At 69.2% G+C, this 113,484-nt stretch carries 102 protein-coding genes and 2 pseudogenes (2 of these 104 running past the window's edge); 66 read left to right on the top strand and 38 right to left on the bottom strand.

Features of this window, described 5'->3' with window-relative positions:
- Positions 1-1,157 carry the 3' portion of a Vps62-related protein gene (locus OV208_RS05290; RefSeq protein WP_267572695.1) on the top strand. It extends 604 nt beyond the left edge of the window, so the window shows 1,157 of its 1,761 coding nt (coding positions 605-1,761); its start codon lies off the left edge, out of view; it ends in the stop codon at positions 1,155-1,157.
- 21 nt (positions 1,158-1,178) lie between these two features.
- Here the strand turns inward: OV208_RS05290 and OV208_RS05285 are convergent, their stop codons facing one another.
- Entirely contained in the window at positions 1,179-2,087 is a 909-nt protein-coding gene (locus OV208_RS05285; protein WP_267572694.1) for a CPBP family intramembrane glutamic endopeptidase, read from the bottom strand.
- 203 nt (positions 2,088-2,290) lie between these two features.
- On the opposite strand from OV208_RS05285, the gene OV208_RS05280 reads away from it, so the two are divergent.
- On the top strand, positions 2,291-3,610 hold the full coding sequence (locus OV208_RS05280; RefSeq protein WP_267572693.1) for a ferritin-like domain-containing protein: 1,320 nt from the start codon (positions 2,291-2,293) through the stop codon (positions 3,608-3,610).
- A 132-nt stretch (positions 3,611-3,742) separates the two neighbouring features.
- Here OV208_RS05280 and OV208_RS05275 read toward each other — a convergent pair whose 3' ends face one another.
- Entirely contained in the window at positions 3,743-5,017 is a 1,275-nt protein-coding gene (locus OV208_RS05275) for a DEAD/DEAH box helicase (RefSeq protein WP_267572692.1), read from the bottom strand.
- 176 nt (positions 5,018-5,193) lie between these two features.
- Between OV208_RS05275 and hflX the strand changes: the two genes are divergently transcribed.
- Positions 5,194-6,618: a GTPase HflX gene (hflX, locus tag OV208_RS05270; protein WP_267572691.1), complete on the top strand. Its 1,425-nt coding sequence runs from the start codon at positions 5,194-5,196 to the stop codon at positions 6,616-6,618.
- Between the two features lie 45 nt (positions 6,619-6,663).
- Here hflX and OV208_RS05265 read toward each other — a convergent pair whose 3' ends face one another.
- A complete protein-coding gene (locus tag OV208_RS05265; protein WP_267572690.1) occupies positions 6,664-7,473 on the bottom strand; it encodes a hypothetical protein in 810 nt (269 codons plus the stop codon).
- A 337-nt stretch (positions 7,474-7,810) separates the two neighbouring features.
- A complete protein-coding gene (locus OV208_RS05260) occupies positions 7,811-9,475 on the bottom strand; it encodes a R3H domain-containing nucleic acid-binding protein (protein ID WP_267572689.1) in 1,665 nt (554 codons plus the stop codon).
- Positions 9,476-9,773: 298 nt separating this feature from the next.
- On the opposite strand from OV208_RS05260, the gene OV208_RS05255 reads away from it, so the two are divergent.
- Positions 9,774-10,220 carry a response regulator gene (locus OV208_RS05255; RefSeq protein WP_120538045.1) on the top strand — a complete coding sequence of 149 codons (447 nt, stop codon included), beginning with the start codon at positions 9,774-9,776 and terminating at the stop codon, positions 10,218-10,220.
- Here the strand turns inward: OV208_RS05255 and OV208_RS05250 are convergent.
- Together OV208_RS05250 and OV208_RS05245 are read right to left on the bottom strand one after the other, a co-directional pair.
- Positions 10,136-10,729: a GNAT family N-acetyltransferase gene (locus OV208_RS05250; protein WP_267572688.1), complete on the bottom strand. Its 594-nt coding sequence runs from the start codon at positions 10,727-10,729 to the stop codon at positions 10,136-10,138. The genes OV208_RS05255 and OV208_RS05250 overlap by 85 nt on opposite strands.
- Before the next feature lie 51 nt (positions 10,730-10,780).
- Complete coding sequence (locus OV208_RS05245) at positions 10,781-11,338, bottom strand: RNA polymerase sigma factor (protein ID WP_267572687.1); 558 nt, start codon at positions 11,336-11,338, stop codon at positions 10,781-10,783.
- Between the two features lie 237 nt (positions 11,339-11,575).
- On the opposite strand from OV208_RS05245, the gene OV208_RS05240 reads away from it, so the two are divergent.
- The 5 genes from OV208_RS05240 (at position 11,576) to OV208_RS05220 (ending at position 14,250) form a co-directional block, all read left to right on the top strand.
- Complete coding sequence (locus tag OV208_RS05240) at positions 11,576-12,013, top strand: hypothetical protein (protein WP_267572686.1); 438 nt, start codon at positions 11,576-11,578, stop codon at positions 12,011-12,013.
- Positions 12,014-12,076: 63 nt separating this feature from the next.
- Positions 12,077-12,277 carry an immunity protein Imm33 domain-containing protein gene (locus OV208_RS05235; RefSeq protein WP_267572685.1) on the top strand — a complete coding sequence of 67 codons (201 nt, stop codon included), beginning with the start codon at positions 12,077-12,079 and terminating at the stop codon, positions 12,275-12,277.
- 72 nt (positions 12,278-12,349) lie between these two features.
- Positions 12,350-13,237, top strand: a complete 888-nt coding sequence (locus OV208_RS05230) for a DUF2381 family protein (protein WP_267572820.1) — start codon at positions 12,350-12,352, stop codon at positions 13,235-13,237.
- Positions 13,238-13,361: 124 nt separating this feature from the next.
- Positions 13,362-13,751: a hypothetical protein gene (locus tag OV208_RS05225; RefSeq protein WP_324291344.1), complete on the top strand. Its 390-nt coding sequence runs from the start codon at positions 13,362-13,364 to the stop codon at positions 13,749-13,751.
- A 139-nt stretch (positions 13,752-13,890) separates the two neighbouring features.
- Entirely contained in the window at positions 13,891-14,250 is a 360-nt protein-coding gene (locus OV208_RS05220) for a hypothetical protein (protein WP_267572683.1), read from the top strand.
- Between the two features lie 50 nt (positions 14,251-14,300).
- On the opposite strand, the gene OV208_RS05215 is transcribed toward OV208_RS05220, so the two are convergent.
- Genes OV208_RS05215 through OV208_RS41200 form a run of 3 tightly spaced genes read right to left on the bottom strand, consistent with a single transcriptional unit; the run spans position 14,301 to position 15,867 of the window.
- On the bottom strand, positions 14,301-14,462 hold the full coding sequence (locus tag OV208_RS05215; protein ID WP_267572682.1) for a hypothetical protein: 162 nt from the start codon (positions 14,460-14,462) through the stop codon (positions 14,301-14,303).
- A gap of 54 nt (positions 14,463-14,516) precedes the next feature.
- Complete coding sequence (locus OV208_RS05210; protein WP_267572681.1) at positions 14,517-15,281, bottom strand: DUF5953 family protein; 765 nt, start codon at positions 15,279-15,281, stop codon at positions 14,517-14,519.
- A 1-nt stretch (position 15,282) separates the two neighbouring features.
- Complete coding sequence (locus OV208_RS41200) at positions 15,283-15,867, bottom strand: DUF6310 domain-containing protein (protein ID WP_324291343.1); 585 nt, start codon at positions 15,865-15,867, stop codon at positions 15,283-15,285.
- Between the two features lie 627 nt (positions 15,868-16,494).
- Here OV208_RS41200 and OV208_RS05200 point away from each other — a divergent pair.
- From OV208_RS05200 to OV208_RS05170, 7 genes are all read left to right on the top strand, one after another.
- Positions 16,495-17,577: a porin gene (locus OV208_RS05200; protein WP_267572679.1), complete on the top strand. Its 1,083-nt coding sequence runs from the start codon at positions 16,495-16,497 to the stop codon at positions 17,575-17,577.
- A 115-nt stretch (positions 17,578-17,692) separates the two neighbouring features.
- Entirely contained in the window at positions 17,693-17,782 is a 90-nt protein-coding gene (kdpF, locus tag OV208_RS05195; RefSeq protein WP_108066230.1) for a K(+)-transporting ATPase subunit F, read from the top strand.
- On the top strand, positions 17,782-19,500 hold the full coding sequence (kdpA, locus tag OV208_RS05190) for a potassium-transporting ATPase subunit KdpA (RefSeq protein WP_267572678.1): 1,719 nt from the start codon (positions 17,782-17,784) through the stop codon (positions 19,498-19,500). Before kdpF ends, kdpA begins: the two co-directional genes overlap by 1 nt.
- Positions 19,501-19,502: 2 nt before the next feature.
- Entirely contained in the window at positions 19,503-21,563 is a 2,061-nt protein-coding gene (gene kdpB, locus OV208_RS05185) for a potassium-transporting ATPase subunit KdpB (protein WP_267572677.1), read from the top strand.
- 21 nt (positions 21,564-21,584) lie between these two features.
- The gene (gene kdpC / locus OV208_RS05180) at positions 21,585-22,187 is read left to right on the top strand and encodes a potassium-transporting ATPase subunit KdpC (protein ID WP_267572676.1); all 603 of its coding nucleotides are present in this window, start codon (positions 21,585-21,587) and stop codon (positions 22,185-22,187) included.
- A gap of 13 nt (positions 22,188-22,200) precedes the next feature.
- Entirely contained in the window at positions 22,201-23,376 is a 1,176-nt protein-coding gene (locus tag OV208_RS05175; RefSeq protein ID WP_267572675.1) for a sensor protein KdpD, read from the top strand.
- On the top strand, positions 23,373-25,208 hold the full coding sequence (locus OV208_RS05170; protein ID WP_267572674.1) for a sensor histidine kinase: 1,836 nt from the start codon (positions 23,373-23,375) through the stop codon (positions 25,206-25,208). Before OV208_RS05175 ends, OV208_RS05170 begins: the two co-directional genes overlap by 4 nt.
- Before the next feature lie 3 nt (positions 25,209-25,211).
- Here OV208_RS05170 and OV208_RS05165 read toward each other — a convergent pair whose 3' ends face one another.
- Positions 25,212-25,673, bottom strand: coding sequence for a hemerythrin domain-containing protein (locus tag OV208_RS05165; RefSeq protein ID WP_267572673.1), 462 nt, complete (start codon positions 25,671-25,673; stop codon positions 25,212-25,214).
- Between the two features lie 150 nt (positions 25,674-25,823).
- Positions 25,824-27,173, bottom strand: a complete 1,350-nt coding sequence (locus OV208_RS05160; protein ID WP_267572672.1) for a sigma-54-dependent transcriptional regulator — start codon at positions 27,171-27,173, stop codon at positions 25,824-25,826.
- A 232-nt stretch (positions 27,174-27,405) separates the two neighbouring features.
- Between OV208_RS05160 and OV208_RS05155 the strand changes: the two genes are divergently transcribed.
- From OV208_RS05155 to OV208_RS05135, 5 genes are all read left to right on the top strand, one after another.
- Positions 27,406-27,777 carry a hypothetical protein gene (locus OV208_RS05155; RefSeq protein ID WP_267572671.1) on the top strand — a complete coding sequence of 124 codons (372 nt, stop codon included), beginning with the start codon at positions 27,406-27,408 and terminating at the stop codon, positions 27,775-27,777.
- Positions 27,778-27,816: 39 nt separating this feature from the next.
- Positions 27,817-28,122, top strand: coding sequence for a hypothetical protein (locus OV208_RS05150; protein ID WP_267572670.1), 306 nt, complete (start codon positions 27,817-27,819; stop codon positions 28,120-28,122).
- A gap of 237 nt (positions 28,123-28,359) precedes the next feature.
- Positions 28,360-28,695: a hypothetical protein gene (locus OV208_RS05145; RefSeq protein WP_267572669.1), complete on the top strand. Its 336-nt coding sequence runs from the start codon at positions 28,360-28,362 to the stop codon at positions 28,693-28,695.
- A 38-nt stretch (positions 28,696-28,733) separates the two neighbouring features.
- Entirely contained in the window at positions 28,734-29,276 is a 543-nt protein-coding gene (locus tag OV208_RS05140; RefSeq protein ID WP_267572668.1) for a PTS sugar transporter subunit IIA, read from the top strand.
- Between the two features lie 375 nt (positions 29,277-29,651).
- Complete coding sequence (locus OV208_RS05135) at positions 29,652-31,244, top strand: methyl-accepting chemotaxis protein (RefSeq protein ID WP_267572667.1); 1,593 nt, start codon at positions 29,652-29,654, stop codon at positions 31,242-31,244.
- Positions 31,245-31,317: 73 nt separating this feature from the next.
- Here OV208_RS05135 and OV208_RS05130 read toward each other — a convergent pair whose 3' ends face one another.
- Positions 31,318-32,970, bottom strand: coding sequence for a formate--tetrahydrofolate ligase (locus OV208_RS05130; protein WP_267572666.1), 1,653 nt, complete (start codon positions 32,968-32,970; stop codon positions 31,318-31,320).
- Positions 32,971-33,147: 177 nt separating this feature from the next.
- On the opposite strand from OV208_RS05130, the gene OV208_RS05125 reads away from it, so the two are divergent.
- On the top strand, positions 33,148-33,924 hold the full coding sequence (locus OV208_RS05125) for a hypothetical protein (protein ID WP_267572665.1): 777 nt from the start codon (positions 33,148-33,150) through the stop codon (positions 33,922-33,924).
- A gap of 3 nt (positions 33,925-33,927) precedes the next feature.
- Here the strand turns inward: OV208_RS05125 and OV208_RS05120 are convergent, their stop codons facing one another.
- From OV208_RS05120 to OV208_RS05105, 4 genes are all read right to left on the bottom strand, one after another.
- Positions 33,928-34,707 carry a hypothetical protein gene (locus tag OV208_RS05120; RefSeq protein ID WP_267572664.1) on the bottom strand — a complete coding sequence of 260 codons (780 nt, stop codon included), beginning with the start codon at positions 34,705-34,707 and terminating at the stop codon, positions 33,928-33,930.
- 96 nt (positions 34,708-34,803) lie between these two features.
- Entirely contained in the window at positions 34,804-37,524 is a 2,721-nt protein-coding gene (locus tag OV208_RS05115; RefSeq protein ID WP_267572663.1) for an AsmA family protein, read from the bottom strand.
- A gap of 242 nt (positions 37,525-37,766) precedes the next feature.
- Positions 37,767-38,228: a fibril protein gene (locus OV208_RS05110; protein ID WP_267572662.1), complete on the bottom strand. Its 462-nt coding sequence runs from the start codon at positions 38,226-38,228 to the stop codon at positions 37,767-37,769.
- Between the two features lie 181 nt (positions 38,229-38,409).
- Positions 38,410-39,333: an iron-containing redox enzyme family protein gene (locus OV208_RS05105; RefSeq protein ID WP_267572661.1), complete on the bottom strand. Its 924-nt coding sequence runs from the start codon at positions 39,331-39,333 to the stop codon at positions 38,410-38,412.
- Between the two features lie 185 nt (positions 39,334-39,518).
- Between OV208_RS05105 and OV208_RS05100 the strand changes: the two genes are divergently transcribed.
- Positions 39,519-40,340 carry a dimethylarginine dimethylaminohydrolase family protein gene (locus tag OV208_RS05100; RefSeq protein ID WP_267572660.1) on the top strand — a complete coding sequence of 274 codons (822 nt, stop codon included), beginning with the start codon at positions 39,519-39,521 and terminating at the stop codon, positions 40,338-40,340.
- Positions 40,341-40,430: 90 nt separating this feature from the next.
- Here OV208_RS05100 and OV208_RS05095 read toward each other — a convergent pair whose 3' ends face one another.
- Positions 40,431-41,183, bottom strand: a complete 753-nt coding sequence (locus OV208_RS05095) for a sterol desaturase family protein (RefSeq protein ID WP_267572819.1) — start codon at positions 41,181-41,183, stop codon at positions 40,431-40,433.
- A gap of 365 nt (positions 41,184-41,548) precedes the next feature.
- Here OV208_RS05095 and OV208_RS05090 point away from each other — a divergent pair, with 365 nt between their 5' ends.
- Entirely contained in the window at positions 41,549-41,893 is a 345-nt protein-coding gene (locus OV208_RS05090; RefSeq protein WP_267572659.1) for a hypothetical protein, read from the top strand.
- Positions 41,894-41,972: 79 nt separating this feature from the next.
- Here OV208_RS05090 and OV208_RS05085 read toward each other — a convergent pair whose 3' ends face one another.
- The 3 genes from OV208_RS05085 to OV208_RS05075 all read right to left on the bottom strand — a co-directional run bounded on the left by OV208_RS05085 (position 41,973) and on the right by OV208_RS05075 (position 47,575).
- A complete protein-coding gene (locus OV208_RS05085) occupies positions 41,973-43,073 on the bottom strand; it encodes a hypothetical protein (protein WP_267572658.1) in 1,101 nt (366 codons plus the stop codon).
- A gap of 17 nt (positions 43,074-43,090) precedes the next feature.
- Positions 43,091-44,581 (bottom strand): vWA domain-containing protein, encoded by a 1,491-nt coding sequence (locus OV208_RS05080; RefSeq protein ID WP_267572657.1) that lies wholly within the window; start codon positions 44,579-44,581, stop codon positions 43,091-43,093.
- A gap of 153 nt (positions 44,582-44,734) precedes the next feature.
- Complete coding sequence (locus OV208_RS05075; protein ID WP_267572656.1) at positions 44,735-47,575, bottom strand: PAS domain S-box protein; 2,841 nt, start codon at positions 47,573-47,575, stop codon at positions 44,735-44,737.
- A 360-nt stretch (positions 47,576-47,935) separates the two neighbouring features.
- Here OV208_RS05075 and OV208_RS05070 point away from each other — a divergent pair, with 360 nt between their 5' ends.
- Positions 47,936-49,576 carry a GAF domain-containing sensor histidine kinase gene (locus tag OV208_RS05070; RefSeq protein WP_267572655.1) on the top strand — a complete coding sequence of 547 codons (1,641 nt, stop codon included), beginning with the start codon at positions 47,936-47,938 and terminating at the stop codon, positions 49,574-49,576.
- Positions 49,577-49,579: 3 nt separating this feature from the next.
- On the opposite strand, the gene OV208_RS05065 is transcribed toward OV208_RS05070, so the two are convergent.
- A complete protein-coding gene (locus tag OV208_RS05065) occupies positions 49,580-50,095 on the bottom strand; it encodes a GreA/GreB family elongation factor (RefSeq protein ID WP_120536676.1) in 516 nt (171 codons plus the stop codon).
- 87 nt (positions 50,096-50,182) lie between these two features.
- Between OV208_RS05065 and OV208_RS05060 the strand changes: the two genes are divergently transcribed.
- Positions 50,183-50,464, top strand: coding sequence for a rhodanese-like domain-containing protein (locus tag OV208_RS05060; RefSeq protein WP_120542795.1), 282 nt, complete (start codon positions 50,183-50,185; stop codon positions 50,462-50,464).
- 84 nt (positions 50,465-50,548) lie between these two features.
- Positions 50,549-51,472 carry a DMT family transporter gene (locus tag OV208_RS05055; RefSeq protein ID WP_267572654.1) on the top strand — a complete coding sequence of 308 codons (924 nt, stop codon included), beginning with the start codon at positions 50,549-50,551 and terminating at the stop codon, positions 51,470-51,472.
- On the opposite strand, the gene OV208_RS05050 is transcribed toward OV208_RS05055, so the two are convergent.
- The 3 genes from OV208_RS05050 to OV208_RS05040 form a co-directional block, all read right to left on the bottom strand.
- Positions 51,459-52,391, bottom strand: coding sequence for an alpha/beta fold hydrolase (locus OV208_RS05050; protein WP_267572653.1), 933 nt, complete (start codon positions 52,389-52,391; stop codon positions 51,459-51,461). The two genes, OV208_RS05055 and OV208_RS05050, sit on opposite strands and share 14 nt — an antisense overlap.
- Positions 52,392-52,525: 134 nt before the next feature.
- On the bottom strand, positions 52,526-53,098 hold the full coding sequence (locus tag OV208_RS05045) for a class I SAM-dependent methyltransferase (RefSeq protein WP_267572652.1): 573 nt from the start codon (positions 53,096-53,098) through the stop codon (positions 52,526-52,528).
- A 44-nt stretch (positions 53,099-53,142) separates the two neighbouring features.
- Positions 53,143-53,946, bottom strand: coding sequence for a prolipoprotein diacylglyceryl transferase (locus OV208_RS05040; protein WP_267572651.1), 804 nt, complete (start codon positions 53,944-53,946; stop codon positions 53,143-53,145).
- 547 nt (positions 53,947-54,493) lie between these two features.
- Between OV208_RS05040 and OV208_RS05035 the strand changes: the two genes are divergently transcribed.
- Together OV208_RS05035 and popD are read left to right on the top strand one after the other, a co-directional pair.
- Positions 54,494-55,915, top strand: coding sequence for a S8 family peptidase (locus OV208_RS05035; RefSeq protein ID WP_267572650.1), 1,422 nt, complete (start codon positions 54,494-54,496; stop codon positions 55,913-55,915).
- A gap of 60 nt (positions 55,916-55,975) precedes the next feature.
- Complete coding sequence (popD, locus tag OV208_RS05030) at positions 55,976-56,449, top strand: PopC secretion inhibitor PopD (protein WP_267572649.1); 474 nt, start codon at positions 55,976-55,978, stop codon at positions 56,447-56,449.
- Between the two features lie 317 nt (positions 56,450-56,766).
- Here popD and OV208_RS05025 read toward each other — a convergent pair whose 3' ends face one another.
- On the bottom strand, positions 56,767-57,369 hold the full coding sequence (locus tag OV208_RS05025; RefSeq protein WP_267572648.1) for a malonic semialdehyde reductase: 603 nt from the start codon (positions 57,367-57,369) through the stop codon (positions 56,767-56,769).
- A 168-nt stretch (positions 57,370-57,537) separates the two neighbouring features.
- On the opposite strand from OV208_RS05025, the pseudogene OV208_RS05020 reads away from it, so the two are divergent.
- Positions 57,538-57,846: pseudogene (locus OV208_RS05020) on the top strand (winged helix-turn-helix transcriptional regulator); the annotation flags it as partial.
- 139 nt (positions 57,847-57,985) lie between these two features.
- Here the strand turns inward: OV208_RS05020 and OV208_RS05015 are convergent.
- The 3 genes from OV208_RS05015 to OV208_RS05005 form a co-directional block, all read right to left on the bottom strand.
- A complete protein-coding gene (locus OV208_RS05015) occupies positions 57,986-58,732 on the bottom strand; it encodes an SDR family oxidoreductase (protein ID WP_267572646.1) in 747 nt (248 codons plus the stop codon).
- A 219-nt stretch (positions 58,733-58,951) separates the two neighbouring features.
- Complete coding sequence (locus OV208_RS05010) at positions 58,952-60,169, bottom strand: PLP-dependent aminotransferase family protein (RefSeq protein ID WP_267572645.1); 1,218 nt, start codon at positions 60,167-60,169, stop codon at positions 58,952-58,954.
- Positions 60,170-60,171: 2 nt separating this feature from the next.
- A complete protein-coding gene (locus OV208_RS05005) occupies positions 60,172-60,642 on the bottom strand; it encodes an Lrp/AsnC family transcriptional regulator (RefSeq protein WP_267572644.1) in 471 nt (156 codons plus the stop codon).
- A gap of 279 nt (positions 60,643-60,921) precedes the next feature.
- Between OV208_RS05005 and OV208_RS05000 the strand changes: the two genes are divergently transcribed.
- The 5 genes from OV208_RS05000 (at position 60,922) to OV208_RS04980 (ending at position 67,471) form a co-directional block, all read left to right on the top strand.
- Positions 60,922-61,647, top strand: coding sequence for a TetR/AcrR family transcriptional regulator (locus OV208_RS05000; protein ID WP_267572643.1), 726 nt, complete (start codon positions 60,922-60,924; stop codon positions 61,645-61,647).
- Positions 61,648-61,656: 9 nt separating this feature from the next.
- On the top strand, positions 61,657-62,652 hold the full coding sequence (locus OV208_RS04995) for a 3-oxoacyl-ACP synthase III family protein (protein WP_267572642.1): 996 nt from the start codon (positions 61,657-61,659) through the stop codon (positions 62,650-62,652).
- Between the two features lie 35 nt (positions 62,653-62,687).
- Positions 62,688-64,244 (top strand): AMP-binding protein, encoded by a 1,557-nt coding sequence (locus tag OV208_RS04990; RefSeq protein ID WP_267572641.1) that lies wholly within the window; start codon positions 62,688-62,690, stop codon positions 64,242-64,244.
- A gap of 45 nt (positions 64,245-64,289) precedes the next feature.
- On the top strand, positions 64,290-65,345 hold the full coding sequence (locus OV208_RS04985) for an alpha/beta hydrolase (protein WP_267572640.1): 1,056 nt from the start codon (positions 64,290-64,292) through the stop codon (positions 65,343-65,345).
- Between the two features lie 134 nt (positions 65,346-65,479).
- Positions 65,480-67,471: an esterase/lipase family protein gene (locus tag OV208_RS04980; protein WP_267572639.1), complete on the top strand. Its 1,992-nt coding sequence runs from the start codon at positions 65,480-65,482 to the stop codon at positions 67,469-67,471.
- Positions 67,472-67,517: 46 nt separating this feature from the next.
- Here OV208_RS04980 and OV208_RS04975 read toward each other — a convergent pair whose 3' ends face one another.
- Together OV208_RS04975 and OV208_RS04970 are read right to left on the bottom strand one after the other, a co-directional pair.
- Positions 67,518-68,123: a DUF4276 family protein gene (locus OV208_RS04975; protein WP_267572638.1), complete on the bottom strand. Its 606-nt coding sequence runs from the start codon at positions 68,121-68,123 to the stop codon at positions 67,518-67,520.
- Positions 68,123-69,349 carry an AAA family ATPase gene (locus OV208_RS04970; protein ID WP_267572637.1) on the bottom strand — a complete coding sequence of 409 codons (1,227 nt, stop codon included), beginning with the start codon at positions 69,347-69,349 and terminating at the stop codon, positions 68,123-68,125. The genes OV208_RS04975 and OV208_RS04970 overlap by 1 nt, the downstream gene beginning before the upstream one ends.
- Positions 69,350-69,496: 147 nt before the next feature.
- Between OV208_RS04970 and OV208_RS04965 the strand changes: the two genes are divergently transcribed.
- The 9 genes from OV208_RS04965 (at position 69,497) to OV208_RS04925 (ending at position 79,603) form a co-directional block, all read left to right on the top strand.
- Positions 69,497-71,014, top strand: coding sequence for an acyl-CoA synthetase (locus OV208_RS04965; protein ID WP_267572636.1), 1,518 nt, complete (start codon positions 69,497-69,499; stop codon positions 71,012-71,014).
- Positions 71,015-71,258: 244 nt separating this feature from the next.
- On the top strand, positions 71,259-71,996 hold the full coding sequence (locus OV208_RS04960) for a response regulator transcription factor (RefSeq protein WP_267572635.1): 738 nt from the start codon (positions 71,259-71,261) through the stop codon (positions 71,994-71,996).
- Positions 71,993-73,441, top strand: a complete 1,449-nt coding sequence (locus OV208_RS04955) for a HAMP domain-containing sensor histidine kinase (RefSeq protein WP_267572634.1) — start codon at positions 71,993-71,995, stop codon at positions 73,439-73,441. Before OV208_RS04960 ends, OV208_RS04955 begins: the two co-directional genes overlap by 4 nt.
- Positions 73,442-73,487: 46 nt before the next feature.
- Complete coding sequence (locus OV208_RS04950) at positions 73,488-74,828, top strand: efflux RND transporter periplasmic adaptor subunit (protein WP_267572633.1); 1,341 nt, start codon at positions 73,488-73,490, stop codon at positions 74,826-74,828.
- Positions 74,829-74,866: 38 nt separating this feature from the next.
- Entirely contained in the window at positions 74,867-75,613 is a 747-nt protein-coding gene (locus tag OV208_RS04945; protein WP_267572632.1) for an ABC transporter ATP-binding protein, read from the top strand.
- Positions 75,610-76,842: an ABC transporter permease gene (locus OV208_RS04940; RefSeq protein WP_267572631.1), complete on the top strand. Its 1,233-nt coding sequence runs from the start codon at positions 75,610-75,612 to the stop codon at positions 76,840-76,842. Before OV208_RS04945 ends, OV208_RS04940 begins: the two co-directional genes overlap by 4 nt.
- Positions 76,842-78,239 carry a TolC family protein gene (locus OV208_RS04935; protein ID WP_267572630.1) on the top strand — a complete coding sequence of 466 codons (1,398 nt, stop codon included), beginning with the start codon at positions 76,842-76,844 and terminating at the stop codon, positions 78,237-78,239. Before OV208_RS04940 ends, OV208_RS04935 begins: the two co-directional genes overlap by 1 nt.
- Before the next feature lie 255 nt (positions 78,240-78,494).
- Positions 78,495-78,941, top strand: a complete 447-nt coding sequence (locus tag OV208_RS04930; protein ID WP_267572629.1) for a hypothetical protein — start codon at positions 78,495-78,497, stop codon at positions 78,939-78,941.
- Positions 78,942-79,237: 296 nt separating this feature from the next.
- On the top strand, positions 79,238-79,603 hold the full coding sequence (locus OV208_RS04925) for a helix-turn-helix transcriptional regulator (protein WP_120533728.1): 366 nt from the start codon (positions 79,238-79,240) through the stop codon (positions 79,601-79,603).
- 34 nt (positions 79,604-79,637) lie between these two features.
- Here the strand turns inward: OV208_RS04925 and OV208_RS04920 are convergent, their stop codons facing one another.
- Genes OV208_RS04920 through OV208_RS04905 form a run of 4 tightly spaced genes read right to left on the bottom strand, consistent with a single transcriptional unit; the run spans position 79,638 to position 84,573 of the window.
- Complete coding sequence (locus tag OV208_RS04920) at positions 79,638-81,167, bottom strand: response regulator (protein WP_267572628.1); 1,530 nt, start codon at positions 81,165-81,167, stop codon at positions 79,638-79,640.
- A complete protein-coding gene (locus tag OV208_RS04915; RefSeq protein ID WP_420714964.1) occupies positions 81,160-83,208 on the bottom strand; it encodes a response regulator in 2,049 nt (682 codons plus the stop codon). The genes OV208_RS04920 and OV208_RS04915 overlap by 8 nt, the downstream gene beginning before the upstream one ends.
- Entirely contained in the window at positions 83,205-83,909 is a 705-nt protein-coding gene (locus tag OV208_RS04910) for a hypothetical protein (protein ID WP_267572627.1), read from the bottom strand. Before OV208_RS04910 ends, OV208_RS04915 begins: the two co-directional genes overlap by 4 nt.
- A gap of 4 nt (positions 83,910-83,913) precedes the next feature.
- Positions 83,914-84,573 carry a cobalamin B12-binding domain-containing protein gene (locus tag OV208_RS04905; RefSeq protein WP_267572626.1) on the bottom strand — a complete coding sequence of 220 codons (660 nt, stop codon included), beginning with the start codon at positions 84,571-84,573 and terminating at the stop codon, positions 83,914-83,916.
- Positions 84,574-84,754: 181 nt separating this feature from the next.
- On the opposite strand from OV208_RS04905, the gene OV208_RS04900 reads away from it, so the two are divergent.
- From OV208_RS04900 to OV208_RS04885, 4 genes are all read left to right on the top strand, one after another.
- Positions 84,755-85,336, top strand: a complete 582-nt coding sequence (locus OV208_RS04900; protein WP_267572625.1) for a hypothetical protein — start codon at positions 84,755-84,757, stop codon at positions 85,334-85,336.
- A gap of 195 nt (positions 85,337-85,531) precedes the next feature.
- Positions 85,532-86,011 (top strand): RNA polymerase sigma factor, encoded by a 480-nt coding sequence (locus OV208_RS04895; RefSeq protein WP_267572624.1) that lies wholly within the window; start codon positions 85,532-85,534, stop codon positions 86,009-86,011.
- Positions 86,008-86,874 (top strand): ActD-like protein, encoded by an 867-nt coding sequence (locus OV208_RS04890; protein WP_267572623.1) that lies wholly within the window; start codon positions 86,008-86,010, stop codon positions 86,872-86,874. Before OV208_RS04895 ends, OV208_RS04890 begins: the two co-directional genes overlap by 4 nt.
- Positions 86,871-89,138 carry a caspase family protein gene (locus OV208_RS04885; protein WP_267572622.1) on the top strand — a complete coding sequence of 756 codons (2,268 nt, stop codon included), beginning with the start codon at positions 86,871-86,873 and terminating at the stop codon, positions 89,136-89,138. Before OV208_RS04890 ends, OV208_RS04885 begins: the two co-directional genes overlap by 4 nt.
- 86 nt (positions 89,139-89,224) lie before the next feature.
- On the opposite strand, the gene OV208_RS04880 is transcribed toward OV208_RS04885, so the two are convergent.
- A complete protein-coding gene (locus tag OV208_RS04880; protein WP_267572621.1) occupies positions 89,225-89,725 on the bottom strand; it encodes a hypothetical protein in 501 nt (166 codons plus the stop codon).
- Positions 89,726-90,042: 317 nt separating this feature from the next.
- On the opposite strand from OV208_RS04880, the gene dnaN reads away from it, so the two are divergent.
- The 14 genes from dnaN (at position 90,043) to OV208_RS04815 (ending at position 107,834) form a co-directional block, all read left to right on the top strand.
- Positions 90,043-91,149, top strand: coding sequence for a DNA polymerase III subunit beta (dnaN, locus tag OV208_RS04875; RefSeq protein WP_267572620.1), 1,107 nt, complete (start codon positions 90,043-90,045; stop codon positions 91,147-91,149).
- Positions 91,150-91,260: 111 nt separating this feature from the next.
- Positions 91,261-92,451: a hypothetical protein gene (locus OV208_RS04870; RefSeq protein ID WP_267572619.1), complete on the top strand. Its 1,191-nt coding sequence runs from the start codon at positions 91,261-91,263 to the stop codon at positions 92,449-92,451.
- A gap of 40 nt (positions 92,452-92,491) precedes the next feature.
- Positions 92,492-93,226, top strand: coding sequence for a hypothetical protein (locus OV208_RS04865; RefSeq protein WP_267572618.1), 735 nt, complete (start codon positions 92,492-92,494; stop codon positions 93,224-93,226).
- Positions 93,219-94,283 carry a site-2 protease family protein gene (locus tag OV208_RS04860; RefSeq protein ID WP_267572617.1) on the top strand — a complete coding sequence of 355 codons (1,065 nt, stop codon included), beginning with the start codon at positions 93,219-93,221 and terminating at the stop codon, positions 94,281-94,283. Before OV208_RS04865 ends, OV208_RS04860 begins: the two co-directional genes overlap by 8 nt.
- A gap of 193 nt (positions 94,284-94,476) precedes the next feature.
- Positions 94,477-95,346, top strand: coding sequence for a nucleotidyltransferase (locus tag OV208_RS04855; protein WP_267572616.1), 870 nt, complete (start codon positions 94,477-94,479; stop codon positions 95,344-95,346).
- Between the two features lie 21 nt (positions 95,347-95,367).
- Positions 95,368-97,317: an SAVED domain-containing protein gene (locus OV208_RS04850; RefSeq protein WP_267572615.1), complete on the top strand. Its 1,950-nt coding sequence runs from the start codon at positions 95,368-95,370 to the stop codon at positions 97,315-97,317.
- A 51-nt stretch (positions 97,318-97,368) separates the two neighbouring features.
- Positions 97,369-97,911: an RNA polymerase sigma factor gene (locus OV208_RS04845; RefSeq protein WP_267572614.1), complete on the top strand. Its 543-nt coding sequence runs from the start codon at positions 97,369-97,371 to the stop codon at positions 97,909-97,911.
- Positions 97,911-100,904, top strand: coding sequence for a CHAT domain-containing protein (locus tag OV208_RS04840; protein WP_267572613.1), 2,994 nt, complete (start codon positions 97,911-97,913; stop codon positions 100,902-100,904). Before OV208_RS04845 ends, OV208_RS04840 begins: the two co-directional genes overlap by 1 nt.
- Positions 100,905-100,952: 48 nt before the next feature.
- The gene (locus OV208_RS04835; RefSeq protein ID WP_267572612.1) at positions 100,953-101,411 is read left to right on the top strand and encodes a hypothetical protein; all 459 of its coding nucleotides are present in this window, start codon (positions 100,953-100,955) and stop codon (positions 101,409-101,411) included.
- Positions 101,408-102,826 carry a hypothetical protein gene (locus OV208_RS04830; RefSeq protein ID WP_267572611.1) on the top strand — a complete coding sequence of 473 codons (1,419 nt, stop codon included), beginning with the start codon at positions 101,408-101,410 and terminating at the stop codon, positions 102,824-102,826. Before OV208_RS04835 ends, OV208_RS04830 begins: the two co-directional genes overlap by 4 nt.
- 54 nt (positions 102,827-102,880) lie before the next feature.
- Complete coding sequence (locus tag OV208_RS04825; RefSeq protein WP_267572610.1) at positions 102,881-103,978, top strand: SMODS domain-containing nucleotidyltransferase; 1,098 nt, start codon at positions 102,881-102,883, stop codon at positions 103,976-103,978.
- Positions 103,975-105,807 carry a ThiF family adenylyltransferase gene (locus OV208_RS04820; RefSeq protein ID WP_267572609.1) on the top strand — a complete coding sequence of 611 codons (1,833 nt, stop codon included), beginning with the start codon at positions 103,975-103,977 and terminating at the stop codon, positions 105,805-105,807. Before OV208_RS04825 ends, OV208_RS04820 begins: the two co-directional genes overlap by 4 nt.
- The gene (locus OV208_RS41325) at positions 105,773-106,279 is read left to right on the top strand and encodes a Mov34/MPN/PAD-1 family protein (RefSeq protein WP_420714962.1); all 507 of its coding nucleotides are present in this window, start codon (positions 105,773-105,775) and stop codon (positions 106,277-106,279) included. The genes OV208_RS04820 and OV208_RS41325 overlap by 35 nt, the downstream gene beginning before the upstream one ends.
- A gap of 109 nt (positions 106,280-106,388) precedes the next feature.
- Positions 106,389-107,834: an SAVED domain-containing protein gene (locus OV208_RS04815; RefSeq protein ID WP_267572608.1), complete on the top strand. Its 1,446-nt coding sequence runs from the start codon at positions 106,389-106,391 to the stop codon at positions 107,832-107,834.
- Between the two features lie 176 nt (positions 107,835-108,010).
- Here OV208_RS04815 and OV208_RS04810 read toward each other — a convergent pair whose 3' ends face one another.
- Positions 108,011-108,454 (bottom strand): hypothetical protein, encoded by a 444-nt coding sequence (locus OV208_RS04810; protein ID WP_267572607.1) that lies wholly within the window; start codon positions 108,452-108,454, stop codon positions 108,011-108,013.
- A 22-nt stretch (positions 108,455-108,476) separates the two neighbouring features.
- Positions 108,477-109,847 (bottom strand): hypothetical protein, encoded by a 1,371-nt coding sequence (locus OV208_RS04805; protein ID WP_267572817.1) that lies wholly within the window; start codon positions 109,845-109,847, stop codon positions 108,477-108,479.
- Between the two features lie 58 nt (positions 109,848-109,905).
- On the opposite strand from OV208_RS04805, the pseudogene OV208_RS04800 reads away from it, so the two are divergent.
- From OV208_RS04800 to recF, 4 genes and pseudogenes are all read left to right on the top strand, one after another.
- Positions 109,906-110,129: pseudogene (locus tag OV208_RS04800) on the top strand (DNA replication and repair protein RecF); the annotation flags it as partial.
- 524 nt (positions 110,130-110,653) lie between these two features.
- The gene (locus OV208_RS04795) at positions 110,654-111,190 is read left to right on the top strand and encodes a hypothetical protein (RefSeq protein WP_267572606.1); all 537 of its coding nucleotides are present in this window, start codon (positions 110,654-110,656) and stop codon (positions 111,188-111,190) included.
- 448 nt (positions 111,191-111,638) lie between these two features.
- The gene (locus tag OV208_RS04790) at positions 111,639-111,923 is read left to right on the top strand and encodes a hypothetical protein (protein WP_267572605.1); all 285 of its coding nucleotides are present in this window, start codon (positions 111,639-111,641) and stop codon (positions 111,921-111,923) included.
- Between the two features lie 109 nt (positions 111,924-112,032).
- On the top strand, positions 112,033-113,160 hold the full coding sequence (gene recF / locus OV208_RS04785; RefSeq protein WP_267572604.1) for a DNA replication/repair protein RecF: 1,128 nt from the start codon (positions 112,033-112,035) through the stop codon (positions 113,158-113,160).
- Here recF and OV208_RS04780 read toward each other — a convergent pair.
- Positions 113,157-113,484, bottom strand: partial view of a hypothetical protein gene (locus OV208_RS04780; protein ID WP_267572603.1) — the 3' portion only. Its footprint extends 56 nt past the window's final position; the window shows 328 of its 384 coding nt (coding positions 57-384); its start codon lies off the right edge, out of view; its stop codon occupies positions 113,157-113,159. The two genes, recF and OV208_RS04780, sit on opposite strands and share 4 nt — an antisense overlap.

Genomic DNA, 113,484 nt, shown 5'->3' with positions numbered 1-113,484 from the left:
GTGGAACGCACGACGCCTCCTTCTGGGAGCCCGTCGCGCCGGCCGGCTACACCTGTCTGGGCCACGTCGCGGTGCTGGGCTACTCCAAGCCCTCCACGGACCTCATCCGCTGCGTGCGCAGCGAATACGTGCTGCCCGCCAACCCCGCGTGGGTCTGGGACGACAGGGGCTCCGGCGCGAACGACGACATCGGCGTGTGGCAGGCGGTGGCGCGCGACCACCGCGGCCTGCCCGCGTCCACCTTCATCTCCCGTCCCAGCCACGGCGATACGGGCGGAAGCCGCTACTGGGTCCTCAACAAGAGCGCCACGTCCAACCCGGAGCTGCGCGGCCTGCCGGTGGACGCGCAGGCGGTGGCCACGTTCGCGCCCCGCGTCTGGCTGCACCCGGAGGAGGCCTACTTCCCGTCCTCCACGCAGTTCCACCTGGCCAACGTCCACGAGGAGAACGGCCACCTGGTGACGAACCAGGCGCTGGGCTGTGACTCCTGCACGGATCCGCAGTTCCTGGACGGTCAGCGCCCCAACCAGACGTCCGTGCCCGTCTACGCGCAGGTCATCCCGCGCACCCAGGGCGGCCAGCCGACGAACGTCACGGACGTGCTGTATTGGAATTTCTATCCCTACAACAATGGCAAGCGGGTGTGCATTGGTTGGTATTCGCCCTGGGGTTGCGTGGGTGGCTATTCCACCTTCGGCAACCACGTGGGCGACTGGGAACACCTCACCGTGCGCTTCGTCGACGGGCGCCCCTCGCAGGTCTACCTGAGCCAGCACGCGAACGGGCAGCTCTTCACCTTCGGCGACAAGGCCGTGTTCCTCGCGGGCTGGCATCCGGAGGTCTTCTCCGCCAATGGCTCGCACGGGCTCTACCCGGACGCGGCCCGGCACATCTACGAAACCATCTTCAACGGTGACTTCCTGGCGGACGACACCGGGGCGGGGCTCGCGTGGGACACCTGGAACAACGTGGTGGCCATTCCCTGGCAGTCGGCGGGGACGTACACGGGCTCCCTCGCCTGGATGAATCTCACGGCGTACTGGGGCAACCCGGAGGGCGGCTGTGACAACCCGACGGGCTACTGCGTGAACAGCGGCGGCCCGTCGTCGCTGCGGAACCGGTCGGTGTATCAGCCGGAGTACATGACGCTGGAGTAGCCACCGGGGCCTGGGCTGCCGTCAAAGTGGCGGCAGCTTGTCCAGGAAGCCTGACTTCGACAGCCACATCACCAACGCGAAGCTGATGGTGTTGAAGGCCGCGTGCGCGACAATCAGGGGCAAGAGCCGTCCCCGGAACCAGAAGACGAACCCGAACCAGGCCCCGATGACGAAGGTCTGGAAGACGGCGAGGATGCCTTCGTAGAAGTGGCCCACGCAGAAGAGCAGGGCCGCGACCAGCACCGCGGGCACCCAGCGGCCCAGCACTACGCGCAGGCGGGGCACGAGGAAGCCTCGGAAGACGAACTCCTCGAAGCCCGTCACCACCACCATGATGGCCGCGAAGGCGGGCACGCCCAGGCCGGTGTCCATGAGCGCGGTGGCCATGCCCTTGCGCGCCAGCATCTCCTTGCCGGCCAGCTTCAACGCCACGGCGACGGCCGCCATGGGCACCGACGCGGCGATGTGCACCGCGTAGGTGGCGGCGAGCACCGGCACGCCGAGGAGCAGCTCCTTCGCCCAGCCCTCGCGCACCAGCCCCATCTGCGCGGGCCCCTGGCCGTCGCGCCACACCAGCACGGCCACCAGGAGGATCATCCCCAGGGCACGGATGCACAGGGGCGCCATGGACATGGAGAAGCCCTTCTCCTGCTCCGCGGCGGTGGCGACCCACGCGCCCGCGCCCGTGCCGCCCAGCGCCACCAGGAGCCCCAGGACGCCCAGCCAGGCCCCCGCGCGCGTGGCCTCCCAGGGGCGCAGCAGGGCCAGTCCCCAGGCGAGCAGCACGACCGCGAGTACGGCCAGGACGACCCGACCCGCGGGGCCCGCCGACGAGGGCCCCAGGACGGCGAGGAACACGAACGCCGCTTCGGACAGCGCCCGGCGCCTCGACGGGGCGTTCTCCAGCAGCACGGCGACATCACGACGCACGGGGTGTTCCTCCGGTCCAGGTCCACGGGGCAGGGGCCTCGTGGGATTCCGGACACGCTAGCGGCTTCGCCCTCAGGTTTCTGATCCCTCCTCGGTTTTCCGCGCGGGCGACGCGCGCTTTCCAACGGGAGCGCCGGGGGAGGGAAGGGTGGCATCCTCATTGCTCCTGCGGCCGGGGCACCTCATCCCCTGGGAGTCGTTCCTTGAATGCACGTCGACTGCGCCACCTCTTCTCACGGGCCCTGCGGACTTCGCTCGCCACCCCGCTGGTGCTGGCGGGCTGCGGCTCCGATGCCGTGGACCTGGAGGGCTATGCGCCCATCGCCTGCGACGACAACGTCCCCGCGGTCAGCGACCTGACCCTCTCCCCGCAGCCGGACTACCTCCAACTGCGCCTGCTCGAGAGCTACCAGGAGCCGCCCTCCTTCGACGGCACGGCCACCTCCGGGACGGCGTGCGCGACGGCCTCGGATGTCCCGGCGTGTCAGGAGGCCCTGGCCGCCACCCTGCCGGAGGAGGGCTTCCATCACAGTTGCTTCCAGCTCTGCGCGGATTACTTCCTGGCGACGACGCGGGGCGACGAGGTGAAGACCTATTCGACGTTGGAGGCCCTCAAGGGACTGTTGGGCACCATCGACACCGCGCAGGAGGCGACGCTGGTGGCCTTCGCCGCCGGCTATCAGATGAGCTGTGGGGAACTGGAGCGGGGCGCGGTGAAGCAGAACGCGGAGGGCACCTTCAACGTCATCGGCACCCGGGGGTACAGCTGTGGCGAGGGCACCCAGGTGACGCAGCACGTGCTGGAGGTGTCCGCCTCCGGTGAGGTCCGTGAGCTGGAGCAGCACGTCGTGGAGAAGGGCACTGGCGCTTGCGGCGTCGGACGGCGGCCCGTAGGGCTCCAGGTCGCGGGGGCGTGCGAGAGCCCGGACGCGCTGGGGCGCTACTTCGCGGAGGTCGCGCACCTGGAGGCAGCGTCCATCCATGCCTTCCTGCGGCTGCGCAAGGAATTGGCCCTGCACGGCGCGGGTCCGGACCTCCAGGCCGCGGCGCTCGCGAGCGCGGTGGACGAGGTGCTGCACGCCGACGTGACGGGGAGGCTCGCGCGCCGCTTCGGTGCCACTCCGCCGTCACCCACCGTGACAGAGCTGCCGGAGCGTCCGCTCGCGGAGGTCGCGCGGGACAACGCCGTGGAGGGCTGCGTGCGGGAGACGTACGGAGCGCTGGTGGCCCACCACCAGGCCCTGCACGCGCGCGACACCGGAGTGCGCGAGGCCATGGCCCGCATCGCCGAGGACGAGACGCGGCACGCCGGGCTGTCCTGGGACATCGACCGGTGGGTCCGTCCGCGTCTCTCCGCCCAGGAGCGGGACGCGCTGCGGGAGGCCCAGCGGCGCGCGGTGGCGCTGCTGCGCGAAGAGGTCGCGGCGCCGCTCGACGCGGGGCTCGTCACGGAGGCGGGACTGCCCACGCCCAAGGTTGCCCTGGCCCTGCTGGATACGCTGGAGCAGGAACTCTGGGGCTGAGCAGACGGGCTCACGGCGCCGGAGGCCCTGGCGCCGTGAAGCCGCGCAGGAGGCTCGCAACGGTTCGCGAGCCATTGCGCGCAGGTCATTGATTCACCGCGTGGGCTTCCCAGGCGCGGTGAAGTTCGTGTGCTACGGCTTGCGCTTCGGCGGGCGCACGGCAGCGGCGGCAGCGGCGGCTTCGCGCAGCTTGTCCTTCTTGCTCTTGCGCCGGCCCTTCACGCCGCCGTTTGGATCCAGAGGGGGCGCGGTCGTCGAGGCCTCTTCCGTCGGCTCGAAGCCCGGCACCTGCTCGCGCGCGATGTCGAGCTGGTGGCGCTTCTCGATGAGTCGGAAGTGGGCTTCGGTGTCCGCGCTGACGAAGCTGATCGCCACGCCCTTGTCGCCCGCGCGCCCCGTGCGGCCGATGCGGTGCACGTAGTCCACGGTCGAACGGGGCAGGTCGTAGTTCACCACCGCCGGCAGCTGCGCGATGTCCAGGCCGCGAGCAGCGACGTCCGTGGCGACAAGGACGCGTACGCGCTTCGCCTTGAAGTCCGCGAGCGCCTGCGTGCGTGCGCCCTGGCTGAGCTCCCCATGCAGCGATGTCGCGGCGATGCCGGCGCGGTTCAGCTTCAGCGCCACATGGTCCGCCGCGTAGCGACTGGCCACGAACGTGAGCACGTGGCTCCACGCATGCGTCTCCAGCAGGTGCCGCAGCAGCATCGTGCGCCGGGGCGCATCCACCTGGAGGGCCCGCTGGACGATGAACTCCGTCGTGGGCAGCTCCCCGTCGTCCACGTCGATGCGCGTGGGCTCGTGCAGCAACTGCTCCGCGAACGTGCGCACCGCGGGCGGGAAGGTGGCGGAGAACAGCAGGTTCTGACGGCGCGCGGGCAACAGCGCGAGCAGGCCGTTGAGTTCATCGGCGAAGCCCAGCGAGAACAGCCGGTCGGCCTCGTCGAGTACCAGCGTCTCCACCTCGCCCAGCCGGAGCGCGTTCTGCGCCGCCAGGTCCAGCGCGCGGCCGGGCGTGGCCACGACGACGTCCGCGCCGCCCCGGAGCGCCATCATCTGCGGGTTCGCGGAGACGCCGCCGACCGCGAGGCAGGTCTTCAGCGGCTTCTTCAAATAGCGGCCGTACTGCTGGACGGATTCGACGATCTGCGCGGCCAGCTCCCGCGTGGGCACCAGGATGAAGGCCCGCACCGGCCGGACCGACCCTCCGGGACGCGCCCTCAGGGCCTCCAGGATGGGGAGCAGGAACGCGGCGGTCTTCCCGGAGCCCGTCTTCGCCGAAGCCCAGACGTCGCCGCCACGCAGCACCACGGGGATGGTCTCGCGCTGCACCGGCGTGGGTTCGTCGTATCCGAGTTCGGCCACGGCGCGGGTGAGCGCGTCCGACAGGCCGAGCGAAGCGAATGTCATGGGAGGGGAGCCTTGGGGTGGCGCGAGGACGCGGGAGCCTACCCTGCCCGGAGTCCCGCCCCCTCGGCATTCCTGCCCCCTCCCCATCCAGGCAAGGCATCGCCCGGGCCCGGGGAGTGTCGGGTTGTGTGGACTCGCCCCATCACGGGACGGCCCGACGTGTTACGAGCATCCGCATGGCGATATCCACCCTCCCTGAACGTCCGCGTGCCGTCCTCGTCGGTGTCCAGCTTCCGGGCGTCTCGGACGAAGAGCACGCCGCGGACTTCGCGGAGCTGCGCCGGTTGGTGCACACGCTGGGGTACGACTCGGTGGCGACCGTGTCCCAGAAGCGGGAGCGGCTGGCCACGGGCACGGTGCTGGGGACGGGCAAGCTCAAGGAGCTGGCCGCCCTCACCGGGGGCACGGGCGTGATTGCGTCCGGGGCGCAGGACCGGACGACGAAGGCCCGCGAGAAGTGGGAGGCCGCCGCCAACACGGAGCCCGACCCCGAGGACGAGGTCGTCGAAGAGGACGCCGACGACGTGGAGCCGGAGGAGGCCGCATTGCCCCCGCCCTCGGAGGAGGACGACAAGGCGGAGCCCCGGCCCACCGTGGTGGTCGTGGACCACGAGCTGTCCCCGGGCCAGCTGCGCAACCTGGAGAAGGCCACCGGGGCGACGGTGCTGGACCGCGCGGGCGTGATTGTCGACATCTTCCACCGGCACGCGAAGAGCCACGAAGCGCGGATGCAGGTGGAGATCGCCCGGCTCAACTACCTGGCCCCTCGGCTGCGTGAGTCCTCCGGAGGCCGCGAGCGGCAGCAGGGCCGTGGCTCGGGTGACTCGGCGGTGGAGCTGGACCGCCGCAAGATCCGCGACCGGCTGGCGGAGCTGCGCGAGGGACTGGCGGCCATCCAGAAGGACCAGGACCACCGCCGCTACGCACGAAGAGACCAGTTGCGGGTGGCGCTCGTCGGCTACACGAACGCGGGCAAGTCCTCGCTGATGCGCGCGTTGACGGGCAGCACGGTGCTGGTCGCCGACCAGCTCTTCGCGACGCTCGACACCACGGTGCGCGCGATGCAGCCGGAGACCCGTCCGCGTGTTCTCGTTTCCGACACGGTGGGCTTCATCCAGAAGCTGCCGCACGACCTGGTCGCGTCCTTCCGCTCCACGCTGGACGAGGCGCTGGAGGCGTCGCTGCTGCTCTACGTGGTGGATGCGTCGGACCCCACGTGGGCCGCGCAACTGGAGGTCACCCGCACGGTGCTCCGGGACATTGGCGCGGACGCCGTGCCGAGCAAGCTGCTGTTGAACAAGGCGGACCGGCTGGACGCGGCGGCGAAGGAAGCGCTGCTGGCGAAGCACCCGGACGCGCTCATGCTCTCCGCGCATCAACCGGACGACGTGGCGATGCTGCGCAAGAACATCATCGCCTTCTTCGAGTCCTCCATGGTGGAGGCGGACCTGGTGATTCCCTACGCCCGGCAGGGACGCATCAGCGAGGTGTACGAACACACCACGGTGGTGTCCCAGGCCTACGACGAGGTCGGCAGCCGGCTGCGCGTGCGCGGCCTGCCGGGGGCCATCGCGAAGCTCACCCAGTCGTTCCAGGAGTGAGCGCCCGCGCCAGGAGCGCTGGCGCGGAAGGGGCCGTGCGGGGAATCAGCGGATCACAGGCACCGTCACGGGCTCCTTGTCGTCCACGGTGATCTCCGCCTTGCCCACGCGCCAGAGCACGGGCTGGAAGGCGATCTTGAGGCTGTGCCCATCCGCCGTCTCCAGCAGGGCGGTGCCTTGCTTGGGAAGGTAGTTGCCCACCTCGTACTCCAGCGAGGTGAGGGTGAAGCGGTCGGTGCCCTCGGGCCCCGTCACCTCGCCCGGACCGTCGAAGATGAGCGACGTTCCACCGATGAGGGGCACGCCGTCGCGCATGCTCACGCGATTGTTCGCATGGAAGGTGTAGCCCTGCCGGCCCGGCACGTCACCCTCCACCTCCGAGAACAGACGCGTCTCATCGCCGCAGGTGCCGTAGCCCACCTTCGCCTGGAGCGGCTGGCCGTCCACCGTCATGCCGCGCAGGTCCGCGTGCATCTCCATCAGGTCCTCGCCGCCCCGGTACTCCAGGACGGCCTGGCCGGTGAAGCGCAGGCCGTGCACCGAACAGCCGCCGTCCGCGAACTTCAGCACCACGGCGTCGGTGACGTCGTCCACCACGGTCACGGTGGCCGTCGCGCACGACACCCTGGCGGACAGTCCTTCCGCGGCGTGGCTCACGAACGAGCGCCGGGGCTCACCGCACGTGTACACGGGCATGAGGCCCAGCACCTCCAGCGCACCGCGCACCAGATGGGCCGAGGCCGCAATGCGCTCCACGCGCGCCGTCGCATCGTTGATCTCCCCCTGGGTGAGCGTGTTGTCTCCACAGGCGGTGGCGAGGACGGTGAGGGCGGCGATGCAGGTGGCGCGACGCATGAATGTCTCCAGTGAAGTGTGGGGTCCCGCCGCTTCCCGGCGGCGGACCGTGCCCGGACACTCAGCAACGGTCGTGCCTCCACCCAACCCCGCGAATCCAAAGGGAAAGGGCAGCCCTGACCCCACCGGGCGTGTGCAGTGCGCTGCGCACTCACGGGCGGGGCCGTCAGGGCCTGTCCGACATGGGGAGGGGGCATGCCGCGTCATCGAGCACTCCCCGATGGAGGGCTCACGAAGCGCATGACCCCGGCCTCCACGTTTCGGCCACGGGCGCATGCCGACCTCGGTCCTACTGGGAGCGCTTCGATGCGCACGGCGCGTGGAGTGGCCCCGTGCCTCAGGGCTCGGAACCCTCCTCCTCTTCGTGCGGTGCCTCGGTCCCCGCCTCCGCGTCATCCTCCGGAAGCTCCTCATCCCCGAGCTCGGGCTCCGGTTCGGAGGTCTCCGCAACGCCCGCGCCCGCCGGGTAGATGACCAGGTGGCGCTTGGGTTCACTGCCCAGGCTCACCGCCTCCAGCCGGTTCCGGATGACGAGCGTGTGCTGCACCCGCCGCAGCCGGGAAGGGCGGGGCGCCAGCGCGACGGGCTGCCCCTCCGCGAGCACGCGCCGGATGGCGTCCTGCGCATCGGCGACGGCGGCGCGGACCTCTTCCGGATCCACCCCGTCCAGGAGGTTGAGCTCGGAGCGGAGCGCCCGGCGCATCTCCGTGGCGCTGTTGCGCTTGATGACCAGCACGCGCGCCCCTCCTCGTTCCGCGGCCCGGCGCAGGCGCGGAGAGTTGGCGCGGCTGCGCGCCGTGAGCACCAGCTCGGCGTTCTCCGGACGGCCCACCACCACGGCCTCCACGGGCAGGTCGCGCAGCACGCGCTCCAGCAGCTCGCGGCTCACCGCGTGCACCGCGATGCGAAGCGGCCCGGCCCGGGGGGCGCCCAGGGCCGGCGTGCCCGGCGGCACATGCCCACCCGGAGCCGTGGCCTCCACGACCTCGGGTGTCGCCTCCACGAGCACCGTGTCCCCCTGCTGCCGGCGGCGCTCGCCCCCGACCTCCGTGCCCGCGAGCAGCCGGTCCACGGCGGCGCCGGTGTCGCGGTGCACGCGCACCTCCTCGCGGTTCACCATCTCCACCACGATGTCGAAGGTGGGCGTCCCCTTGCGCTCGGTCACCGTCTTCTGGGTGCGCCGCCGCCGCGCCTCCTCGTCGCTCAGGGTGACGGTGTGCACGCCGCCCACGAGGTCGGAGAGCGTGGGGTTCAGCACCAGGTTCTCCAGCGTGTTGCCGTGCGCGGTCGCCACCAACTGCACGCCCCGTTCGGCGATGGTGCGCGCGGCGGCGGCCTCCGCGGAGGTGCCAATCTCATCCACCACGATGGCTTCGGGCATGTGGTTCTCCACCGCCTCGATCATCACGTCGTGCTGGCGGTCCGGACGGCTCACCTGCATGCGCCGCGCACCCCCGATGCCCGGATGCGGGATGTCCCCGTCGCCGCCAATCTCGTTGGACGTGTCCACCACCATCACGCGCTTGCCCAGCGCGTCCGCGAGCACGCGCGCCACCTCGCGCAGCTTCGTCGTCTTGCCCACGCCCGGCCGCCCCAGCAGCAGCAGGTTCTTCCCCGAATCCACCAGGTCGCGAAGCATGTCGATGGTGCCCACGATGGCGCGGCCCACGCGCAGCGTGAGCCCCACCACGCGGCCCTGCCGGTTGCGGATCGCCGACACGCGGTGCAGCGTCCGCTCGATGCCGGCGCGGTTGTCCCCACCCGGCTCCCCCACCCGCGACAGCACCGCCTGCAACGCGTCCGCGTCCACGGCCACGTCGGAGAGGCGCGCCACCCCGCCCACGAGCCGGGCCTCGGGGGGGCGCCCCAGGTCCATCACCACCTCCAACAGCTCCGCCTCCGGCAGCCGCCGCACCGCCTCCTGGAGCGCGGGGGGCAGGACCGCGACCAGTAGGGCGAAGTCGTCCGGAGGGGCAGGGGACTCGGGGGCAGTGGGGTCCATGGGCAGGATGCCTCTTTAGCCATCTCCAGGGTTACCCGCCCTCATCCCCGCGTCCGGACCGTGTGTCGGGCGGCGGAGCAACCCCCCGAGTTGACCGATGCAGGCTGACCTCCCACCCCCTGGACGGTCAGGGAATCGTGCCCATCTTCGTCACTCCCTGTGTCACTCCCCGCAAACCCTGAGTCTCGGGTAATTGCAGGGATACAGTTATTGTGTAGAATCACAAAGTGCCTGGAAGGCACGTGTTTCAGGCATTTCCCCCCCCCCTCGGCAGAGCGTTGGAAGGCAGGAAACGAGCATGGCGGACGGCAAGTTGAAGGCCTTGGTGGTGGATGACGACCCGCTCGTCCTCGAGCTGGTGGAGCGCTCCATCACGCGTTACGGCTTCGAGGTCACGACGACGCGCGCGGCGTTGGGCGTGGCGAACCTCATCCGGGTGCACCAGCCGGACATCGTGCTGCTGGACGTGAACATCCCGGCGCTGAGCGGCGACCGCATCCTGGGCGTGGTGCGCCAGTTCGCGGGGCCGGAGACGTTGTTCATCCTGTACTCGTCCATGGACGAGTCGAAGCTGCGCGAGCTGATGCGGACGGCGGGCGCGGACGGCTACATCCCCAAGAGCGTGAGTGGCCCGGAGCTGGCCCTCAAGCTGTCGGGCCTTCACCGCAAGTGGATGGCGACCCGTCCGGTGGGCTCGGCCCAGTCCCAGAGCACCACCGCCCAGGTGTCGGTGACATCCGGGTAGGTGTGGACGGTCTGGAAGCCGACCCGCTCATGGGCGCGCAGTGAGCGGGTGTTGTGCACGGAGACCTCGGTGACGACGCAGTCGAACCGGTCCCGGAGCTGTTCGCGGTGCTGGTGGTAGAGCGCATCGAAGAGGCCCATCCCCCGGTGGGCCTTGTCGATGCAGATCTGCCCCATCACGTAGAAGCGTTGTTCCTCCAGGGGCCGCCCCCGGAAGTCGATCCGTCCGAGGAGCGCGAACATCGGCTCCAGGACGGGGACGAGCTTCCGGCACTCCCGGGGCATCACCAGCGCATAGGCCACGACCTCGGAGCCGTGCAGGGCGATGATGCTCGGCGCCAGCGCGTGCATGGCCTCCAGCGTGGGGAGGTCATGCGCCACGGTGACGAAGCCCTGGGAGCGCATCTCCTCCGGCGACAGGTCCTGCTTCAGGTTCTTGCGTTGCAGGGCCAGGACCTGTTCGAGCTCCGAGCGGGACTGGACGGCCCTCACGCTGTAGGGATGCGACATGCGCGGGAGCATAGGCCGTCTGTCGTCAGGGCACGGTGGGTCGTTGGAGGCTCACCCGCTCGACTGCTTGCGGCGGCGTTCGGCCAGGTCGCGCAGGTGTTCGCGCAGGCGGATGCGGGCGTGGAAGAGCCAGGTGCCCACCGTGGCCTCCGGCGCTCCGAGCAGGCGGCCGATCTCCGCGTGGCGCAGTCCTTCGGAGTGCATCTCGAAGGTCCTGCGCAGGGTGTAGGGCAGCGCGGTGATGGCCTCGCGCAGCTCCGTCTCGGAGAGGCGCTCCCACAGCTCCGGGGCCGGCGCGTCCGGCTCCTCGAAGAGCTTGTGCACGTTGTCCAGGGTGATGCCCGCGGAGGCCTCCGGCTTCTGGCGGCGGCACTGGTCCATGAAGACGGTGTGCAGCGACCGCACCAGCCAGGCGCGGCGTTCCGGCTCCGACCACGACTGGAGCATGTCCCACTTCAGCAGGGCCCGGAGCAGCACGTCGTGGACGAGGCCCTCGCAATCACTGGCATTGCGACCGCAAAGGTTTCGGGCGACGACGAGCAGGATGGGCTGATGACGGACTGCGAAGACGGCGTACTCCATGTCTGAACGGTCAATCTCCTCGGACATTGTGAAACCCCCATTCCGTGACGAAAAGGAAACGTGATGGGTATCATTTCTTTTTGGAATCGCAGGGCTTGAGGGGTGGGCGGGCACGGTGAAGCCAGGGGGCCGTGGACCGGGCGGGTAGAGTCGCGTCCATGACGAAGTCCGCGAAGACACCCGCCGCCGTGGTGCTGGGAGAGGTGGACCTGCCCGAGGGCCAGTTGCTCATCCTGGACCCGGGCCTGGGGCGCTTCTGGCGGCATGACGCGGAGCCGGCGTCGCCTCGGAAGAAGGACCCGGTGGCGCACGACCTGCGCATCACCGGCGCTGGCGAAGGAGCTGGGCGCGAGCGACCTGGGACGCGGCACCTTCGGCTGGAAGGACCTGCCAGTGGAGCAGGTGGGGGAGAAGGCGACGCCGCTTCAGGAGCGCATCGAGAAGGACTCGCTCGCGGTGGGGGTGGACTACCGGCCGCACTGCAACCTGGAGCGGCTGAACGCGCAGCTGCGGGAGCGCGAGGAGGACACGGGCTCGCTGGTGCTCGACGGCGCACGAGCGGTGGAGTGTGGGAATCGCTGGGGGGATGGCCTCTTCCCGGTGAGCCGCCACTTCGACGCGGAGGGGCGTACGGTGCGGATCCGGGTGGAGCTGGGGACGCAGGAGCGGCAGCGGTTGATGCGCAGGCTTCAGCTGCGGTAGCGCGCGGCCATCGTCACGCGGGCCATCCTGGATGACGGTGAGCCCATCCGGTTCGCGGAGCGGATGAAGCCGCATTCGGCGCAGGACAGTGGCTGGGCGTTCTCCTCGGGCGTGGAGGACGAGGCCTATATGGACGAGGCGTCCAACCTGGTGGTGGTGTCGCTGCGCTCGCTGCTCGCGCGGTGCAAGGAACTGGATGCCATCCTGGACGCGCCCGCGGGTTCGGTGTTCCGGCGTGAAGGGGAGGGGTTCGTGCCGGAGTAGGCGCGGGGGCGTGGTCCTGGCTATGGTCCAGGTCCTATGTGGAAGGCCCTACCCACGAAGTGGGCGTTGCTGGTGACGCTGCACGCTGGCGCCGCGATGGCGCATGAATGCGATTCGCCTGCCATCCGAACGCTCATTCTTCCCGCGAAGCCGGATGCCGCGCCTCCACGAGTCTACGTGAAGGCGCAGGTCGTGACGGTTCTGCGCTTCGAGCAGGGCGTCGCGCCGGTCCGGGCGCGGTTGCTGGACGGTGCTGGGAGGTTCGATGCGGTGGGGATCGTGGGACGCACGGTGGTCCTGCAGCCTCGGCGCGATCTGGATTCCGTCGAAGCCTTTTCCCTGGTGGTGACCCTGCCAGGAGAGCGTGAGGTCTCCTTCCTGCTCCGACCCCCAGGTCTGGGAGGGAGCGGGGATGCCGACCAACAGGTCAATCTCTTCAGCGACCGTGAGCGTCCAGATGCGATGGCTTCGGCGTTGGGGGATGCGGAGAAGGAGAACAAGACCCTTCGTGCGGAGAACGACCGCCTCCACCGGGAAGAAGTCTCCGAGGACCATGCATTGGCGGCGCTGCTGTCAGCGGAGGCTGCGGCCCAGACGCCCTTCAAGGGCGTCCAGCGTTTCGCTGGTAAGGATGACGGCGCGGCATTGGAGGGCACAGTGTTTCGCGGCAAGGGGAAGGCCGCGGTCGTGTTCCGGGTGAAGAACCTCCATGCGGTGCGCTCCTGGAGCGTGAAGTCCGTCCGTCTCGTGGGGGTTTCGGATTCGAGGGAACGGGGGCTCGCGATCCGTTCCTCGGCCGCGGCGATCGAGCCTGGAATGTCCGGCGTGATTGGACTCGTCGTGGATGGAAGCGCGTTCCTGGAGGGCGGGGTGTTGACCTCCCTGCGGCTGGAGTTGTACCGGCAGGACGGGTTGCTGCAGGCCATTGTTCAGTTGGACCCGGCTTTGATCGGGAAGTAGGAACGGCCCCATGACTCTTCGCCGATACACGCTCGTGGGTTGCCTGGGCCTGCTGGTTCTACCGCTGGGCTGTGCGACGACGCCGATGCCGGGCGACGTCCGTCTTCATGCGGATGGCATACCCATGTCGGAGAAGTGTCCGGAGAAGGCGCTGGAGGTCATGCGGTACTTGCGCCTCTACGTGGGAGAGTCCGCTTGGATCCAGCTCGACGCGAACCAGACCAGCGCGGAGCAGATCACACTCCATGAGGGGCCCATCGAAAGCATATTGGATCAGGATATCGGGACACTGGAAGCACCGCTTCGCCTCTATGGACGCGTATGGACGGGCGGAGATCAACCGGTGATCCGCTACTACTGGGCCCAGTTCCTGAGTGGAGGGGACAGGGTGCCCATCTGCGCGGTGGCGAGGCTCGGATTTGGCCAGTTTCGCAAGCGGCCGGAGTCCAAGCCGGGAACCGCGATCCTCGATGCGCCGCGTGCCGGGGTCTACATCGTGGATGAGTTCCGGTAGGGATCCGTGCCCCCATCAGATTTCTGGGATGCCCGTTGCCTTCTCCACGCGGCAAGGCTGCGGAATCCCTGCGAAGGCGCTGCTGGTCCGCCCCTTGCTCTGTGCCGTGCGCGGTCACTCTTCGGATGAAGGAGCCTCGATGCGCTGGATGCGAATGCTGGGATGTTGCCTGACGGTCATGACCCTCGCGGCCTGTGGATCGGATGACGCAGGAGGCAAGCAGGGGCGACTGGCCCTGCGGGATGGGCAGTCGCTGGACCTGGCGCAGGAGTGCGGAGGGGGCCTCCCCCAGTGCACCCAGGGGCTCAGCTGCTTCGCCATCAAGCTGGACGGGAACACCCAGGCGCGCTGCTTGAAGGGCGAGACGGTCTGCACGGAGCTCGTCTCCTGCGGCGGGGGCACCGAGTGCGCCATCCTGGAATCGTATCCCGGACAGGTCGTCTGCTCCGGCAGGTGCACCGGTTCGGACTGCGACGAGTCCGTGTCCAGCCAGCCTTGAGCGGACGTTGATCCGTTCATCAAGAATGCGGATGAACGTGGGTTGGCCGCTCACCCCTCAGGAGGGGCGCTGCTCAACCAGAACGAACGGCTGCCGCTGCGCAGCGCCTTCTCCAGGAACGCTTCAAACCAAGGAGCGATGGGCTTCGTCTCGGGGAACGTCTCGTGCCACGCGTCGAACAGCGGGTAGCGCCCGGCGTGACGCTGGGACACTTTGGTTTCAGTGACTCATCATGTGATTGCCCTGCCCATGCCCCTTGATTGAGGTCAAGGCGCTGCGCGTCCGCCGATCTCCGGAAAGCGCTCGTAGGCGCGTTTGAGAGTGTCCAGGTGGGCGGGGTCGTCCAGGTCAAGCGGCGTGTCGGTGAGCCGCACGACCCAGCCGCCTGATGCCGTGCGCCGCGCCCTCGTGAGCAGATCCTCATCGCGCGCAGGGTCCGGGAAGCCGATAGCCCTTGCGGCAGCGGCAGACCAGTAGTTGAGCCACGCGAGGTAATGCGGAAGTTCAGGCGCGGGGAGTTCCCATGGGAGTTTGAGCGAGGGCAGCCCTTTCGGTGGGAGATGCGGATCATCCCCTGGGTGGCGAAACTGCTCCGCCACTGTCACGGCGATTCCCTCCGGATTCACGTGCCCCCAGAATGCGCGAGCGCAGTCCCCTAGGGTCTCCAACACCGCGGCAGCCGCCGCGATGCCGGTTGCGTTCCATGGCATATCCGCATGGACTTCAAACAGCCCGAGACTACCGGGAGAGCTTCCCGCTGGCCGTTCCCATCCGGAGAGCGTCACGCGACCGCTCGCATTGCCGCCATCACAGATGAGCGGAATTCCCGGCCCGTCTCTTCTCCCCTTGGCCACCCACTCATCACGTTGCGGCAATGGGACAAGCTGCCCCGCGTCGGAGATTGTCCACTCCAATCGCAAGCCGGGGAACGTGCGTTCCATTCCATGAACAATGGCCAACGGGCGACTATCGCTCCTGTTTTGCGCGGGAGCGTAGGCTATGAGACTCAGGGACTCTGGTGGAACTGTCATTTCAACACCAATCCATGACGACAACTCTGAGGGTGCTGTCTTGTTTAAGCAAGGCAGCCTTGTGCGCGGCACTGCGCACGGCGACCTTGAAGTCGAATCCGCAGGCCCTTGCGAGTTCGCGCTCGCCCTGCATCTTCGGTACTTGGTCGTCGAGTACAATTCTGCGAAGGTCGGCCGGGTACGTGTCAAAGTTGTCGGTCTTGACCTCCCACAGAGTTCGCGTCGCGAGCACCAGTCCGTCAAAGTTCTTCCCATTGACGAGCACATCCCAGCCAGGGAAGCTATTACCCGGAATCTTGTCAGCACATGCGTTGTGTGGATCATTGCCGCCCAGGTGTCGCACTGGAACAGGCTCGCAACTGGCGCGGCGCGTCCGGTCCCCTGGCACAGGCGGCACCGGGGGTGGCCAGTCCTGCCCTGCCGGCTCCGGCTTGGGCTTGGGCTTGCGTTGCGCTTCAGCTTCCTGGGGTGACACCTTCGTCCCTCGCGCGGTCCCTGCTTCCTCGGGATAGAGATGGCGTAGCTCATATGCATCCAGCTCTTCCTTGATGGCGACGGCGACCACCACCACGCCAAGGACGATCACGGCTCCCACTACGATCTCAGGAGCCACCAGAACGCAGAGCCCGACTCCCATGGCACCAGCGCCAGCGGAGGCGACCGCGCATCTGCCCGCAGTGTCGTGGAACTCGATCCGGTCATGGTCGAGGGCCTGATAGCACCGCTCAATCAGCACCGGCCAGGGCTGGGAAGCCTCGCGGACAACGCACTGCCCACCCTCCCTCCAGGGCAGCGCCGCCGCTCGCTGGAGGTTGGCGAGTCTTGGGCTCCGAGTTCCCCGCGAGCTGGGAGGCGGTGCTGACGTAGCGCAGGCGGAGAGAAAAAGTAGGAGTCCGATGCAAGCGCGGGAACGCATGACCACAGCCTTTCCACCAAGGTGGGGAGCTACGGGGCAGGGGTGGCCCATTCAGAAGTATGCCAGCACGCGCTGACGACGCGGGTGAGTGGCGCAAAGGGCACCGCTCCCTGGCCGAAGGCCCCGGGCTTGTCCGCTCGCCGCTGGGACCTTTCACCTCGCAGGGCGCGCGGAGGCCGGTTCGTGCACCTTGCAACCCGGGCCCGGGGCCCTCACCCACAACCCCCTGGAATGTCTGGAGCCGACCGCGCTCGATGAGGGCACGCCGGATGCTCAAGGGATGGGGCGGTACTCATCATGCCCCTCTCCGAACTCATCTCCCTGTTGCCTCACCTCCTCCTGGCCCAGGCGGAGCCCTCCATCCTGTCCCGCCTCCAGGTGGAGGGCGGCGTGGACGCCTACTACGGCTACGACTTCAACCGCCCTGCCAGCACCGTCAGCTTCCTGCCGGGCACGGGCACCACGGCTCGGCGGCACAACGAAGCCACCGTCAATCTGGCCTCGCTCGGCGTGAGCCTTGCTCCAGAGCCCGTGGGCGCGCGCGTGCTGCTCGGCTTCGGGACCGGCATGGATGTCCTCCACCGCGCCGAACCCGAAGGCGATGCCACCGGCCCCGACGTCTGGCGCTATGTGCAGCAGGCCTCGCTGTCCTTCGCCGAAGGCCCCCTCACGCTGGAAGTCGGCATCTTCCCTAGTCACATCGGCCTGGAGTCGTTCCAATCCCAGCTCAACTGGACCTATACGCGCTCGTGGATGGGCGAGTTCTCGCCCTACTACCAGACGGGCCTGAAGGGCACCTGGCGCTTCGATGAGCGCTGGAGCGCCCAGCTCCACCTCATCAACGGCTGGCAGACCATTGGTGACAACAACTCCGGCAAGGCCCTGGGCGCCCAGGTCGCCTACTCCGGCGACCGCCTGTCCGCCACCGTCAACACCTTCGTCGGCAACGAGGGCACCGGTGCCGCGGAGGCCCTGCGTCTCTTCGTCGACACCGTCTTCACCCTCAAGGTCACCGATGCCGTGAGCGTCGCCGCCACCGTGGATGCCGGCAGGCAGGCGCGTCCCGGCGAGGACGCCGCCCTCTGGTACGCGGCTGGCGCGAACGTGCGGGTGCAAGTCGCCCGGCCCGTTGCAGTGACCGCTCGCGCGGAGGTGTACCGCGACCGTGACGGCCTCTTGAGTGGCACCGCGCAGACACTGGCCGAGGGCACGCTCACACTCGAACTGAAGCCGACAGAACAACTCACCCTCAAGGCCGAGGCCCGCCACGACCGGTCGACCCAGGCTGTCTTCGACAGCCACGACACCGATGCGAACGGCCTCCCGCGACGCCGCCCCGACCAGACCCTGCTCGTCGTCGGGGCCGTCGCCTACTTCTGACCTTCCGAACGGAGCTCGACCATGGACCTCGTCCTCGTGCTGGTGACCGTCGGATTCTTCGCGCTCACATGGGCCTATGCCCATGGCTGCGAGCGCCTGTGAGGCACACCCCGTCATGACCTTCGAATACGTCGCTGGAGCCGCGCTCGCGGTCCTGCTGTCCGTCTATCTCGTCTACGCCCTGCTCCGGCCGGAGCGCTTCTGATGACCGTCACCGGCTGGCTTCAAACCCTCCTGTTCTTCGTGCTCGTCCTCGCGCTGACGAAGCCCGTCGGCGCCTGGCTCTTCCGCGTCTTCGAGGCCGACACCCAACCCCTTCCCCGCGTGCTCGGCCCCATCGAACGCGCCCTGTTGCGCCTGTGCGGCGTGCGCCGCGAACACGAACAGACGTGGGTCCAATACACCGTTGCACTGCTGGCCTTCAGCCTCCTGGGCGTCGTCATCCTCTACGCGCTCCAGCGGCTCCAGCACGTGCTCCCGCTCAACCCCCGAGGCCTGCCTGCCGTCGGCCCGGAGCTCGCCTTCAACACCGCCGCCAGCTTCGTCGCCAACACCAACTGGCAGTCCTACGCCGGTGAATCCACGATGAGCTACGCCACCCAGATGGTGGGCCTGACGTGGCAGAACTTCGTCTCCGCCGCCTCGGGCCTGGGCGTCGCGTTGGCGCTGGCGCGTGGTCTCACCCGCCGCCCGGGACCGGAAGGCCGCAAGACGCTCGGCAACTTCTGGGTCGACCTGGTGCGCGGCACGCTCTACGTGCTCCTGCCCCTGAGCTTCGTCGCGGCCCTGTTCTTCGTCTCGCAGGGCGTGCTCCAGAACCTCGCGCCGTACCACGAGCTCACCACCGTGGAGGGCGTGAAGCAGACGCTCGCCTTCGGGCCCGTGGCTTCTCAGGAGGCCATCAAGATGCTGGGCACCAACGGCGGCGGCTTCTTCAACGCCAACAGCGCCCACCCCTTCGAGAACCCCACGCCCCTCACCAACCTGCTCCAAATGCTGCTCATCTTCCTTCTCCCAGCGGGGCTTACGCACACCTACGGGAAGATGACCGGCGACACGAAGCAGGGCTGGGTCCTCTTCGCGGCCATGTCCGTCCTCTTCCTCGTGGGCGCTGCCGCCAGCTACGCCGCCGAATCCCAGTCCAATCCCGCGCTCGCTTCCGCACAGGTGCTCCAGCACGGGAACCTGGAGGGCAAGGAGGCGCGCTTCGGTGTCGCGGCCTCCACGCTGTTCGCCACCGTCACCACCGACGCTTCGTGCGGCGCGGTCAATGCCATGCACGACAGCTTCACGGCGCTCGGGGGGCTGGTGCCCCTCGTCAACATGCAGTTGGGCGAGGTCATCTTCGGCGGCGTGGGCGCGGGCCTCTACGGCATCCTCGTGATGGCGGTGCTCGCGGTCTTCATCGCGGGCCTGATGGTGGGCCGCACGCCGGAGTTCCTCGGCAAGAAGATTGAAGCGCGCGAGATGAAGCTCGCGATGCTCTACGTGCTCGTCTTCCCGCTGGCCATCCTGGGGCTGTCCGCGGTGGGCGTGGTGCTTCCACAGGGCACGTCCTCGCTCAACAACGCCGGGCCCCACGGCCTGTCTGAAATCCTCTACGCGTTCACCAGCGGCGTCGCCAACAACGGGAGCGCCTTCGCCGGCCTCAATGCCAACACGCCCTTCTGGAACATCGGCCTGGGCGTGTCGATGCTCGCGGGCCGCTTCCTGATGATGGTGCCGGTGATGGCGCTCGCGGGCTCGCTCGTGGGCAAGAAGGTGGTGGCCCCCGGGCCCGGCACCTTCCCCACCGAAGGCGTCCTCTTCACGGGCCTGCTCGTGAGCGTCGTCCTCATCGTGGGCGCGCTGACGTTCTTCCCCGCGCTGTCACTCGGTCCCATCGTCGAGCACTTCCTCGGCGCGGCCGGAAAGGTGTACTGACCATGGCCCCCGCTTCCAGGCAGGCGTCGCTGTTGGACCCGGCGCTGCTCAAGCCCGCCGTGTGGGAGAGCTTCAAGAAGCTCCACCCTCGCGACGTGGCCCGCAACCCGGTGATGTTCGTGGTGTGGGCCGGCAGCCTCCTCACCACCGTGTTTGTCTTCAAGGACCTGGTGTCCCCCCGGGGCGACGGCGCCCCGCTGTGGTTCACCGTGTCGGTGATGCTGTGGCTGTGGTTCACCGTCCTCTTCGCCAACTTCGCTGAAGCCGTGGCGGAGGGACGCGGCAAGGCCCAGGCGAGCGCCCTGCGCCGCATGCGCCAGGACACCCAGGCCCGCCGGCTCAATGACAACAATCAGGAGGAGCGCGTCACCGCCCCCTCCCTGCGCAAGGGCGACCGCGTGGTGTGCGAGGCGGGCGACGTCATCCCCGGCGACGGCGAGGTGGTGGAGGGTATCGCCAGCGTGGACGAGTCCGCCGTCACCGGTGAGTCCGCCCCCGTCATCCGTGAGTCCGGCGGCGACCGCTCCGCCGTGACGGGCGGCACCAAGGTGCTGTCCGATCGCATCGTCGTCCGCATCAGCGTGGACCCTGGCGAGTCGTTCCTCGATCGGATGATTGGTCTGGTGGAGGGCGCGGCGCGCAAGAAGACGCCCAATGAGATTGCCCTGCACATCCTCCTGGTGGGCCTCACGCTGGTGTTCCTGCTGGCGTGCGTGACGCTGGTGCCGCTGGCGCTCTACTCCGGCGTGCCCCTGTCCGGCACCGCGGTGGTGGCGCTGCTGGTGTGCCTCATCCCCACGACCATCGGCGGGCTCCTGAGCGCCATTGGCATCGCGGGCATGGACCGGCTCTTGCGCAAGAACGTGCTCGCGCTCAGTGGCCGCGCGGTGGAGGCGGCCGGGGACGTGGACACGCTGCTGCTCGACAAGACGGGCACCATCACGCTGGGCAACCGCATGGCCACGGAGCTGCTCCCGATGCCAGGCGTGCGCGTGGAGGAGCTGGCGGAGGCCGCGCAGCTCGCGAGCCTCGCGGATGAAACCCCCGAGGGACGCTCCGTCGTCACCCTGGTGAAGGACACCTACAAGATGCGTCCGCGCGAGCTGCGTGCGCATCAGGCCTCCTTCGTGCCCTTCACCGCGCAGACGCGCATGAGCGGCTGCGACCTGGTGGATCCGCACCCCCGCAGCATCCGCAAGGGCGCGGTGGAGGCCATCGTGCGCCATGCGCAGGAGTTGGGTGGCACCGTGCCGGAGGAGCTGGCCCAGGCAGCCGGCCGCATCGGTGACGCGGGCGGCACGCCGCTGGCGGTGGCGGATGGGGCCCGGGTGCTGGGCATCATCCACCTGAAGGACGTGGTGAAGGGCGGCATCAAGGAGCGCTTCGACCGCTTCCGCGCCATGGGCATCCGCACGGTGATGATCACCGGTGACAACCCTCGCACCGCCGCCGCCATCGCCCGCGAGGCTGGCGTGGACGACTTCCTGGCGGAGGCGACCCCGGAGGCGAAGCTCGCGCTCATCCGCGCCGAGCAGGCCAAGGGCAAGCTCGTGGCGATGACGGGCGATGGCACCAACGACGCGCCCGCGCTGGCCCAGGCGGACGTGGGCGTGGCGATGAACACCGGCACCCAGGCCGCCAAGGAGGCCGGGAACATGGTGGACCTGGACTCCAACCCCACCAAGCTCCTGGAGGTGGTGGAGGTGGGCAAGCAGTTGCTGATGACGCGCGGCACGCTGACGACGTTCTCCATCGCGAACGACGTGGCCAAGTACTTCGCCATCCTGCCGGCGCTGTTCATGGGCGTCTTCCCGCAGATTGCCCCGCTCAACGTGATGGGGCTCACGTCGCCGTTCAGCGCCATCCTGTCCGCCGTCATCTTCAACGCGCTCATCATCGTGGCGCTCATCCCGCTGGCGCTGAAGGGCGTGCGCTACCGCCCGCTGGGCGCGGCGGCCCTCTTGCGTCGCAGCCTGCTCCTCTACGGGGTGGGCGGCGTCATCGTCCCGTTCGTGGGCATCAAGATCATCGACGTGCTGCTCACCTCCGTGGGCCTGGCCTGACTTGAAAGGAATTGGAACACCATGGTCTCCGCTCTCCTTGTCGCCCTGCGCGCCAGCGTCGTCACGCTGGTCCTCACGGGCGTGATGTACCCGCTGGTCGTCACCGGCGTGGCGCAGGTGCTGTTCTCCCAGGAAGCCAACGGGTCGCTCGTGAAGGACGAGCAGGGCCGCGAGGTGGGCAGCGCGCTCATCGGCCAGGGCTTCACCCAACCGGGCTACTTCCAGCCGCGTCCCTCCGCCGCCGGGGCGGGCTACGACGCGACGGCTTCGGGTGGCAGCAACCTGGGCCCCACCTCCCAGAAGCTCCGCGACCGCGCGGTGGCGGACGCGGACCGGCTGCGCCGCGAGAACCCCGAGGCCCCCGGTCCCGTCCCTGCTGAGTTGGTGACAGCGTCCGCGTCCGGGTTGGATCCGCACGTGTCGCCGGAGTCCGCGCTGTGGCAGGTTCCCCGGGTGGCCCGGGCGCGCGGGGTGGACCCGGCGCGCGTGCGCACGCTGGTGGCGTCACAGGTGGAAGGCAGGACGTTTGGCGTGCTGGGCGAACCCCGGGTGAACGTGCTCACGTTGAACCTCGCGATGGACCGACAGTTCGGTGGACCCGCCCGGGCCCCCGCGAGCCCTTGAGGAAGACCCTGGCATGACGACGCGGCGCCCTCGCGCGGAAGACTTCCTGGAGCTGGTGGAGCGCGGCCGGCGGGGCCGGCTGAAGCTCTACATCGGCTTCGCGGCCGGCGTGGGCAAGACGTTCCGCATGCTGGAGGAGGCGCATGCGCTCAAGGCGCGCGGCGTGGACGTGGTGCTGGGCTTCATCGAGACGCATGGCCGTCCGGAGACGAAGGCACTGGTGACGGGACTGGAGGTGGTGCCCCGCCAGCGCCTCACGTACCGCGACGTCCCGGTGGAGGAGATGGACCTGGACGCCATCCTCGCTCGGCGGCCGCAGGTGGCCATCGTGGACGAGCTGGCCCACACGAACCTGCCCGTGTGCCGCAACCGCAAGCGCTACCAGGACGTGCAGGAGTTGCTGGCCGCGGGCATCAACGTCATTGGCGCCTTCAACGTGCAGCACCTGGAGAGCCTCAACGACCTGGTGGAGCGCAACACCGGCGTCACCGTGCGCGAGACGCTGCCCGACAGCTTCATCAAGAACGCGGACCAGGTGGTGAACCTGGACCTCGCGGTGGAGGACCTGCACGAGCGCCTCAAGGCGGGCAAGATCTACGCGCCCGACAAGGTGCCGCACGCGCTGGAGCGCTTCTTCACCGGGGACAACCTCTCCACGCTGCGCGAGCTGGCGCTGCGCGAGGTGGCGGAGAGCCTGGATCGCGCCACCACGGGAAAGCAGGCCCGCGCGTCGGGAGAGGATCCATCCCAGAAGGGGGCCGGAGGCGCCTGGGGCCGCGTGCTGGTGGCCCTCTCCAGCCATCCTCCGCGCGCGGCGACGCTGCTGCGCCGGGGTTCGCGCATGGCGGGGCGCCTCAACACGGACTGGTTCGTGGTGTACGTGGAGACGCCGGGCGAGGCGCCCCACCTCATCGACGCGGAGGCCCAGCGCCACCTGCTGACGAACATCGAGAAGGCGAAGGAGCTGGGCGCGGAGGTGGTGCGCCTGCGCGCGAAGGACCCCGTGGCGGCGCTCCTGGACTTCGGCCGCTCGCACGGCGTGGGACACATCATCATCGGTCGCTCGAACCAGGCGAAGTGGCGGCAGCGGCTGGGGCTCACCGCGGACGCGCGCCTCTTGCGCGAAGGGGATGGCTTCGACATCCACGTCGTGTCCTTCGAATCGCCTCACGAGGAGAAGCGCCCATGACGCTTCGTGCCCGACTGCTGTTGGCCCAGGCGCCGCTGGTGCTCGCGCTCCTGTTGTTGGGCGCGCTGGCGGTCATCACCCTGGCGCGGGTGGGCCGCTCCGGTCAGCAGGTGCTGGAGGACAACTACCGCAGCGTGCTCGCCACCCAGCGCATCACCGAACAACTGGAGCGCATGGACAGCGCGGCGCTGTTCATCGTCGCGGGCGAGCGCGAACGGGGCGTGGCCCAGCAGGCCTCGCAGCGGCCCACGCTCCAGTCCGAGCTGTCCATCCAGCAGGGCAACATCACCGAGCCCGGCGAAGCGGAAGCGACACGGCGACTGCATGCCGCATGGGTGAAGTACCAGGCCGCGTTCGACGCGTTCCTCCAGGAGCAGGATCCGGAAGCCTCCCGCGCGCGCTACTTCGCGTCGCTGTCCCCGGCCTTCCAGGAGGCGAAGGCGGCCGCGTCCGCCATCCTCGCGCTGAACCAGGACGCGATGGTGCACAAGAGCGACCGGCTGCGGCAGCAGAGCGAGCAGGTGAACACGCTGATGGCGCTGTCGGTGGTGGCGGCGCTGGGCTTCGGCCTGTTCTTCACCACGTCACTGGTGCAGCGTGCGCTGCGACCGGTGTCGGTGCTGTCTCAGGCGGTGCGTCGGCTGGGGCAGGGCGACGGGGAGGCGCGGGCGGTGGTGGAGGGGCGGGATGAGATCGCCCAGCTCGCTCGGGACTTCAACACCATGGCGGAGCGGCTGGGGCAGTACCGCCGCAGCAGCCTGGGCGAACTGCTCCAGGCGCAGGCCGTGTCGCAGGCGGCCATCGACAGCCTGCCGGATCCGGTGCTGGTGCTGGGCGCGGATGGCGGGCTGCTCAACGTCAACGCCGCGGCGGAGGAGGTGCTGCGCCTGCGCCTGGACGAGGGCGGGGATGCGCTGGGCCGGGTGGAGCCGGAGGTGCGCGCGGTGCTGGAGCGCGTGCGGGCGCATGTCGTGGGCGGACGGGGGGCGTACCAGCCCCGGGGTTACGAGGAGGCGGTGCGCGTGGAGGGCTCGCCGGACGGTGGCCGGTGGCTCCTGCCGCGCGGCAGCCCGGTGCACGGCGAGCTGGGGGACGTGGTGGGCGCCACGCTCATCCTCCAGGACGTGACGCGGCTGCGTCGCTTCGACGAGCTGAAGAACGACCTGGTCGCCACGGTGGCGCACGAGTTCCGCACGCCGCTCACGTCGCTGCGCATGGCCATCCATCTGGTGGCCGAGGGCGTCGTGGGGCAGGTGACGGAGAAGCAGGCGGACCTGCTCTTCGCGGCGCGCGAGGACTGCGAGCGCTTGCAGGGCATCGTGGACGACCTGCTGGACCTGTCGCGCATCCAGTCCGGTCAGCTCCAACTGGACCTTCGTGAGGTGCGCACGGAGGAGCTGGTGGAGCACGCGCTGGCCGCGCAGCGCACCGTGGCGGAGGACCGGGGCGTGCGGCTGTCCCAGGCCCTGTCCCTCGACGTGGAGACGGTGCGGGTGGATCCGGAGCGCTTGCAACTGGTGTTGGGCAATCTGGTGGGCAACGGCGTGAAGCACACGCCCCGCGACGGCGAGGTGTCGGTGCACGTGCTGCGCGAGGATGGACGCGTGCGCTTCGAGGTGCGCGACACCGGCGAGGGCATCCCTGCCCAGGAACAGGCGCGCATCTTCGAGAAGTTCTACCGCGCCCCGGGCGCACCGTCGGGCGGCGCGGGGCTGGGCCTGTCCATCGCGCGGGACATCGTCCAGGCGCATGGCGGTGAGCTGGGCGTGGTGAGCACGCCCGGTCAGGGCAGCACCTTCTGGTTCACGTTGCCGCAGCCCGACGTGGCGTGAGCGTCACGGCGTGGCGGGCGCATCCAACTGGCGCATCGCCTCCCGGCGCGCGTCGGACGCGGTGCGGACGATTTCGGAGCTGCTCGGGCCAAACGCCTCCGACGCCATCTCGCGGAGCCGTGGGAACACCTCGCGCTCCTCCTCCGCCATGTGGTGCGCGGCGACCGCTTCCAGTTGCCGCACCGTGGCCTCGCGGCGGCGGGGCTCCCGGCGTGCGTGCAGCAATTCGGAGATGAGCTGGCTCATCTCGCCGTGCTCCTCCACCGCGAAGTCGATGCGAGGCCCTTCGACGACGCTCCTCGCGACGGGGTACACCCAGCGCTCCTCGATGGTGCTGTGCAACGTGAGCGCTTCGGCCAGGCGCACGCACAGCTCGGGCTTCTCTTCGTCCGGCGCCGCGCGGTAGGCCTCGAAGAGGGCCTCGGCGTCCCGGTGCTGCTGGATGAGCACGTCGATGATGTTCATGAGGCACCCCCATTGGGAGGACCGCGATGGCGGCCCCTCCGCAGGGTTCTCACGCAGGTGCACGGGTGCAATCCGCGCGGAAGTGCCGCGCCCTTGAGCGCCCCTGACTCCAGGGGGGTGTCCGCATGCACTGGCGCACATGCCAGCGCCCTACGCTTCCGGCTTCGCGTCCGATTCGTACTTCTTGCGCTTGCGCCACAGCGTGGACGCATCGATGCCGAGCAGGCGGGCCGCCTCATCCAATGTCGGCGTGGAGGCCATCACGCGCAGGATGTGTTCGCGCTCCACGTCCTCCAGCGTGTGCGGTCCTCCCAGGCTCACGCCCGGGCCCACCGCGGACGCGATGCGCTCCGGGAACGCCTGTGGCTCCACCACGCCCGCGGGCCCCACGATGAGCGCCCGCTCCAGGGCATTGCGCAATTCGCGCACGTTGCCCGGCCACGGGTAGGCACGCAGCATCGCCTCCGTGGCGGGGGAGAGTTCCGGTGCCGGACGCTGCGCGGCCCTCGCGAAGAAGGCGACGAAGCGACGGGCCAACGGGACCAGGTCCTCGGGCCGCTCGCGCAGGGCGGGGAGCTTCACCTCCAAGACGTTCAACCGGTACATCAGGTCCTCGCGGAAGCGCCCCTCCGCCACGTCCTTCTCCAGGTCGCGGTGCGTGGCCGCCACCACGCGCACGTCCGCCTTGCGCGTGCGGCCCTCGCCCAGCCGTTCGAACTGCTTCTCCTGGAGGAAACGCAAGAGCTGCGCCTGGAGCGAGGGGCTCATCTCCGCCACCTCGTCGAGGAACAGCGTCCCGCCTTCGGCCTGCTCCACGCGCCCGGGCTGGTCCTTCACCGCGCCGGTGAAGGCGCCCCGCGCGTGGCCGAACAGCTCACTGGCCAGCAGTTGTTCGGACAGGGTGGGGCAGTTGATGGTGACGAAGGGCCGCTTGCGCCGGGCGCTCATGGAATGCAGCGCCCGGGCGAGCACGCCCTTGCCGGTGCCGCTCTCCCCTCGCAGCAGCACCGCCGCGTCGGACGTGGCCGCGCGGGTGATGAAGCCGATGGCCGCGTGCATCACCGGTGAGGCCGTCTCCAGCGTGGCCTCCGGCACGGCCTGCGCGAGCTGTCCCTCCAGGTCTCCCAGGTGTGACGACAGCTCCCGCTGCGCCTTCGCGCGCTCCAGCACGTGGCGGATCTGCGCGGGGGTGAAGGGCTTGGGCAGGTAGTCGCGCGCGCCACGCTTCACGGCCTCCACGGCGGTGTCGAACGTCGCGTAGGCGGTGATGAGGACGACGTCGAGCGCGGGCGATTCGGCGAGCAGGCGGGGCAGCAGCTCCAGTCCGGAGGCGTTGCCCAGGCGGAGGTCCACGAAGGCCAGGTCCGCGGGCCCCTGGGCGAGCGCCGCGAGCGCGGCCTCGGGGGAGGCGGCTTCGCGCACTTCGCAGCCGAATCCCTCCAGGCACACCCTCAGGGTGTGGCGGATGTTGCGCTCATCGTCCACCACGAGCACCCGCATGGGGCGCTCCGTTGTCTCTTCAGGTCCGGCTCGGACTTCCATGGGGCAAGTGTAAGAGCATGCCGTGTGCCGGGCCCGTTTGTCGGATGCCGGGCGGGACGGGCACGGGAAGACGCATTGCATCCCGCAAGGTCGCACCCGGATGCTGCTTGCAAGGTGCAACGTGGGGCCGGCTGGTGTCTGCTGCGGAACGGCCGTGCGGCTGGCACGCGCCATGGATGGAATGGAGCCCATGCGCAACGACGGGACGCCGACCGATGACGGGGGCGAGGACAACATCTTCGCGAAGGAGCTGACGCCCGCTCCGGACCGCTGGGTTCGCCGGGGCACGTGGATTGGCATCGTGCTGCTGGTGCTGGTGGGCGTCTTCCTGTGGTTGCAGGGTGGGGAGAACCGCGCGCTGAACGCCATGTCCCCGTCGCAGCGACAGGCCCTGTTCCGCGAAACGCGCGACGAGTTCGAGGAGCTGTGCCTGCCGGATGGAGGCGGCACGCGCTTCCCTCGCAAGTGCGGTCAGCTCGCGGACTTCCTCAAGCGCTTCTCCGAGTGCGACGCCGCCTGCCAGGGCGAAATCGAGCCCTTCAGCGCCCGCCCCACGCGCTGAAGAAGCCCGAGCGGCACACGGTTTGCCCCTGGACGGGGCATGTCTTCCTTCGCGAACGGCGGGTTCGCCCGCCCCTGGTGGCGGGACCTGCCCGGCTGGCTGTTGCTGTGGACGCTGGCGGCGGTGGCGCTCGTCAGCACGGGCGCTGAACGGCGGAGCGTGCGGCGCATGACGCCCCCGGAGCGCGCGGCCGTCTTCCTGCGGACCTCCGACACCTTCCGCTCGCTGTGCGAAAGCCCGCTCGCTTCCGACTTCACCGCACGCTGCCGCGAGCAGGCCCGCTTCCTGGCGCTGTTCCCGGAGTGTGACGACGCGTGCCGTGAGCGCCTTCTTCCCTGGCGGTGAAGACGCGGCGGGGCCGTGGCGTGCGACGGCATGCTTCGCCTCCCGTCGATGAAGCAGCGCCGGACACCGCGTCCTGCACGGCGTCACCGTGCAGGATGAAATCCCGTGCGCGCCGCAGCGGCGGAGCCTCCAGCAAGAACGCGGGGATGCAGTGCCTCCCCTCCGGCACGCGGGATGCTCCTGGGTGGGGGCGTCCGGGTGGAAGAACCCCGGCATCCAGGAGTGAAAGTCATGGGGATGATCGCCATCTTGAAGACGTGGGGCGCCCGTGCGCGCCACACCGGGCCCCGACACGAGGCCTCGCTCAAGGCGGTGCGCATGTTGGGGGCGGAGGGCCTGGTGGACGCTCGCCGCCGCGCGGGTCAGGCACTGGAGCGCGCCTGGCGCTGCACCTGCTGCCGCAGCCTGCTCGCCCACGTCTTCGAGCGCGTGGGCTCCACGCTGTTCCTGGACGACGACCCGGAGGTGCTCGTGCAGGCGTTCGAGGACAGCGAGCGCGACCGGTTCAGTGCGCGCGTGCTCGCCGCGTGCATCGTGATGGTGGGACGCGAACGCGTCGCCGTCGCGCCCTGATGCGATGGCCCGGAGTCGAAGGGACGGCGGATCTTTTCTTGAACAGCAACGGCCCCACGGGCCGGGAGGCAGGCCACATGTGGTGGATGGAGTTCCTGTCGGAGGAGGCGATCCAACCGTCCCTGCGGGCGCGCGACAGCGACTCGCTGCTCCAGGAGCTGGCGGGACTGCTGGCACCGGAGGCGGGCGTGACGCAGGCGGTGCTCGCCAAACACCTGCGCGAAAGAGAGCGCCTGGGCGCCACGGTGATGGAGGGGGTCGTGGCCATTCCCCACTGCCGCGTGGAGGGCGTGCGGCGCATCGTCACCTGCCTGGGAATCCATCGCGGAGGCCTGGCCTTCGGCAAGACAGGGGACGGCCTCGTGCACCTCTTCGTCGGCATGGTGGCCCCGCCGGACACCGCGGGCCTGCACCTCAACGTGCTGTCGCGCATCGCGGCGCTGCTGCACGACGCGTCGCTGCGAGACGCGCTGCTGCGGACCACCACCGCCAAGCAGGCGCACACCCTCCTGGCCCAGACCGAGGCCGCCCTCCACCCGCATTCAGTGCCAACGACGCACCGCGCCATCCTTCACCGCTGAATGGCCGACCCACGGTTCGTCCAGCACCCGGGAGTCCTCCCGGGGGGCTGGAATGATCGCGCCAGGGTGTGCCATCAGCACCTACATCTGACGTAGAACATCCTGCGAGGCAGGTCCCACCTGACAGGGTCAAGTGTCCCGGGGGACCCTGCGGGGCAATCCAGACCCGTTTACGAGATATTTCAAGGGGCGCGGGCTTGAGTCGGGGGGAGAGGTGTTGTCTATCCTACGTGTCTCGACGGGGCCTCAACCGTCGGCGGGGCCCGCCCGGGCCGCGGAAGGATGAGCGACAATGAGCTGGCGCAGCAGGCCCCGCGGGGATGCACGACCGCGCTTCATCGGGATGTCTGACGTGGGCCCGCGAGGGGGTGTGTGATGGCGTTGAGGCTCAAGCAGAAGATGATGGTGCTGCCGGTGGTGGCGTCGGTGTTCCTGGTGGCCATCGTGGCGGTGACGGTGGGGCTGGGCATGCGCACGCGAGCCGCTTCGGATCGCATCGGCTTCAGCCTGGCTCCGTCGGTGAGCCAGGCGCAGACGTTGCGCGCGGGCTTCGCCGCGCTGCACCAGGACGTGGGCGACGCGGTGGCGTTGCACGCGGTGCAGCAGCAGACGCTGGATGCTCACGTGACGGAGCTCACCGCGGGCCTGAAGGCCCTGCGCGGCATGAAGGACGTGGACTCCTCCCGCGTGGAGGCCCTGCAGGAGACCTTCACGCGCTACTGGCAGGAGGCCGCGAAGGTGGTGGTGCTGGCGGCCCAGAGCAGCGCGGGCGCCGACGACGCGCTGGCGAAGCTGGGGCCCGTGCACAAGACGATGCACGACGGGCTGGAGTCGGTGACGGCGCAGCAGGAGGCCGCGCAGCGCGAGGCCTTCATGGAGATGGAGTCGCTGCACGGCACGACGCTGACGTGGGTGCTGGTGCTGTCGGTGGCCTGCATCGCGGCGCTGGCGGCGCTCACGGTGTGGCTGCTGCGCGAAGTGACGCTGCCCCTGGCGCGCCTGACGGAGACGGCGACGCGCATCGCGCGGGACGGTGACCTGTCGCAGCCCATCGACACCTCCGCGCAGGACGAGGTGGGGGAGTTGGCGCGCAGCATCGAGACGCTGATGAAGCGGCTGCGCTCGGTGCCGGGCACGCTGCACGCGGTGGTGACGGACCTGACGGCGGCGGCGGCGCGGCTGAACACGGCGAGCCACGAGCAGCTCAACTTCCTGACCAACCAGTCGCGCAGCCTCACGGAGGCCAGCTCCACCATCGCGGAGATCGCCCAGACGTCGGGCATGGCGGCCAGCCGCGCGGAGATGGTGTTGAAGGTCGCGGCGCAGGCGGACGCATACAGCGCGTCGGGACAGATCTCCATCGAGCGCAGCGCCGAGGGCCTCCAGCAGATCCGCCAGCGGGTGGGCGCGCTGGTGGGCAGCATCGGGCACCTGTCCGAGCAGGCCGTGCACGCCGGAGAGATCATCGGCAGCGTGAAGGACCTGGCGGACCAGTCCAACGTGCTGGCGCTCAACGCGGCCATCGAGGCGGCGCGGGCCGGCGAAGAGGGCCGGGGCTTCGCGGTGGTGGCCAAGGAGATGCGGGCGCTCAGCGGTCAGTCGCTCCAGAGCACGCAGCGCATCGGGAAGATCCTCCTGGAGATCAACCAGGCCATCCGCCAGACGGTGAGCATCGCGGAGGGCGACAGCCAGAAGATGGAGGAGGGCATCGAACAGGTGCTCGCCTCGGCGTCGACGCTCAAGGACATCACCCAGGTGGTGCAGGAGAGCAGCCAGGCCGCGCGGCAGATCGTCGCCTCGGTGACCCAGCAGAACGCGGGCATCACGCAGATGACGGAAGTGGTGACGCAGTTGTCGGAGATGATGAGCGACGTGGTGCTGGCCACCAGCAACGCCGAAGAGGCGGTGGGGCAGATCAACAGCTCGCTGGGCAAGCTCCAGGAGCTGTCCACGTCGTTCCGCGTCTAGCGCTTCCACGCCGGACCCCGAAGGGCCCACGGGCCGTCCCGGATGCACCGGGGCGGCCCGTTGTTCGTCGGGCCTACTCGCCCTGCATCAGGCCCGTGATGTGGCCGTCGGGGTGGACGGTGACGCGCCTGGCGGCGGGCTCCCGGGGCAGGCCCGGCATGGTGAGCAGCTCGCCGGTGAGCGCCACCAGGAAGCCCGCGCCCGCGGACAGGCGCACCTCGCGCACCGTCAACGTAAAGCCCTGGGGGCGGCCCGTCTTCGTGGGGTCGTCCGACAGCGACAGGTGCGTCTTCGCCATGCACACCGGCAGCGCCGCGCCGCCCAGCGCCCGCGCCGTCTCCAGGTCCTTGCGCGCCCCGGGCGTGAAGGCCACGTCGTCCGCGCCGTACACCGTGCGCGCGATGGCGCGGATCTTCTCCTCCGGCGACTGGTCCAGTTCGTAGAGGAAGCGCGGCTTCGGTGGCGCCGCGTCCGTCGCGTCCAGCATCGCCAGCACCGTGTCCGCCAGCTCCAGTGAGCCCTCGCCGCCCTGGGTGAAGCCGTCGCATACGGCGATGCCCACGCCCCGTGTCTTCGCGAACGCGCGCAGCTCGTCCAGCTCCGCCTGCGTGTCCTGCGGGAAGCGGTTCACGCACAGCACCGCCGGCAGGCCGAACGCGGCCACCGATTCCAGGTGCTTCTCCAGGTGGTTGAAGCCCTTGAGCAGCGCTTCGCGGTCCGGCTCCGCCACCTGCGCCGGGCTCGCGCCGCCGTGGTGCTTGAGGGCTCGCAGCGTCACCACCAGCATCACGCCCCGGGGCCACACGCCGGCGCCACGGCACTTGATGTCCAGGAACTTCTCCGCGCCCAGGTCGAAGCCGAAGCCCGCTTCCGTCACCACCTCGTCCGCGTACGCGAGCGCCAGCCGCGTGCCCACCACCGACGAACAGCCGTGCGCGATGTTGCCGAAGGGCCCCGCGTGCACGATGGCAGGCCCGCCCTCGCGCGTCTGGGCGAGGTTCGGCATCAGCGCGTCCTTCAGCAGCGCCACCATGGACGCCGCCGCGTTCACGTCCTTCGCGCGCACGGGCGTACCGTCCGGCGCCTGGCCCACCACGATGCGCCCCAGCCGCGCCTCCAGGTCCTGGAGGTTCTCCGACAGCGCGAGGATGGCCATCACCTCGCTGGCGGCGGTGATGTCGAAGGACGTCTCGCGCGGCACGCCGTGCGCCTTGCCGCCCAGTCCCACGATGACGTTGCGCAGGAACCGGTCGTTCATGTCCATCGCGCGGCGCCAGCGCACCTTCGTGCCCTCCAGCACCACCGGGTGGCCGTAGTACACGGCGTTGTCCACCAGCGCGGACAGCAGGTTGTGCGCGCTGGTGATGGCGTGCAGGTCCCCCGTGAAGTGCAGGTTGATGTCCGCCGCGGGCTCCAGGCTTGCCTGCCCGCCGCCGGTGCCGCCGCCCTTCACGCCGAAGACGGGCCCCAGGGACGGCTCTCGCAGCGCCGCGACCGCCTTGCGCCCCCGCTGGCGCAGGCCCATGGCGAGCGCCACCGACATCGTCGTCTTGCCCTCGCCAGGAGGCGTGGGGTTGATGGCCGACACCAGCACCATGCGGCCCTGGCGGGAGCGGCGGCCCAGGGCGTCCAGGGACACCTTGGCGCGGTCGCGGCCCCAGGGGAGGACATCTTCCGGCGCGAGGCCCAGCTCGGCGCCGACTTCGGCAATGGGACGGAGCGTCATGGCGCGGGACTCTCCGTGTCCCGCCCGGAGAGGTCAACGCTCGCGATACGGGGGGCAGGCAGGCACCCGGGCCTGGACGTTTCCCCCAGGGGCGGGCGGGTGGGAGGATGAAGGCACGAAGACGGTTCCGGGAGCGCGATGGAATAGGCGGCCGGGTGTTCCGTCAGGGAGAACATCATGAATCGTATCCTCGGCATCGCATCGGTGGGGTTGGCTTCGGTGGCGCTCGGCGTGGCCCTGTGGGGGCCCGGTCGTTCGGAGGCTCCGGCGACGGACGCCGCGCCCCGCGTGCAGGACACGTCCTCGGACGTCCGGGCGCTCCAGACGCGCGTGAAGGCGCTGGAGGAGACGGTGCAGCTCCTGTCGCGCCGGATGATGGCCTTCGAGCAGCAGCCGGGCACGACCACGGGTGGTTCGGGTCCCGCGCCTGCGGGCCTGGAGGCCGAGGTCGCGAAGCTGCGTGAAGAGCTGCGCGGCGTGATGGTGGGCGAGGCGCTGAGCACCGAGAGCGGGAAGCAGTCGATGAAGGAGATCCTGCGCACGGTGCAGGACGAGCAGCGCACCGAGCAGCGCCAGCAGTGGCAGCAGCAGATCGACCAGATGCGGACGCAGGCGGAGGTCGAACGCAGCGAGCGCCTCAAGACGTTCATCACCGACGCGCGGCTCAGCTACAGCCAGGAGCAGGAGCTGACGAAGCAGCTCCAGGCCGAGGACACGAAGCGTCAGGCGCTGATGTCGTCGGGCGGCAATGGTCAGCCCCGGCAGGACGTGCGCCGGCAGATGCGCGAGCTGCGCACGCAGACCGACCAGGAGATGCAGAAGGTGCTCAGCGCGGATCAGCAGGCCAAGTACCAGGAGATGCGCCGTGAGGACTCGGCCCCGCGCGGCGGCGGTCCCCGGGGCGGCGCTGGTGGCGGCTCCGGCTGGGAAGCGCGCGGCGGCGCCACGCAGTAACGCCTAAGCGTTCCGCTCCTTCCGGGCCTGCAACGGCCGGAAGGAGGTCGCGCCGTCGGCGGTGGTTTCCAAGCGCTGGACGTCCTGGAGGTCGAAGGCGTCCGCCAGGGCCACCGACCGCGTGAAGAGCAGCACGGGGACCCGCAGGGACGCCGCGCGAGCGGATTGGACCCGGTCCCAGACGGCGTTCGCGGGCAGGTCCACGTCGTGCTCCTCCAGGACGAGGAAGGTGGCTTCGTCCAGGTCGAAGGCACCGGCGGGCTGGACGCGGAAGCCTCGCAGGAGCCCGGCTATCATCGTCATGCCCCACTGGACGATGCCTCCCACCATCCGGCCTTCCTCCTCCTCGTCGGTGCCGCGCGCTTCGGGCTCCTTCGCCGGGGGCAGGTCCGCGTAGGAGGGGAGCAGGGCCTCTTCGGCGGGCGGCTGCTTCTGCCCGGGCGCGATGAGCTCCGCCGCCACGCCCGCCAGCAGGTCCAGCGTCTCCTCCACGAGGCGCCACACGCCGTCGGGGAAGCGCTGGAGCTCCACGCGGTAGGTGTTCCAGTCCACGGCCAGGGACAGCTTCACGGGGCTGCGCAGGCCGTCCGTGACGCCGGGCTGGGACAAGTGCTGCTGGAGCCGGCCGTGCGCCAGTTCGCGCAGGAGCGTGAAGAGGGCGATGAGGTCGCGGGTGGCGGTGCCTTCCGCGTCCAGCAGGACCTCCAGCGGCTCGGGGTGCAGCACCACGCCGCGCAGTGAGCGAAAGCCGTCAGCTTCGATCCGCGTGAACCGGGTGCGCATGGGCGGCAAGCCTACGCCAGGGCGCCGGAACACGAACGCCGCGAAGCTCCCGTTGGAGCCCCGCGGCGCGCGTGCCACTTCCGGATTTCGCGGCGACTACTTCCCGCCGAAGATGCCCTTGAGCTTCTTCTTCGCTTCGTCCGCCGCGCGCTGCTTCGCCTTCTCCTGCTCGGCGCGGGCCTGGTCCTCCAGCTTCTTCTTCTCCTCGTTGGCGCGCGCCTCCAGTTCCTGGCGCTTCGCCTCCGCGTCGGCCTTGGCCTTGTCCTGGCCGCCCGTGATGATGTCCTGCACAGCCTTGCCCTTCTCACCCAGCAGGCTGCCCGCGACGGATGCGCCCGCCAGCTTCAGGATGGTCGTCGCCGCCGGCTTCACGTCGATGCCCGTCACCTCCGGGCTCCACGCCTTGCCCGTCAGCTTCAGCCCCACCGGGATGGCCTCCGTCGGCGTCACCTTGCCCACCGTCAGCGCCTTGATGGTCGCGGGCGTCAGCGACACGCCGCCCGTCAGGTCCAGCGTGCCGTCCAGCTTGATGCCGCCGTCGAAGCTCATCGCCGCCTCCGGCCGCGTCCAGGTGATGGGCTTGCTCAGCTGCGCCACGCCGTTCTTGATGGTCACGCTGAAGGGCAGGTCCGCCCCCAGCGACGTCACGTCGCCGCTCTTGAGCGCCTTGGACGCGAACGGCAGCGCCTTGGACAGCGGCCCCGTCACCGACGACACCAGGTCCTTGCCCAGGAACGTGCCCTCCAGCAGGTTGCCGCTGATGCCGCCCAACAGCGTCTGCTGGAGCTTGTCCGGCGTGTAGCCCACGCCCTGCACGTCCACGTTGCCGTTGAACTTGCCCGTCATCACCTGCTTCGGCGTGCGCTCCGCCAGGGCCTGCGCCATCTCGATGCCCTGCACCTGCACCTTCGCGGTGAAGGGCCGCGCCTCCGGCGACGGGCCCAGGCGGAGGGTCGTCCCGTCCGCCACCACCTTGCCGCCGTAGACGCCCGTCGAGAACTTCTCCACCGTGATGAGGTCGTCCACCATCTTCACGACGCCCGTCACCTGGCTCAGGTCCATCTTCGTGAAGCGCAGCGACCCGATGGCGAACTGGATGTCGCCCCGGTAGCCATTGAAGCGCGTGGCGTCCTCCGGAGGCGGAGACGCAGGCGGCGGCTTGCCACCCGTGCGCGCGGCGACCTCCTCCTCGCTCATCAACAACTTGTCCGCATCCAGCCGAGCGCTCTTCACCGCCGCCTTGAACGTCGTCGTCGCCTTCTTGCCCGTGCCGGCCAGCGACACCGTCGCGGTGCCCGACACCGTGTCCTCCAGCGCGCCCAGGGTCATGCTGGTGACGTTCACCGTCATCCCGCTGCCCGTCTTCGCCGGCACGTACGTGCCCGCCGCCGCCACGTCCAGCCGCTGTCCCGGCGCCTTGTTCACGAGCAGGCCCGGCCGCATGTCCACGCCGTCCAGGTCCGCCTTCGCGTCGAAGCGCAGCGCGCCGCCGCTGGCCGCCGCGCCCGTCAGCTTCGCGTTGAGCGTCATCGCGCCGCCGGCTTCCTTCGACAACTGATCCGGCACCCGCAGCCGCACCGGCGTCAGGTTCACGGCGATGTTGATGGCCTGTTCGGCCTGCGTGCCGCTGCCGCGCACGTCCAGCCCGATGGGGCCCGCCACCATGCCCTTGAGCTGCTTCTTCAGGGGCGGGTAGTACTCGGCGAGCACGGCCGGGTCCAGGTTGCGCCCCACCAGCTCGAAGCCCTCCACGGCCGGCTTGTCCGTGAGCAGCCCCTTCACCTTGCCCTTGCCGGTGATGGCCGCGGGGCCCAGGTCCAGCTTGAGCTTGTCCAGCGCCAGGTCGCCCGTCTCCATGTCGCCCGTCACGTCCGTGTCGAGCACCACGTCCAGCGCCTTGCCGCCCTCCGAGCCCGCGAACTTCATCCCCAGCGCCTTGATGACGCCCACGAGCTTGGTGGGGCCCTTGCCGCCGGGCACCGCGCTGCCCAGGTCCGCCTTCCAGTCCGCGTCCAGCGTGCCCGCCTGCAGGCCCACGTCCGGCGGCAGGAACGGCCCCAGCGGGGACAGGTCGATGTGCTCCGCCTTCAGTGTCACCTGCTCCGGCGTGGGCACCAGCGTCGTCGGCAGCGGCGCCGCCTGGAGCGTCATCTTGAGGTTCTGCTTCTCCGCGAGCACCGCCGCCGCCAGGTCCACCTTCAGCGGCTTGCCCACGCGCAGGTCCTTCACCTCGATGTCCAGGTCACGCACCGCCAGTTCACGCGCCTGCTGGCCGCCCGCGCGGTCCACGAAACGGATGGTGCCGTCGGTGAGCGCCGCGCGCTCCACGTGCACGCCCGACAGGTCCGTGGGCTGCGTCTCCTCCTCCGGCGTCTCCTCCTTGGGCTGCTGCGCGGCCCACTTCTCCTGGAGGCGCTGCACGTTGGTGGTGCCGTCCGCCAGGCGGAGGACGTTCACTGTGAGGCCGGACACCTCCACGTTCTGGACCTGGATGTCCTTGCCCTTGGAGGTGAGCAGCGGCATCGCCGCCACGCTCACGTCCACCGTCTTCAGCTCCGCGAGCGGCAGGTCTTCGCCTTCCGCGGGGCCCACGACGACGTTCTCAATCCGCGCGCCGACACGGGGAAAGAGCTTCGTGGAGATGTCGCCAATCTCGATGGGGCGCCCGAGCTTCTGCGAATACGTGGCCGCCTGGTCGCGCGCCGTCTTCAGCAGGATGGCGTCCAGGCGCCACAGCACGACCGCCACGATGGCGACAAGGAGGACGAGGATGCCTCCCAGCACATAGGGCCAACGCTTCTTCTTCACAGCCGCCACGGTTCCTCCTCCGTCGGGAGAGCGGTCGAACGCTTAGCGCAGCGCCGCGTGGGCCGCACCTCCCATGGCTAACCGGGAGGACCGCCCGCGGCGGGAAACTTCCACTTTCCAGCGTGACGGAGGGGGTCTCCGGAAAAGTCACGCCCGCGCCCCGGGCTCCGGCCAGCCCGCTCGCCCTTGCATCTAGGCATGGCGGGGCCATTCCGGAAGGGGGAGGCCCACGCCCGGCCAGGCGCTCGCCGCTACAGGTCGATGATGTCCGGCTCATTCCCGGACGGCGGCGGAGCGTCCGGTCCACCCTCCAGCGTGAAGCCCCAGGGCGCGTACACGGACCCGCCCGTGTATGCGTCCACGTAGAGCACCGCCGGCGTGTCCAACCCCTCGTAGGTCACCTCGAAGATGGACAGCCGGCCGCGCTCGTTGGCCCTCCCGTCCACCTGGGTGAACTCGCAGCAGTCCCCCATTCGGCGCCAGGCCACCGGCTCTCCCTTCGGCCCGCGCAACAGACCGAAATACGCCATCACGCCCTTGTCGCCCCAGCCCACCCGCACCGGGTTCTCCGGCCGGGTGCCGTAGGTCGTCGGATCCGGTCGTTGGGGCATCAAGGGCTGCGTGCGGCGCATCACGTCCTCGAAGGACGTGCCCGGGGAGGCGCAGGCCGTAAGGGCCAGGACACCCACGCAGGTGATTCGGAACAGGGACATCGGGACCTCCAGCAGGGAAGCTCGGCAACGGCCTCCCAAGCTGGCATCCGCCCCTTTCACGGTGCACCCCTCCTCCCACGTGCTGCCGCGAGGGCCGTCCGCTGCCCGACGCACCTCCAGGGCCAGCGCACACGCGCAAGGTCCCGGAGGGGAGGACGGCCAGGCGCGCGGGCCCTGCTTTTCAGCTGAGCGACTTCAACTCCAGGCCCAGCTCCCGGCGGTAGCGCTCGAAGCACTTCGCCCCGGCGGATAGACGCAGCAGCGCCCCTTCCGCCAGCGGCCTCGCGCACGCGGGGTTCGCCGCCACCAGCGGGCGCAGCACCTCCCGGTTCCACGTCTCCGAGTGCTTCACGTCCAGCGTGGAGTGCACCGCGTAGTAGCGCCGCACGCGCATGTCGAAGCCCAGGCGCTTCAGGCCCTCGTTGACGCACGCGGTGCGGCCCGGCGCCGTCTCCTCCACGATGCCCAGCGCGCCCACCGCGAGGTACGTGTAGCGGCGGTTGAACGCGAACGCGCAGAGCAGGTTCGCCAGCGCGTGCGCTTCCCACACCGTGTCCTCGTCCGTGGGCTTCAAGCCCAGCTTCGCCGCCATCTCCGCGAGCATCGGCCCGTGCATCGCGTCCTCGCGCCCGCGGCCCATCTCGTCCCAATAGTTGCGCGCCAGCTCCAGCTTCGCCTGCGTCGGCAGTTGCAGTTGCGTCAGCGCCACCATGTCGTCGAAGCCGGCTTCACCCGCGACCTCCTGCGTGAGGAACCAGCGCATCTGCTCCAGCGATGCCTGCGTCGCGAGCCACGGGAACAGCGGATCCTGCTGCCCGGGGCCCGTCTCCTTCAGGTCCTCGAACCACGCGATGAAGCCGTCCGCGTCCTCCGGCGCCTCGGCGGCCCATGCCGCCATGCGCTGGCGCTCGGCCTCCACGTACTCGCCTTCCAGCAGGCGCAACTGCGTCTCCGACTGCACGCCCGCTCGCCAGCCCTCGGTGGGGAACCCGGGAGCCAGTCGAGAGTGGTTGAAGCGCAAGAGGGTTCGATGCAATTGCTCGGACAGGCGGGCATCCTCAACCCCTGCTCCCACGCCCCCCACCACCTCGCCAAGCCCGCCCATGGTGCGCACCCTCTCTACACGTCTTCGGAAGGCGGGAGTGCCTTCCGACCACATGTATGGGGATGACCTTGCACACCGGCCACTTCGCTCCTGCCACCTTCGCCGTGAGTCAGGTGCGTTGCGAGAAAGACCACGTCCGCTCCCGTGACTGCGCGTATCAGGTCGCGTGGAACATCAACCCGCATATGAAGGTCGGCGCGGCCGTGTGGCGCCGGGCCTGCTCCCAACACCGGGCGTTCCTGCGCGCCTTGCGTGACGCGGGCGCGGGCTTCTTCGAACTGCCCTTCGTCCACGGCGCGTACGACTCCGTCTTCGCCAAGGACAACGCGGTGCTTGTGTCCCAGGAAGGGGAGCTGCGCGCGCTGCTCGCCACCATGCGCCACGGGCAGCGGCGGGGTGAGCAGAGCGCCCGCGCCCGGTGGCTGGCCGCGCGCGGCTTCGACGTCATCGAACCGGGGCGCGTGCACATCGAAGGGGGCGACGTGGCCATGCTGCCCCAGGGCCGAGGCGCCCTGCTGGGCTGGGGCCAGCGCTCCACGCAGCGGGCCGCGGGCGTGCTGGAGGCCTTCCTCGATGCGCCCGTCACGCCGCTGGAGCTGCGCGACCCGTACCTCTACCATCTGGACACCGCGCTCACCGTGCTGTCCGACGGCACCGCGCTCGTGTGTCCCGAGGCCTTCACGCCCGAGTCCCTGCGCACGCTGGCGCGCACCGAAGGCATCCAGCAGGTGGTGCCCGTCGCTCGCGAGGACGCGCTCGCCTTCGGCCTCAACCTGGTGGAGGTGGGCAACACCGTGCTCGTCGGCGCGCGCGTGCCCCGCGTGGAGGCCCTGCTGCGCGGCCTGGGGCGCCGGCCCGTCAGCGTGAAGTTGGATCAGTTCCACCTGGCCGGAGGCAGCGCGGCGTGTCTCGTCGCGCGCGTGCACACCCTGCCGCCCGTGTCCGCCCAGCACTTCCGCGAGGAGCGCGAACAGGAACAGGACGCCGCCTCATCGCTCTCCGCGTGAGCGGCTTGAAGTGAAGAAACCTCCCCGGGCGGCATGCGCACGGGGAGGTTCCGGGTGAAGCGGGGACTCAGGGACGTGGAGCCCCGGGGGTCAGGACTGTTCGCCGGAGGCGCCGTCCGGGGCGCTCAGCCCTTCGGCCTGCCAGAAGCGGCGCGGGTGTCCGTCACCGCGCGTGCCGCCGGAGAGCTTGTCCACCCAGGGGTACTTCTGGGCCTCCTCGGCGGTGTAGCCCAGGTTGAAGACGGTGGGGCTCTTGGGCTTGTCCGCCGCCTTCTCGTAGAGCGTGCCGAACACGCGGTCCCAGAAGTAGTTGGTGATGCCGAAGTTGCCCGTCTCGTTGTGGAAGTGGTGAGACATGTGCAGCCGCTTGATGTCCTTCAGGAACTTGAACTGCGGCGCGTAGTTCAGGTGCTGGATGCAGTGGCAGAACTCGTAGAAGCACGTGGTCACCATGCCCCAGCCCAGCGCCGCCGCCGCGCCCGAGCGCCCGCCGATGAGGTAGCCGATGGGCGTGAGCACCAGCGCGATGGTGGGCAGCGTGGTGTGCAGCGCGCCGAAGAGCACGCGCAGGTCGTGCGGGTCCTGGTGGTGGTCGAAGTGGATGCGCTTCCACGTCACCGCCGTCGCCGCGGACTTGTAGAGGAAGCGCCCGTGCAGGATGTAGCGGTGGATGAGGTACCAGCCGAACGGGTACGCCACCGTCGCCACCAGCATCGCCGCCGCCATGCGCGCCGGGTGTTCGAACCACTTCACCGACAGCACGATGCAGGTGATGCCGATGAGGATGTAGGCGACGACGGAGTAATAGGTGAAGAACGAATAGACCAGGTCGCGCAGCGACATCCGGTCGAGGTTGTGCTTCCGGTTCAGGAAAGAGACCGCCACGGGTATCCCCTCACAGGTTCTTTTCTACGCCGCACGAAACCGTTACCGCCGGAGCGCACGGGGCACGAAGGCTCGCTCACATCCCGGCCCTTGGGTGATGCGGCGGCCCCTGAGCTATCAGCCTGGGAGGCCCCCGGCTCAGGAACGGCGAGGCCCCTCTTAGCGTCTTCCTTGAAGCATTGAGAAGCCCCTCTGTTGGATGGAGCAACTCCGGATTGTCCGCCCGCCCGTCCTACGTCCGACCCACGGCCGGACTTCCATGGGAGGAACAGACACCCCACCTTTCAGCCCACGGCACGCGAGCAATCGCACGAGGGGGCCAGATGGCGCGCAAGGCACAGGGGCAGCAGCAGGGCAGTGGTACGGACACGGTACGGCCGGCGCGGCGCAAGAGCGCGGCGCCCAAGCGGGCGGCGAACACCGCCCCGGCCACCGAGGGGCGCCTGGAGCTGCGCCGGGACATCGCTGAATACCGGGCCGCCGCCGAGGCCCAGGCCGACCGCGTCCGCGAGCGCATCAACGCCGCGCTGGAGGTCAGCCGCCGCACCCGGGAGGAAATCGAGGCGCGCATCGCCAGCCAGTTGCACACCCCCGTCGTCGTGAAGAAGCAGGCCTCCCCGGCCCGCAAGCGCAAGGCGTCCCGTCCGTCCCGCGCGTCGGAGAAGTGACGCACCCCCGGTCCCCGGGCCTGCCCTGTGTCGGGTCCGGGACCGTCCTGGATGGCCAGGACGGGTGCCACGACGTCGTCTAGGACCGGGCGGCCGGAGCGCGCTGGGGCAGGGGCAGCATCTCCGAACTGGAGGATTCCAGGTCCAGGGCGGAGAGCTTGTCGGCCAGGGCCAGGGCCCGGTCAGCCCCCTCCAGCGGGGATGAGGCCTGGGCCCCGATGAAGCACACCCGGGCCCGCTCCAGCAGGGCCACCTGGGCGTGGAGCTGGGCGAACAGCCGCTCACGCTTTCGGGACAGCGCGTCCAGTTGGTTGAGCTCCTCGCCCAACGACGCGGCGGCGCGCTCCAACTGTCGCCGGGCCACGCCGTCCTGGGCGTCCGCGGCGCGCTTGCGCAGCTCCTGCACCTGCGAATCCACGCTGCCCTGGGACGCGGAGGACAACTGGGCCTCCAGCACCGTGTGGGACTCGGCCAGGTTGAAGGCGTCCTGGGCCAGCTTCCCGAGCACGCCCTGGAGCTTCTCGCGGCCCTTGCCGGTGGCCAGCTTGCGCGCCTCCGCCTGGCTCTGGCGGTACAGCCCGAGCGCTCGCGTCACCAGCGTGCGCACCTCGCCGGTGAGCGTGGCCTCCAGGCGCATGCCCCGGGTGGCCACCGCGTCCACGTCGATGGCCAGGTTCGCCGGCAGCGTGCCGATGCTCCAGAAGAGCGCCACCACCGCGTAGTCCACCAGCAGGGGGAAGTAGCCCCGGGCCGGGAGGAAGCGCGCGTCGAGCACCTCCTGCACGTACAGCCCCACCGCCGTGGTGACGGCCGCGGCCCCCGCGCTCAGGGCCACCTGGGTGGTGGTGCCCATGCCCTCACGCCCGTGGCCACGCCAGGCCAGCACGGCCGCGGCGATGGCGCCCGACGCCGCGTACTCCAAGGGCGACGGCAGGCCCAGGAAGTAGGGGATGGAGGGCAGCAGCACCACCGCCGTGCGCACCAGGGCGTTGAACGCGGGCAGCGGCTTCACCGCGGTGAGCGCCGCCGCCATCAGCGCGAAGTAGCCTGGATCCACCGACTGGCGCAGCACCTGCCGGGCCACGCCGGCCACCAGCGCCATGGCCCCCGCGCCCACGAGCGCGTACAGGCAGCGCGTCTCGAAGTCCTCCCGACGGATGAGTTGGATGGAGAGCGACACGGCGCACCGTCCCTGCACTAGTAGGAGTTGTTCTGCCCGAAGCTCTTCATCGTCTTCTTCTTCAGGTGGAGCATCTCACGACGCACGTCCGAATCGCTGTGGGCCTTTCCGTAGGCTGCCTGGGCGGCGTCCACGTCCGCAATCTCCCCCGCGAGCGCGGACGCTGAACTGCCGAAGAGGCGACGCGCGTTGTCCAGCAGGCTGACCGCTCCCTGACGGTTGCCGTTCTTCATCTCCTCCGCGGCCGCGTGCAGTTGCTGCGTGCCCAGGGCGCGGATGGCGTGCACGCGCACCTCCCGGTCCAGGTTCGAGCGCACCGTCCGCGCGTCGTCCGTCACCCTCGCGTTCAGGGACAGGAGCACCTGGGACGGCAGGTCCGCCGTCACGTCCACGTACGAGAGGCTGGCGCCCAGGACGGTCATCTGCGTGCCGCTCGCGGGCGCGTCCAGCGTCACCTTGGCCACCACGCGCGCGGACTGGCCGCCCGTCAGGTCGTACAGGGGCACGCGCACCGTGTTGCCCTCGCGCGTGGACGTCAGGCCCATCACCTCCACGCCGCTCACGCCGGGCGGCAGCGTCAGCACCAGATTCACGTTGCGCGCCACGGTGCTGGCGGCCTGCTCCAGCTCCCGCGTGAAGATGGAGGCCAGCTCCGCCGAATCGCTGACGAAGCCGGAGAAGCCGCCGCCCCGTTCGGCCATGCCGCGCATCAGCGCGTCGTTGAAGCCCTCGCCCACGCCCAGCGCGCTCACGGTGATGCCCAGCTCGCGCAGCTTGCCCACTTCGGAGAACAGGCCGGTGTTGGACACGATGCCCTCGGTGGGCTGGCCGTCGCTCAGCAGGATGGCGCGCGTCACCCGGAACTCACGCGTGTAGGGGCGCACCGCTTCGGCGGCCGCCTGGAGCCCGCCGCTGATGTTGGTGGAGCCGTCCACTTCAATCCGGGAGATGGCCCGGAGCAATTCCGCGCGGGTCTCGTCGTTGATCTCCACGCTGGGCAGCGTCGTCACGTTGGAGCCGTAGTGCACCAGCGCCAGCCGGTCGCCCTTGCTGAGCTGCTTCACCAGCGTCTGGGCGGCGCGCTTGGCGTCCTCCAGCTTGCTGCCCATCATGGAGCCGGAGCGGTCCACCACCAGCGCCAGGTTCACCGGCACGCGCTGGACGCTCTCCGGCTTGCGCGCCGACAGCTCGAACCACGCGAAGGCCTCACCCGGCCCCGTCATCACGTACGCGCCGGACAGCTTGCCGGTCAGCTCCACCGGGCCGGGCTTGCCGGTGGGGGACTGCCCCACGCCCACGGGCAGCACCAGGTCGACGTCCGCCTCTCCCGGCTGCACCACCGTGTGGCTCTGGTCCGGCCCCGTCCTCGGCGTGGCCAGCCGCGGCTCCGCCACGTGGGTCGGGGGATGGTCGCTGGGGGGATTGAAGTGCCTCGCGGCCCCATCGAGCGCGAGGGCGCCCACGACCAGCAGGCCAGCAAGGGACAGCAGCACGGTGGTGCGGTTCATGGGAGGCATCATGATCTCGACGAAGGCAAGAGCGGGTGGACGAGCGCAAACTCGCAGACCCCACACGCCAGCGCATCCGTCAGTGGGAGGAGGGTCCTCCCGATGACCGATGGGTGCGACCGCCACGGGCGCGGCGGTGTCCGCGCGGGGCCATCAGGCCGCATCGAGGGGGCCGCGACGCACCAGGTCCTCCACCGCGCCGCGCACGCGGGCCTCGTCGAAGGGCTTCTCCAGCAGCGGGTTGGGGATCTGCGCCAGGAACTCGCGCGCGCCCACGGAGAAGGCCCCGCCCGACACGAAGACGAAGCGGCGCTCCAGCCCCGGGTGGTCGCGTCGCACGGCCTCATACACGTCCCGGCCGGCGAGGTCCGGCATCATCACGTCGCACAGCACGGCGTCGAACCCTGGCGCCTGCGCCATGCGCTCCAGGGCCTGCCGGCCGCTGGTGGCCACCTCCACGTCGTGGTCGCGCAAGAGCCGCTGCAACACGCGGCCCACCGCGGGCTCGTCATCCACCACCAGCACGCGGCCTCGCGGTGACGCGGGCGCGTGGATGGGAAGGGGCTCCTCCGGATGGGAGGGCAGGGCGGAGGGCGGCGCGGGGAGCACCACGCGGAAGGTGCTGCCGTGGCCCACGCTGCTGTCCACGGAGATGTCGCCGCCCAGGCCGCTGATGATGCCGTGGCAGATGGACAGCCCCAGGCCGGTGCCCACGCCCACGGGCTTGGTGGTGAAGAACGGATCAAAGATGCGGCCCATCACCTCCGGCGCGATGCCGCTGCCCGTGTCGCGCACCTCCACCACCACGCGGTCGCCCTGGACGCGCGATGACAGCACCACCTCGTGCTCGTGCGCGGCGCCTTCCGGGATGGCCTGGGCCGCGTTCACCACCAGGTTGAGGAACACCTGGCACAGCCGGCCTTCGTTGGCCATCACCAGGGGCACCGTGCCGTAGTCCCGGCGCAGCCGCGCGCGGTGCCGGATTTCGTTCGCGGCCATCATCACCACGGAGTCCAGCACCGCGTGCACGTCCACCGGCGACACGCGCTCCTCGTCCGGGCGGGAGAAGGTCTTCAACTGGCGCACGATTTGGCGCACGCGCTCGGCGCCCTCGCACGCCTCGCCCAGCACCTCCTGCCACTCGGTCACGTTCGGGGGACGCACCCCGCGCGAGGGGGCCGGGGTCAGGTGGTGGCGGAACTCGTCCGACAGGAAGGCCAGGTTGGAGAGCACGAAGGCCAGCGGGTTGTTGATTTCGTGCGCGATGCCCGCCGCCAGCGTGCCCACCGACGCCAGCCGGTCCGCCAGCGTCAGCCGCGCCTGGAGCTGGCGCTGCTCCGTCACGTCCCGCGCGATGGACACCATCGCCGGCTGTCCGTCGAATCTCAGCGGCAGCGACGCCAGCTCCACCACGCGCGTGCGTCCGTCGCGCAGCACCAGCCGCCGCTCGCTGGTGAGGGGCGTGGTGTCCGCGGGCGTCGCGCCGGTGCCCGGCACGTCCGCCAGGAACTCCGACAGCCGGCGGCCCACCAGCTCCTCCGCGCGCTCGAAGCCCAGCGTGGTGACGAGCACCGCGTTGGCGTAGACGATGTGGCCGTCGCGTTCGATGGCCGCCGCGTCCGGGAAGCCCTCCATCAGCGCGCGCAGGCTGGCCTCGGAGCGCTTCAGCGCCTCCTCCACCTGCCGACGCTCGGTGATGTCGCGCGCCAGCCCCTCCACCGCCACCACCCGGCCGTTGGCGTCCGTCACTGGGGCCACCACGTGCTCCAGCCACAGGATGCTGCCGTCGGGGCGCAGGAACCTCAGGACGACGGGCGTGCCGTCCGACGCCCGGGGCGACTCCAGGAGCCGCTCCAGCGCGGGCCGGTCCTCCGGGTGCACGTTGCGGTACCACAGCTCCGGATCCGCGTAGTGCGCCTCCGGCCCCAGGCCCAGCTTGGCGTGGGCCACGCGGCTGACGTACGTGAAGCCTCGCGGGGGCGCGCACCGGTAGAGGTACAGCACGTCCGACGCGTTCTCCGCGAGCTGGCGGAAGCGGTGCTCACGCTCGCGCAGCGCCCGCTCGGATTCGCGCCGCTCCAGCGCCACGGAGATGGCGCCGCTCGCGGCGAACAGCAGATCCACCTCCAGCCGGTCCCACTCGCGCGCCTCGTAGCAGTTGTCGAAGCCCACGAAGCCCACCAGCCGCCCGTGCACGCGCAGGGGCAGCACCAGCAGCGTGAGGATGCCCTGCGGATCCAACAGCTCCCGCTCGCAGGCGGGGAAGGTCGCCACGCGCCCGGTGACGACCTCGCCGCGCTCCAGCACGGGCACCCAGCGCTCCAGGCCCGGCCGCATCGGCAGCTCCTGGAGCAGCGGGTTGGCGAGTTCGGGCACCACGCCGGGAGCGCACCACTCGGCGCGCTGGCTGCACACGAGCGCGCCCTGCGCGTTGAGGTGGGTTTCGAAGACGTAGACGCGGCTGGCCCCGGACGCAGGCCCCAGCGGCTCCAGCGCCTGGCCGTACAGGTCCCCGCCGGTGTGCACCGACAGCAGGCGCTGCTGCATGTCCACCAGCGCGGTGAGGTAGCGCTCGCGCCGGGCGAGCGCGTCGCTCGTGCGCTTGCGCTCGGTGATGTCGTTGAGCGTGCCGGCCATGCCCAGGAGCACGTTGTCCTCGTCCACCGTCACCCGGACGAACACATCCATCCAGCGGAAGCCCCCGTCGCGCGTGAGGTAGCGCACCTCGTGCTGGATGAACTCGCGCTCTCGCGTGAACAGCGACTCGCACACCTCCAGCGTGCGCGCCTGATCATCCGGGTGGATGAAGTCAAAGGCGGACTGGCCCAGGCACTCCTCCACGGGGAAGCCCGTCAGCTCGGTCCACGCGGGATTGAGGAAGACCCAGTGACGCTCCATGTTCGTCTGGAAGACGACCTCCTGGAGCGTGTCGATGACCTGCCGGAAGCGGCGCTCATTGGGGGTGCCGTCAGGGCGGGTGAACGGCATCTGCATTCGGGAGACTCGCGGTGGAAGAACTTCGCCGTGCGGCCGGAACTTCATGCGGCGCGGACGTGGACAGTCGAACGATTGAGGATCGGCGCCATGCAGGCAAGGGGGCCCGCGGGAAGAGCGGGATGACGGAAAGCATTCCCTGTGCTTGATGGTGATGGGGCGGGCCTTGAGGTCTGCCCTCGTTCCCCCAGAGGCGGGGATGACACCATGATGCGTGCGGAAAGCCCCAGCATGTCCTCCGGCGTCACATCTTCCTCTCCCCGTGTGGATCCTTCGTCGGAGGACGCGACTTCACGCCCCGCGCCCGACACCGCACTGACACAAGGAGTGTCACCCCCGCAGGACTTGCCTGGACGCGTCATGGGGGCTGAAGGATTCGTCCTCATCGAGCGGACCGGCAACGTCCTCGCGTTCAACACCCAGGCGACGCTTCATTTCGGCATCCCGGCGCCCACCAGCCTGGAGCATGGCCGCCTGCCCGGGTGTGAATGGGTGCGCGCGGACGGCACCCCACTGCCGCCGCACGAAACCCCCCTGGAACGAGCGTTCGCGGGCGAGCCGGTGGACGCGGCGGTGTGGGAGGTGCTCCGGCCGGACGGGACGCGCGCGTTCCTGCGCGGCACGGCGGTGGCGGTGAAGGGCGGGGACGGGCAGGTCGCGGCGGTGCTCCTGCGCACGCACGGCGTGGAGGCCCTGCCGGGCACGGTGCTGGATGCGTCGCGGTTGCTGGCGGAAGCGGGCGCGCTGCTGGGCGAGTCAGTGGACGCGGAGGCGCAGCTCGAATTGCTGCTCAAGCTGCTGGTGCCCACGCTGGGCGACGGCGCGCTGCTCATCCTGAAGCCGCCGGGCGAGCCCGTGCGCGTGGTGGCGTCCCTGCACGTGCATGAAGGCCGGCACGGGCTGTTGCGCGAACTGCTCCAGCGCTACCCGCCGGATCCGTCCATGCCCGGAGGCCTGCCGGAGGTGTTCGTGTCCGGGGCGGTGGGACGCCTGTGCATCCTGTCCGAGGAGCACGTGGCGGCCATCGCGCAGGACGCGGAGCACGCGCGGCTGATGCGCGAGGTGGGGCCGCACGGCTGTCTGAGCGTGCCGCTGGGTGCTCGCGGCAGCATCCTGGGCGCGCTGATGCTGCTGCGCTCGAACGTGCTGCACGCCTTCGACGCGGAGGAGGAGCGCTTCCTGTCGGAGCTGGCCCACCGCACCGCGCTCTACCTGGAGAACGCGCGACTGTTGCGCGAGGCGCGCGAGGCGGTGCGCCAGCGCGACGAATTCCTGGGCATCGCGAGCCACGAGCTGAAGACGCCGCTGACGCCGCTGAGCCTCAAGGTGCAGATGCTCCAGAAGCAGGTGGTGGTGCTGGCGCGCGAGGGCAAGCCCGTGCCCACGGAGCGCGTCGCGGAGACGCTGGATGTGGTGCAGCGTCAGGTGCGCCGGCTGTCGCGGCTGGTGGACAACCTGCTGGACGTGTCGCGCATCACCGCGGGCCGGCTGCGGCTGGAGCTGGAGGAGATGGACCTGGCGAGCGTGGCGGCCGAAATCCTCTACCGCTTCGCCCCGGCGGCGGCGCAGCACGGCACGGAGCTGGAGCTGGACGCGCCGGTGCCGGTGGTGGGCCGGTGGGACCGGCTGCGGCTGGAGCAGGTGGTGACGAACCTGGTGTCCAACGCGCTCAAGTACGGCGCGGGCCACCCGGTGGTGCTGAGCGTGGAGGGGCAGGGCGCGCTCGCGCGGCTCACCGTGAAGGACCACGGCATCGGCATCGAGCCGCAGGACCTGGCGCGCATCTTCGAGCGCTTCGAGCGCGCGGTGAGCGACCGGCACTACGGCGGCCTGGGCCTGGGCCTCTACATCACGCGGCAGATTGTCGAAGCCTTCGGCGGCAAGGTGGGCGCCACCAGCGAGCCCGGGCAGGGCTCCACGTTCATCCTGGAGCTGCCCCGGGGTGACATCCCGGAGGAGTGGCTCGTCGCGCACGCGGCGCCGGGCCCGACGTCGGAGTAGGCGTCAGGCGACTTCCAGCACCGTCCACTCCCGCACCTCGCCCGCGAGCGTCACCTCCACGGTGTCTCCGGCGCGGCGGCCCAGCAGGGCGCGGCCCACGGGGGAGCTGGGGGTGATGACGGAGAGGAACCCGTCGCCGCCGGGGCCGGTGAGCTCGGTGCCCGCGCCGGCGGGGAGCACGAAGAAGGTGCGCTCGGCGAAACCGTCCTCGTCCTCGGTGCTGACGTCCACCAGGGCGCCCAGGCCCACGGGGCCCTGGCGCGGGAAGCGAGGCAGGTCCTTCTGTCCGAAGGCGGTGAGCGCCTGGAGCTCCTCCTGCAGGCGGCGCGCACGGTTGGCCTGGCCGGTGGCGAGGCTGCCGTATTCGATGGCGGCGCGGCCGTCCTCCTTCTTCTCGGATTCCGTGGCGAGGCTGCGGGCGGCCTCGCGGGCGTCGGCTTCCGCGCGGTGGGCCAGCCGGTCGCTCTGCTGAAGACGCTCGGCCAGTTGGTGGAGCAGGGTGTGCTTGTCGAGTGGCATGGGTGGCTCTACAGGACTGTAGCGTCCAGGGTGGCGGCCTCCAGTTTTCGACCCGGCACCCAGGGAGGCTGTGGTTACGATGGCCCCATGACGCCTCAGGAACGCTCTCAGAAGGCCCACGAACTGGTCGCGCAAGGCGCGGTGCTGCTGGATGTGCGCACCCCGGAGGAGTTCCTGCAGGGACACCCCGAGGCCGCCCGCAACATTCCGGTGCAGGTGCTGGCCCAGCGTCTCTCCGAGGTGGGTCCGGTGGGCACGCCCGTGGTGGTGTACTGCGCGGCGGGTGGCCGCAGCGCGGTGGCCGCGCAGCTGTTGCGCCAGGGCGGCTTCCCGGAGGTGTTCGACCTCCAGTCCGTGAAGAACTGGTAGGCGGCAAGGCACCGGAGCCTCCGGAGCCCCCGGGGCTCGCGTGACAAGCAGGCCCGGTCTGGGCCAGCGTGCGCGCTTCGCCCCATGCAGACCCGCACCACCGGCTTCCTCCTCGTCGCCCTGTCCGGCGCCTCCTTTGGCGCGCTGGGGTTGTTCGCGCGGCTCGCGTACGCGTCGGGCGCGGACATGCCCACGTTGCTGTTCCTGCGCTTCACCCTGGCGGGGCTGGTGCTCACCTGCGTGATGTTCGCGCGCCGGCAGCGCTGGCCCCGGGGCCGGGTGCTGTTGGGGCTCGTCCTGTTGGGCGGGCTGGGCTACTTCGCGGAAGGCAGCGCCTACTTCGTCGCGCTCCAGCACGCGTCCGCGGGACTGGTGGCGCTGCTCCTGTACCTCTTCCCGGCGCTGGTGGCGGTGCTCCAGGTGGCCATGGGCCGCGAGCACCTGAGCCGCCTGCGCTGGCTGGCGGTGGGGCTGGCGCTGACGGGCACGGCGCTGACGGTGGACCCGGGCCCGGACGCGAAGCCGCTGGGCATCGCGCTGGGGGTGCTGTCGGCGGTCATCTACGCCGTCTACGTCCTGTCCAGCGCCCGCGTGGTGGGCCCGGCGGGGCCGCTCGCGGCGAGCACCGGCATCCTGCTGTCGGCGGGGGTCGCCTTCGGGGCGCTGATGCTGGTGAAGGGCCCGTCGTTTCCGCAGACCCTGGGCGGGTGGGGCGCGGTGGCGGGCCTGTCGCTGCTGTCCACGGTGGTGGCGGTGCTCACGTTCTTCGCGGGGCTCGAGCGCATCGGTCCGGTGAACACGTCGCTGTTGTCCACGCTGGAGCCGGTGATGGCGGTGGTGCTGGGCGCGCTCTTCCTGGGCGAGCACCTGTCGCTGCGGCAGGGCGCGGGGGGCCTGCTCATCCTGGTGGCGGTGGTGGTGCTGGCCAGGTCCGACCCGGCCCGCCCGGAACCGGTACCGGTACCCCAGGCGGCCGGACCCCAAGGCGACGCGACTACAGGCCGTTGATGAAGTGGTGCACGTCGTCCACGAAGCGCCGCGCCCGTTCGGCATGGGGGGCGTGGCCCGTCTCCGGGTAGAGCAGGTACTTCGAGCCACGGATGGCGCGGGCCAGCGCGCGCTGTTCGGTGACGGAGAAGAAGCCGTCGTTGTCACCGCCGATGATCAGCGTGGGCACGCGGAGCCGTCCCAGCCGCGCCGAGTGGTCCTCCGCGATGAGCCCGTCCAGCGTGTCCTGCCACACGCGCGCGGGCAGCTTGGAGCTCTCCGCGACGAGGGTGTTCAGGTACGACGCGGGCACGGGCTGGAAGAAGGTGCTGGCCTGGAACTCGTAAATGAACGCGGGGTCCACCGGGTCGGTCAGCGTGTCCACGACGGACTTGAGCCCCAGCGCGACCTCGTTGCCCGCCACGGTGGGCGCGGAGCCCACGAGCACCAGCGCCTTCACGCGGGACGGCGCATCCAGCGCGACCTGCTGCGCGATGAAGCTGCCCATCGAGTGGCCCACGAGGATGGCGCGCGACACCCGCTTCGCGTTCAGGAACGCCACCACGTCCTGGGCGAACGCCTGCTGCGTGTAGCAGCACGCCGGCCGGGAGGAATCCCCATGGCCACGCTGGTCCAACGCGTAGACGTGGAGGTCGCGCGAGAAGCGCGGAAGGTCCAGGTCCCAGGTGTGGTGCGAATCCGTATAGCCGTGCAGGAAGACGACGACGGGCCCGTCGCGGCGGCCCTGCTCCACGTAGCGGAGCGTGACGCCGGTGGACAGCCGCACGGAGTCCTCACGCGGCGCGGAGCCACCCTGGCGGTCGGTCTCCTCCAGCGAGGCGGGAGCACTCGCGAGGTCGGGCGACGTGCCTGTGTCCGGGCCGGGGCCGCAGCCGGCGAGGAGCAGCAGCGCGAGCAGGGAAGGAAGGGAGCGGGTCATGCGAAAGGGCCTCATGGATGGTACGTGGCGGGTCGGTCCGCCAGCGCGCCTGCCATCCTAAAGTGACCTCTGACATTGCATCTGGAAACCCGATGCGGTGGGTTGTGTCCCACCCGCCCGGGCTCATTCCGGACTCAGGGCCGCTGGGCGAGGATGAACTCGCCCACGCCGCCCAGGCGCTGCTCGCGCCGGAGGATGCGGAAGCCCGCGTTCTCCACCAACCGGAAGGTGTCCCGGTTGAGGCGGCAGCCGCCGGACAGCCGGTGCCACGCGGGCGTGAGCAGGTCCTGCGCCATGGCCAGCACGGGACTGGTGGCCCGCACATGCTCCAGCAGGCGCAGCTCGCCTCCTGGCCGCAGCACCCGCCCCACCTCCGCGAGCGCCGTGGCCGGCGCGTCCACGCAGCAGAACACCAGGCTGGAGACGACCGCGTCGAACGACGCATCCGGGAACGGCAGCGCCTGCGCATCCGCCTGGAGCAGCGCCACCCCGGAGCGGCGGGACCTGGCGCGCAGGAGCGCCTCCAGGTCCACGTCCACCGCCGTCACGGAGGTCACCGTGTCCGGGTAGCCCGGCAGCGCCAGGCCGGTGCCGGCGCCCACCTCCAGCACCCGGCCCGACAGCCCGTCCACCAACTGGCGGCGGGCGGCGTTCAGCCCCACCCACCCCAGCGGCGCCATCACCGCGTCATACGCCAGAGCCTTCATGCGAACCCCCCGCCTTCACGAAGCCTGAAGCGAAGCACACTTCGCTACCGCGCGGTCTCCACCCGGCCCTGGGAGGCCGGGGGCTTCTGGGCGGACGCGCTGGGCGCCTGCTTGCGCAAGAGACCCCACACCCCGTACGCCACCAGCAGCATGCTGCCGTACTGCGCCGGCGTCAGGCCGAAGTAGCGCGCGTCCACGTACGACAGGTCCGTGGCCCGGAGGAAGTCCAGGCTGAAGCGGGAGACGGCGTACAGGACCGCCAGCAGCGGCAGGAGCCGGCCCTTGAGCTTTCCGGCATTGCGCAGCGCGTAGAGGATGCCGGTGATCGCGAACAGCACCACCGCGTCATAGAAGCCCAGGTCGTGCCGGTTGCCGTTGGGGAACTGCACCGCCAGGAAGAAGTCCGTCAGCCGACCCGGGTGGTCGTGCACCGCGAAGCACCCCAGCCGTGCCACCGCCCACGCTGGCGCCACGCCCAGCGCGAAGCTGTCCGCGTAGTCGTTGAAGCGCAGCTTCTTCACCCGGAAGAACACCACCGCCGCGAAGATGCCGCCCAGCAGGCCGCCGAAGGACGACAGGCCGTCCCAGAACCGGAGGATCTGGAACGGACTCTTGGACAGCTCCTCCGGGTGGTAGAAGAACAGGTGCACCCAGTGGCCGAAGAGCATGCCGGCCGCCACGCCCCACATGGCGAAGTCCGCCAGCGGGTTCGGGTCCAGGCCCTCGCGCTCCGCCTGCTTCGTCAGCAGCTTCGCGCCCAGCAGGATGCCTGCCGCCACGAAGACGTTGAAGGGGTTCAACTCCAGGGGCCCCAGCTTGAACGAGGGGGCGTGCCAATAGGGAATCAAGAGGGCTCCAGAAAAGGCCAGGACCCGTCCCAGGGTGGACGCGGGAAGGGTCGAACCCGAACAATCGGCGCATCCCGGGCTTCCCTCCACCTCTTTCTTCCTGCCCCCACGCCCGCCGCGCTCCCGGCAAGCCCCTGGCCCCCGCTCCCTCGCGCCCCCGCCCCCCCTGCCTGCCCCTTCCCCACGTCCACTGTGCGACAGAGTGGCTGTGCGCCCGCGGGCACTCCTCTCGTCCCGCGGAGGGAATCCGTTGCCTTTCCGGAGGTTCGAGGAAGCCGAGTGAGGACCGAGACACCACACAAGAGGTGTCTATTGAGGAAATCGCGTGAACTTTTGTCAGGGGGACGCGGTCAAATCCCCCGGTTGACCCCGCGAACGGGGGAGAGGGGAGGGCAGACGATGACAGGGCTCACGGGCGCAGCCCGGAGCCAACCCCACGGGACCCGAAGGGGCGTGTCAGGGTTCCCAGGTGGGCGCGGTCCTTACGCGGGTGCTCTCCTCCTTCGGAGCCCCGGGCCGGATTGGTAGTCCAAGGAGCACACCACCCATGAAGTCTTTTCTCTTGGTACCCAAGGAGTCCATCGAGACGCAGGCCCGGCCGGGTGTACGTGGCACGGCACAGGGCGAGCGCGTCCTCGTTCGCAGCACCGCGTTGCGCTTCAGCGGCGCGCAGAAGGCACCGGACGCATTGACAGCGCTCGGCCTGCGTTCAGCCACCCTGCCCGGCATGAAGCCGGCCATCAGCGGCCAGGAACCGAAGCGCCGCGGGCGCGGAGGCAAGAAGAGCGCGCCCACGCGCGGCGCTGACTCCAGCACCGTGCCCATGCCGGGCGCGGCCGTGACGGAGCAGACCGGCTCCGAGGCGGGCAGCTACCGCTACATGCCCCTCATCGGCGCCACCATGGCGCACTTCTACTCCGTGGACGCCGAGAAGGCGGCCCGCGGGGAGCTGGCCGAGGACTTCGAGTTCATCCCGGACGTGGTGCCCCTGTCCTTCCCCGGCCCGGTGTCGGCCGGACAGACAGGACCGCGCAACCGCGGCATGAGCTCGCTCGCGCAGCGTGAATGGCCCGACGAATCCGGTGTTCCCCTGGCGCACGCCCAGGGCATCCGGGGCGCGGGCGTGATGCTGGGCATCCTGGACACCGGCGTGGACGCGGACCACCCGGAGCACGCGAGCAAGACCATCCAGTTCCGCTACGTGTCGCTCTTCCCCAACTCGCCCCACAACCCGGCGCGCGACGTGCGCGGCTTCGATCCGGACGGCCACGGCACCCACGTGTGCGGCATCGCCGCGGGCGTGCACCATGGCGTCGCGCCGGAGGTGGACCTGTACGCCGCGTCCGTCATCGAATCGGAGACCATCCGCACCAGCCTGGGCCGCGTGGCCGCCGGCATGGAGTGGCTGCTCCACCAGTTCAGCGCGCCGGAGAACGCCTCACGTCCCGCCGTCGTCAACCTGTCGCTGGGCTTCCCGCTGCAGCCTCCGCCCGGAATCTCCGAAGCGGACTACCTGCTGAATCAGCGCGCCCTGCAGACCATGTTGCGTCGACTGCTGGACAGCAACGTGCTGCCAGTTGTCGCGGCGGGTAACAGTGGGCCGAACACGGTTGGTTACCCAGCGGCCTTTCCTGAAGCACTGGCTGTAGGGGCAGTCGACTTCGAGCGCACCGTGGCCACTTTCTCGGCCAGCGGCGCCGTGGGACGGCGCGTCGTGCCTGACGTCATGGGCTACGGGGTGAACGTGTATTCGTCTACTGAACGCCGCTGCAATAATCAGGCGTTCTATGAACGAATGAGTGGCACGAGCATGGCGGCGCCTTATGTCGCGGGTATCGCTGCACTGTATCGTTGCCGTGCCCCTGACTTGACGGCGTTGGACGTGAGGGATTTGATTCTGGCCAATGCCATCAAGCTTCCCCGCTCGGCGAGTCACCGGACGGGGAAGGGCCTGGCTGTTTTCAGGTGACGCGGTAGTTGTCCGGGGCCGGTGCCAGGTGAGCACCGGACCCGGGAGAGGATGTTGGCCATGGGCAGGAAGAATGGCGTGCCGGGCGAATCTGGTGACGTGTCGGCCCGGATGTCCTCCGTCGCCGCCGTGCGTCCGTTGCCGGGCAGCGGGGGCTCCGTGCGCATGCTGCCGGGCTCCGACTACGGCCCCGCTCCAGAGCGGGACATTCCGCAGCAGGGCGGCGACATCGACGTGACGGTGATGCCTCGCGAAACCGCATCCCCCCGGGGACGTTCGGCCGCCGCGCGGGCACCCGTGCGTTCGCGCGCGGAGGTCTTCCAGGCCGGCCTGGCGGAGAACGCCCGCTTCCGCGAGAGCTTCATGCACTGGCTGGAGGCCAACAAGCTCATGGGGGCCGTGCGCGCCATGAGCGAGCCGGGCGGTTCCCTGCCCATGCTTCACGTGCGCTGCGCGCCCCGCGTGCTGGACCAACTGCGCCGCGCACCGGAGTTCGAGGCGGGCACGATGATGCCGCTCGAACGGCTGTACTAGAAAGTCCCTGCCGCAAGCCTCCAGTCACAAGCCCCGCGTCCTCCATGGGCGCGGACAGCGTGCTTCCGTCAGACCGCGGGCCCCGCTTCCCTATGTAACGGAAGGCGGCCCTCCGGCGGTCTAAACCGCCCTGCGAAAGAAGCCGCTCGCATTGGGGGAGCGCTTCGTTTCGCCTGGGAAGGAAGCCCCGCGCCGTGTTCATCCCGGTGGAACCGACGACGGGGCTGCTTCTTCCTGATTAACCTAGAAACTCAGGATTGCGGCGGCCGAATGCCACTGCACCCCGGTTGGATTCTTCCGTCTGTGATTGGACGGTTTCAGTCCAGACGGCAGGCGTCCTCGAAAGCCAGACGCGGGTTGCGCGGGTAGAGCTTCGCCGGGTCGCCGTAGCCCAGGTTGATGAGGAAGTTCGACTTCCAGCCGGTGCCCTGGAGGAAGGCCTCGTCCGTCTTCGCCTTGTCAAAGCCGCCCATGGGGCCGCAGTCGAGCCCCAGCGCCCTGGCGGCGAGGATGACGTACGCGCCCTGCAGCGTGCCGCTCTGGAAGGCTGCCTGCTCACGCGTCTCCGGGGGCAGCCCCGCGAAGTAGCCCTTCATGTCGCGCGCGGGGAACAGCTTGGGCATCTGTTCGTGGAACGCGGTGTCGTGCGCCACGATGACCGTCACGGGCGCCTGCATCGTCTTGTCCACGTTGCCCGCGGACAGCAGGGGCTTGAGCCGCTCCTTGGCCTCGCGGCTCCTCACGAACACCAGGCGCACCGGCTGGGTGTTGGCCGCGGTGGGCGCCATCTTCGCCAGCTCGTAGATGCGGCGCAGGGTGTCGTCCGTCACCGGCGTGTCCAACCAGCCGTTGTGCGTGCGGGCCTCGGTGAAGAGCTGGGCCAGGGCGCCTGCGTCCAGGGCGGTGTTCGTCGCTGCCATCGGTGTGTCCCCTTCGCGGAAGGCGGATGCGATCCGCGCCCGTCATGGCCCATGGGTAGCGGGGACGCTTTTATTTTGCAAGCGACTTCCTAAAAGTAAGCTTGAGCCGCGCGGGTGTTCCTGCGGGAAGGGGAGGGCGGGCGCTATACTCAGGCAGGAGGCGCGACGATGCATGACGACCTACGCCCGCTGTGCGAACGGTTCCTGACGGCGGCGGAGCTCCTGGGCCGCCGGTGGACGGGCATCATCCTGCGCATCCTGCTGGACGGGCCGTGCCGCTTCGGGGAGCTGACGGAGCGCATTGGCGGCATCAGCGAGCGCGTCCTGTCGGAGCGGCTCAAGGAGCTGGAGGCCGAGGGCGTCATCGAGCGCCACGTGGACCCGGGGCCGCCCATCCGCTCCGAGTACCGGCTGACGGAGAAGGGGCAGGCGTTCTGGAAGGTCTTCCACGAGCTGGGCCAGTGGGCGGAGCAGTGGGCGGACGTGAAGCCGACGCCGAAGCCGGAAGTGAAGCCGGCGGGCCGGGACGCGAAGAAGGGCGCGGACGCGAAGTCCGCGCGGGCCGCGCCCCGGAAGCGCAAGACGGCCTGAGCTTCCGGAGCGGGGCGGGACGGGCCTAGAAGTTGAGGCCGCCGTCCACGTCGATGGTGCGGCCGTTGAAGTAGTCGCACTCGATGACGAACTTCACCGCCACCCAGATGTCCTCCGGCAGGCCGATGCGGGCCACCGGGATGGAGGCCACCAGCGCGTCGCGGGCCTTCTGGTTCATGCCCTGCGTCATCGGCGTCTCAATCATGCCCGGGGCGATGGCGCCCACGCGGATGCCGAACGGGGCGAACTCGCGCGACCAGGTGACGGTGTTCGCGGCGAGCGCGGCCTTGGCGGACACGTAGTTGGACTGGCCGCGGTTGCCGTGCCGGGCGATGGACGACATGTTGACGACGACGCCGGGGCGCTGGTCCGTCTCCACCATCTTCGTCACCACCTCGCGCACCATCAGCGTGGCGCCGGTGAGGTTGACGCCGATGACGGCGTTCCAGTCCGCGGTGGACAGCTTCTTCACCTGGCCGGTGGTGCGGTCCTTCTTCACGAGCAGCGCGTCGCGCAGGATGCCCGCGTTGTTGATGAGGCCGTTGAGGCCGCCCATCTCACCGTGCGCCCACGACACGAAGTCGATGACGTCCTGCTCGTTGGACACGTCCAGCTTGCGGCGGTGGATGCCCTTGGGCAGCTCCGCGAGCCGCTCCTCGTTGACGTCGCCCACGGCCACCTGGCCGCCCGCTTCCTGGATGCGCTGGGCGAAGTGCGCGCCCATGCCCTGCGCGCCACCCGTCACGATGATCTTCAGGTCCTTCAGCTGCATGTGCTTCTCCTTGAGCGTCGCAAGAGCGGCGGGAAGGGGGCTGCTCCCTTTCCAGTTCCGCCCGTCGAAAACGCGCGCAGGGTACGCACACCGCCCCGGCGCTTTCCAGCGCCGAGGAGCATGAAACCTGAATCGACCTTCAACTTCTTCCGGGCCCCCCGGGCGCCCCGGCCATCAACGCGGTGCGTTGGGCTTTCGGGGCGCGCGCGGGCCTGATTCCTAGAGCGCGTCGGAGATGACGGCGCCCAGCCGGCGCATGCCCTCGGAGATGAGGTCGGGCGGACGGTTGGAGTAGTTCAGGCGCATGAACTGGGGCTGCTGCACGGTGGCGAAGAAGGGCGCGCCGGGGACGAAGGCGACCTTCTGTTCGACGGCGCGGGGCAGGAGCGTGGCCGCGTCCAGCCCGCCGGGCAGCTCCACCCAGAGGAACATGCCGCCGTCGGGCCGGGTCCACTTCGTACCCTGGGGCATGTGCTGCTCCAGCGCGCCGAGCATGGCGTTGGCGCGCTCGGCGTAGACGGGCATCAGCGCGGCGATGTGGCCCACGTAGTCGAAGGTGGACAGCAGGCGGGCGGTGGCGCGCTGCGCGAGCGTGGCGGTGTGCAGGTCGGTCGCCTGCTTGGCGATGGTGAGCGCCTTGAGCAGCGGGCGCGGTCCCGTCACCCAGCCCAGGCGCAGGCCGGGGGCCAGCGTCTTGGAGAAGGTGGACAGCGACAGCACCACGCCCTGGTCGTCCATCGACGCGAGCGACGGCAGGTGTTCGCCACGGAAGCGCAGCTCGCCGTACGGGTCGTCCTCCAGGATGAGGAAGCGGTGCTCCTGTGCAAGCCGCACCAGCGCCTTGCGGCGCTCCAGCGACAGGGTGGTGCCCTTGGGGTTCTGGAAGTTGGGGATGACGTAGAGCAGCTTCGGCTGGCGCTTCTTCACCAGCGCGGCCAGGTCATCCATGTCCATGCCCGCGTCGTCGCTGCGCACGGTGGCGAAGTCCACTTCGTAGCCGCCGAAGGTCTGGAGCGCCGCCAGGTAGCTGGGGTCCTCCACCACCACGAGGTCGCCCGGATCCAGCAGCACCTTGCCCACGAGGTCCAGGCCCTGCTGCGAACCGCTGGTGATGAGCACCTGGTCGGCGTGGGTGTGGTGACCCTTCCGGGCCAGGTGCGAGCAGATCCACTCGCGCAAGGGCGCGAAGCCCTCCGTGGTGCTGTACTGGAGCGCCGCGCGGCCTTCGGTTTCGAACGTCTCCTCGAACGCCCGGGCGATGGCCTCCAGCGGGAAGAGCTCCGGGGCGGGCAGGCCGCCAGCGAAGGAGAGGATGTCGGGGCGCTCGGCGATCTTGAGGATCTCCCGCACCGCGGACGTCTTCATCCGGGACATGCGCTGCGACAGCCGGTAGGCCGGAGGAGGGGGCAGGGGGGCACTCATTGCGTCCGCGCTCATGTTCATTCTCCGTTCAACTTCGCTTCGGGGACACGCACGTGCGTGTCCTCCTTCAAGGTCGACAGGACGATGGTGGTGCTCGTGCGGGTGACGCCCGGGATGGTGCGCAGCGTCTCCACCAGCAGCACGTCCAGCGTCCGGGTGTTGTCCGTTTTCACCTTCAGCACGTACGAGTCCTGCCCCGCGACCCGGTGTGCCTCCAGCACGTCCGGCAGCTCCGCCACCTTCTTGGCGAAGCCCTCGAAGTGCTTGGGGTGTTCAATGCTCACCCCGATGAAGGCGGTGATGTCCTTGCCCAGCTGCGTCGCGTCCACCCGCGCCGTGTAGCCGGTGATGACCCCGCGCTCCTCCAGCTTGCGGATGCGCTCGGCCACCGCGGGTTGGGACAACTTCACTCCCCGTGACAGCTCCAGCTGGGTGGCCCGGCCATCCCGTTGAAGCAGGTCCAAGATGCGATAATCCAGGGCGTCCATGGGGCGTTTGACCTTATTTTTATAGGTCGTCTGGGTGAGTGACGGTGAAGTTATATGCCCCTGCTCAGGATTGCAAGTCCGTTGGTGTGCAAACTTGTGGGGTGGCGCAAAGGGTCGGATTCCTGACCTCCCACGTCCTGTTCCGGAGGCTGCCCGCCCGCTCTTCACAGCTGCTGGACGCTCGGGTTTGACGCTCCGCGTTCATGTCTGTCTTTGACGCAAGGAGCCATCCAACGGCTTTTGACAAGGTTGTCGGGCGGGTGCTACCCGTCCTGAAAGATGAATCGCCCTTCAACTTCAGAACGAGTCCCGGTGACGCCGCGTGGCCAGCGGACGCGGCAGAAGCTGTTGAAGGCTGCGGAGGCGGTGTTCGGCGACAAGGGCTATGAGCGGGCGTCCATCGCGGACCTCACGCGCAAGGCCAGCGTCGCGCTGGGCACCTTCTACGTGTACTTCCCGGACAAGCAGTCCATCTTCGTGGAGGTGGTGGACGAACTGGGCGCGCGCCTGCGCCGCCTCATCGCGGAGTCCACCGCCGCGTGCACCACGCGCCTTGAGGTGGAGCGCGAGGGCCTGCGCGCCTTCTTCCAGTTCGTGCGCCAGCACCCCAACCTCTACCGCGTGGTGCGGCAGGCGGAGTTCGTGGATGCGGACTGCTACCGCCGCTACTACGACCGCTTCGCCAAGGGCTACGTGCGCGGCCTCACGCTGGCCATGGACGCCGGCGAGGTGCGCCGCATGGATCCAGAGGCGCTCGCCTACTGCCTGATGGGCATTGGCGACTTCCTGGGCATGCGCTGGGTGCTCTGGGAGGAGGACATGGGCCTGGAGCGCGTGCTCGACACGGCGATGACGCTCCTGACCCACGGCCTGCCCTCCGGCGCTCCCGTCCTCAAGGCCGTCCCGCCGCCCAAGGCCCCCAAGGCCGTCGCGAAGTCTTCTTCGAAGTCTCCTTCGTCTCCTTCCCCCAGGCCCCGCCGTCCGGCGCGCGGCCCCCGGAGCTGAAACACCGCCATGCGTTACGCGAACATCCTGTCCACCGGCCGCTACGTCCCCGAGAAGCTGCTCACCAACGCCGACGTGGAGGCCATCCTCGGCGAGAAGGTGGACGAGTGGCTCCAGACGAACGTGGGCATCAAGCAGCGCCACGTGATGGCGGATGAACAGGCGACCAGCGACCTGGCCGTGGCCGCCGCGAAGGAGGCCCTGGCCCGCGCGAAGGTGGATCCGAAGGATCTGGACCTGGTGCTGGTGGCCAGCGACACGCCGGACTACCTGAGCCCCGGCACGTCGTCGGTGGTGCAGGCGAAGCTGGGCGCCATCAACGCGGGCACGTACGACATCAACGCGGCGTGCGCGGGCTGGGTGACGGCGCTGGACGTGGCGTCGAAGACGATTTCCGCGGACGACAGCTACCAGCGCATCCTGGTGGTGGGCGCCTACGGGATGACCCGGTACGTGAACTGGAAGGACAAGAAGACCTGCACGCTGTTCGCGGACGGCGCGGGCGCGGTGGTGCTGGGCGCGTCCGACAAGCCGGGCTTCCTGGGCGCGAAGCTGCTGGCGAACGGCGAGTACCACGACGCGCTGGGCATCTACACGGGCGGCACGAACCGGCCCGCCACGGCGGAGACGCTGAAGCTCACCGACGGCAAGCCCGCGGTGCAGTTCGTGCGCAAGTTCCCCTCCACGTTCAACACCGAGCGCTGGCCCATCCTGCTGGACACGCTGCTCAAGCGCGCGGACCAGACGCTGGATGACGTGAAGCTGTTCGTCTTCACGCAGCTCAACCTGCGCACCATCGAAGCCACCATGAAGGCGCTCAACCAGCCCATGGCCAAGGCGCACTACACGATGGACAAGTGGGGCTACACGGGCTCCGCCTGCATCCCGATGACGCTCGACGACGCGGTTCAGCAGGGCAAGGTGAAGAAGGGCGACCTCGTGGCCTTCTGCGCCAGCGGCGGTGGCCTCGCCATGGCGTCCGCGCTCTACCGCTGGACGGCGTAGTTCCACCCTCGACGACACAGCCAGGAGGTACGCGCATGTTCATCGGGGATTGGATGGGGCGGGGCGCCCTCTACTGGCCGGAGGCGGTGGCCGTGGTGGACGTGGCCCGCAGGGACGCGGGCCGCTTCACCTACCGGCAGATGAACGCGCGCGCCACGGCGCTCGCGGGCTGGCTGCGGGACGTGGCCGGCGTGCAGCGCGGTGACCGCGTGGGCATCGTCGCGCTCAACGGCGTGGAGCACCTGGACGCGCTCTTCGCGTGCGGGAAGCTGGGCGCCATCTTCGTGCCCTACAACTGGCGGCTGCACGCGGCGGAGCTGACCGAGGGCGTGCGCTCCGTCCGCCCGCGCGTGCTCCTGTTCGGGGATGACTTCCGCGACGCTGCGGCGCAGGTGCGTGAACACGTGGGCGACGGCCTTCGCCTCGTGGCGCTGGATGCGCAGGGTCTTCCGGGTGCGGACGCCTACGCGAAGGTGCTGGAGTACGTGACCGCGGCCCCGGTCGCGAACGAAGCGGTGAGCGAGGAGGACGTCCTCTGTCTCATCTTCACCGGCGGCACCACCGGGAAGTCCAAGGGCGCGAAGGTGTCCTACCGGATGGTGGCGTGGAACACGCTCAACACGCTGGTGCATGAAATCCGGCAGGGCGACGTGACGGTGACGCACACGCCGCTGTTCCACACCGGCGGACTGCTCGTGTACACGCTGCCGCTGCTCACCGTGGGCGGCACCGTGGTGCTGATGCGGCGGTGGGACGCGGAGGAGATGCTCGGCCTCGTCGCGAAGGAGAAGGTGACGCTCTTCTTCGCGGTGCCCACGCAGTACCAGCAGTTGATGGATTCGCCGCGCTGGCGCGGGACGGACTTCTCCTCCGTGCGCTTTGTCACCAGCGGTGGGGCGCCCCTGCCGGTGCCGCTGCTCCAGGCGTGGCAGGCGGTGCACCCGGTGCCCTTCAAGCAGGGCTTTGGCATGACGGAGTTCGGCCCCGGCATCTTCAGCATGGGGCCGGAGTTCGCGGTGTCGAAGGCGGGCTCCATCGGCCGGCCCAACTACTTCATCGACGCGAAGCTGGTGGATGACGCGGGCCAGGACGTGCCCGTGGGCGGGGTGGGCGAGCTGGTGCTCAAGGGCCCGTCCATGTGCTCGGGCTACTTCGAGGACGACGCCGCCACGCAGGAGGCCATCGACGCGGGCGGCTGGTTCCACACCGGGGACCTGGCGCGCGTGGATGCCGAAGGCTTCTTCACCATCGCGGGTCGCAAGAAGGACATGTTCATCTCCGGTGGGGAGAACGTGTACCCGCTGGAGCTGGAGTCGGTGCTCTACGAGCACGCCGCGGTGCAGCAATGCGCGGTGGTGGGCGTGCCGGACGCGAAGTGGGGCGAGGCGGGCCGCGCGTTCGTGGTGCTCAAAGCGGATGCGCAGGCCACGGCGGAGTCGCTGCTGGAGCACCTGAAGGGGCGGCTGGCGCGCTTCAAGGTGCCCAAGCGGGTGGAGCTGGTGAAGGCGCTGCCGGTGTCGCCCGCAGGGAAGATCCTCAAGCGGGAGCTGCGCGAGCAGGCCGTCGCGGCGGACGCGCGCGACGCCTCGTGACGGGCGGTATCCTCTCTTCAAGCAATACAACCAGGAGCGGCGCACATGGCTGACAGTTCCAGGAAGGTCGAGAAGCGGGACATCCCGACGGCACGGCTCGCGGTGTGCGCGCGGCTGGTGGGCGAGGAGGGATTTCCCGTCATCTTCGTGCACGGCAACTGTTCCTCCGGCGCGTTCTTCGAATCGCTGCTGAAGACGCTGCCCGCGGGCTTCCGGGGCATCGCGCCGGACATGCGCGGCTACGGGGAGACGGAGCCCAAGACCATCGACGCGACGCGCGGCATGCGCGACTTCAGCGACGACCTGCTGGCGCTGATGGATGCGCTGTCGCTCAAGCGCGCGGTGTTCGTGGCGCACTCGGCTGGCGCGGGCATGGTGATGCAGTTGTCGCTGGACCACCCGGAGCGCGTGGCCGGCGTCGTGGTGGAAGCGCCCCTGTCGCCCTATGGCTTCGGCGGCACGAAGGACGCGGACGGCACGCCGTGCTGGGCGGACTTCGCGGGCTCCGGCGGCGGCACGGCCAACCCGGACTTCGTGCAGCGGCTGAAGTCGAAGGACCGCTCCACGGAGACGCCCACGTCGCCTCGCAACGTGATGAACGGCTGCTACGTGAAGCCCCCGTTCCGTCACCCGGACGAGGAGCTGCTCCTGGATTCCGTGCTGAACACGCACGTGTCGGACGAGCTGTACCCGGGCAACTTCACGAAGTCCGACAACTGGCCGGGCGTGGCGCCGGGCACCACGGGCATGAACAACGCCATGGCGCCGCGCTACTACAACACGTCGTCCTTCGCGGCGTTGAAGGACGGGCCGGACGTGCTGTGGATCCGCGGCGCGGACGACGCCATCGTCTCCGACACGTCGCTGTTCGACTTCGGCTTCCTGGGCAAGCTGGGCGCGGTGCCCGGCTGGCCGGGGGATGAGAAGTACCCGCCGCAGCCCATGGTGTCGCAGATGCGCGGCGTGATGGAGCGCTACGCGAAGAACGGTGGCCGCTTCCGCGAGGTCGTCCTCCAGGACACGGGCCACAGCCCGCACCTGGAGAAGACGCAGGAGTTCGAAGCCCTGCTGACGCCCTTCCTGCAGGAGCACGCCCGCTAGTCATTCCTGACGCGCGTTGATGGCGCGGAGGGCCTGCCGGGACGACCCCGGTGGCCCTTGGCGCGTCCGCGCTCGGGGTCTCCCTGTCGCGCGTCTGCTGTCGCCGCACCCTCTTCACCCACCCGGAGGTCCGCATGCGAAGCACCTGGACGTTGTCGCTCACGGCCGCATTGCTGATGGCAGGTTGCGGGGCAGAACCGCCCGCGTCGGAGGTGCCTCCGGTTGAAGAGGCAGCCGTCGGCACGGCGGAGGCCCCGCTGGACGCGGACCTCGCGCCCTACTTCGACGCGGTCACCACGCCGACCAACGGCTACAACGTGGTGGGCACGCTGACGCCGGCCTCGTGGTCCTGGGGGCAGATTGAGTTGCTGGAGGGGCGCCAGCGCTTCCGCAGCGAGTACTACAACCCGCGCACCCAGAAGCTTCGCTACCAGGACACGTACCAGTCCAGCGACTACCCGGTGGCGACGTTCTTCGGCGCGCTCAACCAGCAGCTGGTGGACGGCTTCAACCTCGCCTACGCGAACAGCTGTGCCACGGCGGCCGGGAGCACCTGTCCCGCGGTCGGACCCACGAAGCCCGCGGCGCGCTACGTGCTTCTCCACAAGGGCCGGGCCACGGCGGCGCGCACCTGCAACGTGAACCTGACGCCGACGCTATTGGTGCACGGCGCCATCCAGGACGCGAACGTCTGGATGTTCCCCAACGGCAACAACGGTTCGGGCGGTTCGTACGGCAACGCGGCCCAGAAGACGGGCCTGGTGCAGGACCTGGAGTCGAAGGGCCGCTGCGTGTACGCGGTGACGTTCGGCTCGTTCCACGGCGACAACTACAACCACGCCATCCACGTGGCCAACGCGGTGAGCCGCATCAAGGCGCTGCACCCGGGTGTGGCGCGGGTGGACGTCATCGCGTGGAGCAAGGGCGTGCTGGCGGTGGACCCCTGGATGGCGAACGCGGCGACGTGGGGCGGCTTCAGCACCACGCGGCTCTTCGAGCGGCTGGCGAAGGAGCAGGCGTCGCAGGTGCCGGCGTATAACGACTCCGTGCGCGTGTACGTGCCGCTGTCCGGGCCGCACAAGGGCATCGACCTGAACTTCCGGCACCCCATCCACACGCTGACCATCGCGAGCACGTCGTCGAACGCGCCGGTGGGCCGCGGGCCGATGCCGTGGACGTACTTCTCCGCGTTCCAGTGCGTGACGTGGGGCTCGGACGTGCCCTGGTACAACAACCCGTATGCGGAGAGCGTGTGTGAAGGCTCCGGCGGCATGTGGCCGGACTTCTTCCGCCGCATCTACCTGTCGAACATCACCGGCCTGAGCAGCACGGGCGCGCCGGTGTCCGCGAGCACGCTCCAGTCGCTGAACACCACCCAGGGCCTGTCCGCGAGCGCGTTCAACTTCGACGAATACAACATGAGCCTGTTCGGCTCGGTGAACGACAGCGGCAAGTATGTGACGGCGTTCCCGGGTCAGCTCCAGGCGGCGTACGACCTGCGTGGCACGTACCCGATTCCGGACCGCAGCTCGTACGTGTGGGACAGCGTGGATCCGAACGAGAACCGCTACTTCCCGTGGCTGGATTCGAAGCTCATCTACAACCCGTTGAACCCGTTCATCGCCGCGGGCTACATGGACGCGACGGACCACCGCGTGTGCCGCACCACCGCGTATGACCCCGTCGGTTCGCCGTGCTTCGCGTACCACGCGTACAACACGAACCAGAACGCGGAGGGCTACAACTTCTCCAACTACGCGAAGTACCGCATCATGCAGGGCCTGGGCATCGCCACGGCGATGGAGATGGGCGGCAAGTTCATCACCCGCCTGGCGGAGCACGGCCTGGACACGCGCCTGCCGTCGCTCTACGTGCTCTACGGCACGGCGGCCGGCGCGCAGCCCTACGAGACGGACGGCATGACGTCCACGACGTCCGTGCCCCGTGGTGACGGCGTGCTCTTCGAGGCGAGCATCGCGGCGGTGACCCAGCTCACCCAGGGCTGGACCGCGGCGAAGAAGACCGCGGACGCGAAGCAGGAGGGCATGGCGTACGACCACCTGAGCATGGGCATCACGCCGGCCGTGTGGAACAAGATCTCCGCGCACTTCGTGTCGCGGGATTGATGTGACGTGACTCCTTCCCCACCGTGTGAGCGGTGGGGGAGGGGTGTCAGGGTGACTGCTGGGGTCGGGGTGGAATGCTGACTTCCAGCAGTGCGCACATGTCGCGGAAGAGCTTGTCGAAGGAGTCCGCGCGCCGTGCCGCTTCGAGGTCGAAGACGCTCGTCAGGGCGGCCTGGTCGATGGTCTCGCTGTAGCCCTGGGGCATGCGCTCACGCAGCCAGCCCTTCGCATCACGGATGCGCTCGAAGCCGGTTGGAGCGCGCAGGTCGGAAGGCAGTCCGCGCTGGCCGCGCAGGGATTCCGCGGCCGCGAGGAACCACGCTTCGTATTCGCACTGCGCGACGACCACGGAGATGGCCCGGTCGGGCCGGTGCTTTCGCGCAAGCCCGAGGAGCTGGGGGCCCAAGACGCACGGCAGGTCCTTATCGGCATCCAGCAGGACAAGGATGCGTCCGTCGCCGCCGACCTTCCGGGCCGTCAGCTCGATGGCGCGGCGCAGGTCGTCCTCCTTGACGAGCTGTCCTCGCGGGATGCGGTGGGGAAGCAGGACCTCCAGATGGGCCGTGGGCGCCAGGAGCCGCGCCAGACGCCTTACGAGGATGGGGGCGGCGGAGACTTCTCCGTGTCCCTCGACGATGAGCCCCAGCTTCATCAGGCGTCGTGCTCCCAGAGTTTGAGCTGATCCGCTTGGGGGACCGCCTCCCTGTCAGGAGGGAGCTGGTTGGCCTTCAGCAACTCGCCCACCGTGTAGAGCCGGTCCTTGAGCGCGGAGCGGGTTTCCGCATCGACGGGAGCGATGAGGCTTCGGCCCTGCTCTGACACCACGGAGAGGATCTCGTCCGCATGGATGCTGGAGTCATCAAGCAGCTCGGGGCTGTGGCTGGTGACGATGACCTGGGTGTACTGAGAGGCGTCCCGGAGGGCATCGCGCAGGACGCCCGCTGCGGCAGGATGAAGCGCGACCTCTGGCTCCTCGACACCCACTAGCTGGATTCGCTGATCAACTCGGGTTTGGAACAACGCCACCAGGATACCCAGGGCGCGTAGCGTTCCATCGGACATGGTGATGGCCGGAAATTCCATGCCCCCCTCGATACCCTCGATGCCCTGCAGGAACTTCAACGTTTCCATGTGCCCGAGGCTTGTGTGCTCCACGCCCTTCAGGCCAGGCACGATGGCGCCGAGGTACTCCTCGATGCGCTGCTTCACGTGGTCTTCAGGCTGTAATGCCAAGCGTTCCAGGACGCTTGGAAGGTTGGAGCCGTCGCGAGCTAGAAGTTCTCCCTGGGCGGGTGGCTGGGGCGCTCGGAGTTGTTCGGGGCTGATGCTGTAGATGCCCATGTTCGAGAGTGCGTCGAAAACAGGGCGGAACTCGGGAAGGCCCGCTGCGTTGACCAGATAGAGGCGGTCGTCCGAAGCGGGCGGTGAAACCGGTGAGGTCGAGAGGAGAGGCCTGCCAGCGCGAACGTGGTACTTCGCTTCGCCCACGACGCATTCTTCCTCTTGCACCGTGTAGCTCCTGGTGCCTCGGACACTGACAGAGAAGTGGCCAATGGTTCCGTCGGAGAGCTGGAAATCGAGGCGGATGTCGAACTGACCGGAACCTCCGGGTGCGCGGCGCACGAGGTTGAAGATCCCGCCTCGCTCTCGGATCGCGTGGTCCAGGGAGGTCCGCAATGCGTCCGTGATGAGCCTCAACGCGTCCAGGAAGTTGCTCTTGCCCGAACCGTTGGGACCCACGAGGAACGTCAATGGCCCCAGTGCGACATCGCAGGCCTCGATGCTGCGGTAGTCGCGCAGTGCCACGCGGGTGATGAATGGGGACCGGCTTCCGGGCCGGTGGACGGCGGGCTGCCCGGAGTTTTCGGCGGAAGGCATCAGGCTCTCTCCAGGGGCACGACCACTGCTCCGGGCTGCCCATCGTGCCAGCAGGCTCAGGAGAGCGGTAGCGTAGCGTTGCGTGAACACGCAATGTCCGCATCCTGAATCCAACAGGTCCACCCGCTTCGCTCTAGCATCCGGCGCATGCCCATCGTCCATGACTGGCTGGCCCGGCGGGCGTCGCTCGCCCCGGAGCGCACGGCGCTCATCGATTCGCTCCGTGGCGGACGCCGCATCTCGTGGCGCGAGTGGAACGCGGCGGCGCACCGGACGGCGCTGCTGTTGCTCGACCTGGGTGTGACTCCCGGGGACCGGGTCTCCGTGCTGGCGTACAACGGCGTGGAGACGCTGGACCTGTTGTTCGCCTGCGCGAAGCTCGGCGCGGTGCTCCAGCCCCTCAACTGGCGCCTGGGCGTGACAGAGCTGCGGGGGCTGCTCGCGGATGTCGCGCCCCAGGCCGTCTTCTTCGGGCCTGAGTTCCGTTCCCAGGTGGACGCGCTGCGCTCCTTGCTGCCCCAGATCCGGCATTGGATTCCCCTGGCGGAGCCGCTTCCCGGTGAATGCTCCTTCGCTTCACGCGACGACCTGCCTTCGTCCCGTGCACTGCCTGTCATCCATGTGGATCCGGACTCGCCCTGGGTGCTGTGCTCCACCGGGGGCAGCACTGGCCTGCCGAAGTCCGCCGTGCTCACCCAGGGTTCGCTCACCGCGAATGCCGCGAACACCGTCGTCAGCTGGGGCCTCACCCAGGACGACGTGGCCCTGCTCAACGCGCCCCTGTTCCACACCGGCGGCCTCAACGTGTTCACGCTGCCCCTCGTGTACGTGGGCGGAGCTTCCGTCGTGTGCCGGGGCTTCGACGTGGAGCAGACCTTCGACCTCATCCATTCGGGCACCGTCAGCGCCGTCTTCGGCGTGCCCACCATGTTCATCGAGATGCAGCGCCACCCTCGCTTCGACGCGGTGGACTTCTCCCGCCTCAAGCTGCTCATCAGCGGCGGCGCCCCTTGTCCCGCCCCCGTCTTCGAGCGCTTCTTCGCCCGCGACATCCCCTTCCGCACCGGCTACGGCCTCACCGAAGCGGGACCCAACAACTTCTTCCTGCCCGACCACGCCGTGCGCTCCCACCCGGGCTTCGTCGGCGTCCCCCTGTTCCATGTCGAGGCCCGCATCGACGGCGAACAGCAACCCGGGGACGTGGGCGAACTGTTGCTGCGCGGCCCCCACCTGTGCGCGGGCTATTGGCGCAACCCGGAGGAGACCGCTCGCGCCTTCGTGGACGGTTGGCTCCACACGGGCGACCTGGCCTCCCGCGACGCGGAGGGCTTCTTCCGTATCGAGGGCCGGCGCAAGGACCTCATCATCTCCGGCGGTGAGAACATCCACCCCTCGGAGGTGGAGAGCGTCCTCGCTGGCCACCCCGACGTCGCGGAGGTCGCCGTCATCGGCGTCCCCGACCGCAGGTGGGGCGAGTCCCCCCGCGCCCTCGTCGTCCCCCGGCCCGGCGCCACCCCCACGCTCACGGCGCTCCAGACCTTCTGCGAGGGCCACCTCGCTCGCTACAAGCTGCCCCGCACGCTGCGCCTCCTCCCCGCCCTCCCTCGCACCCCCGCGGGCAAGGTGGACCGGCGGGCGCTCGCCCTGTCGCACGGCCGGGACTGAATTTCGGTCCATGTCGGCCGTCAGCCCTGGAGCGGGATGGCGCCCCCGGGACGGGCCGGTGGCCCCCTGCATGTCCGGCCGGACATGAATCCGTAATATTTGGTCATGAAGCGGAAGCCCCCCAGAAATATGGGGATGTCAGGTTGGGTGTGCGTTCTGGAGGCGGACGGTGGGGCTCCGGTCTTTTGGAGAGAAGCCCGGGTCCCCACTTCCGCCTCTGGTCCGCATCCCGGGAGACCGACCCATGGAGATGACCCCCCGCCCCACGACCTCGGAGGAAGCCACCATCCAGGTGCTGCTCGTCGAGGACGACGAACGCCTGGCCCGGCTCACCGCCCGCTACCTGCAGGAGCACGGCATCATCGTCACCGTCTCCGCGTCCGGCACCGACGCGCTCGCGCAGACGTCCCGCCACACCTACGACGTCATCCTGCTGGACCTGATGCTCCCCGGCCGCGACGGCCTGGAGGTGTGCCGCGAGCTGCGCACCCGCACCGACGTGCCCATCATCATGCTCACCGCGCGCGGTGAGGAGGCCGACCGCGTCCTGGGCCTGGAGTCCGGCGCGGACGACTACCTGCCCAAGCCCTACTCGTCGCGCGAGCTGCTCGCCCGCATCCGCGCCCAGGTGCGCCGCGCGCGGGGCAAGGTGGGCCCCACCAGCCACCCCGTGCACGCGGGCCGGCTGGTGCTGGACCCTCGCAGCCTGAGCGCGTCCCTGGACGGCAAGCCGCTGACCCTCACCACCTACGAGTTCAGCCTGCTGCGCGTGCTCGCGGAGCGCGCCGGCCGCGTCCTCAGCCGGGAGCAACTGCTCGACCTGGTGAAGGGCAGCGCGGACGAGGTGTTCGACCGCTCCGTGGACGTGCACATCTTCCGCCTGCGCCAGAAGCTGGAGGTGGACCCCCGAAACCCGCGCCTGCTCAAGACGGTCCGCGGCGCTGGCTACCTGCTGGCCACCGAAACCGAGGCGGAGCCGTGAAGAAGGCCGGTCGCTTCCTGCGCCTCCCCACCGGACTGCTCGCCCGCATCTACCTGGTGGGCGTCATCCAGATCGTCCTGGTGGCCCTGTCGCTCATGCTCGCGCGGGACTTCCTGCGCAACGAGTCCTGGCGCAACCGCTTCGACGACGAGCTGTCCTACTTCGTCGACGAGTGGACCGCCCTGCGCGACAACCCCGCCGCGCTCCAGGCCTCGCTGGGCCGCGCGCAGCAGCGCATGGGCATGCGCGTCACCCTGCGCGACGTGAGCGGAAAGCTGCTCGGCAACACCCGGCCGGAGCCCGCGCCCGCGCTCAGCGCCGACGAACTGCACGTCACCTCGCGCGTCACCCGCAAGGGGTCGCCCGGGCCCTTTCCCGGTCCCAGCGGGCCGGGCAGGGGCCTCCTGGTGGTGAGCCCCTTTCCGGGTCCCATCCAGGTCTATGCCTCCGTGTCGCTGCCCCCGCCGCCGCCTCCTCCCGACGGAGACCGTCAGACGGCCATCATCGTGGGCCTGGTCCTGGCGTGCACCGCCATCACCTCCGTCGCCTTCGCGCGCACGCTCGCGGGGCCGCTGAAGAAGCTGGCCTCCGCCGCCCGGGCCTTTGGCGCGGGACGGCTGGATGTGCGCGCGGGCTTGCGCCGCAATGACGAGCTGGGGCTGGTGTCGGAGGCCTTCGACGAGATGGCAGGTCGCATCACCCAGCTCCTGCGCTCGCAGAAGGAGCTGCTCGCCAACGTGTCGCATGAGCTGCGCACGCCCCTGTCCCGCATCCGCGTGGCGCTGGACCTGGCCGCGGAAGGCGACGCGCAGACCGCTCGCGAGCTGCTCCCCGACATCACCGAGGACCTGGCGGAGCTGGAGCGCCTGGTGCAGGACGTGCTCACCACGTCACGCCTGGAGCTGGTGACGGAGGGCGCCAGCGGCGCCGCGCCCCCCCTGCGCCTGGAGCACGTGGACGCGAACGCGCTGCTGGACAAGGCCGCCGCCCGCTTCCGGACCTCGCGGCCCCAGCACCGCCTGGAGGTCCAGGTGGACGGGGCGCTCCCGGGGCTGGAGGCGGACCCCGTCCTGCTGCGGCGCGTGCTGGACAACCTGCTCGACAACGCGGGGAAATATTCGGAGGCCGGCACCACCGTGAAGCTGCTCGCCCGGACGGAGGGCGACGGCGTCCAGGTGGAGATTCGCGACCAGGGCATCGGCATCGACGCGGAGGACCTGGCGCGGGTGGGTACGCCCTTCTTCCGCACCGACCGCAGCCGCGCTCGCACGACGGGTGGGGTGGGACTGGGCCTGGCCCTGGTGCGGCGCATCATCGTCGCCCACGGGGGCCGCCTGACGCTGGAGAGCCAGCCGGGGCAGGGCACCACCGCCCGCGTCCTGCTGCCGGCCACCGGGGCGGCGGACACACCGGACGGCCGCCTCGTCGCGGGTCATCTTTCGTAATAGAGACGAGATTCGCCGAAACATTTCAGAACATACAACAAGGGGCATGAAGGCCTTGAGCGAGATGCCGCGGGAAGCGCCGGCCCTGGCGCCGGTGCCATTGGAAGAGGACGAAGGTCGCAAGCGCGGGGGGGTGCCGCGCTGGGCCTGGGTGTTGGGTCTGCTGGTGGTGGCCGCGCTGGTCGTCTTCTGGCGCGTGCGGGCCTCCCGTCAGGCGGACGTCATCACCTACGAGACGACGCCCGCGGAGGCGCGCAAGCTCACGTCCAAGGTGACGGCCACCGGCACCGTGGCGGCGCTGGTGACGGTGCAGGTGGGCAGCCAGGTCTCCGGCCGCATCCAGGAGTTGTTCGTCGACTACAACTCCGAGGTGAAGAAGGGGCAGGTCATCGCCCGCATCGACCCTCAGCTGGTGCAGGCCGCGTTGGACCGGGCGAAGGCGAACATGACCGCCTCGCGCGCCAACCTCCAGAAGGCGCGCGTCAACGCGGACGTGGCGAAGAAGCAGGCCGCGCGCTCGCGCGAGCTGCGCGCCCAGCAGTTCATCTCCCAGTCCGAGCTGGAGACGGCCGAGTCCGCCGCCGCCAGCGGTCAGGCGGAGGTGACGGCCGCGGAGGGCTCTGTCGCCCAGGCGCAGGCGGCGCTCAACGAGGCGGAGGTGAACCTCAAGTACACGACCATCGTGTCGCCCACCGACGGCATCGTCATCTCGCGCAGCGTGGACGTGGGCCAGACGGTGGCCGCGTCCCTCCAGGCCCCGGTGCTCTTCACCATCGCGGAGGACCTGCGGAAGATGCAGATCAACACCAGCGTGTCCGAAGCGGACGTGGGCAAGTTGCAGCCCGGCATGAAGGCGACCTTCAACGTGGATGCCTTCCCCGGTGAGAACTTCCAGGGCGTCATCCGGCAGATCCGCAACGAGGCCATCACGGTGCAGAACGTCGTGACGTACCTGGCCATCCTCGACGTGCCCAACCCGGACCTGAAGCTCAAACCGGGCATGACGGCGAACGTCACCATCGTCACGCAGCAGAAGGATCAGGCGCTCTCCGTGCCCAACACGGCGCTGCGCTACCGGCCCGCGCCCGCGCCGGGAGCTCCCGTGCAGGCCGTGCAGCCGGCGGCGAAAGGCTCGCGCACCCTCTACGTGCTGCGCCGCCAGGAAGGACAGCCGCCGCAGCCCACCGCCGTGAGCGTGCGCACCGGCATGACGGACGGCACGTACACGGAGGTGGTGGAGGGCGAATTGAAGGACGGCGACCGTGTCATCACCGCCGCGAATTCTCCGGCCAGCTCCACGTCCACCACTCCAGCGGCGGCGAGCCCCGTGGGCGGCGCTCGCGGTGGCCCGGGTGGCGGTGGCATGCGTCGCGGCGGGCCGTTCTAGTCATCCACCCACCAGGGCAGGGGAAGGAGGAGAGGCACATGGACGCGGATACGAGACAGACGCCCCCGGTCGTGCAGCTCCGGGGCGTGAGCAAGGTGTACCGCACGGGTGATGTGGAGGTGCGGGCCCTGCGCGGCGTGGACTTCACGGTGGAGTCGGGCGAGTTCGTCTCCATCATGGGCTCCAGCGGTTCGGGCAAGTCCACGCTGATGAACATCCTGGGCTGCCTGGACCGGCCCACGGGCGGGGAGTACCTGCTCAATGGCCGCGATGTCGCGCGGCTGGACCGGGACGGACTGGCGCGCGTGCGCAACCGCACCCTGGGCTTCGTCTTCCAGAGCTTCAACCTGCTGGCGCGCACCACGGCGCTGGAGAACGTGGAGCTGCCCATGCTGTACGCGGGCGTGCCCTCCAAGGAGCGGCGCTCGCGCGCGAAGGAGGCGCTGGAGCGCGTGGGGCTGGGGGCTCGTCTGGACCACCACCCCAAGCAGCTCTCCGGCGGTCAGCAGCAGCGCGTGGCCATCGCTCGCGCGTTGGTGGGAAGGCCGCGCGTCATCCTCGCGGACGAGCCCACGGGCAACCTGGACTCGCGCACCACGGTGGAGGTGATGGCGCTGTTCCAGCAGTTGCAGAAGGAAGGCATGACGCTGGTGCTGGTGACGCACGAACCGGACGTGGCCGAGTACACGCAGCGGGTGGTGGTGGTGAAGGACGGGCGCATCGTGAAGGACCAGCGCCAGTCGCCGCAGCCGGCGGTGGTCCCGGTGGAAGAGGTGGGCACGTGAACATCCTGGAGACGTTGGTCCTGGCGCTCAGGGCCCTGCTTCGTTCCAAGACGCGCTCGGTGCTCACCGCGCTGGGCATCATCATTGGCGTGGGCGCGGTCATCGCCATGGTGGCCATTGGCGATGGCGCGAAGGCCAGCGTGCAGAAGGTCTTCGACTCCATGGGCACCAACATGCTCATCGTCATGTCGGGTTCGTCCCGCTCCGGCGGTGCGCGCGGCGGCTTCGGCAGCCAGCCCACGATTACCTGGGACGACCTGGAGGCCATCCGCACGCAGTTGCCCAGCGTGCGCGGCGCGGCTCCGGAGATGCGCTCCAACGCGCAGGTGTTCTCCGAGGACCAGAACTGGAACACCAGCATCATCGGCACGACGACGGACTACTTCATCGTGCGCAGCTGGACGATGGCGCAGGGCGCGCGCTTCACGGACGCGGACAACGAGGCGGGCGCGAAGGTGGCGGTGCTGGGCCAGACGGTGGTGGACAACCTGTATGGCAAGGGCTTCAACCCGGTGGGCCAGGTCATCCGCATCAACAAGACGCCCTTCACCGTGGTGGGCGTGACGACGCCCAAGGGCCAGTCCCCGGTGGGCCAGGACTTCGACAACACGGTGTTCGTGCCGGCCACGTCGTTCCGCCGGCAGGTGCAGGCGCAGACCATGGGCGCGTTCATCACCGGCACGGTGTTCGTGCAGGCGGCCTCCGCGGACCTGACGTCGCGGGCGCAGTCGGACGTGACGCAGCTCTTGCGCGACCGGCACCGGCTGGGCGAGGGCGACGCGGACGACTTCGACGTGCGCAACCTGGCGGAGGTGGCCAGCGGTCAGCAGCAGAGCACGGAGACGATGAGCATGCTGCTGGCGGCCATCGCGGCGGTGTCGCTGGTGGTGGGCGGCATCGGCATCATGAACATCATGCTGGTGAGCGTCACCGAGCGGACGCGCGAGATTGGCGTGCGCGTGGCGGTGGGCGCTCGGCCCCGCGACATCCTGGCGCAGTTCCTCATCGAGGCGCTGACGCTGTCGGTGCTGGGAGGAATCATCGGCGCGGCGGTGGGCCTGGGCGTGGCGAAGCTGCTCGCGGCGCAGTTTGGTTGGCCCATGCTGGTGCGCCCGGACGTGGCGCTGCTGGCCATCGGGTTCAGTGGTTTGGTCGGTGTTGTCTTCGGGCTGTATCCGGCGCGCAAGGCGAGCCTGTTGGATCCCATCGATGCCCTGAGGTACGAGTGATGCGCGCGCTTCCGTTGACGCTCTCGTTGTGGGTCCTGCCCGTGGTCGCGGGGGCCCAGGCTCCGGCCGCCCAGCCGGGCGCGACGCCCACCACGCCGGCTCCGGTGAAGCAGTCCCTGTCGATGGCGGCTTCAGAGGGGCGCGTCATCTCCCTGGCCGAGGCCGAGACCGCGGCGCGCGAGTACCTGCCGACGCTGCGCTCGGCGCAGGCCAGCACGGATGCGGCGCGGGCCCGGGTGGATCAGTCCTTCTCCAGCTTCCTGCCGCAGGTGAACGCCAACGCTGGCTACACGCTGGGCACCAGCAACCGGGCCGTCATCCAGAACGTGCCTGGCAGCGACACCGCCGTGGTGTCCAACTCCACCCGACGCTTCAGCGGTGGCATCTCCGCGAACCAGCTCATCTACGACTTTGGCCGCACCTCCGGGCGCTACAACATCTCGAAGGAGAACGCGGGCGCCCAGGAGGATTCCCAGCAGCAGGTGCTCCAGGACTCGCTGCGCAATGTGCGCACCGCGTACTTCAACGTCCTCACGCAGAAGGCCCTGCTGGGCGTGGCGCGGGAGACGCTCCAGAGCGAGCAGGCCCGGCTCAACCAGGTGAACGCCTCCGTGCAGGTGGGCACCCGCCCGGAGATCGACCTGCTCCAGCAGCGCACGGCGAAGGCCAACGCGCAGGTGCAGCTCATCCGCGCGCAGAACGCGTACGCCACGGCGAAGGCGCAGCTCAACCAGGCCATGGGGGCGGAGACGTCCACCGACTACACGGTGGAGGACGTGACGGTGGCGGCCGTCCCCGGCGAGGACGAGTTGCTGGACGCGCTGGTGCTGCGCGCGCTGGAGTCCCGTCCGGATGTCGCGGCGCGTGAGCGGCAGGTGCGGGCGCAGGAGCTGCAAATCAAGGTCACGAAGAGCGGCCACTGGCCCAGCCTCAGTGCCACGGGCAACGTGTCGGACGTGGGCGAAAGCCCGTTCAACGGCGCCACGCTGAGCGCGTCGGGTGGGCTGTCGCTGAGCTGGGCGCTGTTCCAGGGCGGACTCGTCAACGCGCAGACGCGCGAGGCCAACGCCAACCTGCGCGACATCCAGGCGCAGAAGGACGCGCTGCGCCAGCAGGTGCGGCTCCAGGTGGAGCAGGCCCGGCTGAACGTGGTGGCCACCCGCGAGGCGCTTACCGCCGCGGACGAGGCGCAGGTGAATGCGCGCGAACGGCTGCGGCTGGCCGAAGGTCGCTACCGCGCGGGCGTGGGCAACATCATCGAGGTCAGCGACGCGCAGGTGGCCTTCACCAACGCCGCCGCCCAGCAGGTGCAGGCGACCTACGACCTGGCCACCTCCCGCGCGGAGCTGGCGCGGGCGCTGGGCACGGTGGAGCTGAGCACGGTCGCCTCGCGGTAGTCGCACTCCCCCGTGCAGGGAAGGGGGGGCGGCCGGGGACTCCCTGGCCCCCTGCCCGCGTCACCCTGGACCGAGTGGAGGCGTGTGCCGGGCGCGTGTGGCCCGGCGTGCATTTCACGCGTTCATCCACCGGAACCCGGCGTTCATCGCCCGTTCATCTCCAGCACCTATTCCCAGGCTCACCCAGGCAGGCCCGCATCCCCGCTCCCTTCCGGGATGCGCCTGCCTGCCTCCACCTGCGTGACCGGAGCGTGCATGGGAGCGAGCAGCAGGGGCGTGGAGAAGGACGTGGCCGCGCCGAGCGCAGGACGCGAGGCACGCCTGGGCCGGTGCGGCGTGCTGACGCTGCTGGTGCTGATGGGGGGCCTGTGCGGCGGCTGCCCCGAACCGCCCCTGTCGGGCGCGCCGGACGCGCGCTTCAGCACGCCCGTCTTCGAATCGAGCGCGGCGCCGGACGACGGCTGCGATCTCAACGGCGACGGCACCGCGGAGGCCGTCACGGTGGACTCCGCGACGCCGGTGACGGCGCGCTGCCTGGGAGACTGGGACGGCGACGGGTACGCGGACGTGGCCGTACGTCCGCTGGATGACGCGCGCTCCGTGTATCTGTTCCGGGGTGGACCCACGCGCACCGGACTGCTGTCGCTGGACTCGCCGGACGCCGTGTATCTGGGGGGTGCTGAAAACACGAGCCAACCCTGAAGGGTGGCAGTGGCGGCAGGACGCCCGGACACCGTAGGAAATTTCGCCTCCAACGTGCTGGGTCACCTCCCACAAAGCCCGAAAAAGAGTGTGGATGGACCCGAACCGGGGCATTCTCCGAGGGCGCTCCGTCTCAGAAGTGGCCCGGGTGTCGAGGTTGCCCGGACTCCGAAAGTCCACCTTCCGCGCAGCGACCCTATGGGTGAACAATGGGAGGCTGACCCGGCACGTTCTGTCTGTCTGCCTCTATACGTCCTATGCCGTCGGCCAAACGTTTCGGGTCGGCAAGCAAAGGCATGGACAAGAAACTCGCAACCACCATCGGCGCATCCGCACGGGTCGCCCGGGGCCGCATGGAGCTCACGCAGGCCGACGTGGCCGAGCGGATCGACGTGGCCACGGAAGTGTATGGCCGCCTGGAGCGAGGCGGCATGCTCCCCAGCGTCCAGACCCTGTTGAAGCTGTGCCACGAGCTGCATGTCTCGGCGGATGAGCTGCTCGGATTGGCGGCGCAGGGGGTCACTCCCGCGCGTGCCAACGAAGCTCCTCCGCCCACGCCCGAGCGCCCGGAAGTGCGCCGGCTGCTGCGCAGTGTCCGGCAGCTTGATCCTGCCCAGGTGAAGCTCCTGGGCCTGGTGGCCAACGCACTGACGCGGCGGTAACTCCCGCCGCGCGGTCGTCGTTGATCACCCCGCTTCAGAGATTCGACAGGATGCGCTCCAGGTCGGCCGGACGCACCGGCTTGGTGACGTGCAGGTCGAAGCCCGCCTTCAGGGCCCGGCCCTGGGCTTCCACCTCGCCGTAGCCCGTCAGCGCCACCAGGCGGATGTTGTGCCCCACATGCGCTCGCAGCGCCTGTGCCACCTGGTAGCCGTCCACCCCGGGCAACCCGATGTCCACCAGCGCCACGTCCGGCGCGTGCGTCAGCGCCAACTGCACGCCCTGCACGCCGTCCGGTGCCACCGCCACCTGGTGGCCCCACAGTTCCAGCAGTTCGCGCATGGACTGGCGCGCGTCCGAATTGTCCTCCACCAGGAGGATGCGCCGCGCCTGGCGCGCGTCCACGGCGTTCGCCGCGTTCAACTGGGGGATGCGCTCCGGGGCGAGCAGGGGCAGCTTCACCACGAACTCGCTGCCTTCTCCGTAGCCGCCGCTCGAAGCCTCCACGCTGCCGCCGTGCATCCGCACCAGTGTGCGCACCAGGGTCAGCCCGATGCCCAGGCCGCCTCGGGAGCGCTCCAGGGACGTGTCCACCTGGGCGAAGAGGTCGAACACCCCCGCCAGCTTCTCCGGAGGGATGCCGATGCCGGTGTCCTTCACCCGCAGCACCGCCTGCGCGCTGCCGTCCACGCCCTCCTGGAACAGCTCCACGGACACGGTGCCCTGGTCCGTGTACTTGGCCGCGTTGTCCAGGATGTTGGTGAAGATCTGCTCCAGCCGCGTGGCGTCGCCCTCCAGCCAGAGGGGCGTGTGGGGCAGCCGGACCTCCAGCTTCAGGCCGCGTGCCTCCACGCGGGGCCGCAGGATGGAGAGCACCTGCTGGAAGCTCTCCGCCAGGTCCAGCGGCTCCTTGCGCAGCTCCACCTTGCCGCGGGTGATGCGGCTGACGTCCAGCAGGTCATCCACCAGCCGCGCCAGGTGGTGCGTCTGGCGCTGGATGATGCCGTGCATCCGCGCTTCCTTGGTGTCCACCGGCCCCTTGCGCTCCAGGATGCCAATGGCCGTCATGATGGCGGCCAGCGGGTTGCGCAATTCGTGGCCCAGCATGGCCAGGAATTCATCCTTGCGCCGGTCCATCTCGATGAGCTGATCCGTGCGCAGGCGGGCCTGCTGCTCCGCGTGGCGCAAGCGGAGCAGCGAGCGCACCGTGGCGATGAGCTCCGACGGCTCATAGGGCTGGGTGAGGTACGCGTCCGCGCCCCCCTCCAGGCCCTGCACCTTCTTGTCCGCCGTGATGAACGTCGCGGACGTGTGCATCACCGCGATGGCGGACGTGGCGGAGTTGGCGCGCAGCCGGGCGCAGACTTCATAGCCGCTGATGTCCGGCAGCTTCACGTCCAGGACGATGACGTCCGGGCGGTGCTTCTCCGCCATGAGGAGCGCCGCCATGCCGGTGGCCGCCTCCAGCACGTGGTAGCCGGACATCTCCAGGATGCGGTTGACGAGGTACCGGTTGGCCTCGTCGTCGTTGACGTTGAGGACCGTGGCCATGCGCTGTTCAACCACGGGGATTGTTCTCCCTCAGGTCCCGGGTGCCCAGGCCCGCCTTGGTCAGCGCGTCGCGGATGCGCGTGATGGCCACTTCCCGGCTCAGCGTGTGCTTGGCGAGGATGGCGGACGTTTCGCGCGACAGCCGCTGGCGCTCCGACTCCTGCAACTGGTGGGACGTGTGCAGGATGATGGGGATGTCGCGCGTGCGCGGATCCGCCTTCAGTTCGTCCAGCACGTCGAAGGCGGTGATGTCCGGCAGGATGAAGTCCAGGAAGATGAGGTGCGGCGCCTTCTCCCGCGCCAGCCGCACGCCGTCGCGACCACCGGCGGCCTCCAGCAACTGGTAGGGCGTGTCCTTGAGCAGCTGCTTGAGCAGGTAGCGGTGCACGTCGTCGTCGTCGATGATGAGCACCCGCTCCACCGGCCCGGTGCGCGCGAGGGCGGTCAGCTTCTTCTGCAGGCGGACCTCGTCCACCGGCTTGAGCCAGAACTCGTCGGCGCCCAGGGCGCGGGCCTTCTGTTCGCGGTCCGTCACGGTGACGACGAGGATGGGGATGTCGCGCGTCTGCTCGCCGTTCTTCATCTCCGCGAGGAAGTTCCAGCTCGTCTCGCCCTCCAGCATCACGTCCAGCACCATGGCGGCCGGACGCACCCGCTGCATCATCTTGCGAGCGTCCTCCACCGTGCGCACCGGCAGCACCTGGAAGCCGGAGCGCGCCAGGTACTTCTCGTAGAGGAACAGCGTCTGGCGGTCGTCCTCCAGCACCAGCACCGGCGCCCGCGACGGATCCAGGTTCTGGCTGCGCAGCGCCAGCCCCGTCATCTCCGAAACCTCCACGTGGACGCGCGGCAGGACGACGGTGAAGGTGGCGCCTTCGCCCAGCGCGCTATTCACGCCCAGCGTGCCCCCCAACAGCTCCGCCAGCTTGCGCGCCAGCGGCAGGCCCAGGCCGGTGCCCTTCACCTGCCGCTGCAGGGGGCCATCCACCTGGATGAACTCCTCGAAGACGCGCTCGTGGTTCGCCGGCGCGATGCCGATGCCGGTGTCCTTCACGGTGAACTCCACCGTGTCGTGCGGGCCGGGGGCCACGGACACGGTGATGGAGCCGGACTCGGTGAACTTCACCGCGTTGGAGACCAGGTTGCGCACCACCTGGCTGAGCTTGGCCTCGTCCGTCTCCATCTCCAGGCCGCCCGGTGGCGTCTCGAAGTTCAGGGCCACCTGCGAGTCCGGCGGGAGCAGCGGGCGCGTCATGCCGCGCAGGGCGCTCATGAAGTCGGACACCGCGAAGTGCGTGTGGCGCAGCAGCGTCTTGCCCGACTCCACCTTGGACAGGTCGAGCAGGTCGTTGACGAGCTCGAACAGCGATTCAGCGGAGCTGCGGATGAACTGGACCTGCTTCTCCTGCTCCGCGTCGAGGCTGCCGTTGAGTGGGTTGAGCAGCACCTTGGACAGCCCGAGGATGGAGTGCAGCGGCGTGCGGAACTCGTGGCTGACGTTGGCCACCACGCGGCTCTTGATTTCAGAGGCGCGCTGGAGGCTTTCGGCCTTCTCATCCAGGGCGGCGTGCAGGCTGCGCACGCCCTTGTTGGACTCCTCCAGCTCCTTGTTGAGGCGGGACAGCTCCTCCGCGCGCAGCTTGAGTTCGTACTGCTGGCGCGCCGTCTCGCGGTGCAGCGCGGTGAGTTCTCCCAGCGTGGTGCTCACCTGGGTGAGCGCGGCGCCGTAGTCCTCCGGCACCAGACTGCCCACCAAGGCCACGCCGCCCTCGTGGGGCCGGGCGCGGAAGGCGAAGGTGACGGGCTTGTGGTCGCGCTGGAGGATGAGCTCCCAGCCATCCACCGCTTCGTCGAGCGCCTGGACGAGCAGCTTCTCCACCTTGCTCTCGCTGCCGGCGCTGGCGAGGCTTCGCAGGCTCTGTCCGGGTTTGACGCCCAGGAGGCGCGCGGCGCGTTCGTCGCGCCAGACAACGGTCCCCTGCGCATCACAGGCCAGCGCCAGCTCGCGACTGAGGGACTCGAAGATCCCGGGGTCGCGCTCATCCAGTTGCATCATGAGGGAAGCTCCTCCCATGAATCGTGTGCACGCGCGAGCAACGTCCATGCCTCCGCGTGCTCAGGTCCCAAGGCCGCCCTCAGGGCGTCCAGGAGGTGGGGAAAGGTCAGGGGGGCAAGCCCCCGGCGGGGCCAGAAGCCCGCGTACCACCGCAGATGCGCCTCCCACAGGTCGGTGCGGTCCAGGGCCACCGCGTCCGAGAGATAGGACAGGTGAAGGCGTGCCTCTTGTTCCAGGGACTGGCGGTTTCCGGGGAGAAGTCCGTCTTCCAGCAGTCGGGCCACGTCCTCGACGAGGGCGGGCGAGGCGGCCTCCAGACGGTGGGCGGGCCCTTCCGGGTAGCGGAGGGCGTCACGGCCGGCCTGGACGTAGATGTGGGGAAGGGTGCCTGAGCCGAAGCCTTCCGCCTGGAGGGCGAGCGAGAGGCCTTCGAAGTGCTGGTCCAGGTGGAGGGAGCACATGCCCCGGGTGACGAGCAGGGTGCGCAGCCAGCGGGCGTAGTCCTCCAGGATGGCGGGACGGTCCGCGTCGAGCGCCTGGACGAGGTAGCGCACGTGGAAGACGGCGTCCTCGTCTCCGAAGCGGCGGGCGCGCTGGGGGCCATAGCGGGCGTCCCAGAAGGGGTCGGCCCACAGGGGCTGGATGGAGGCGGCGGCCAGGGTGCGCGTCAGGGCTTCCACGGCCTGGCTCACGGTCGGCATGGTGTCAGACCCCCAGGGTGCGGCAGGCGGAGGAGACCAGCTCGCGGGCGCTCTTGCCGAAGAAGGCCACGCCCAGCTCTTCCTTGAGGACGGGGCCCCAGTCGAAGGCGAGTCCGCCCACGGCGATGGGGAGGCGCGGGGAGACTTCGCGCACCTTGAGGACGGCCTCGCGGACCTGGGGCATGTGGAAGGGCATGGTGATGGAGAGGGCCAGCAGGTGCGGAGGGGTTTCGCGCACCATGCGGGCCAGGTGGTCCGCGGGGACGTTGGCGCCGATGAAGCGCACGTCGAAGCCGGCCATCTCCAGGAAGTCGCTGGCCATGCGCGCGCCCACCTCGTGCAGTTCGCCCTCCACGCACGCCATCATCACGACCTTGCCGTTGGACGGGTCGCGGGGCAGGTGGCGGTACAGGTGGGCCAGGACGAACTGGGAGATGGCGGTGGCCATGTGCTCCTGGGCCACGGAGATGCGGTTCTCCTGCCAGAGCCGGCCGATTTCGTACTGGGACGCCTGGATGACTTCCAGGTGCAGGTCCTGGAGCGGCACCCCGCACAGCAGACCTTCGTCGACCACGAGGCGCAGGGCCTCCTGGCGGTTTCCGGAAAGCTGGGCCGCGAGATAGCGCTCCCGCAGCGTGGAGATGGCAGGGGTGTGGTGGATCACGAGAGTGGCTTCCCGGGAGGACGGGGCAGGGTAGGGATGAACCTGCGTTCGATAAACCCAGGGTTTCTCACGCGCATCGGGAACCCGACACTTGGCGGCCATCCGAAGCAGGCGCGCGTCTCTCTGCTTGATGGGCAAGGGGGCGTTGGGGCTGGCGGGGCCTCTGCGGTAGGGAGGCTGCATGCAAGGACGGCTCGTGACGCTGAGAACAGTCGTGCTGGTGATGGGACTGCTGGGCTGCGCCCGGAGGCCCGAGCCACTTTCGACTCCGGTCCTCGACGACAAGGCCGTCCACTTCCCGGTGCCCTCCGGCGCCGAGGCCATCCGGGTGGGGACGGCCGGTGTGCCCGCCGTGCTGGATGGCGAGACGCTGCGCGCGCTGATGATCGTCTCGCGGGACCTGTTCCCGCTGGGGAGCGCGGCGTCCTCCTGTGACAGCCGGCCGGAGTCCTTCACGTACCGCGTCCTCCGGCAGGACGGCCTGCTCTTCGTCTACGTGGACGAGGAGCCCTCCGCGTGCGGCCGGCGGTTTCCGGCGCTCGACTCCAGCGCGAAGTACGCCCTCCGCGCGGATGGACGCATCCTCCGGCGCGTGGTCGACGGCGTGGACGCCGATGATGAACTGCGCGGCGTGGTGTTGCCGGATGGCGGGATGGGGACCGTCCTCGTGCCTCCGACGATGGGGGCGCTCCCGATGGACGGCGGCCTCCCCACCGCTCCCGAAGAGGACGCGGGGCCGCTGTCTCCTCCCGTCGGGCGGTGACTTGGAGGGGTGGGCGGGTGTGCTCTCTCCGCGTTCATCCCGAGGCGCCAGCCGGCCGGACGTGCTGAAGGACTTCGCCGGGGTGGGGTGGCCGGACCGGGGGGAAACGGGGTAGGGACGCCGCTTCTTCGAAAATGCCGGTGACAGACTTTCGGGGCACCGGTGTTCCCCTGGTCCGACCCAGGAGCGTGCGCGGTGTCCGTTGATGTGGAGGCCTATTACCGACGCTACGGCCCCCAGGTGCTCCGGCGCTGCCGCTTCCTCCTGCGCTCCGAGGAACAGGCCGTGGACGCCATGCAGGACGTGTTCGTGCAACTGCTTCGCTACCAGTCCGCCTTGAAGGACGCCGCGCCTTCCAGCCTGCTGCATCAGATCGCCACCCGCGTGTGCCTCAATCGCCTTCGCGGCGCGAAGCGGCGCCCGGAGGACCGGGACGACGAGCTGGTCCTGCGCATCGCCGCCTCCGGTGACATGGAAGCACGCGCCTCCGCCCGGGGCATGCTGGACAGGCTCTTCGGACGGGTGCCCGCGTCCAGCCGGGACATCGCCGTGCTCCACCTGGTGGACGGCATGACGCTGGAGGAAACCGCCCGCGAGGTGGGCCTGTCCGTGTCCGGGGTGCGCAAGCGCCTCAGGGCCCTGTCCGCTGTCCTGCAGGAGCTGGAGGCCGCATGACGTCCCCCCACCGCACCCCGGATTGGCTGCTGGAGCGCATCGCCCTGGGGGAACTGCCCCCGGACGAGCTCGCCGCGGCCCGCGCCCGACTCGCCCAGGAACCCGATGGGCCCTCCCGCCTCGCCGCCCTGGAGGCCGACTCCCGCGCCACCCTCCAGGCCCTGCCTCCCGACACCGTCGTGCGCGAAGTGAAGGCCCGCTTCGCCCGCACCGCCGGTGCCGAAGGCGCCCTGCTCTCCGTGGCGCCCTCCCGAGCGGAGGCGCCCGCCGCGCGCCCTTCGTGGCGCTTCCTGCCCATCCTGGTGCCGGTGCTCGCGGGGGCGACCCTGTTCGTCATCGCGCGGCCCCTGTCATCCACCGACGGACGGGAGGCGCGGGACGCCTGGACGGAAGTGGGCGGCACCGGCGTCCTGGAGCCCACGCGCAGCAAGGGCCTGCTGCCTCGGCTCGACGTGCACCGGCAGGCCTCCGCCCGCACCGAGCGCCTCACCGACGGCGCCCAGGCCCAGGCCGGTGACGTGGTGCAGTTGTCGTACACCGCCGCCGGCAAGGCCCACGGCGTCATCCTCTCCGTGGACGGCCGGGGCGCCGTCACCGTGCACCAGCCCGACACCGGCGACACGTCCGCCGCGCTGGAGCGCTCCGGCACGCACCTGCTGCCCCGCGCCTATGAGCTGGATGACGCGCCCGCCTTCGAGCGCTTCTTCCTCATCACCGCCGACGCGCCCTTCGAACTGGACGGCGTGCTGTCCGCCGCGCGCGTCCTCGCCGCATCCCCCGACGCGCGCACCGCGCCGCTGCTCCTGCCCGTGGATGTAGAACTCGGGCAGACGTCCTTCCTCCTGGAGAAGTCCCCCCGATGAGAGCGCCCGTCCTTGTCCTGCTGCTCTCGTTGCTGATGGTGCCCCCGGCCTTCGCCGCCGAAGCCGTCGCCGTGCGCCGGCTGGCCTTGCTCGTGGGCGTCAACGATGGCGGCCCTGAACGCGTGAAGCTGCGCTACGCGGACACCGACGCGAGAGCCTTCTCCCAGGTGCTGTCGGAGCTGGGCGGCGTGCTGCCCCAGGACCGCGTGCTGCTCACGGACGTGGACCGCGCGGGCGTCCTGGACGGCTTCGAGCGCGTGCGCAAGCTCGCGGAGGGCGCGAAGGCCTCCGGCGCCCGGCGCGTGGAGGTGCTGCTGTACTACTCCGGCCACTCGGACGAAGAGGGCCTGCTGCTCAAGGGCCAGCGCATGGACTACGGCGAGCTGCGCCGCGCGCTGCAGGGCCTGCCCGCGGACGTGCGCATCGCGGTGCTGGACTCGTGCGCGTCCGGCGCGTTCGCCCGTCGCAAGGGCGGCGTCGCCCGGCCCGCGTTCCTCGTGGACTCCGCCATCCAGGTGAAGGGCCACGCCATCCTCACCTCGTCCAGCGCGGACGAGGCGTCACAGGAGTCCGACCGGCTGGGCGGCTCGTTCTTCACCCACCACCTGGTGTCTGGCCTGCGCGGCGCCGCGGACGTCACGCACGACGGCCGTGTCACGCTGACGGAGGCGTACCAGTTCGCCTTCCACGAAACGCTCGCGCGCACCGAACGCACGCAGGGCGGCGCGCAGCACCCCAACTACGACATCGAGCTCGCGGGCACCGGCGACCTGGTGATGACCGACCTGCGCGCCACCACCGCGGGCCTCCTGCTCACCGAACCGCTGGAGGGCCGGCTGTATGTGCGCGACGCGGTGGGCACGCTGGTGGTGGAGGTGCAGAAGGTGTCCGGCCGCTCCACCGAGCTGGGCCTTGCCCCCGGCGCCTACCGCGCGCGGCGCGAGCTGGGTGGCAGTGTGTCCGAAACGGCCTTCACGCTGAAGGAAGGCGTGCGCACGCCGCTGTCCCCCGGCGACTTCATGAGCGTGGGCAGCGAGGCCACCGTGATGCGCGGCGGTGCGGGCGGGATGTCGATGCCTTCGGGGGGCCGGGTGCTGCTGCCGGTGAACCTGAGCCTCATCCCGGCGGTGAGCACCAACCAGCTCCGGGCCGGCGACGCACAGGTGGAGAACCGCTTCGCGCTGGGCGCCATCAACGGCGGCACGGCGCTCGCGGGCGGGCTGGCGCTGGGCCTCCTGGGCAACGTGTATGACGCGGAGGTGGAGGGCGCGGCGCTGGCCCTGGGCTTCAACGTCGCGGGCGGAGAGGTCCATGGCGCGCAGTTGTCACTGGTCACCAACGTGGCGCGGATGGGGGTGGCTGGCGTCCAGGCGGCGCTGGGGCTCAACCTCTCCAACGGGGACGTGGACGGCGTGGGACAGCTCTCGCTGGGCGCGAACATCGCGCGGGGCGGGATGCAGGGCATGCAGGCGACGCTGGGTCTCAACGTCGCCACCCAGGATGTCACCGGCCTGCAACTGGCCCTGGGCGTCAACCACGCGAACGGCGCGCTCCACGGCGTCCAGTTCACCCTGGGCGTCAACTCCGTGGCGGGGGACATGACGGGCTTCCAGGGCACGCTGGCGCTCAACCGCGCGCATTCGCTCTCCGGCATGCAGTTGGGGTTGATCAACGTGGGCGGCGACGTGACGGGCATGCAGTTGGGGTTGATCAACGTGGCCAGCGTGGTGCACGGCGTGCAGTTGGGGCTCGTCAACGTGTCCCAGGAAGTGAACGGCGTGCCGCTGGGCCTGCTCACCTTCGAGAAGAAGGGGCAGTTCCACCTGGAGGTGTTCGGCAGCGACCTGCAGCTCACCAACGTGGCGCTGAAGTTCGGCGGCAAGCACCTGTACACCACGTTCATCGCGGGCATCGGGCCGGACGACCGCTTCCAGCGCTTCAGCCTGGGCCTGGGCCTGGGCGGGCACATCCCGCTGGGCTCGCGCTTCTGGGTGGACGTGGACGCGGCGGGCAGCAACGTGCTGTCCACCGACAACCCCTTCTCCGACAACACCGGCAACCTGCTGGCGCAGGTGCGCGCCATGGTGGGCTTCCAGGTCATGTCCCGGTTCGCCGTGTTCGGCGGCCCCACCTACAACGCGTGGTTCACCTGGGGGGACCCGGGCTTCGCGAAGCTGTCCACGCTGCCGGTGCGCTCGCACGACCTCAGCACCACCCGGCGCGTGCAGCACTGGCCCGGCTTCCAACTGGGCGTGCGCATCTGATCAGCAGCAGGCTTCCAGGCTCCGGCCACGCACGACCGGGACCGCGTGCAAGCGGTCCCGGCGGGGCCAGGGGCCTTCGCCCCACGTCAGTCGATGACGCGGGTGGCGCGCAGCGTGTCCAGCTTGATGTTGCGCACGGCGTTGGGGCCCTCGGTCAGCGAGCCCTCCAGCTTCAGGCCTCCGGGCGTGAAGGCCCGCTTCATCAGCTCGCCCTGCTTCGCGTCGTCGCCGCCGGTGACGGCGCTCAGGTCCACCTCGTGGATGGACTTGACCTTCTCGCCCGGCTTGTCCGCGAGGAAGACGTCGTAGTGGTCGCAGGGCGGGGCGAAGCAGCGCTTGCCGTTGTCCTTGACGATGTAGGTGGCGCTCATGGTGGCATCTCCAGGGGTGGGGGGAGGGGTGGCCGTTCCCGGCTCGTTGCCTTCGGGCGCGGCGTTGGGGGACGTGCCTTCGGTCCCCTTGAGGTCGGCGGGAGCCGCCGCGCCGGACTCATCGCTCGACGGCTGCGCGGTGGGGGAGGGCGGCTTGCTGCATGCCACGGGGCCGAGCACGAGCACGGCGGAGAGCAGCAGGGAGCGGACGTTCATGGCGACTCCGTTCAAGAGGGCGGCAGTGTCCTTCGCCGCCGGGCCGCATTCCAGGACATCGATACGGTGACGGGGCCTTGAAGGCCCTGCCTACCGCCTTTCAACGCCCGGGAGACGCGGTCAGGTCCACTCTGCCCGGCCGGGCGCCCGCCGACCAGGGCGGCGCGGGTATTCCCGGTGTATCCCACCTGGACATCCGGGCAGTCGCCGGGGCCCGGACACCGGGGCTTCCAAGACGGTGGAAGCCCTATGGCGTTCGTTGTACACCCGCCCCGCGCAATCGGCCTTCCGGGCCGTGACCTGTAAGGACGCCCACGATGGAATTCCGCATCGCCTCCGACGAGCTGAAGAAGGCCCTCTATCGCGCCCAGGGCATCGTGGAGCGCAAGACGACGATGCCCATCCTCGCCAACGTGCTGCTCACGGCGAACAAGGGCAGCGTCACCGTCACGGCCTTCGACCTGGACATCGGCGTGGTGTCGGAGCACTCGGCGGACGTGTCCAAGCCGGGCGCCGTCACCCTGAGCGCGAAGTACGTCTTCGACATCGTGCAGAACCTCCCGGACGCGGAGGTGACGCTCAAGAAGCTGGCGAACAACTACGTCGACATCAGCTCCGGCTCCGCGCACTTCAAGATCGTCGGCATGGCCGCCGAGGAGTATCCGAAGCTGCCCAAGGAGGAGAACGCGCCGCTGGTGCAGATCTCCGGCAACGTCCTCCTGGAGATGATCAAGAAGACCCAGTTCGCCATCTCCAGCGACGAGACGCGCTACATCCTCAACGGCGTCTTCTTCGAGCCCCAGGCGAGCGGCAAGGTGCGCATGGTGGCCACCGACGGTCACCGCCTGTCGCTCATCGAGCGCGAGATGAAGGGCGACTTCAAGCTCAAGAGCGGCGTCATCATCCCGCGCAAGGGCCTGATGGAGCTCAAGCGCCTGCTGGATGAGGCGCCGGACGCCGAGTGCCACCTGGGCTTCGCGGAGAACTCGGCGCTGTTCAAGAAGCCGGGCCTCACCATGGTGATGCGCCTCATCGACGGGCAGTTCCCGGAGTATCAGCGCGTCATCCCGAAGGAGGGCGAGAAGGTCGTCCTCGTGCCGAAGATCCGCCTGCTGGAAGGGCTCAAGCGCATCGCGCTGCTGTCGGCGGACAAGAGCAACGCGATCCGCATCGGGCTGGAGAAGGGCAAGCTGCTCATCACCGCCAGCAACCCGGACCTGGGCGAGGCGCGCGACGCGCTGGACGTGGACTACCAGGGCAACGACATCACCATCGGCTTCAACGCGCGCTACCTGATGGACGTGCTGGGCGTCACCGACACGGACGAGGTCAGCTTCGAGCTGGGCGACGAGCACAGCCCGGGCGTGCTGCACGGTCCTGGCGACCGCAGCTTCACGGCCGTGGTCATGCCCATGCGCGTTTGAGCGGGGTCGGCGTCCACCTTCCCACGTCGTCCCGGCCGCACCGTTCCACGTCCGACGCTCCGCGCCATGGAACGGCCTGCGCCCGGCGTGGGGTCTCCTTATGATGGGGGCGTGGCGACCCGTCCGGATGACCTGAGAGCGCGGCTGGAGGACCGAGCGGACCTCCTGGAGGCCACGCGCCTTCGCTACCGCGCGCTGAAGGGCATCCTGGAGTCCTTCTTCTGGAAGGACCGGCTGCGCAATCACTTCGAGCTGCTGCGGGAGGTGGCCGCGGTGCAGCCGGAGGTGGATGCGGCGCTCCAGGCGGTGAAGCGCCGCTCGGAAGCGGAGGGCTGGCCGCGCGACACGGACCCCGTGAAGCTGATGCTGGACGTGTTCCGCCTGCGCGAAGCGGTGGACCGCGCGGCCCGGCGCAGGTTGTCGGCGAAGGACGGCGGGCCGGACACGCTGGGCGAAGCGCTGCTGCTCCTGGAGAACGAGGTGCTGGACGCGGGGCCGCTGCTCGGGGGCCGCGTGTGGGCCCAGGCGGTGGAGCTGTTACCGCGAAACCTGCCGGAGCTGCGGGCCGCGTGCGCCGCGGGCGAGGTGTTCGAGCGGGTCTTCAAGCGTCCCGTGTCGGAGGGCGCGCAGTCGTTCACCGAGGATGAAGCGCGCGAGCTGGCCCGGGCGCTGCCGCTGGGCGCCGCCTCACTGGTGGCGCTGTGGGAGCGGTTGGAGCGCTACGACACGCGGGGCGGCATCCGGGACTTCCTCCAGCGAAGGATGCGCCGAGCCCCCATGCGGGTGCCGCGCAGCGGACCGGAGCTGCTGTTGCACGCGGCCTTCTGGCACGACGTGGCGAGGGTGCGGGTGCGCGCGGCGCTGGAGGCGGAGCTGACGCCGGTGGTGCCGCGCGAGTCGGAGCTGTCAGCGCTCCTGTCCTGGCGCGCGGAGCGCACCGCGAGGCCGGAGCTGCGGCTGGAGTCCGGAGACGCCTTCACGGAGGGGCGCGCGGGAGTGCTGGAGGCGGCGGCGGCGCTGGCGGACCTGTCGCGAGCGCGTCCGTCGGGAGCGTGGAGCGAGGAGACGGCGTGGGCGCGGCTGGAGCGGGCGGCGCACCGGGCTCGGCGTGAGGAGGGGCCGGAGGTGGAGGCCCTGCGGGATGCGCTGCGCCTCTTCGTGCTGCTGCGGGGCCGGGCGAGCACTCCGGCGCGGTTGTTCTCACCGGAGCGCGCGACGCCAGCCGCGTTGGGCGTGGGGACGGCGGGAGACCTGCTCGCGCTGGTGCAGGCTGCCAGACACGCGGCCCTGCGACAGGGCTGAAAAGACAGACGTTGGCCCGGGTGCTAGCTTGGGCGCGCCCATGACCCAGCCTGTTTCTCCGCCGGCCTCCACCGATGCTCCTTTGCAGTTCGACCGTGCCGAGTTCACCGAGCCGCCCCCGGCGCCCCGGTGCACCGCCTGTCAGCGTGCCATCACCCGCACCTACTTCGAGGTGAACAGCCACCTGTTGTGCCCGGAGTGTCGGGACACGGTGGAGGCGTCGATGGTGGGAGGCTCGAAGTCGAAGCGCTTCCTGACGGCGACGGTGTTTGGCATTGGCGCGGGCCTCGCCGGGGCGGCGGTGTATTACGGGGTGAGCCTGACGGGCTACAACATCGGCCTCATCGCGGTGCTGGTGGGCTGGATGGTGGGCACCGCCGTGTTCAAGGGCTCCGATGGGCGCGGTGGCGCGGGCTACCAGGTGCTCGCGATATTGCTGACGTACCTGTCGGTGGCCGGCTCGCTCGCGCCGGATGTGTACAAGGAACTCACCGCGCAGCCCGTGGAGGCGGCCGCTGGCGAGGCCCCCACGGACGAGGAGGCGCTGTCTTCGTCGGGCAACGTCGTCCTCGCGGGAGTCATCTCCGTGGCTGCGCCCGTGCTCGTGGGCATCAACAGTCCCCTGTCCGGGCTCATCTACGGGTTCGCGCTGTACGAAGCCTGGCGCCGCAACAAGCGCGCCGAGCTGAACATCGCCGGCCCGTTCCGACTGGCCGAAGCCGCCCCGGCATCCGAGGAAGCGGCGCCCGAGCGGCAGGAGCAGTCCGTTGGCTGAAGCGCTCGCAATCCCTGTCACGCAGCGCTGCGAGGGGTGTGGTTCGGAGCTGGCGCCCCGGCTGCTCACGTGTCCGTCGTGCCGCAAGCTGGTGCATGGGCAGACGTTGAAGCAGCTCGCGGCGGACGCGCAGGCCGCGGCGGACCGGGGTGCGCCGACGGAGGCGCTGTCGCTGTGGCGTCAGGCGTTGGACCTGCTGCCGCAGGGAACAGCACAGCACGCGCAGGTGCTGGCGCGGGTGGAGGGCTTGAGCCAGCAGGTGGATGCGCTGGGCCTGAAGGTGCCCCTGGCGGAGGCGGAGCGACGGCGTTCGGGGATGCCCAAGGTGCTCGCCAGCATGGGCGCGCTGGGGCTCCTGCTGTGGAAGTTCAAGTTCGTGCTGGTGCTGCTCTTGGGCAAGGGGAAGTTGCTGCTGCTCGGGCTGACGAAGGCGAGCACGGTGTTCTCCATGGCGCTGGCGGCGGGCGTGTATTGGACGGCGTGGGGCTGGCCGTTCGCGCTGGGGCTGGTGGCGTGCATCTACGTGCATGAGATGGGGCACGTGGCGGCGCTGCGAAACTTCGGCATGCAGGCCAGCGCGCCCATGTTCATCCCGGGGCTGGGTGCGTTCGTGCGCCTGAAGCAGTCACCGGTGGATGGGCGCGAGGACGCGCGCGTGGGATTGGCGGGGCCCATCTGGGGCAGCGCGGCGGCGGTGGCGGCGATGGTCGCGGCGCTCGTCACGGGATGGAAGGGATTGGGCGCCATCGCGCACGCGGCGGCGTGGCTCAATTTGTTCAACCTGTTGCCGGTGTGGCAGTTGGACGGTGGGCGCGGGTTCCGGGCGCTGGCGCGCAAGCAGCGGTGGATGGCGGTGGCGGTGCTGGGGGCCACGTGGTTTCTCACCGGGGAGAGCCTGCTGTTGCTCATCGGGGCGGCGGCGGCGTACCGGGCGTTTGCTTCGCCCGCGCCGGAGGAGGGCGATCGGCGCACGTTGGTGGAGTACAGCGTGCTGGTGGCGGGGCTGGGAGCGCTGGGACATGCCGCGAAGCTGTGGACGGGGGCGGCGCTGCCGTGACGGGAGGGCGCTGGTTGCCCGAGCGGAGGCTCCGCTAGATTGGGTCCCTGGTGTCCGCGCCCTGAGTGGCGGCGCCCGGGAGGGTGCGTTGCACAGGACCGTGGGAGTCATCGGGGGAGCGTGGGGCAGGGTGTGGCCGCCAATGTAATTCCTCAGGTCTCCATCGTTTCCCTGTCAGAGGGAGGCGAACCGGATGGCGACCACCGTGGCACAGGCGTTCGAGATGTACATGCAGCGCCTGGAGTTGACCGAGAACGAGAGCGCTCGGGCGACCCGGCAGCAGGAACTTGTTTTTGATTCAATGCGTCATCTGTTGGGACCCAAGGCGGCCATCCTTTCTGGCTCCTACGGCAGGAACACCGCCATTCGTCCCCTTCATGACATCGATCTGTTCCTCATCTTCAAGGATACGGGCTACGGCCCTGCGAGTCCGCCCGAGACGATACTTGAGCGCATCCAGCGGGTGCTGGAGATCGCCTTTCCAGGCAAGCAGGCAAGGCTGCAGAACCGATCGGTCAACATTGAGTTCAGCGGAACCGGAATCGGTTTCGATGTGGTTCCTGCCGTCGAGGATGCTGCGCACACAGGCTGGTACTGGATTCCCGACCAACGTACGGGAAAGTGGATCCGCAGCGATCCTCGCAAGCACCAGGATGCCTGCAACGCGGCGAACGAGCGTGCGCGGAAGAAACTGAAGCCGCTCATCAAAGCCCTCAAGCACTGGAATGCTCGGCAGGCGAAGCGGGCCCGGTCATTTCATCTGGAAGTGCTCTCCTATGAGGCCGCGAACTCGGAACTGGCGGCATTCAGTTATTCCGAGGGCCTCACGTACCTCTTCCAGTCCCTGGAAGAGACCATGCCGCAGCGATGCGAGGACCCCGCGAAGTTGGGACCGCCCATCGATGCGGGGATCAGTGAGGGAGACCGGCAGCAACTTCAACAGCAACTGCGTCATGCGGTGCGCAGGTCTGAAAGGGCTCTGGCGTTGGAGCGGCAGGGGGCCATGGCCGCGGCGATCGAAATCTGGCGGGAACTGCTGGGGCCGGACTTTCCGGCGGGATGAGCGACCATGCGAGGACCCAGCTTGCTGACCATCACCCTGGCTCGCGCCAAGAACCCGAATCTGCCCAACGATTTCGACGGCCAACCGCAGCAGTACTTCGCTTGGGCCGACAACGGCAAGCCTGGTGTCGCGCACTTCCCGTGGGACGAAGTGCGCAAGCTGGATGAAGAGTTCGAGCGCCTCGAGCCCAGACCTGCTGCCCGGGAGCGGATGGGGGAACTCCTGCGGAGGTTCCTGGAACAGGTGCTGACCGAGCTGGGAGGCTGGGAGTTCATCGAGCAAAAGCTCCTTCTTGGAGAGCAGGGGCAAACACCGGTGCGCTTGCGGCTGCGCTTCAACGCCACGGAGTTGTTCAGCCTCCCTTGGGCACTCACGACCCTGACAAGCGCAAGAAGCTTGGGCGCGATCCAGCCCCATGTCCTCCAATTCGAATGGGCGAGCAATCGAGTGATCCCCAACACCTTCTCAGAACATGCCCGGGTCTTGTTCGCCTGGTCCAGCATGGGAGGTGACGTGGACGCAGACATTCACCTTGAAGCCATGAAGAGAGCCTGCCCAGGCTTCGACCCGGCGCGGGACGTATGCGCAAACGTCACGATTCCACGGCTGCGAGAGCAACTGACGCAAGCAACGCGGGAAGGGCGGCCCTACCACGTCATCCACATCCTCTGTCATGGGAGAGAGCTTGACGGAAGGTATGGACTCACCTGGGAGGCTCCGGACCGACCACGACGGGAAGACCTGGTGGACGGTCGCCGCTTGAATGACACGCTGGGGCCTTTTGTGCTCGATCTTCACGCGGTCGTGCTGAGCGCATGCCATGGGGGAAACCCGGGCCGTCCGGGAGACATGTTCGGGGGCGTGGCGCATCACCTGCACCGGTTGGGAATTCCCTTCGTCATCGCATCGCAGCGACCTCTTTCGCTTCATGGCTCCATCCAGATGACGGAGGCCTTCCACGAAGCCCTCTGTCAGCGGGACGCACGCGTCCATGACGCCTATCAAGCCGCGCACGCAGCACTCCAGGACTCCTCTCTTGATTGGGCTTCGCTCCAGCTTTTCGTGGCGCCCCAGGATGTGAACCATGCCCCCGGGCAGCATGTGGTCTTCGCCCCTGGGGTCGCACTCCCCTCTGACCTCAAGCCTGAGCTGGCCGTGGCCTACGAGATGAACTTCAACATCCCTCCTGCCTTCGTGGAGGACGCGCTGGCCGGACGGACCGGAGCCAACCCCGACATCATCGTGCTCCGCCCCCTGGGGGACGTGGGAGATGCCCTCCCGTCCAGCCAGGACGAATGGCGGCGGGCCCTGACCCATGCCGAAGCGCTCGTCAGGGCACTGGGTGCGTTCGCCACCCGGATCCACCTCTTCGCGCGAGCCCCGCTCCCACTCATGTTCCACCTGGGGTGGCGCTTGAGCCGGATGAGTGTCCTCGCCTACCAATACCAGCGAGCGGGGAGCGACGACTGGCGTTGTGGCCATGACTCCGGCCGGAAGTTTCCCGCCGGGTCATCCTTCTTCAATGACTACGCTCTTCCGGAGGCCGAGGCCTGCGAAGCCGTGAACGGCAGGGTGGTTCTGACAGTGGAGGCCACCCTCCCCGTCGGCGAGGAGGAACTGGCCCGATGGCTGGGAACTCCACGGCCTCCAGCGGTCGTCCGCCTCGTGGCCTCGAACGGACCCTCGCACGAAGCCGTCCGAGGCCCCGAGGATGCTGCGCGCGCCGTAGGGGAGTTCCGCGCCTGCATGGACCGCCTTGGCAAGGTTCCGGGGGTCCGCGAGGTGTGGCTGGCAATGGCCTGTCCCGCGAGCCTCGCGGCGGCGCTGGGGCGGGGCTACAACCCCAAGACCCAGCCGCGCCTCAAGCTCTTCAACTACCGCAAAGAGGAAGGCTACGTGGAGGTCCCCTGGAACGGCGGAGTCGAAGGGGACCCGGTTGAGCCTCCCAAGCCCTTCGAACGTCCGAAGTAACATTGCCGATGCCCTCCGTTTTCCTGGTGGGGACGGACCGGAGACGCGGTCATGACGAACGCCGGGGAGCGTGTGGCAAGTAATTTCGACGAGTGGCACGACAGGCAACACCGGATGCTGCTGCCCATCGCGGAGGGGCTCTGCCGGGGTTCTCGGGAGATCGATCCCCAGGACCTCGTGCAGGAGACCCTGCTGCGCTTCATCGAGACCTTCGCGGGAGCACTGGAAGACCGCAGTCAGGAGCCGATGGACGGTTGGCTCATCTCCGTGATGACCCGCCACTTCGTGGATCTGAAACGGGGCGCCATGGGTCGGAAGAAAGCAGAGGTCGACCCGACCATCACCCGATGGACCCTGGCCCAGGGCGGCTCCTCCACCTACGAGCGCATCACCCAGGAGCGCTTCGATTGGGCGGTGAACCAACTGCCCGTGCAGCAGCGCCTGACCTTCCTGCTTCGCGCCCAGGGCCTGCGCAACCAGGAGATCGCCAGCCGCATGGGCCTCAAGCCTGGAGTCGTGGCCAAGCGACTGTTCGATGCGCGCCAGAAGCTTGGCACGCTACTCAAGCCTTACGTTGATGAAGGAACCCACTGATGTCCACTCCCTGCGACCAACTCTCACGCTTCGCGGATGGGGACCTCCCGCTGGAGGAATCCCAGGAGTTCGCCAGGCACCTCGCGCAGTGCGAGAAGTGCCAGGAGGCTCTGACCGGCATCCTCCAACTCGACCAGATGGGACGGCGGTTCATCGAGCGCCACGGGCCGGTGGAGATTCTCTGGCACGTCGTGCCGCGAAACCGATGGCGGGTGGCGGCCTTGGCGGCGGCCTGCGCGGTGGTGGGGCTGTTGTTAGTCCTGCGCGTCCCAGGGGCTGGGTCGCTCCGGGAGGAGCCTTCGCTCTGGGCTGGAACGCAACGGACCCTGGACGCGCGGGTCACCTATCCTGCGGCGGACCGGTATCGCCGTCCCTCTCAGGTGATGATGGGCGAAGAGGCCGCGCCCAGGGTTCCAGGAGCCCTGCGGCAGGTGCTCACGGAACTGGACAACCGGGGGGACCTGACGCAACTGGCTGCGGCCTACCTCGCGGGAGGCAATCCCGAACCGCTCAATGCCATCCCCAGCCTGGAGCAGATGCTCCAGGCGCAGAAGGGGGATGCCGCCGACGTGCTCAGCGACCTCGGCGCGGCCCATTACGCGGCGGCGAAGTCCCAGTCCGGCGTGGTGGCGCTGCGTGAGCTGCGAGAGGCACTGGGGCTGCTCAATCAGGCGCTGATGCGCAACCCCGGCCACGTCCAGGCCCTGTGGAACCGGGCGCTTGTCCACCGGCAACTAGGACTGCCACTGCTGGCGATGCAGTCCTTTGCCGAGGTGGAACGGCGAGAAACCGATCTGGGTTGGTTGCGCGAAGCGCGAGAGCGGAAGGACCGCCTGTCGGGAGCACTGACTCGCAAGAAGCGATGGCGCGCGGCGGATGATGCGGGAGACGCACTCGCGAGGAACATGCCCGGGGCGATGGCGGGTGCCCTGGAATACGCCGACATGCCGCAGATGCGGCGCGACTTCTATCATGCGGTCAGGACGCGAATCTCTCGTGAGGAAGTGCTGGCGCTCAATCCGTTGGCGGAGGCTCTGGATCAGGGCTCCGGCACGTCGACCGTGTTGGTGGATTATGTTCAGGAGGTATCGGGACACGACTTCTCCCGCCGCGCGCCGCTGGCCCTGGACTACGCGCGGTTGCTGAACCTGTCACCGGGGAACCCCGAGCGGGATGCTCTGCTCCAGAAACTCTCGAACGCCGCCGAGAAGGACATTGCCCTGGGTGCGCTGCTGCTGGAGGACTGGCCAGCGGATTCAAACGCTGTCGACACCCTTATTCGGCGCGCCACCGGGAACAACGACCCTTGGTTTTCGGTCCTGGCGCTCCAGACGGAGGCGAAACGGTTCTGGCGGAGGGACCGGTATGACCTAGCGCTACCGAAGCTGGAGGAGGCACTCAGGCAGTGCGCGCAGAGCAACTTGACCTACCGCTGCATCGAGGTGCGCAACGACCTGGCTCACGTCACGGCATGGCTGTTCCGGCTGGATGAGGCGGAAACCCATGCGCGGGAGGGGTTGGCCCTGGCCCAGCTTCGAGGTCAATGGAACCAGGAGCGGATGCTGCTGGAAACGCTGGGCAATGTCTCGCGCAACGCGGCGGATGTCGTTCTGGCGCATGCCTATTTCGAGGAGGCGCTGCTGATGCAGGGGGGGAATCCCTCCGCGCGGAATGTGCATCAGAACTTCGCGCATCTGGCGATCCAGTCATTGGATCTGGACGAGGCCCGGTCCGAACTGGAGCAATCCATGGCCCTGGGCCGACTGACGCTGCATGGCGTTGCCGCGTTGGTAGACGTGGCCCGGACGCGTCGCGCTCCTGGGGATGAGCCGATGGTGAGGGCGGTGCTGGATGCGGAGAAGACCTACACCGCAGGCCAGCGCGCGTTCGTGAAGTTCCTGCGGGGGAGATTCCTCCTGGAGGTGGACCCCGATGCCGGTCGCGAGTGGTTGAGTCAGGCCATCACCGAGGCGACCAGCGCGGAAGTCGCCGCTCGAGCCGAGGATTGGACGGACATCACCGCGCAGCATGCCCGGGCCTACAGCTTCACGTCGCTCATCTTCGACGACGCCCACCGCGGCGACTTTGAGTCCGCGCTGACGCGCTTTGGAGCGGAGCGGGGCTTCGAGCCACCGGATCGCTGTGTGCTGGGCCTCACCGAGGACACCGAACGAAGCCTGCTGGTGGCTCGCGGTGCGAATGGGCAAATGTTGCAAGTCTATACACCCGTGCGCGCCGCCCGTTTTCCGGCGGCGGGCATGGGGGATGTTGTTCCCCGGGACATGCTGGAGGCCCTGGCCCCCTGTGCCACGGTCGATGTGCTGGCCCGGCCGCCCCTCCAGGGACGGGCAGGGCTGCTTCCCGCGACCATGGCGTGGCGTTACCGCACCCTGGCCACTGCCCGGCAGCCTCCGCAAGGCAGGCGCACCCATCTGGTCGTGAATGATGTCCGCTACGACGATCGGCGCAATGAGGCGTCCTTGAAGTGGACCGCCAACATCGCCCCGGATGAGGACGGGAGGTTTCTGAAAGGGATGGACGCGACCCCTGGCAGCGTCCTGGCGCAGATGCCGGATGCGGGGGAGATCGACCTGGCGACGCATGGAAAGGTCGCGCCGGGGTCGAGGGCTACCTATCTACTGCTGGCACCCGGGGCGGATGGCGTGGACACCCTCTTCGAGGAACGCATCCGCAAGGTGAAGTTACTGAAGGCACCCCTGGTCATCCTCGCGGCTTGCGAGGCGGCGAGGGGAACCGCGGCGCTCCACGAGCCCGGAAGCCTTCCCAACGCCTTCCTGGCGGCGGGGGCTCGCGGTGTGGTCGCGGCGACGCAGAACATTCCGGATGAGGACTCGTCCGAGTTCTTTGGAAGCGTGAGGGACCACGTTCGCTCGGGAGCTTCGCTCAGCGCCGCGGTCCGCGATGTCCGGTTGCAGTGGTTGAAACGGAGCGGAGCCTCGGGCTGGGTCAACGGAGTCCTGGTCTTCGAATAACCAAGCGCCGCGCCCTGCGCGGCATTTCCAATACCAAGGAGAGAGACAATGCAGGTGGCATTGATGGTACAGGTGTATTCGGAGTGGCGGGGGGACCCCTTCTTCTCGGGACAGCCCGAGGAGGGCCGGGAGGTCTACATCCAGGCCACGGAGGCTGGTTTCATCGCATTTGGCAAGATGAACGGCATTCCGGGAACCATCTTCGAGGTGATTGGGACGAAGGAGGAGCGTCCGGCCTTCGAAGTCCAGATCCGGTCGGAGGGCGCCGCGCTCTTCATCGGCATGCCGCCCCTGGACACGAACACCGTGGGCGACAAGTCGGATTCCGGCACCAACCGTCCGGGGCTCCGTGCGCCGGTCGCGGAATCCGCGAAGGCGGCACCTGTTCCCGGGCGGACGGTGTCTGGAGCGAAGGCGGTGCCGGGTTCCACGCAACCGGAATCGAAGGAGCGCAAGGCGGACGCGCAGGCCGAGGGGCCTTCTTCCATGACGAAGGAGGAGGCGTGAACCTGCATCTGCTGCTGGCCAGGGCGGATGAACGTGCGCCTGTGCTGGAGACGCCTCTGCCCCTGGAGTCGGTGTTGGGGGCGCCGGCTTCGACCCGGCTCTCCGGCGTGACCCATCTGAGTGACCTCGCGGGGGACCCCAACTCCCTTACGGCGCAGCGCTGGGCGTTGATCGTGCCCGAAGGGGAGCGGGGGCGGCGGCTCGAAGCCACCCTGGCGCCCCTGTGCGCGCTGCGGGCTCGCGAGCAGGGAGCCCCCGTGGAGGTCCATCGCGTTTCCTCCAGCATGGACCGGGACAAGGCCGTGCAGTTCCGGGAGGGGGTGTTGCACCCCTCCTCCCGCTCCAGGCGGGAACATGCGCGGTACATCCTGCTCGCGGGAGGATTGGAGGAACTCTCGCAGGAACTGCAGGAGGTGCTGGTGGTGGAGGGGGCCTGCTTCGTGGGGCGCCTGGCCTTCGAGCATGACGACGACTGGGAGGCCTACGTCGGCAAGGTCCTGGCCCATGTGCAGGCTCCATCCCCGCCACGCAAGGCTCGAGCCCTGTACCTGTGCGCGGGAGATGGGAGCGCGGCCGTGAGCGGTGGGAGGTTGACCATCGTGACGCCGGCGGCCCGGCAATGTCAGGAGGAGCGGCAGCGCGGACACCTGCGCGCGAAGGAGATCCTCGAGGAGGTCTTGCCGAAGGGCTCGGTGGACCGGCTCCTGGGCCTTGCGTCGGATCAGGAACCGACCCTGCTGTTCACGCTGAGCCATGGCATCGGTGCCCCCTCTGGAGGTTGGCGCAGCGTGGAGGCGCAGTGGCGGCGCCAGGGGAATCTCGCTCTGGGGGCGGGCTGCGAACTGGAGCCTGACATGGTCAGGGGACGGCCGTTTGTTCCAGGAGGTATCTGGTTCTACTTCGCCTGCTTCGGTGCGGGGACGCCGGTCCACAGTGTGTACGCGCCCTGGCTCAAGACCCTGGTGAACGCCGGGCACAAGAAGCCCGATGTGCTGGAGCAGGTGGATGACTCACGCCCGGTGGATGGGCGACCCTTCATAGCCGCGCTGCCCCAGGCCGCCCTGGCGAATGAGCAGGGGCCGCTTGCCGTCATCGCGCATCTGGATCTCGCCTGGACCCATGCCTTTCAGGATGTGCTCACGGGTCAATCCCATGTCCAGCGGTTGGAAGCCGTGCTCTCGGGCCTGATGGTCGGACACCGGGCGGGGCCGGCATTCCATGCACTGCTTCAGTCCACCAGCCGGGCGGATGCGCGGCTGCTGCTGCGCCACAAGGCGGAAGCGGTGGCGAACGCCGCAGGCACGCCGCTGCCCGAAGAACTCGTCGAGCAGGCGTACTTGTGGATGGAGCGCCAGGACATCGCCAGCTACGTCTTGCTAGGGGACCCTGCGGTGCGGCTCGTGGTTCCGCACTGAAGAACCACGATGGATGCGGGTAACAACGGCCGCGTCCATCGTGGTTCTTGTGCCATGACACTTCCCCTGCCCCGTTACTTCGAAGATTTTCTCCACGACATCCGTCCAACACCGAACCAGCTCAAGGAGATGCGTGAAGGCCACGCTAGGCTTCGGGAGCGTCTGCAGTCCGACACGGATCTTGCGGTTGGCTTCGTCAGCATGTTCCTGCAAGGCAGCTACCGGCGATTCACAGCGGTCCGGCCCAAGGACGATTCTCGTGCGGATGTCGACCTCGTTGTGGTCACCAAGATGAAGGAGTCCGAGTTCTCTCCGGCGCGGGCCATGAGCTGCTTCAAGCCGTTTCTGGAGAGGCACTACAAGGGGAAGTACCGGCAGCAGGGCCGCTCCTTCGGCATCGAGATGTCACGCATCGACATGGACTTGGTAATCACCGCCGCGCCCATGGAGGCCGAGGCGGGCACCTACAGTGAGCTGTTGAAGGCTGAATCGTTGTCCTCGTTGCGCCTCGACGAGGACTTTTCCACCGAGCCGTTGCTGAAGTCCGGCAGCCAGGAGGAAGCACTCTGGAAGCTGCATCCGCTCCGGATTCCGGACCGCGACCTGGGCTCGTGGCAGGACACCCATCCGCTGGCCCAGTTGACCTGGACACATCGGAAGAATGCTCGGTGCGGTGCGTACTTCGTCAACGTGGTCAAGGCGATCAAGTGGTGGCGGCTCGTCAACCTTGAATCGCTGCCGGAGCGTCCCAAGAGCTATCCCCTGGAGCACCTGCTAGGGGACTGCTGCCCAGACGGCATCGAGTCCGTCGCCGAGGGCGTGGTCCGAACCCTGGAGGCCTTCGTGGAGAACTACGCCCTCCATGCCGCAGCCAAGAAGGTCCCCTATTCGGAGGACCGGGGCGTTAGCCAGAACGTCATGGCGCGCATCGACGGCAAGGACTTCGCGGTGTTCCATGAGCAGGTGAAGACGGCCGCGAAGCTCGCGCGCGAAGCCTTCGAATCCTCTGATGCCCAGACTGCAGTCCCGTTGTGGCGGCAGCTTTTCGGGGACAAGTTTCCTCCACCTCCTGAAGGAGGCTCGTCTTCGAAGAAGTCCTTTACCCCCCATCAGGGAGGTCCCGGCAGCGTGGGTCGCGGCAGGTTCGCGTGAAGCAGGCGGCGGAGCTGACGGATGCGTTGCGCCTGGGCCGGCGTGTCCTGGATGGGCGCGCCGATGTCGAACTGCTCGGAGACCTGGGCTGGGACGCGGAGGAGTCCCGTTGGGTGCTCCCCCTGCGCGTGCGGGCGGACACCCAGGGCAGAGCCATTCCTGAATGGACGGATTGGTACGCCTTCATCGACGCGAACTACCCCTTGGGGAGCATTGAGGTCCATCCAGCCAAGGTGGGTGGCATCGAGGACACTTATCCGCACCAGCGGCTGAACAAGCCAGGGGCGGCCACCCGGCCCTGGCGCGAAGGACGGGTGTGTCTCCAGACGGGGCGGGCTTCCCTGGGGTTCAGGGTGCTGCGTGAGGAGTCCCGCGACGCCGTGGGCCGGCTCGCCTGGTATGTCGATGGACTCCAGGACTGGATCGCGGCTGCGGCGAGGGGGCTGCTCCTCGCGCCGGGAGACGCCTTCGAGCTTCCGGTCCTACCGATCCATGCGCGCACGCGGGTGGTTTTCAGCGAAGGGCTCGAAACCTTCGCCCGCTGGAATGCGCTTCCCGATACCAGGGGGTGGGCGGAACTCGTGCCGCTGCGAGGAAATCCCCGGGTCCTCGCCGTGCGTGCCTTCTATTCGTTCGAAGGACGCTGGTTGTTCTCCTCGGAGTGGGGGGATCTGCTGAATAACATTCCTCGCAAGCGCCGCCTGAGGGCTCCGTGGGTGCGCTGCGATAGGTTGCCCATTCTGCCTCCCCACGCCGCGCCCACCACCTGGCAGGAAATGGAGCGTGCCGCCGAGGCTCTGCGGTGGAACTTGCGAGAGGATTTGATGGCGTTTGCCGCCCAGCTCCGGGATGGCACGAGACATCTCTGCCTCATGGGCTTTCCGCTGCCCGCGCGGGTGGGTGCTCCGGATGCGCGGATGCACTGGTGGGCGGCGCGGCTGCCGCTCTTCTCCCATGGAGATGTGGCGATGCGGGGCTTCGCTCGCACCGAGCGGAACCGACAACGGCATGACTTGACGAACCTGTTTGCTCGGCCGCTGCCCGTGGATTGGCTCAGCACCGAGGACTGGGCTCCCGAGGAGCTTCGCAGTCGCGGGGCGTTGCCGGAGGAACTCCGGAACTCGTGGGTGCTGTTGCTCGGTGCTGGATCACTTGGGTCCGCTGTGGCGGAATTGCTCGTGCGCGGAGGCGTGACCCGTCTGGTCATCGTGGACCCCGAGGTCGTCGAGGCGGGCAACCTCGTGAGGCACACGCTGGACCTGATGGACGTGGGAACCTCCAAGGCCCATGCACTCGCGGGACGGCTGCGCTCCATCAGTCCGGACCTCCAGGTCCACGCCCTCCAGCAGCGACTGGAGCTTCCGCCCGAGCGGCCCCACTGGCTCGTTTCCAGGTGTGACACGGTCATCGACTGCACTGCTTCCGATGATGTCGTCGAGGCGATGGGGCGAATCACCTGGGATGGAGCGCGGCTCTTCCTCTGCGCTTCTTTTGGCGTGGGAGCGCGGCGATTGCTGTGCTTCAGCGCCACGGGGACGTCGTTTCCCGTGGCGGCTTTCTGGGAGCAGTGTGAGGCTTGGATCCAACAGGATTACGAGGAGTTGCTTCGCACGGAGTTGCCGCGAGAGGGGATTGGATGCTGGCACCCGGTCTTTCCCGCTCGGGCGGACGACGTGATGCTGGCCGCAGCCATCACCGTGAAGGCTCTGGTGCGGTCCGCGAGGCTGCGCCCCTCCACTCGGCTGGATACCTACTCTCGCGAAGGCGCGGACGATGACTTCCAGGGGGTGATCCGTGGGGCCGGGACGGACGCGCGTGCGGGAAATTGAGTTTCGTTCGGAGGACGCCTGTTTCCAGGCGCACCTGACCGGCGACGTCCTGCGAAAGCTACTCGAACTGTGCCGGGCTTCCGAGCGGCACGAGACCGGCGGCATCCTGGTGGGGCGCTACTCCGAGGCCCTCGACTGCGCCCAGGTTCGCAGGGTGTCCGATCCACCGTCGGATTCGGCTCGGGGGCGGACGTGGTTCGAGCGTGGAACACAGGGATTGCAGGCGTGGATTGACCGTTGCTGGAGCTCCGACCGTGACCATTACCTTGGGGAGTGGCACTTCCACCCGTTCGCGGCGCCGACTCCCAGTGGACCAGACATCCGGCAGCTCAAGGCCATTGCTCATGCCCCCGGGTATGGGTGCCCGGAGCCTTTGTTGCTCATTGTCGGTGGGGATCCGGCGGGAGCGTGGTCCATCAGTGTCCATGTCGTTCCCCGAGGCGCTGAAGCGGTTGCCCTCCAGCGGGTCTGATACGGCTTCGGGGGGACAGGTAATCCCCGCACTGTCATCCGTTCTTCATGTGACGCGACCCCACAGTGGTCCCGTCCGTGAACCCATGGGCGAACAAAGCGCATCCCGAATGGAAGGCGACCGCTACCAGCACCTCTACAGTTGGTACGTGTTGCTGTCGTTGTTGGACGAGGACAGTCCGTTTGCGTCCGCCTTCATCGAGCACCCTGATGCAGGTGCGGCGGACGACGTCACGCTGCATCCGCGTCCCGGCGCGGCCGTGGCCCAGCAGTACGTGCAGGTGAAGTGGCACGTGGATCATCGTGACCTCTACACGATGGAGAGGCTGACGGAGACGGTCGGTAGGGGGCGGTCGCTCCTCCAGAAGCTCTTCACGGCCTGGAGGACGCTGCGCGAACAGGGCCCCGTGGAGGTATGGCTGGTGAGCAACTGGCCTGCAGCTCCGGAGCTAGGCAGGTATCTCCAAGGCAGGGACTGGCGCCTCACCGAGGATTTCTTCGTGGAGACGCCGACGGGTGCTCTGAAAACCGCACGGGCGCGATGGCTGGAGCACCTGGAAGTGGAGTGGGTCGTCCTGCGCGTCTTCTGCGCGGACCTGCGTCTGCGCCTTGGCTTCGCGAGCATGGCTGAGCTGGAAGAGCGCGTGGACGAGCGCATGCGCATGCATGGGCTTCGGCAGGGGCCGGAGCCTCGGGCCATCGCGCTGGATGCGATTCGGGAGTGGATCGAGGTCGGCGGAGATGCCAAGCGTCTGGACCAGGCGAAACTCCAGGCCTTCATCCGGGACTGCGGGCTTCTGGCTCCGAGGACCGACACGTCAGGCGTGGGGTTGTGGATCCACGGCTGGGCCAAGCGCAAGTGGCGTGAGTCTCCGGCGGTGGAACTGGACTGGACGTCGCACTTCGATCGGGACACCCGCACGGTGCCGACCGAGGCGGTCTGGCGCGAGCACCTGCTCCCCGAACTTCGCGAGGCGCGGCGGCGGCTGTCATCCCGGCCGGCGGAGGCGGTGATCGACTTCCGGGGCAAGGTGCCGCTGTCGGTCTCGCTGGCCGTGGGCGCCTGCTTTCCGGAGGTGGCGGGCGACCGTTTCCGGGTGGAGCAGCCGACGCGGGGGGAGACGGTGCTGTGGCGTTCGGATGCGAAGCCGACGCAGCGGCAGCTCCATGGGACCGAGCGCGAGGGTGCCCCGGATGCGAAGGACCTTCTGGTGGTGTTCCAGCTTACGGGCGATGCGAAGCCGGACGTCGAGCGGTTCCTGGCCAGTCATCCGCAGCGGTTCCGCGTGATCCTCGTGCTGGAGCCGGACGGAGTGGCCCACGACGGCGCAGTGGGCTCGGACGGGGACGCGGTCGCCTTCGCGGTGCTCGCGCGCGAACTCATCCGCCAGGCCCGTGTTCGGTGGCGCACCGCCACCACTCACCTCATCCCCTACGCCCCGGCGGGGTCCTGTCTCTTTCTGGGCCAGCGCCTCAACGCGATGGGGCCCGTGGTGGCCTACGAGCGCGCCGCCGCAGGCGGCTACGTCCCCTTCCTGACCGTAGAGACCGGGTGATGCCCGAGGAGCACACGACGATGACGACACCTCAGGAGTCGGCAGCGGGTCTGCTTCCGGAACCCGCGAGGCGGACCCGTCGCCTGCTGGAGGGGCCCGAACGAGACTCCTGATGCACCTCACGCTCCTCTGGGAGGAGCGCCCGGGATCCGTGAGCACATGAGCACTGGGCTCCGTTATTTCAGGACGCCCAGTTCGCGAAGCTTCCCACGGGCAATCTCATTTCGTGGGTCCTTTTGGAGAATGCGACGGTAGAGCCGAACCTTCTCCGCAGGTTCGGCTGACAAGGCCGCTTCCAGGGTGAGCACCTGGAGATGTTCTGGATCGAGCGTCCGAGCCTTCTCAAGCTGCCGGTCTGCAACCTCATCCTCGCCCATGAGGAAGTACACGAAGCCGAACTGCACGCGCGCGACCACGTCTTCGGGGCAAATGGCCAGCAGTCGCTCAAAGGTCGGAACGGAGACCTCTGGCTCCGCGTAGAAGCGCTCCGCGAGGGCCCGAAGTCGTGCCGCGTCGGTGACCTGGGCGAGTGCTGCCCGCAGTGCCTGCTCCGTCCCAGGCTCGTTCGTCTCCAGCCGCCTTCGCGCGAGGACCTCAAGCTGGCTGCTGTTTTCGCTCATGGGGATGTTTCCGAAGGTCGCTTCATGGCGCGATGAATGCCGTGTTGAGGGTGATGGTCCCGTCTGCATATCTGAACCAACGAAGGGTCAGATTGACCGGCATCCCCAACGCGTCCTTCACCTGGAGGGTACCTTCAAAAACAGCCCCCGAAGCATTGGTGGACAGGGGGCTGACCTTTCCGTCGAGCTGTCGGACCGCTTCGATGAGCACCTGTCGCTGCTCCGCCCATGTCGGGGCCAGTCGGTCGAGATGGTGCTTGGGGAGGTCAACGTGAGTGTCCTTGACCGAGATGCCGCCGCCAGCCCGGCTCCCGGGTCCCCGCGCCACCATGGCGACGGCGTTGGGGGCAAGCCCCACGGTCATGACTCCCTCGGCGATGGAGATGGAACGGACGCCGCCCACCATCGCCGCGGACAACTGGAAGCCCGCGTTGGTCTCAGCCGCGAGCGCTGCCTGGGCGAAGCCCGGAAGAATGGGGCCCTTCGTGGCTAGGTTCGCCGTGCCTCCACCCAGCGCGGCTGTCAGGGCCAGGATGAGGACTCGCGCACCGTTTTGACCCAGCACCTTCCCGAAAGCCCGCCCCGTGTCTTTCAGCTCATCGAAGGCAACAGCCCGCTCCGAGTCCTGGGAGAGCCGCTGCCACCCTTTGATGAGGTTGGCGAAGGAATCCAGACCGATGTACGCGATGACGTAGGTCGTCAGCGCGATGGCCACCAGCTTCGTCACCGGCTCCGGCGCGACGACCAGGAGCATGTATGCGGCCATCGCGGAGGTGATCATCGCCTTGAGGGTTAGTGGATTGATGACCTCGCTCACGGCTCCCTGCACGCCTTCCCATACGCCGTCCCAGGCGAAGGACAGGGCCATCTGTCGCCGTGCCCTGGCATCCAGAAAGGTGAAGCCGTCCTCCAGGAGGGAAAGGCATTCGTCCGGTTGGCCCTGCCGCGAGCACCATGCTCCGGAGTCGCTTTTTCGGCTGCGAGGCTCCGGCTCCCACGATGCGAGCCGGGCGCGCATCCGCGTTTCTTCCTCGGGCCGAAGAGAGAAGCGCATGTCCAACACCAGCCGGGTCATCACCTGCTGGAACGCATCGGCATCGACCTTGATGGCGTCCACTCTCCTCGGTGGGCTGTAGACGATGGGCTTGCCCTGACCTGTGTCGAGGTACACCAGCCGGGAGGTCGCGCAACCCGCCAGCAGGCCTCCCAGCAGCAGCACTCCTGCCCAACGCAACCGCATGTCGGACCCCCACGTCGCGGGCTTCTCGGCGTGGGTCATCTCAAGCGCGCCCTGCGGCCCGGTCGATGCGGCCACGGTGCCGGTGTCGTACGACGGACAGGGCTCATCAGCCCGCCTCCACCCGCGCCCCCCAACCAGCGAAGCACCCCGCATCACGGCGCTGGCCGCCCGTCGCATCTGTAGTACGAAGGGCCCCCCTTCCGGTGACGCTGTGCGCCTCCTCTCCCTCCAGGTCCAGGCACGCGGCCCTCGCGTGGGGCAGAACGGGCAGGGGAAGACCAATCTCCTGGAGGCGCTCTACTTCCTCGCCACCCTCAAAGCCCCTGCGCGCCCGCCGGCCGGCCCCCCGAGCTCGTCCGCTAGGGCTCCCAGGCCGCCCGCGTCTCCAGCCGCTTCCTCCTCAAGGGCGCCGAGCGCGAAATTTCCGTCGAGGTCGTCGAAACAACGTGGGCAGATAGCGTGCCGTGAGCTCCAGGGTGTGGTCGCCGCGCTTGATCTGTCCACCGTGGTTCGGGCCGATCTGGCTTGGCCTGGGCAAAGAGGGCGACGGGGGCGCCGCGCTGGATGGCTACAAAAGTCCGGCCCAAACCGGGCGCCGCGCTGGATGGCTACAAAAGTCCGGCCCAAACCGGGCGCCGCGCTGGATGGCTACAAAAGTCCGGCCCAAACCGGGCGCCGCGCTGGATGGCTACAAAAGTCTGGCCCAAACCGGCCGCCGCGCTGGATGGCTACAAAAGTCCGGCCCAAAGGCAGGCGCACACGCGCGTGAGAGATTTGTCCTCGGAAGAAGTAGCTACGCAAGCAATCCTTGATGGAGAATGGGGTGAGGCGATGCCTCGCCGTAGTGCGGCGCGATGCGGTCACCGCGAGGAATCCGGTCGCACCAACAGGGGGCGACGGCGGTCATGGCGCACACGCTTTGGTTGTCGTTCCGCAGTCTAATGATAGAGGAGTTGCGTATGCCGAAATCGAAGGTGTCGAATAGTGGATTGGGGCAGTCTCACTCCTATCGAAGAGGGAATCGGTTAGACGTCAAGACCATCATCGTCTTGGCCGCGGGCGGGCGGAGGGAAGAAGATGAAGGAAGACCGGCTGCTGGGCAGGTGCGCGTCACGCTTCATGCTGCGCTCCGGGTCTGGCACGCCCTCAGTCCGGACTGCTTCCCGTCGCTGGAGCTTGATGACTACACGATTGTCAACGCGGTCAAGGATGTTCATTACAAGCGCAAGACAGGGCGGACTGAGGGGACCAAGAAGGAAATTTGTGCCGAGAGCAATTTGCGCCGCATGAGGGGGATACTTGCCGACTACGATTGCATCGCGGCTTTCGGTGTGAGCGCGATGACCGCCGTAGACGCTGCGGGGTTTGAGGCCTCGTGCTCTGGGTTCCACCCGTCCCTGCAGGCGCTTAATCGCACGTACAAGTCGTCGGAAAAGTCGGCTGCCGCGCGTGGAGCGGATCGGGTATCCCAATGGGCCAATAGTGTGATGGCATGACGACATCGGTTTGAGGAGAGGTGAGTCCTGAGGCATTCTCTCGCTCAAGGTTCTTCTCTTGGAGAGGCCGAATCGGCCGGCCAATAACGCTCCGAGGGGAAATGAGGATGAGGGGATGCCTCAGGTCGCGAGGGGTACGACCGGTACCGTGACCGCGGCGATGGGCGGTGTTGAGTCCATGGTGCCGGTGCTGTCCCTCTCCGTCGAGGACGCGCTGGTGTTGGAGCGAATCGCGGTGCCGGTGGGGCAGATGACTTCCGCTGTCGGGTCGGGGGAGGGCGGCCTCTATGTGCTGTTTTCGTCGGTAGCGAATGGACGGCATGGGCACGAGAGCAGTGACTCCCTGTCAGGAGGCGGACAGGGCCTTCCTAAAAAATATTCCCGGATGGAAAGCGAAGGGCCGTCCAGGTGCATATGAGTTCATTCAGGTTTTTTGAGAAATAAAGGTATGGATATTGATGTGTCTGTTGTTAGAGATCTTCGGGAGATGGTCGCTGGCGGAAGTGGTATGGTTGAGATGTTGATATGGCTGAGAAGGCAGCCGCCAAACGGTGCATTCAACAGTCGCATCCAGATCGTCGCGGTGCTTCATCATGCGTTCATGTTGTCGGTGGCGGATTTGTCGGCGGTGGGGGCCTGGCACGTCTTCCCTGGAGGGACGTGGTCGGATGAGAAACTGGAGCAGTTCCTGGCGCCGCGAATCCGCGCTACCCGGAGCCAGTGGATGCCGTGAGCTCATCAGCCCGCCTCCACCCGCGCCCCCCGACCAGCGAAGCACACCGCATCACGGCGCTGGCCGCCCGCCGCATCTGTAGTACGAAGGGCCCCCTTCCGGTGACGCTGTGCGCCTCCTCTCCCTCCAGGTCCAGGACTTCCGTAACCTCCCGGGCGTGCAACTCACGCCCAGCATTCACGCGACCATCGCCGTGGGGCAGAACGGGCAGGGGAAGACCAACCTCCTGGAGGCGCTCTACTTCCTCGCCACCCTCAAGCCCCTGCGCGCCGGCCGGCTCTCCGAACTCGTCCGCTGGGGCTCCCAATCCGCCCGCGTCTCCGGCCGCTTCCTCCTCAAGGGCGCCGAGCGCGAGATCTCCGTCGAGGTCGGCGGCGGCACGCGCCAGGCCCTCGTGGATGGCAAGAAGGCCTCCAGCCTGGAGGACTACTTCGGCGGTGTCTCCGTCGTCGCCTTCACCCCCGACGACCTGGAGGTCATCAAGGGCGGCCCCGACTCACGCCGTGCGTTCCTCGACCGCGCCGTGTTCAACCGCTTCCCCGCCTTCCTCCGGGAAAGCCGCGAGTACGCCCGCGCCCTCAAGAACCGCAACCGCCTGCTCCGCGAGGGCGCCACCGTCGATGCCGCGTACCTCGACGCCTACGACGAAACCCTCGCCCGTGCGGGCGCCCGCCTCTACGCCCGCCGCCGCTCGCTGATGGCCGAACTGGCCCCCCGCGCCCAGGCCACCTTCGCCTCCATCGGACGCACCGCCGACCCCGCCGTCTACGGCTACCACCCCGCCCACATCGGGACAGACTTCGCCCAGGCTGACGAGGCCGCCCTGGCCATCGCCCTGCGCGAAGCCCTGGCCGCCCGTCTGCGCCGGGACCTGGACCGCGGCTTCACCTCCGTGGGTCCTCACGTGGACGATGTCTCCGTGACGCTCGGCGGTCGCAGCGCCCGGGCCTACGCGAGCCAGGGCCAGCAGCGCGCCCTGGTGCTCGGCTGGAAGATCGCTGAAATCGAGAACCTGGAGACCTCTATGGGCTTCCTCCCCCTGCTCCTGCTGGATGATGTCTCCAGCGAGCTGGATCCAGAGCGCAATGCCTACCTCATGGGCTACCTCGCCCAGAGCGGCGCGCAGGTCTTCCTCACCACCACCGACGCGGGGCTCGTGCGGGCCGCCGCCGCCAGTGATTCCCTCTGGCTCACCGTTCACGCGGGCGTGGTGAACACAGACACGCCCGCTCCCTAACGCACGTGCCGACGCTGCCAGGGCCAGTGCACCGGTCCGCGCTTCGCCATGTGAGGCACCTGCCCCGGTGGGATGAGTCCGAAGAAGTCGTAGCGGAACTCCGCCCACAACAGCCCGAACGCCCCCGCGAACAAGAACACCGTGATGGTCAGCCACGGCGCCGTGCCCGTCGCCAGCGCGATGATGCCCAGCACCCCCATCGCCACGGACACGCCCAGAGGCACGGTGTTGCGCTGCTTCGACTCGCTGAAGGCCATCCCCATCGCCACCATCGAGATGAGCAGGATGGGCCACGCCAGCCAGTACGACGTGCGCGCCATCAGG

This window comes from Corallococcus sp. bb12-1, from assembly GCF_026626765.1.
Lineage (GTDB): Bacteria > Myxococcota > Myxococcia > Myxococcales > Myxococcaceae > Corallococcus > Corallococcus terminator.
Note: the sequence above shows the minus strand (reverse complement) of the source record. Positions and strands in the feature narration are given on the sequence as shown.

Bases quoted from the DNA above. Each gene is read 5' to 3' on its own strand.
- OV208_RS05275 (WP_267572692.1), bottom strand. From the start codon at position 5,017: ATGACATTCGCTTCGCTCGGCCTGTCGGACGCGCTCACCCGCGCCGTG.
- hflX (WP_267572691.1), top strand. From the start codon at position 5,194: ATGGCGATATCCACCCTCCCTGAACGTCCGCGTGCCGTCCTCGTCGGT.
- OV208_RS05265 (WP_267572690.1), bottom strand. From the start codon at position 7,473: ATGCGTCGCGCCACCTGCATCGCCGCCCTCACCGTCCTCGCCACCGCC.
- OV208_RS05260 (WP_267572689.1), bottom strand. From the start codon at position 9,475: ATGGACCCCACTGCCCCCGAGTCCCCTGCCCCTCCGGACGACTTCGCC.
- OV208_RS05255 (WP_120538045.1), top strand. From the start codon at position 9,774: ATGGCGGACGGCAAGTTGAAGGCCTTGGTGGTGGATGACGACCCGCTC.
- OV208_RS05250 (WP_267572688.1), bottom strand. From the start codon at position 10,729: ATGTCGCATCCCTACAGCGTGAGGGCCGTCCAGTCCCGCTCGGAGCTC.
- OV208_RS05245 (WP_267572687.1), bottom strand. From the start codon at position 11,338: ATGTCCGAGGAGATTGACCGTTCAGACATGGAGTACGCCGTCTTCGCA.
- OV208_RS05240 (WP_267572686.1), top strand. From the start codon at position 11,576: ATGACGCGGAGCCGGCGTCGCCTCGGAAGAAGGACCCGGTGGCGCACG.
- OV208_RS05235 (WP_267572685.1), top strand. From the start codon at position 12,077: ATGAAGCCGCATTCGGCGCAGGACAGTGGCTGGGCGTTCTCCTCGGGC.
- OV208_RS05225 (WP_324291344.1), top strand. From the start codon at position 13,362: ATGTCGGAGAAGTGTCCGGAGAAGGCGCTGGAGGTCATGCGGTACTTG.
- OV208_RS05220 (WP_267572683.1), top strand. From the start codon at position 13,891: ATGCGCTGGATGCGAATGCTGGGATGTTGCCTGACGGTCATGACCCTC.
- OV208_RS05210 (WP_267572681.1), bottom strand. From the start codon at position 15,281: ATGACAGTTCCACCAGAGTCCCTGAGTCTCATAGCCTACGCTCCCGCG.
- OV208_RS05200 (WP_267572679.1), top strand. From the start codon at position 16,495: ATGCCCCTCTCCGAACTCATCTCCCTGTTGCCTCACCTCCTCCTGGCC.
- kdpF (WP_108066230.1), top strand. From the start codon at position 17,693: ATGACCTTCGAATACGTCGCTGGAGCCGCGCTCGCGGTCCTGCTGTCC.
- kdpA (WP_267572678.1), top strand. From the start codon at position 17,782: ATGACCGTCACCGGCTGGCTTCAAACCCTCCTGTTCTTCGTGCTCGTC.
- kdpB (WP_267572677.1), top strand. From the start codon at position 19,503: ATGGCCCCCGCTTCCAGGCAGGCGTCGCTGTTGGACCCGGCGCTGCTC.
- kdpC (WP_267572676.1), top strand. From the start codon at position 21,585: ATGGTCTCCGCTCTCCTTGTCGCCCTGCGCGCCAGCGTCGTCACGCTG.
- OV208_RS05175 (WP_267572675.1), top strand. From the start codon at position 22,201: ATGACGACGCGGCGCCCTCGCGCGGAAGACTTCCTGGAGCTGGTGGAG.
- OV208_RS05170 (WP_267572674.1), top strand. From the start codon at position 23,373: ATGACGCTTCGTGCCCGACTGCTGTTGGCCCAGGCGCCGCTGGTGCTC.
- OV208_RS05165 (WP_267572673.1), bottom strand. From the start codon at position 25,673: ATGAACATCATCGACGTGCTCATCCAGCAGCACCGGGACGCCGAGGCC.
- OV208_RS05160 (WP_267572672.1), bottom strand. From the start codon at position 27,173: ATGCGGGTGCTCGTGGTGGACGATGAGCGCAACATCCGCCACACCCTG.
- OV208_RS05155 (WP_267572671.1), top strand. From the start codon at position 27,406: ATGCGCAACGACGGGACGCCGACCGATGACGGGGGCGAGGACAACATC.
- OV208_RS05150 (WP_267572670.1), top strand. From the start codon at position 27,817: ATGTCTTCCTTCGCGAACGGCGGGTTCGCCCGCCCCTGGTGGCGGGAC.
- OV208_RS05145 (WP_267572669.1), top strand. From the start codon at position 28,360: ATGATCGCCATCTTGAAGACGTGGGGCGCCCGTGCGCGCCACACCGGG.
- OV208_RS05135 (WP_267572667.1), top strand. From the start codon at position 29,652: ATGGCGTTGAGGCTCAAGCAGAAGATGATGGTGCTGCCGGTGGTGGCG.
- OV208_RS05130 (WP_267572666.1), bottom strand. From the start codon at position 32,970: ATGACGCTCCGTCCCATTGCCGAAGTCGGCGCCGAGCTGGGCCTCGCG.
- OV208_RS05125 (WP_267572665.1), top strand. From the start codon at position 33,148: ATGAATCGTATCCTCGGCATCGCATCGGTGGGGTTGGCTTCGGTGGCG.
- OV208_RS05120 (WP_267572664.1), bottom strand. From the start codon at position 34,707: ATGCGCACCCGGTTCACGCGGATCGAAGCTGACGGCTTTCGCTCACTG.
- OV208_RS05110 (WP_267572662.1), bottom strand. From the start codon at position 38,228: ATGTCCCTGTTCCGAATCACCTGCGTGGGTGTCCTGGCCCTTACGGCC.
- OV208_RS05105 (WP_267572661.1), bottom strand. From the start codon at position 39,333: ATGGGCGGGCTTGGCGAGGTGGTGGGGGGCGTGGGAGCAGGGGTTGAG.
- OV208_RS05100 (WP_267572660.1), top strand. From the start codon at position 39,519: ATGAAGGTCGGCGCGGCCGTGTGGCGCCGGGCCTGCTCCCAACACCGG.
- OV208_RS05095 (WP_267572819.1), bottom strand. From the start codon at position 41,183: ATGTCGCTGCGCGACCTGGTCTATTCGTTCTTCACCTATTACTCCGTC.
- OV208_RS05090 (WP_267572659.1), top strand. From the start codon at position 41,549: ATGGCGCGCAAGGCACAGGGGCAGCAGCAGGGCAGTGGTACGGACACG.
- OV208_RS05080 (WP_267572657.1), bottom strand. From the start codon at position 44,581: ATGAACCGCACCACCGTGCTGCTGTCCCTTGCTGGCCTGCTGGTCGTG.
- OV208_RS05075 (WP_267572656.1), bottom strand. From the start codon at position 47,575: ATGCAGATGCCGTTCACCCGCCCTGACGGCACCCCCAATGAGCGCCGC.
- OV208_RS05070 (WP_267572655.1), top strand. From the start codon at position 47,936: ATGGGGGCTGAAGGATTCGTCCTCATCGAGCGGACCGGCAACGTCCTC.
- OV208_RS05065 (WP_120536676.1), bottom strand. From the start codon at position 50,095: ATGCCACTCGACAAGCACACCCTGCTCCACCAACTGGCCGAGCGTCTT.
- OV208_RS05060 (WP_120542795.1), top strand. From the start codon at position 50,183: ATGACGCCTCAGGAACGCTCTCAGAAGGCCCACGAACTGGTCGCGCAA.
- OV208_RS05055 (WP_267572654.1), top strand. From the start codon at position 50,549: ATGCAGACCCGCACCACCGGCTTCCTCCTCGTCGCCCTGTCCGGCGCC.
- OV208_RS05050 (WP_267572653.1), bottom strand. From the start codon at position 52,391: ATGACCCGCTCCCTTCCTTCCCTGCTCGCGCTGCTGCTCCTCGCCGGC.
- OV208_RS05045 (WP_267572652.1), bottom strand. From the start codon at position 53,098: ATGAAGGCTCTGGCGTATGACGCGGTGATGGCGCCGCTGGGGTGGGTG.
- OV208_RS05035 (WP_267572650.1), top strand. From the start codon at position 54,494: ATGAAGTCTTTTCTCTTGGTACCCAAGGAGTCCATCGAGACGCAGGCC.
- popD (WP_267572649.1), top strand. From the start codon at position 55,976: ATGGGCAGGAAGAATGGCGTGCCGGGCGAATCTGGTGACGTGTCGGCC.
- OV208_RS05025 (WP_267572648.1), bottom strand. From the start codon at position 57,369: ATGGCAGCGACGAACACCGCCCTGGACGCAGGCGCCCTGGCCCAGCTC.
- OV208_RS05015 (WP_267572646.1), bottom strand. From the start codon at position 58,732: ATGCAGCTGAAGGACCTGAAGATCATCGTGACGGGTGGCGCGCAGGGC.
- OV208_RS05010 (WP_267572645.1), bottom strand. From the start codon at position 60,169: ATGAGCGCGGACGCAATGAGTGCCCCCCTGCCCCCTCCTCCGGCCTAC.
- OV208_RS05005 (WP_267572644.1), bottom strand. From the start codon at position 60,642: ATGGACGCCCTGGATTATCGCATCTTGGACCTGCTTCAACGGGATGGC.
- OV208_RS05000 (WP_267572643.1), top strand. From the start codon at position 60,922: ATGAATCGCCCTTCAACTTCAGAACGAGTCCCGGTGACGCCGCGTGGC.
- OV208_RS04995 (WP_267572642.1), top strand. From the start codon at position 61,657: ATGCGTTACGCGAACATCCTGTCCACCGGCCGCTACGTCCCCGAGAAG.
- OV208_RS04990 (WP_267572641.1), top strand. From the start codon at position 62,688: ATGTTCATCGGGGATTGGATGGGGCGGGGCGCCCTCTACTGGCCGGAG.
- OV208_RS04985 (WP_267572640.1), top strand. From the start codon at position 64,290: ATGGCTGACAGTTCCAGGAAGGTCGAGAAGCGGGACATCCCGACGGCA.
- OV208_RS04980 (WP_267572639.1), top strand. From the start codon at position 65,480: ATGCGAAGCACCTGGACGTTGTCGCTCACGGCCGCATTGCTGATGGCA.
- OV208_RS04975 (WP_267572638.1), bottom strand. From the start codon at position 68,123: ATGAAGCTGGGGCTCATCGTCGAGGGACACGGAGAAGTCTCCGCCGCC.
- OV208_RS04970 (WP_267572637.1), bottom strand. From the start codon at position 69,349: ATGCCTTCCGCCGAAAACTCCGGGCAGCCCGCCGTCCACCGGCCCGGA.
- OV208_RS04965 (WP_267572636.1), top strand. From the start codon at position 69,497: ATGCCCATCGTCCATGACTGGCTGGCCCGGCGGGCGTCGCTCGCCCCG.
- OV208_RS04960 (WP_267572635.1), top strand. From the start codon at position 71,259: ATGGAGATGACCCCCCGCCCCACGACCTCGGAGGAAGCCACCATCCAG.
- OV208_RS04950 (WP_267572633.1), top strand. From the start codon at position 73,488: ATGAAGGCCTTGAGCGAGATGCCGCGGGAAGCGCCGGCCCTGGCGCCG.
- OV208_RS04945 (WP_267572632.1), top strand. From the start codon at position 74,867: ATGGACGCGGATACGAGACAGACGCCCCCGGTCGTGCAGCTCCGGGGC.
- OV208_RS04935 (WP_267572630.1), top strand. From the start codon at position 76,842: ATGCGCGCGCTTCCGTTGACGCTCTCGTTGTGGGTCCTGCCCGTGGTC.
- OV208_RS04930 (WP_267572629.1), top strand. From the start codon at position 78,495: ATGGGAGCGAGCAGCAGGGGCGTGGAGAAGGACGTGGCCGCGCCGAGC.
- OV208_RS04925 (WP_120533728.1), top strand. From the start codon at position 79,238: ATGGACAAGAAACTCGCAACCACCATCGGCGCATCCGCACGGGTCGCC.
- OV208_RS04915 (WP_420714964.1), bottom strand. From the start codon at position 83,208: ATGATGCAACTGGATGAGCGCGACCCCGGGATCTTCGAGTCCCTCAGT.
- OV208_RS04910 (WP_267572627.1), bottom strand. From the start codon at position 83,909: ATGCCGACCGTGAGCCAGGCCGTGGAAGCCCTGACGCGCACCCTGGCC.
- OV208_RS04900 (WP_267572625.1), top strand. From the start codon at position 84,755: ATGCAAGGACGGCTCGTGACGCTGAGAACAGTCGTGCTGGTGATGGGA.
- OV208_RS04890 (WP_267572623.1), top strand. From the start codon at position 86,008: ATGACGTCCCCCCACCGCACCCCGGATTGGCTGCTGGAGCGCATCGCC.
- OV208_RS04885 (WP_267572622.1), top strand. From the start codon at position 86,871: ATGAGAGCGCCCGTCCTTGTCCTGCTGCTCTCGTTGCTGATGGTGCCC.
- OV208_RS04880 (WP_267572621.1), bottom strand. From the start codon at position 89,725: ATGAACGTCCGCTCCCTGCTGCTCTCCGCCGTGCTCGTGCTCGGCCCC.
- dnaN (WP_267572620.1), top strand. From the start codon at position 90,043: ATGGAATTCCGCATCGCCTCCGACGAGCTGAAGAAGGCCCTCTATCGC.
- OV208_RS04865 (WP_267572618.1), top strand. From the start codon at position 92,492: ATGACCCAGCCTGTTTCTCCGCCGGCCTCCACCGATGCTCCTTTGCAG.
- OV208_RS04855 (WP_267572616.1), top strand. From the start codon at position 94,477: ATGGCGACCACCGTGGCACAGGCGTTCGAGATGTACATGCAGCGCCTG.
- OV208_RS04845 (WP_267572614.1), top strand. From the start codon at position 97,369: ATGACGAACGCCGGGGAGCGTGTGGCAAGTAATTTCGACGAGTGGCAC.
- OV208_RS04840 (WP_267572613.1), top strand. From the start codon at position 97,911: ATGTCCACTCCCTGCGACCAACTCTCACGCTTCGCGGATGGGGACCTC.
- OV208_RS04835 (WP_267572612.1), top strand. From the start codon at position 100,953: ATGCAGGTGGCATTGATGGTACAGGTGTATTCGGAGTGGCGGGGGGAC.
- OV208_RS04825 (WP_267572610.1), top strand. From the start codon at position 102,881: ATGACACTTCCCCTGCCCCGTTACTTCGAAGATTTTCTCCACGACATC.
- OV208_RS04815 (WP_267572608.1), top strand. From the start codon at position 106,389: ATGGAAGGCGACCGCTACCAGCACCTCTACAGTTGGTACGTGTTGCTG.
- OV208_RS04810 (WP_267572607.1), bottom strand. From the start codon at position 108,454: ATGAGCGAAAACAGCAGCCAGCTTGAGGTCCTCGCGCGAAGGCGGCTG.
- OV208_RS04805 (WP_267572817.1), bottom strand. From the start codon at position 109,847: ATGCGGGGTGCTTCGCTGGTTGGGGGGCGCGGGTGGAGGCGGGCTGAT.
- OV208_RS04795 (WP_267572606.1), top strand. From the start codon at position 110,654: ATGCCGAAATCGAAGGTGTCGAATAGTGGATTGGGGCAGTCTCACTCC.
- OV208_RS04790 (WP_267572605.1), top strand. From the start codon at position 111,639: ATGGATATTGATGTGTCTGTTGTTAGAGATCTTCGGGAGATGGTCGCT.